The organism is Micromonospora sp. AP08, from assembly GCF_008085935.1.
In the GTDB taxonomy this organism is placed as follows: Bacteria; Actinomycetota; Actinomycetes; order Mycobacteriales; family Micromonosporaceae; genus Micromonospora; species Micromonospora chersina.
Genome location: NZ_VSEZ01000003.1, coordinates 281,773 through 393,029, shown reverse-complemented (window position 1 = coordinate 393,029; position 111,257 = coordinate 281,773). Strand labels below are relative to the sequence as shown.

115 protein-coding genes and 1 tRNA gene (2 of these 116 only partly in view) are annotated in these 111,257 nt (G+C 73.7%); 66 read left to right on the top strand and 50 right to left on the bottom strand.

The window, feature by feature from the left end:
• From FXF50_RS08280 to FXF50_RS08210, 15 genes are all read left to right on the top strand, one after another.
• Positions 1-1,654, top strand: partial view of an AfsR/SARP family transcriptional regulator gene (locus tag FXF50_RS08280; protein WP_148426618.1) — the 3' portion only. It extends 296 nt beyond the left edge of the window; only the last 1,654 of its 1,950 coding nucleotides appear in the window; its start codon lies off the left edge, out of view; it ends in the stop codon at positions 1,652-1,654.
• 155 nt (positions 1,655-1,809) lie between these two features.
• Positions 1,810-2,181 carry a TcmI family type II polyketide cyclase gene (locus FXF50_RS08275; RefSeq protein ID WP_148426617.1) on the top strand — a complete coding sequence of 124 codons (372 nt, stop codon included), beginning with the start codon at positions 1,810-1,812 and terminating at the stop codon, positions 2,179-2,181.
• Positions 2,178-2,606: a cupin domain-containing protein gene (locus tag FXF50_RS08270; RefSeq protein WP_148426616.1), complete on the top strand. Its 429-nt coding sequence runs from the start codon at positions 2,178-2,180 to the stop codon at positions 2,604-2,606. The genes FXF50_RS08275 and FXF50_RS08270 overlap by 4 nt, the downstream gene beginning before the upstream one ends.
• Positions 2,603-3,874 (top strand): beta-ketoacyl synthase, encoded by a 1,272-nt coding sequence (locus FXF50_RS08265; protein WP_148426615.1) that lies wholly within the window; start codon positions 2,603-2,605, stop codon positions 3,872-3,874. The genes FXF50_RS08270 and FXF50_RS08265 overlap by 4 nt, the downstream gene beginning before the upstream one ends.
• A gap of 4 nt (positions 3,875-3,878) precedes the next feature.
• Entirely contained in the window at positions 3,879-5,108 is a 1,230-nt protein-coding gene (locus FXF50_RS08260; protein ID WP_148426614.1) for a ketosynthase chain-length factor, read from the top strand.
• 23 nt (positions 5,109-5,131) lie between these two features.
• Positions 5,132-5,395 carry an acyl carrier protein gene (locus FXF50_RS08255; RefSeq protein ID WP_148426613.1) on the top strand — a complete coding sequence of 88 codons (264 nt, stop codon included), beginning with the start codon at positions 5,132-5,134 and terminating at the stop codon, positions 5,393-5,395.
• Complete coding sequence (locus FXF50_RS08250; RefSeq protein WP_148426612.1) at positions 5,392-5,874, top strand: SRPBCC family protein; 483 nt, start codon at positions 5,392-5,394, stop codon at positions 5,872-5,874. Before FXF50_RS08255 ends, FXF50_RS08250 begins: the two co-directional genes overlap by 4 nt.
• On the top strand, positions 5,871-6,659 hold the full coding sequence (locus FXF50_RS08245) for an SDR family NAD(P)-dependent oxidoreductase (protein WP_148426611.1): 789 nt from the start codon (positions 5,871-5,873) through the stop codon (positions 6,657-6,659). The genes FXF50_RS08250 and FXF50_RS08245 overlap by 4 nt, the downstream gene beginning before the upstream one ends.
• Complete coding sequence (locus tag FXF50_RS08240) at positions 6,656-7,435, top strand: SDR family NAD(P)-dependent oxidoreductase (protein WP_255509940.1); 780 nt, start codon at positions 6,656-6,658, stop codon at positions 7,433-7,435. The genes FXF50_RS08245 and FXF50_RS08240 overlap by 4 nt, the downstream gene beginning before the upstream one ends.
• Before the next feature lie 37 nt (positions 7,436-7,472).
• Positions 7,473-7,772, top strand: coding sequence for an antibiotic biosynthesis monooxygenase (locus FXF50_RS08235; protein ID WP_255509939.1), 300 nt, complete (start codon positions 7,473-7,475; stop codon positions 7,770-7,772).
• Positions 7,769-8,098 (top strand): antibiotic biosynthesis monooxygenase, encoded by a 330-nt coding sequence (locus FXF50_RS08230; RefSeq protein ID WP_148426609.1) that lies wholly within the window; start codon positions 7,769-7,771, stop codon positions 8,096-8,098. Before FXF50_RS08235 ends, FXF50_RS08230 begins: the two co-directional genes overlap by 4 nt.
• 13 nt (positions 8,099-8,111) lie before the next feature.
• Positions 8,112-9,788 carry an acetyl-CoA carboxylase, carboxyltransferase subunit beta gene (gene accD, locus FXF50_RS08225; protein WP_148426663.1) on the top strand — a complete coding sequence of 559 codons (1,677 nt, stop codon included), beginning with the start codon at positions 8,112-8,114 and terminating at the stop codon, positions 9,786-9,788.
• On the top strand, positions 9,785-10,339 hold the full coding sequence (gene accB, locus FXF50_RS08220; protein WP_148426608.1) for an acetyl-CoA carboxylase biotin carboxyl carrier protein: 555 nt from the start codon (positions 9,785-9,787) through the stop codon (positions 10,337-10,339). The genes accD and accB overlap by 4 nt, the downstream gene beginning before the upstream one ends.
• Positions 10,340-10,343: 4 nt before the next feature.
• On the top strand, positions 10,344-11,732 hold the full coding sequence (locus tag FXF50_RS08215) for an acetyl/propionyl/methylcrotonyl-CoA carboxylase subunit alpha (protein ID WP_148426607.1): 1,389 nt from the start codon (positions 10,344-10,346) through the stop codon (positions 11,730-11,732).
• The gene (locus FXF50_RS08210; protein ID WP_148426606.1) at positions 11,729-12,973 is read left to right on the top strand and encodes a cytochrome P450; all 1,245 of its coding nucleotides are present in this window, start codon (positions 11,729-11,731) and stop codon (positions 12,971-12,973) included. The genes FXF50_RS08215 and FXF50_RS08210 overlap by 4 nt, the downstream gene beginning before the upstream one ends.
• Positions 12,974-13,042: 69 nt before the next feature.
• Here the strand turns inward: FXF50_RS08210 and FXF50_RS08205 are convergent, their stop codons facing one another.
• Genes FXF50_RS08205 through FXF50_RS08180 form a run of 6 tightly spaced genes read right to left on the bottom strand, consistent with a single transcriptional unit; the run spans position 13,043 to position 19,419 of the window.
• The gene (locus FXF50_RS08205; protein ID WP_222866026.1) at positions 13,043-13,699 is read right to left on the bottom strand and encodes an SDR family NAD(P)-dependent oxidoreductase; all 657 of its coding nucleotides are present in this window, start codon (positions 13,697-13,699) and stop codon (positions 13,043-13,045) included.
• Positions 13,696-14,454 (bottom strand): 3-oxoacyl-ACP reductase FabG, encoded by a 759-nt coding sequence (gene fabG / locus FXF50_RS08200; RefSeq protein WP_148426604.1) that lies wholly within the window; start codon positions 14,452-14,454, stop codon positions 13,696-13,698. Before fabG ends, FXF50_RS08205 begins: the two co-directional genes overlap by 4 nt.
• Positions 14,455-14,664 (bottom strand): MbtH family protein, encoded by a 210-nt coding sequence (locus FXF50_RS08195; RefSeq protein WP_148426603.1) that lies wholly within the window; start codon positions 14,662-14,664, stop codon positions 14,455-14,457. It abuts the gene before it with no gap.
• 29 nt (positions 14,665-14,693) lie between these two features.
• Positions 14,694-15,974 (bottom strand): cytochrome P450, encoded by a 1,281-nt coding sequence (locus FXF50_RS08190; protein WP_255509938.1) that lies wholly within the window; start codon positions 15,972-15,974, stop codon positions 14,694-14,696.
• 11 nt (positions 15,975-15,985) lie between these two features.
• The gene (locus FXF50_RS08185) at positions 15,986-17,839 is read right to left on the bottom strand and encodes an amino acid adenylation domain-containing protein (RefSeq protein ID WP_148426602.1); all 1,854 of its coding nucleotides are present in this window, start codon (positions 17,837-17,839) and stop codon (positions 15,986-15,988) included.
• Complete coding sequence (locus FXF50_RS08180; protein WP_222866025.1) at positions 17,836-19,419, bottom strand: class I adenylate-forming enzyme family protein; 1,584 nt, start codon at positions 19,417-19,419, stop codon at positions 17,836-17,838. The genes FXF50_RS08185 and FXF50_RS08180 overlap by 4 nt, the downstream gene beginning before the upstream one ends.
• A 227-nt stretch (positions 19,420-19,646) precedes the next feature.
• Here FXF50_RS08180 and FXF50_RS08175 point away from each other — a divergent pair, with 227 nt between their 5' ends.
• Together FXF50_RS08175 and FXF50_RS08170 are read left to right on the top strand one after the other, a co-directional pair.
• Entirely contained in the window at positions 19,647-20,240 is a 594-nt protein-coding gene (locus tag FXF50_RS08175) for a hypothetical protein (protein ID WP_148426601.1), read from the top strand.
• Between the two features lie 92 nt (positions 20,241-20,332).
• Positions 20,333-21,256 (top strand): ester cyclase family protein, encoded by a 924-nt coding sequence (locus FXF50_RS08170; protein WP_148426600.1) that lies wholly within the window; start codon positions 20,333-20,335, stop codon positions 21,254-21,256.
• 65 nt (positions 21,257-21,321) lie between these two features.
• On the opposite strand, the gene FXF50_RS08165 is transcribed toward FXF50_RS08170, so the two are convergent.
• The 4 genes from FXF50_RS08165 to FXF50_RS08150 form a co-directional block, all read right to left on the bottom strand.
• Positions 21,322-23,313, bottom strand: coding sequence for an ABC transporter ATP-binding protein (locus tag FXF50_RS08165; RefSeq protein ID WP_148426599.1), 1,992 nt, complete (start codon positions 23,311-23,313; stop codon positions 21,322-21,324).
• The gene (locus tag FXF50_RS08160; protein ID WP_148426598.1) at positions 23,313-25,046 is read right to left on the bottom strand and encodes an ABC transporter ATP-binding protein; all 1,734 of its coding nucleotides are present in this window, start codon (positions 25,044-25,046) and stop codon (positions 23,313-23,315) included. The genes FXF50_RS08165 and FXF50_RS08160 overlap by 1 nt, the downstream gene beginning before the upstream one ends.
• Positions 25,047-25,066: 20 nt before the next feature.
• Entirely contained in the window at positions 25,067-25,567 is a 501-nt protein-coding gene (locus FXF50_RS08155) for a MarR family winged helix-turn-helix transcriptional regulator (RefSeq protein WP_148426597.1), read from the bottom strand.
• 66 nt (positions 25,568-25,633) lie between these two features.
• Entirely contained in the window at positions 25,634-26,122 is a 489-nt protein-coding gene (locus FXF50_RS08150) for a MarR family winged helix-turn-helix transcriptional regulator (protein ID WP_148426596.1), read from the bottom strand.
• Between the two features lie 173 nt (positions 26,123-26,295).
• Here FXF50_RS08150 and FXF50_RS08145 point away from each other — a divergent pair, with 173 nt between their 5' ends.
• The 11 genes from FXF50_RS08145 to FXF50_RS08100 all read left to right on the top strand — a co-directional run bounded on the left by FXF50_RS08145 (position 26,296) and on the right by FXF50_RS08100 (position 39,088).
• Complete coding sequence (locus FXF50_RS08145; RefSeq protein ID WP_148426595.1) at positions 26,296-27,273, top strand: zinc-binding dehydrogenase; 978 nt, start codon at positions 26,296-26,298, stop codon at positions 27,271-27,273.
• A 164-nt stretch (positions 27,274-27,437) separates the two neighbouring features.
• Positions 27,438-27,854, top strand: a complete 417-nt coding sequence (locus FXF50_RS08140) for a hypothetical protein (protein WP_148426594.1) — start codon at positions 27,438-27,440, stop codon at positions 27,852-27,854.
• A 37-nt stretch (positions 27,855-27,891) separates the two neighbouring features.
• Complete coding sequence (locus FXF50_RS08135; protein ID WP_148426593.1) at positions 27,892-29,352, top strand: FAD-binding oxidoreductase; 1,461 nt, start codon at positions 27,892-27,894, stop codon at positions 29,350-29,352.
• 75 nt (positions 29,353-29,427) lie between these two features.
• Positions 29,428-29,583, top strand: coding sequence for a hypothetical protein (locus FXF50_RS29230; protein WP_187399575.1), 156 nt, complete (start codon positions 29,428-29,430; stop codon positions 29,581-29,583).
• The gene (locus tag FXF50_RS08130; protein ID WP_187399574.1) at positions 29,580-31,052 is read left to right on the top strand and encodes a peptide MFS transporter; all 1,473 of its coding nucleotides are present in this window, start codon (positions 29,580-29,582) and stop codon (positions 31,050-31,052) included. Before FXF50_RS29230 ends, FXF50_RS08130 begins: the two co-directional genes overlap by 4 nt.
• A gap of 89 nt (positions 31,053-31,141) precedes the next feature.
• Complete coding sequence (locus FXF50_RS08125) at positions 31,142-32,104, top strand: GNAT family N-acetyltransferase (RefSeq protein ID WP_187399573.1); 963 nt, start codon at positions 31,142-31,144, stop codon at positions 32,102-32,104.
• A gap of 86 nt (positions 32,105-32,190) precedes the next feature.
• The gene (locus FXF50_RS08120; RefSeq protein WP_148426590.1) at positions 32,191-33,792 is read left to right on the top strand and encodes an FAD-dependent monooxygenase; all 1,602 of its coding nucleotides are present in this window, start codon (positions 32,191-32,193) and stop codon (positions 33,790-33,792) included.
• Positions 33,793-33,840: 48 nt separating this feature from the next.
• On the top strand, positions 33,841-35,343 hold the full coding sequence (locus FXF50_RS08115) for an FAD-dependent monooxygenase (RefSeq protein ID WP_255509937.1): 1,503 nt from the start codon (positions 33,841-33,843) through the stop codon (positions 35,341-35,343).
• 48 nt (positions 35,344-35,391) lie between these two features.
• Positions 35,392-36,165: an SDR family NAD(P)-dependent oxidoreductase gene (locus FXF50_RS08110; RefSeq protein WP_148426588.1), complete on the top strand. Its 774-nt coding sequence runs from the start codon at positions 35,392-35,394 to the stop codon at positions 36,163-36,165.
• 270 nt (positions 36,166-36,435) lie between these two features.
• Positions 36,436-37,464, top strand: a complete 1,029-nt coding sequence (locus FXF50_RS08105; RefSeq protein WP_187399572.1) for a methyltransferase — start codon at positions 36,436-36,438, stop codon at positions 37,462-37,464.
• A 25-nt stretch (positions 37,465-37,489) separates the two neighbouring features.
• Positions 37,490-39,088 carry an FAD-dependent monooxygenase gene (locus tag FXF50_RS08100; RefSeq protein ID WP_187399571.1) on the top strand — a complete coding sequence of 533 codons (1,599 nt, stop codon included), beginning with the start codon at positions 37,490-37,492 and terminating at the stop codon, positions 39,086-39,088.
• A 50-nt stretch (positions 39,089-39,138) separates the two neighbouring features.
• Here FXF50_RS08100 and FXF50_RS08095 read toward each other — a convergent pair whose 3' ends face one another.
• Positions 39,139-40,734 (bottom strand): FAD-dependent monooxygenase, encoded by a 1,596-nt coding sequence (locus FXF50_RS08095; RefSeq protein ID WP_148426585.1) that lies wholly within the window; start codon positions 40,732-40,734, stop codon positions 39,139-39,141.
• A gap of 190 nt (positions 40,735-40,924) precedes the next feature.
• Between FXF50_RS08095 and FXF50_RS08090 the strand changes: the two genes are divergently transcribed.
• The 4 genes from FXF50_RS08090 (at position 40,925) to FXF50_RS08075 (ending at position 44,006) form a co-directional block, all read left to right on the top strand.
• Positions 40,925-41,386 carry a DUF1772 domain-containing protein gene (locus FXF50_RS08090; RefSeq protein ID WP_255509936.1) on the top strand — a complete coding sequence of 154 codons (462 nt, stop codon included), beginning with the start codon at positions 40,925-40,927 and terminating at the stop codon, positions 41,384-41,386.
• The gene (locus FXF50_RS08085) at positions 41,383-41,880 is read left to right on the top strand and encodes a hypothetical protein (RefSeq protein ID WP_148426584.1); all 498 of its coding nucleotides are present in this window, start codon (positions 41,383-41,385) and stop codon (positions 41,878-41,880) included. The genes FXF50_RS08090 and FXF50_RS08085 overlap by 4 nt, the downstream gene beginning before the upstream one ends.
• Positions 41,877-43,733: an asparagine synthase (glutamine-hydrolyzing) gene (gene asnB, locus FXF50_RS08080; protein ID WP_148426583.1), complete on the top strand. Its 1,857-nt coding sequence runs from the start codon at positions 41,877-41,879 to the stop codon at positions 43,731-43,733. The genes FXF50_RS08085 and asnB overlap by 4 nt, the downstream gene beginning before the upstream one ends.
• Before the next feature lie 197 nt (positions 43,734-43,930).
• Positions 43,931-44,006 (top strand) — tRNA-Arg (locus FXF50_RS08075).
• 2 nt (positions 44,007-44,008) lie between these two features.
• On the opposite strand, the gene FXF50_RS08070 is transcribed toward FXF50_RS08075, so the two are convergent.
• The 5 genes from FXF50_RS08070 to FXF50_RS08050 form a co-directional block, all read right to left on the bottom strand.
• On the bottom strand, positions 44,009-44,536 hold the full coding sequence (locus FXF50_RS08070) for an NUDIX domain-containing protein (RefSeq protein WP_148426582.1): 528 nt from the start codon (positions 44,534-44,536) through the stop codon (positions 44,009-44,011).
• Between the two features lie 99 nt (positions 44,537-44,635).
• Positions 44,636-45,043, bottom strand: coding sequence for an arsenate reductase ArsC (locus tag FXF50_RS08065; protein ID WP_148426581.1), 408 nt, complete (start codon positions 45,041-45,043; stop codon positions 44,636-44,638).
• Between the two features lie 14 nt (positions 45,044-45,057).
• A complete protein-coding gene (locus FXF50_RS08060) occupies positions 45,058-45,531 on the bottom strand; it encodes a GNAT family N-acetyltransferase (RefSeq protein WP_187399582.1) in 474 nt (157 codons plus the stop codon).
• A 38-nt stretch (positions 45,532-45,569) separates the two neighbouring features.
• Positions 45,570-46,301: an aquaporin gene (locus tag FXF50_RS08055; protein WP_148426579.1), complete on the bottom strand. Its 732-nt coding sequence runs from the start codon at positions 46,299-46,301 to the stop codon at positions 45,570-45,572.
• Positions 46,298-46,669, bottom strand: coding sequence for a helix-turn-helix transcriptional regulator (locus FXF50_RS08050; protein ID WP_148426578.1), 372 nt, complete (start codon positions 46,667-46,669; stop codon positions 46,298-46,300). Before FXF50_RS08050 ends, FXF50_RS08055 begins: the two co-directional genes overlap by 4 nt.
• Positions 46,670-46,774: 105 nt before the next feature.
• On the opposite strand from FXF50_RS08050, the gene FXF50_RS08045 reads away from it, so the two are divergent.
• Both FXF50_RS08045 and FXF50_RS08040 read left to right on the top strand, forming a co-directional pair.
• A complete protein-coding gene (locus tag FXF50_RS08045) occupies positions 46,775-47,233 on the top strand; it encodes an ArsI/CadI family heavy metal resistance metalloenzyme (protein ID WP_148426577.1) in 459 nt (152 codons plus the stop codon).
• Positions 47,234-47,322: 89 nt separating this feature from the next.
• A complete protein-coding gene (locus FXF50_RS08040) occupies positions 47,323-47,823 on the top strand; it encodes an SRPBCC family protein (RefSeq protein ID WP_148426576.1) in 501 nt (166 codons plus the stop codon).
• Here the strand turns inward: FXF50_RS08040 and FXF50_RS08035 are convergent.
• A complete protein-coding gene (locus tag FXF50_RS08035; protein ID WP_148426575.1) occupies positions 47,774-48,511 on the bottom strand; it encodes a bifunctional 2-polyprenyl-6-hydroxyphenol methylase/3-demethylubiquinol 3-O-methyltransferase UbiG in 738 nt (245 codons plus the stop codon). The two genes, FXF50_RS08040 and FXF50_RS08035, sit on opposite strands and share 50 nt — an antisense overlap.
• A 214-nt stretch (positions 48,512-48,725) precedes the next feature.
• Between FXF50_RS08035 and FXF50_RS08030 the strand changes: the two genes are divergently transcribed.
• Positions 48,726-49,502: an HAD-IIB family hydrolase gene (locus tag FXF50_RS08030; RefSeq protein WP_148426574.1), complete on the top strand. Its 777-nt coding sequence runs from the start codon at positions 48,726-48,728 to the stop codon at positions 49,500-49,502.
• Between the two features lie 43 nt (positions 49,503-49,545).
• Here the strand turns inward: FXF50_RS08030 and FXF50_RS08025 are convergent, their stop codons facing one another.
• Positions 49,546-50,391, bottom strand: coding sequence for an SDR family oxidoreductase (locus FXF50_RS08025; RefSeq protein WP_148426573.1), 846 nt, complete (start codon positions 50,389-50,391; stop codon positions 49,546-49,548).
• A gap of 121 nt (positions 50,392-50,512) precedes the next feature.
• On the opposite strand from FXF50_RS08025, the gene FXF50_RS08020 reads away from it, so the two are divergent.
• Both FXF50_RS08020 and FXF50_RS08015 read left to right on the top strand, forming a co-directional pair.
• Positions 50,513-50,869 carry a helix-turn-helix domain-containing protein gene (locus FXF50_RS08020; protein ID WP_148426572.1) on the top strand — a complete coding sequence of 119 codons (357 nt, stop codon included), beginning with the start codon at positions 50,513-50,515 and terminating at the stop codon, positions 50,867-50,869.
• A gap of 94 nt (positions 50,870-50,963) precedes the next feature.
• Positions 50,964-52,760 (top strand): adenylyl cyclase, encoded by a 1,797-nt coding sequence (locus FXF50_RS08015; protein ID WP_148426571.1) that lies wholly within the window; start codon positions 50,964-50,966, stop codon positions 52,758-52,760.
• 225 nt (positions 52,761-52,985) lie between these two features.
• Here the strand turns inward: FXF50_RS08015 and FXF50_RS08010 are convergent, their stop codons facing one another.
• Together FXF50_RS08010 and FXF50_RS08005 are read right to left on the bottom strand one after the other, a co-directional pair.
• Positions 52,986-53,579 (bottom strand): ClpP family protease, encoded by a 594-nt coding sequence (locus FXF50_RS08010; RefSeq protein ID WP_148426570.1) that lies wholly within the window; start codon positions 53,577-53,579, stop codon positions 52,986-52,988.
• A 126-nt stretch (positions 53,580-53,705) separates the two neighbouring features.
• Positions 53,706-54,278: a helix-turn-helix domain-containing protein gene (locus FXF50_RS08005; protein ID WP_148426569.1), complete on the bottom strand. Its 573-nt coding sequence runs from the start codon at positions 54,276-54,278 to the stop codon at positions 53,706-53,708.
• A 162-nt stretch (positions 54,279-54,440) separates the two neighbouring features.
• Here FXF50_RS08005 and FXF50_RS08000 point away from each other — a divergent pair, with 162 nt between their 5' ends.
• A complete protein-coding gene (locus FXF50_RS08000; protein ID WP_148426568.1) occupies positions 54,441-55,454 on the top strand; it encodes a TrkA family potassium uptake protein in 1,014 nt (337 codons plus the stop codon).
• 30 nt (positions 55,455-55,484) lie between these two features.
• On the opposite strand, the gene FXF50_RS07995 is transcribed toward FXF50_RS08000, so the two are convergent.
• Entirely contained in the window at positions 55,485-55,967 is a 483-nt protein-coding gene (locus tag FXF50_RS07995) for a MarR family winged helix-turn-helix transcriptional regulator (RefSeq protein WP_187399570.1), read from the bottom strand.
• Between the two features lie 85 nt (positions 55,968-56,052).
• On the opposite strand from FXF50_RS07995, the gene FXF50_RS07990 reads away from it, so the two are divergent.
• Positions 56,053-56,700, top strand: coding sequence for an FMN-dependent NADH-azoreductase (locus FXF50_RS07990; protein ID WP_091314612.1), 648 nt, complete (start codon positions 56,053-56,055; stop codon positions 56,698-56,700).
• Positions 56,701-56,770: 70 nt separating this feature from the next.
• Here the strand turns inward: FXF50_RS07990 and FXF50_RS07985 are convergent, their stop codons facing one another.
• The 3 genes from FXF50_RS07985 to FXF50_RS07975 all read right to left on the bottom strand — a co-directional run bounded on the left by FXF50_RS07985 (position 56,771) and on the right by FXF50_RS07975 (position 61,365).
• Positions 56,771-57,805: a 2-oxoacid:ferredoxin oxidoreductase subunit beta gene (locus FXF50_RS07985; RefSeq protein WP_148426567.1), complete on the bottom strand. Its 1,035-nt coding sequence runs from the start codon at positions 57,803-57,805 to the stop codon at positions 56,771-56,773.
• Complete coding sequence (locus FXF50_RS07980; RefSeq protein ID WP_148426566.1) at positions 57,798-59,645, bottom strand: 2-oxoacid:acceptor oxidoreductase subunit alpha; 1,848 nt, start codon at positions 59,643-59,645, stop codon at positions 57,798-57,800. Before FXF50_RS07980 ends, FXF50_RS07985 begins: the two co-directional genes overlap by 8 nt.
• 286 nt (positions 59,646-59,931) lie before the next feature.
• The gene (locus tag FXF50_RS07975) at positions 59,932-61,365 is read right to left on the bottom strand and encodes a hypothetical protein (RefSeq protein WP_148426565.1); all 1,434 of its coding nucleotides are present in this window, start codon (positions 61,363-61,365) and stop codon (positions 59,932-59,934) included.
• 129 nt (positions 61,366-61,494) lie between these two features.
• Between FXF50_RS07975 and ndhC the strand changes: the two genes are divergently transcribed.
• Positions 61,495-61,872 carry an NADH-quinone oxidoreductase subunit A gene (gene ndhC, locus FXF50_RS07970; RefSeq protein ID WP_148426564.1) on the top strand — a complete coding sequence of 126 codons (378 nt, stop codon included), beginning with the start codon at positions 61,495-61,497 and terminating at the stop codon, positions 61,870-61,872.
• Between the two features lie 6 nt (positions 61,873-61,878).
• Here the strand turns inward: ndhC and folP are convergent, their stop codons facing one another.
• A complete protein-coding gene (gene folP / locus FXF50_RS07965; RefSeq protein WP_148426563.1) occupies positions 61,879-62,748 on the bottom strand; it encodes a dihydropteroate synthase in 870 nt (289 codons plus the stop codon).
• Positions 62,749-62,865: 117 nt separating this feature from the next.
• Here folP and FXF50_RS07960 point away from each other — a divergent pair, with 117 nt between their 5' ends.
• Genes FXF50_RS07960 through FXF50_RS07945 form a run of 4 tightly spaced genes read left to right on the top strand, consistent with a single transcriptional unit; the run spans position 62,866 to position 65,388 of the window.
• Positions 62,866-63,591, top strand: coding sequence for a DivIVA domain-containing protein (locus FXF50_RS07960; protein WP_148426562.1), 726 nt, complete (start codon positions 62,866-62,868; stop codon positions 63,589-63,591).
• Positions 63,588-64,085: an SRPBCC family protein gene (locus tag FXF50_RS07955; protein WP_148426561.1), complete on the top strand. Its 498-nt coding sequence runs from the start codon at positions 63,588-63,590 to the stop codon at positions 64,083-64,085. The genes FXF50_RS07960 and FXF50_RS07955 overlap by 4 nt, the downstream gene beginning before the upstream one ends.
• Before the next feature lie 47 nt (positions 64,086-64,132).
• Complete coding sequence (locus FXF50_RS07950; protein WP_148426560.1) at positions 64,133-64,717, top strand: DNA-3-methyladenine glycosylase I; 585 nt, start codon at positions 64,133-64,135, stop codon at positions 64,715-64,717.
• Positions 64,718-64,764: 47 nt separating this feature from the next.
• Entirely contained in the window at positions 64,765-65,388 is a 624-nt protein-coding gene (locus FXF50_RS07945) for a hypothetical protein (RefSeq protein WP_148426559.1), read from the top strand.
• An 11-nt stretch (positions 65,389-65,399) separates the two neighbouring features.
• Here FXF50_RS07945 and FXF50_RS07940 read toward each other — a convergent pair whose 3' ends face one another.
• Both FXF50_RS07940 and FXF50_RS07935 read right to left on the bottom strand, forming a co-directional pair.
• A complete protein-coding gene (locus FXF50_RS07940; RefSeq protein ID WP_091314581.1) occupies positions 65,400-66,191 on the bottom strand; it encodes an enoyl-CoA hydratase/isomerase family protein in 792 nt (263 codons plus the stop codon).
• Positions 66,192-66,194: 3 nt separating this feature from the next.
• Positions 66,195-67,013, bottom strand: coding sequence for a PaaX family transcriptional regulator C-terminal domain-containing protein (locus FXF50_RS07935; protein ID WP_148426558.1), 819 nt, complete (start codon positions 67,011-67,013; stop codon positions 66,195-66,197).
• 190 nt (positions 67,014-67,203) lie between these two features.
• On the opposite strand from FXF50_RS07935, the gene FXF50_RS07930 reads away from it, so the two are divergent.
• On the top strand, positions 67,204-67,371 hold the full coding sequence (locus tag FXF50_RS07930) for a DUF3117 domain-containing protein (protein ID WP_013283866.1): 168 nt from the start codon (positions 67,204-67,206) through the stop codon (positions 67,369-67,371).
• 145 nt (positions 67,372-67,516) lie between these two features.
• Entirely contained in the window at positions 67,517-68,980 is a 1,464-nt protein-coding gene (locus FXF50_RS07925) for a M17 family metallopeptidase (protein ID WP_148426557.1), read from the top strand.
• Between the two features lie 13 nt (positions 68,981-68,993).
• Here the strand turns inward: FXF50_RS07925 and FXF50_RS07920 are convergent, their stop codons facing one another.
• Positions 68,994-69,686: an O-methyltransferase gene (locus tag FXF50_RS07920; protein WP_370464085.1), complete on the bottom strand. Its 693-nt coding sequence runs from the start codon at positions 69,684-69,686 to the stop codon at positions 68,994-68,996.
• Positions 69,687-69,851: 165 nt separating this feature from the next.
• On the opposite strand from FXF50_RS07920, the gene FXF50_RS07915 reads away from it, so the two are divergent.
• Together FXF50_RS07915 and FXF50_RS07910 are read left to right on the top strand one after the other, a co-directional pair.
• Entirely contained in the window at positions 69,852-71,162 is a 1,311-nt protein-coding gene (locus FXF50_RS07915) for a S1C family serine protease (RefSeq protein ID WP_187399581.1), read from the top strand.
• Positions 71,163-71,233: 71 nt separating this feature from the next.
• Positions 71,234-71,656 (top strand): preprotein translocase subunit TatB, encoded by a 423-nt coding sequence (locus tag FXF50_RS07910; RefSeq protein ID WP_107076009.1) that lies wholly within the window; start codon positions 71,234-71,236, stop codon positions 71,654-71,656.
• A 68-nt stretch (positions 71,657-71,724) separates the two neighbouring features.
• Here FXF50_RS07910 and FXF50_RS07905 read toward each other — a convergent pair whose 3' ends face one another.
• From FXF50_RS07905 to FXF50_RS07895, 3 genes are all read right to left on the bottom strand, one after another.
• A complete protein-coding gene (locus FXF50_RS07905; RefSeq protein WP_148426555.1) occupies positions 71,725-72,873 on the bottom strand; it encodes an Mrp/NBP35 family ATP-binding protein in 1,149 nt (382 codons plus the stop codon).
• Positions 72,874-73,047: 174 nt separating this feature from the next.
• Entirely contained in the window at positions 73,048-73,656 is a 609-nt protein-coding gene (locus FXF50_RS07900; protein WP_148426554.1) for a DUF1003 domain-containing protein, read from the bottom strand.
• Positions 73,649-74,938, bottom strand: a complete 1,290-nt coding sequence (locus FXF50_RS07895) for a magnesium transporter MgtE N-terminal domain-containing protein (RefSeq protein ID WP_148426553.1) — start codon at positions 74,936-74,938, stop codon at positions 73,649-73,651. The genes FXF50_RS07900 and FXF50_RS07895 overlap by 8 nt, the downstream gene beginning before the upstream one ends.
• Positions 74,939-74,971: 33 nt before the next feature.
• Here FXF50_RS07895 and FXF50_RS07890 point away from each other — a divergent pair, with 33 nt between their 5' ends.
• Both FXF50_RS07890 and FXF50_RS07885 read left to right on the top strand, forming a co-directional pair.
• Positions 74,972-75,841: a PhzF family phenazine biosynthesis protein gene (locus FXF50_RS07890; protein WP_148426552.1), complete on the top strand. Its 870-nt coding sequence runs from the start codon at positions 74,972-74,974 to the stop codon at positions 75,839-75,841.
• Positions 75,842-75,859: 18 nt separating this feature from the next.
• A complete protein-coding gene (locus FXF50_RS07885; protein WP_148426551.1) occupies positions 75,860-76,393 on the top strand; it encodes a hypothetical protein in 534 nt (177 codons plus the stop codon).
• A 39-nt stretch (positions 76,394-76,432) separates the two neighbouring features.
• Here the strand turns inward: FXF50_RS07885 and FXF50_RS07880 are convergent, their stop codons facing one another.
• The gene (locus FXF50_RS07880; RefSeq protein ID WP_148426550.1) at positions 76,433-77,128 is read right to left on the bottom strand and encodes an HAD family hydrolase; all 696 of its coding nucleotides are present in this window, start codon (positions 77,126-77,128) and stop codon (positions 76,433-76,435) included.
• A 105-nt stretch (positions 77,129-77,233) separates the two neighbouring features.
• Between FXF50_RS07880 and FXF50_RS07875 the strand changes: the two genes are divergently transcribed.
• Together FXF50_RS07875 and FXF50_RS30115 are read left to right on the top strand one after the other, a co-directional pair.
• Positions 77,234-78,190, top strand: coding sequence for a DMT family transporter (locus FXF50_RS07875; protein ID WP_148426549.1), 957 nt, complete (start codon positions 77,234-77,236; stop codon positions 78,188-78,190).
• A gap of 55 nt (positions 78,191-78,245) precedes the next feature.
• Positions 78,246-80,396, top strand: coding sequence for an APC family permease (locus tag FXF50_RS30115; RefSeq protein ID WP_305069331.1), 2,151 nt, complete (start codon positions 78,246-78,248; stop codon positions 80,394-80,396).
• A 3-nt stretch (positions 80,397-80,399) separates the two neighbouring features.
• Here the strand turns inward: FXF50_RS30115 and FXF50_RS29760 are convergent, their stop codons facing one another.
• From FXF50_RS29760 to FXF50_RS07855, 3 genes are all read right to left on the bottom strand, one after another.
• A complete protein-coding gene (locus FXF50_RS29760; protein WP_148426547.1) occupies positions 80,400-81,044 on the bottom strand; it encodes a hypothetical protein in 645 nt (214 codons plus the stop codon).
• Positions 81,045-81,118: 74 nt separating this feature from the next.
• Positions 81,119-81,409, bottom strand: a complete 291-nt coding sequence (locus FXF50_RS07860; protein WP_148426546.1) for a hypothetical protein — start codon at positions 81,407-81,409, stop codon at positions 81,119-81,121.
• Between the two features lie 49 nt (positions 81,410-81,458).
• The gene (locus tag FXF50_RS07855) at positions 81,459-82,283 is read right to left on the bottom strand and encodes an SDR family NAD(P)-dependent oxidoreductase (protein WP_148426545.1); all 825 of its coding nucleotides are present in this window, start codon (positions 82,281-82,283) and stop codon (positions 81,459-81,461) included.
• A 126-nt stretch (positions 82,284-82,409) separates the two neighbouring features.
• On the opposite strand from FXF50_RS07855, the gene FXF50_RS07850 reads away from it, so the two are divergent.
• Positions 82,410-83,366, top strand: a complete 957-nt coding sequence (locus FXF50_RS07850) for a CoA ester lyase (RefSeq protein WP_148426544.1) — start codon at positions 82,410-82,412, stop codon at positions 83,364-83,366.
• A gap of 56 nt (positions 83,367-83,422) precedes the next feature.
• On the opposite strand, the gene FXF50_RS07845 is transcribed toward FXF50_RS07850, so the two are convergent.
• A complete protein-coding gene (locus FXF50_RS07845) occupies positions 83,423-84,019 on the bottom strand; it encodes a DUF4190 domain-containing protein (protein WP_148426543.1) in 597 nt (198 codons plus the stop codon).
• A gap of 114 nt (positions 84,020-84,133) precedes the next feature.
• On the opposite strand from FXF50_RS07845, the gene FXF50_RS07840 reads away from it, so the two are divergent.
• The gene (locus tag FXF50_RS07840; RefSeq protein WP_148426542.1) at positions 84,134-85,024 is read left to right on the top strand and encodes an SDR family NAD(P)-dependent oxidoreductase; all 891 of its coding nucleotides are present in this window, start codon (positions 84,134-84,136) and stop codon (positions 85,022-85,024) included.
• A 3-nt stretch (positions 85,025-85,027) separates the two neighbouring features.
• Here the strand turns inward: FXF50_RS07840 and FXF50_RS07835 are convergent, their stop codons facing one another.
• Positions 85,028-85,486 carry a DUF4190 domain-containing protein gene (locus FXF50_RS07835; RefSeq protein ID WP_148426541.1) on the bottom strand — a complete coding sequence of 153 codons (459 nt, stop codon included), beginning with the start codon at positions 85,484-85,486 and terminating at the stop codon, positions 85,028-85,030.
• 182 nt (positions 85,487-85,668) lie between these two features.
• Here FXF50_RS07835 and FXF50_RS07830 point away from each other — a divergent pair, with 182 nt between their 5' ends.
• Positions 85,669-86,865, top strand: coding sequence for an acyl-CoA dehydrogenase family protein (locus FXF50_RS07830; protein ID WP_148426540.1), 1,197 nt, complete (start codon positions 85,669-85,671; stop codon positions 86,863-86,865).
• Between the two features lie 75 nt (positions 86,866-86,940).
• On the opposite strand, the gene FXF50_RS07825 is transcribed toward FXF50_RS07830, so the two are convergent.
• Complete coding sequence (locus tag FXF50_RS07825) at positions 86,941-87,591, bottom strand: PH domain-containing protein (RefSeq protein ID WP_148426539.1); 651 nt, start codon at positions 87,589-87,591, stop codon at positions 86,941-86,943.
• 92 nt (positions 87,592-87,683) lie between these two features.
• Between FXF50_RS07825 and FXF50_RS07820 the strand changes: the two genes are divergently transcribed.
• Positions 87,684-88,283, top strand: a complete 600-nt coding sequence (locus FXF50_RS07820; RefSeq protein ID WP_148426538.1) for a TetR/AcrR family transcriptional regulator — start codon at positions 87,684-87,686, stop codon at positions 88,281-88,283.
• Between the two features lie 63 nt (positions 88,284-88,346).
• The gene (locus FXF50_RS07815; RefSeq protein ID WP_148426537.1) at positions 88,347-90,266 is read left to right on the top strand and encodes a hypothetical protein; all 1,920 of its coding nucleotides are present in this window, start codon (positions 88,347-88,349) and stop codon (positions 90,264-90,266) included.
• A 7-nt stretch (positions 90,267-90,273) separates the two neighbouring features.
• Here the strand turns inward: FXF50_RS07815 and FXF50_RS07810 are convergent, their stop codons facing one another.
• Together FXF50_RS07810 and FXF50_RS07805 are read right to left on the bottom strand one after the other, a co-directional pair.
• Positions 90,274-90,681, bottom strand: coding sequence for a CoA-binding protein (locus FXF50_RS07810; protein WP_148426536.1), 408 nt, complete (start codon positions 90,679-90,681; stop codon positions 90,274-90,276).
• A 50-nt stretch (positions 90,682-90,731) separates the two neighbouring features.
• A complete protein-coding gene (locus tag FXF50_RS07805; protein ID WP_148426658.1) occupies positions 90,732-92,768 on the bottom strand; it encodes an intein-containing Rv2578c family radical SAM protein in 2,037 nt (678 codons plus the stop codon).
• 92 nt (positions 92,769-92,860) lie between these two features.
• Between FXF50_RS07805 and FXF50_RS07800 the strand changes: the two genes are divergently transcribed.
• Positions 92,861-93,241 carry a thiol-disulfide oxidoreductase DCC family protein gene (locus tag FXF50_RS07800; protein ID WP_148426535.1) on the top strand — a complete coding sequence of 127 codons (381 nt, stop codon included), beginning with the start codon at positions 92,861-92,863 and terminating at the stop codon, positions 93,239-93,241.
• A 16-nt stretch (positions 93,242-93,257) separates the two neighbouring features.
• On the opposite strand, the gene FXF50_RS07795 is transcribed toward FXF50_RS07800, so the two are convergent.
• The 6 genes from FXF50_RS07795 to FXF50_RS07770 form a co-directional block, all read right to left on the bottom strand.
• Entirely contained in the window at positions 93,258-93,959 is a 702-nt protein-coding gene (locus FXF50_RS07795) for a cellulose binding domain-containing protein (protein WP_148426534.1), read from the bottom strand.
• 101 nt (positions 93,960-94,060) lie between these two features.
• On the bottom strand, positions 94,061-94,441 hold the full coding sequence (locus FXF50_RS07790; protein ID WP_148426533.1) for a DUF742 domain-containing protein: 381 nt from the start codon (positions 94,439-94,441) through the stop codon (positions 94,061-94,063).
• Complete coding sequence (locus FXF50_RS07785) at positions 94,419-94,865, bottom strand: roadblock/LC7 domain-containing protein (RefSeq protein ID WP_148426532.1); 447 nt, start codon at positions 94,863-94,865, stop codon at positions 94,419-94,421. The genes FXF50_RS07790 and FXF50_RS07785 overlap by 23 nt, the downstream gene beginning before the upstream one ends.
• A complete protein-coding gene (locus FXF50_RS07780) occupies positions 94,866-96,791 on the bottom strand; it encodes an ATP-binding protein (protein WP_148426531.1) in 1,926 nt (641 codons plus the stop codon).
• On the bottom strand, positions 96,788-99,343 hold the full coding sequence (locus FXF50_RS07775; protein WP_222866023.1) for a LuxR C-terminal-related transcriptional regulator: 2,556 nt from the start codon (positions 99,341-99,343) through the stop codon (positions 96,788-96,790). Before FXF50_RS07775 ends, FXF50_RS07780 begins: the two co-directional genes overlap by 4 nt.
• Before the next feature lie 5 nt (positions 99,344-99,348).
• Positions 99,349-100,608: an Hsp70 family protein gene (locus FXF50_RS07770; RefSeq protein WP_148426530.1), complete on the bottom strand. Its 1,260-nt coding sequence runs from the start codon at positions 100,606-100,608 to the stop codon at positions 99,349-99,351.
• Positions 100,609-100,895: 287 nt separating this feature from the next.
• On the opposite strand from FXF50_RS07770, the gene FXF50_RS07765 reads away from it, so the two are divergent.
• The 3 genes from FXF50_RS07765 (at position 100,896) to FXF50_RS07755 (ending at position 105,233) form a co-directional block, all read left to right on the top strand.
• A complete protein-coding gene (locus FXF50_RS07765) occupies positions 100,896-101,810 on the top strand; it encodes an IniB N-terminal domain-containing protein (RefSeq protein ID WP_148426529.1) in 915 nt (304 codons plus the stop codon).
• Between the two features lie 100 nt (positions 101,811-101,910).
• Positions 101,911-103,770 carry a dynamin family protein gene (locus FXF50_RS07760; RefSeq protein ID WP_255509935.1) on the top strand — a complete coding sequence of 620 codons (1,860 nt, stop codon included), beginning with the start codon at positions 101,911-101,913 and terminating at the stop codon, positions 103,768-103,770.
• Positions 103,767-105,233: a dynamin family protein gene (locus FXF50_RS07755; RefSeq protein WP_222866022.1), complete on the top strand. Its 1,467-nt coding sequence runs from the start codon at positions 103,767-103,769 to the stop codon at positions 105,231-105,233. Before FXF50_RS07760 ends, FXF50_RS07755 begins: the two co-directional genes overlap by 4 nt.
• Here FXF50_RS07755 and FXF50_RS07750 read toward each other — a convergent pair.
• The 3 genes from FXF50_RS07750 to trxA form a co-directional block, all read right to left on the bottom strand.
• Positions 105,147-106,049, bottom strand: coding sequence for an MFS transporter permease (locus FXF50_RS07750; protein ID WP_255509934.1), 903 nt, complete (start codon positions 106,047-106,049; stop codon positions 105,147-105,149). The genes FXF50_RS07755 and FXF50_RS07750 overlap by 87 nt on opposite strands.
• Positions 106,046-106,486: a hypothetical protein gene (locus tag FXF50_RS07745; RefSeq protein WP_148426656.1), complete on the bottom strand. Its 441-nt coding sequence runs from the start codon at positions 106,484-106,486 to the stop codon at positions 106,046-106,048. Before FXF50_RS07745 ends, FXF50_RS07750 begins: the two co-directional genes overlap by 4 nt.
• Before the next feature lie 160 nt (positions 106,487-106,646).
• The gene (gene trxA, locus FXF50_RS07740; RefSeq protein WP_091314483.1) at positions 106,647-107,015 is read right to left on the bottom strand and encodes a thioredoxin; all 369 of its coding nucleotides are present in this window, start codon (positions 107,013-107,015) and stop codon (positions 106,647-106,649) included.
• A gap of 545 nt (positions 107,016-107,560) precedes the next feature.
• Between trxA and FXF50_RS07735 the strand changes: the two genes are divergently transcribed.
• Positions 107,561-108,076 carry a MaoC family dehydratase gene (locus tag FXF50_RS07735; RefSeq protein ID WP_091314480.1) on the top strand — a complete coding sequence of 172 codons (516 nt, stop codon included), beginning with the start codon at positions 107,561-107,563 and terminating at the stop codon, positions 108,074-108,076.
• Positions 108,077-108,251: 175 nt separating this feature from the next.
• Positions 108,252-108,743: a hypothetical protein gene (locus tag FXF50_RS07730; RefSeq protein ID WP_148426528.1), complete on the top strand. Its 492-nt coding sequence runs from the start codon at positions 108,252-108,254 to the stop codon at positions 108,741-108,743.
• Positions 108,744-108,778: 35 nt separating this feature from the next.
• On the opposite strand, the gene FXF50_RS07725 is transcribed toward FXF50_RS07730, so the two are convergent.
• On the bottom strand, positions 108,779-109,402 hold the full coding sequence (locus FXF50_RS07725; protein ID WP_148426527.1) for a hypothetical protein: 624 nt from the start codon (positions 109,400-109,402) through the stop codon (positions 108,779-108,781).
• A 148-nt stretch (positions 109,403-109,550) separates the two neighbouring features.
• Here FXF50_RS07725 and FXF50_RS07720 point away from each other — a divergent pair, with 148 nt between their 5' ends.
• The 3 genes from FXF50_RS07720 to FXF50_RS29225 all read left to right on the top strand — a co-directional run.
• A complete protein-coding gene (locus FXF50_RS07720) occupies positions 109,551-110,174 on the top strand; it encodes an RNA methyltransferase (RefSeq protein WP_148426526.1) in 624 nt (207 codons plus the stop codon).
• Between the two features lie 132 nt (positions 110,175-110,306).
• The gene (locus tag FXF50_RS07715; RefSeq protein WP_357667456.1) at positions 110,307-110,993 is read left to right on the top strand and encodes a TFIIB-type zinc ribbon-containing protein; all 687 of its coding nucleotides are present in this window, start codon (positions 110,307-110,309) and stop codon (positions 110,991-110,993) included.
• 118 nt (positions 110,994-111,111) lie between these two features.
• Positions 111,112-111,257, top strand: partial view of a hypothetical protein gene (locus FXF50_RS29225; RefSeq protein ID WP_167544553.1) — the 5' portion only. It continues 13 nt past the right edge of the window; the window shows 146 of its 159 coding nt (coding positions 1-146); the start codon lies at positions 111,112-111,114; the stop codon falls past the right edge of the window.

The following is a 111,257-nucleotide window of genomic DNA, read 5'->3' as shown; positions in this document are numbered from 1 at the left end:
CCGGCTCGACGACCTGCAGGTGGTCGACGTGCACCGGTTCGATCGCCTGGTCACCCAGGGGCGCGCCGAGATGGACGGTGGTGAGCTGGAGAAGGCCGCGCAGACGCTCGGCGAGGCCCTTGCCACGTGGCGCGGACCCGCGCTCGTCGACGTCACCCTGGGGCGTCGGCTCTCGGTGTGGACCACGCAGCTCGAGGAGCGGCGCAAGGCCGCGCTGGAGCGCCGCTTCAGCGCCCTGCTGCAACTCGGTCACCACCACGGGGTGGTCGACGAGCTCGGCGGCGCCATGCACGACTATCCCACCCACGAAGGGTTCGCCGGTCAGCTCATGCTCGCCCTGCACCGGTGCGGACGGCGGCCGGAGGCTCTCGACGTCTTCCGCAGGATCCGGCGGCAGCTCGTCGACGAACTCGGGTTGGAGCCGTCCGCCGCCGTGCAGCGCCTGCACCAGGCCATCCTCGCCGACGACCCCCAGCTCACCGGTCTACCCCGGCCACGCGTGACCACCTCGGTCAACCGGTCGGTGGTGCCGGCCCAGCTTCCACCGGGCATCCCCGACTTCGTCGGGCGTGACGTGTGCCTGAAACAGGTGGCCGAGTTGCTCGGCGCGGGTTCCCGCACCGGCGCGGCGTTCCCCGTCGTCGAGGTGCACGGGCCGCCGGGCATCGGCAAGAGCACGTTCGCGCTCCAGGCCGCCCACCAGGCCCGGTCCCGGTTTCCGGACGGTCAGTTCTATGTGGACATGTCCGGCTCCGCGTCCGGTGACATACGGCTGGAGGAGGTGCTGACCGCGAGCCTGCGCTCCTGCGGGCTGCCCCGGGACGACCTGCCGACCAGCGTCGACGAGCTCAGCCGGACCTTCCGCACCTGGACCGCGGACCGCCGGGTGCTGATGGTCGTCGACGACGTCGTCGGCGCGGAATGGCTCCGGCCGCTCCTGCCCGGTGGCTCGGGGTGCGCGGTCATCTCCACCAACCGCTACCGGCACGACGGGCTGCCCGGCGCGCACCACATCTCACTGCCCACCATGACCATGGACGAGGCGCTGAGGATGCTGGGCAACATCGCCGGCGAATGGCGGGTCGAGGACGAGGACGAGGCCGTCAAGGCGTTGATCCGCGTGTGCGGCCTGCTGCCGCTGGCCGTGCGGGGAGTGGCGGCGCGGCTCGCGAGCCGTCCCGGCTGGCCGGCCTCGCGCCTGCTGGACCGGGTGTGCCGCGACGAGTCGATGCTCCTCGACCTGACGGCCGGCCCGAGTGACCTGATCGGCACGGTCGACGTGGGATACCGGAGCCTGCCCGAGCCGTACCGGCGGGCGTTGCGGGTCATCGTCACCGAGCACTGGCAGCGGTTCGGGGCGAGGGAGCTGGCGGCGCTGCTCGGTGCCCGCATCCAGGACGCGGAGGTGCTGATCGAGAACCTCGTCGACATGCACCTGCTGGAGGAGGTGCCGTCGCCGCCCCCACTGGGAGGGCCGCCCTCGGCCCGCCGCCCCGCGGAGCCGCGGTACGTGGTCCCCCGCCTGAACGCGCTCGCCCTGCGTTCCATCATCGGTGCCGAGACCGACGAGGACCGGCCGGGCTCCACGCTTCCGCCCTCCGCCGCGTGGCACTTCCGCCGCTCGATCCTGCCGCTGAGCGCGCACTCGGCCTGACCACCCCCTCTCGTGGCCCACCCGCCCGCCCTGGGCAGGTGGGCCACTGTCATGGGTGCCGGCGCCCGGCGTGTCCACCCACCTTCGAGACGGGTTCGAGACCGATTCGAGACCCGGCGACGACGGTGGTCACACCGACGAAGCCGGGAGGAACCGTGCACCAGACGTTGATCGTGGCGAAGATGGATGTCGCCGACGCGGAGGGGGTCGCGAACGTCTTCGCCGAGTCCGACCGCACCGACCTGCCGGCGATGGTGGGTGTGTCGCGGCGGACCCTCTTCGCGTTCCATGACCTCTACTTCCATCTGGTCCAGGCGGACGAGGACATCACCCCGAACCTGTACCGGGCGCGCAGTCACCCGCTCTACCAGGACATCAACACCAAGCTGGGCCGGTTCATCTCGCCGTACGACCCGCAGTGGCGCGAGCCGAGGGACGCGATGGCCGAGGCGTTCTACACGTGGACCCCCGAGACGGGTCCCCGGTTCGCCGCGCCGGCCGCGCCCGCCCGCCGGAACGTCCGATGACGACCGTCACGCGGCTGAAGGTCGCCGCGTCCGCGGTCAGCGCCAACGTCCGGCGCGGCGGCGACATCCGCGTCACGCTCAGCCCTCGCACGGTCGGCTGCACCTCCGGCTTCGGCGGCGTGCTGACCCTGCGCCCCGGTGAGTACGTGACCGAGCACCAGCACCCGTACTCGGAGGAGTTCCTGCACGTCATCGAGGGGGAACTCGAGATCACCCTGGACGACGCACCGGTCGCCCTCGAGCCGGGTGACTCGCTGCTGGTCCCGATCGGTGTGCGGCACCGGCTGCGCAACGTGGGCACGAGCGGGGCACGACTGGTGTTCCACCTGTCGCCCCTGGCGCCCCGCCCGGAGCTGGGCCACATCGACACCGAGGCCCCGCTGGCGTCGGACGCGGCCGACCCGGACGTCGGCGGTGGGCGGTGAACCGGCGCGCCGTGATCACGGGGATCGGTGCCGTCGCCCCCGGCGGCATCGGTCGCGAGGCCCTGTGGGACCTGCTGGCGGCGGGCCGAACCGCCACCCGCACCATCACGCTCTTCGACCCGGCCGGCTTCCGGTCGCGGATCGCGGCGGAATGCGACTTCGACCCGGTGGCCGCCGGGCTGGGCCCGCAGGAGATCCGCCGCATGGACCGCGCCGCCCAGTTCGCGGTGGTGTCGACGCGGGAGGCGGTCGCCGACAGCGGCATCGAGGTCGATCGCCTCGATCCCGCCCGGATCACCGTCAGCATCGGCAGCGCCGTCGGCTGCACGATGGGCCTGGAGGACGAGTACCGGGTCCTGTCCGACGGCGGGCGGCGCTGGCTGGTCGACCACACCTACGGCGTGCCGCACCTGTACGGGTACATGGTCCCCAGCACGCTCGCCACTGAGGTGGCCTGGCAGGTCGGCGCCGAGGGTCCGGTGGCCCTCGTGTCGACCGGGTGCACCTCCGGGCTGGACGCGGTCGGGCACGCCGTCCAGATCATCGAGGAGGGCGCCGCGGACGTGGCGATCACGGGCGCCACCGACGCTCCGCTGTCGCCGATCACCTCCGCCTGCTTCGACGCGATCAGAGCCACCTCGCCCAACAACGACGACCCGGCGCACGCGTCGCGTCCCTTCGACGGGCGCCGGGACGGTTTCGTGCTCGGCGAGGGCGCGGCCGTCCTGGTCGTGGAGGAGGAGACGGCGGCGCGCCGGCGCGGGGCGCGCATCTACGCCGAGGTGGCCGGATTCGCCAACCGCAGCAACGCCCACCACATGACCGGCCTCAAGCCGGACGGCCGGGAGATGGCGGAGGCGATCCGCGTCTCGCTGGATCGGGCGCGGCTGGATCCCGGTGCCGTGGACTACGTCAACGCCCACGGCTCCGGCACGAAGCAGAACGACCGGCACGAGACGGCGGCGTTCAAGCGGACCCTCGGCCACCACGCGTACGAGGTGCCGGTCAGCTCCATCAAGTCGATGGTCGGCCATTCGCTCGGCGCGATCGGCTCGCTGGAGGTGGCGGCGTCGGCGCTGGCGCTGCACCACCAGGTCGTGCCGCCGACCGCGAACCTGGCGGTCGCCGACCCGGAGTGCGACCTCGACTACGTCCCGAACGAGGCCCGTGAGCACCGCATGGACGCCGTGCTGACGGTCGGCAGCGGGTTCGGGGGCTTCCAGAGCGCCATGGTCCTGCGCCGGGCGGACGCCCGCGGAAGGAGGTGACGGCATGACCACAGCCACCGCGGTGGTGACCGGTATCGGTGTCGTCGCGCCGACCGGAATCGGCGCCGAGGAGCACTGGGAGTCGGTGCTCGCCGGCAAGAGCGGGCTCGGCCGGATCACCCGGTTCGACCCGACGGCCTACCCGACGCGGGTCGCCGGGGAGGTGCCGGCGTTCAACGCGCCGGACCGGGTGCCCGGGAGGCTGGTGCCGCAGACCGACCGCTGGACGCAGTTCGGCCTGGCGGCGGCGGAGGCGGCCCTCGCGGACGCCCGGGTCGACCCGGGCGCCCTGCCCGAGTACGAGATGGCCGTGGTGACCGCCAGTTCCTCCGGCGGCACCGAGTTCGGCCAGCACGAGATGGAGCGGCTGTACACCAGGGGGCCGTCCTGGGTGGGCGCGTACCAGTCCATCGCCTGGTTCTACGCGGCCACCACCGGGCAGGTGTCCATCCGGCACGGCATGCGCGGGCCGTGCGGCGTGCTCTGCACCGAGCAGGCCGGCGGCCTGGACGTCCTCGGTCAGGCCCGGCGGTTGCTGGCCACCGGCTCGCGGGTGGTGGTCAGCGGCGGGACCGACGCCTCGCTGTGCCCGTACGGCCTGGTCGCACAGATGGCCAACGGGCAGTTGTCCACCGCCGACGACGCGACCCGGGCGTACCTGCCGTTCGCCGGCGACGCGGCGGGCTACGTGCCCGGCGAGGGCGGCGCGATGCTGGTGGTGGAGAGCGCCGAGAGCGCGCACCGCCGCGGTGTGCGCCCCTACGGCACCATCGCGGGCTACGCGGCTGGCTTCGACCCCCCGCCCGGCTCGTCCCGGCCGCCGGCGCTGGCCCGGACCATCCGGGCCGCCCTCGCCGACGCCGGTGTGACGCCGCCGGACGTGGACGTCGTGTTCGCCGACGCCGTGGCGGTCCCGGACCGGGACGCCGCCGAGGCGGCCGCTCTCGTAGAGGTCTTCGGGCCACGGGGAGTGCCCGTCACCGTCCCGAAGACCCTCACCGGGCGGCTCTACGCCGGCGGCGCGCCGCTGGACGTCGCCACCGCGCTGCTGGCCATGAGGGACGACGTGCTGCCCGCCACCACCGGCGTGAGCCGGCTCGCCCCCGGCATCGACCTCGACCTGGTGACCGAACCGCGGGAGGGCCCGGTCGCCACCGCGCTGGTGGTCGCCCGCGGCCACGGCGGCTTCACCGCCGCGCTCGTGCTGACCGCCGGCGACCGCACCCGCAACTGACCGACACACCGGAAGGGATCTTCGTGAACCACTTCACCGTGCACGACCTCACCCGCATCCTGCGCTCCTGCGGCGACAGCGAGAACATCGACGGTCTCGGGGAGGCGGACCTCGACACGCCGGTCGCGGAACTCGGCTTCGACTCCCTGGCGATGCTCGAGGTGGCCAGCGTCGTGCAGCGCGAGTACGGCGTGCCGATGCCGGACGAGGCGCTGGAGCACATGACCACCGCCCGGTCCACCGTCGCGTACGTCAACGCCCGGCTGACCGAGGCGGGTGTGGCATGACGGCGCGCACCGACAACGCCGTCGTCATCGACGCGCCGCTGGACCTGGTCTGGTCGATGACCAACGACGTGGCGTCCTGGCCCCGGCTGTTCAGCGAGTACGCGTCCGCGGAGATCCTCGAGGAGCGCGGCGACACCGTACGGTTCCGCCTCACCCTGCACCCCGACGAGCAGGGCCGGGTGTGGAGCTGGGTGTCCGAACGCACCACCGACCGCGACGACCTGTCCGTCTCGGCGCACCGGGTCGAGACCGGTGTCTTCGAGTTCATGAACATCCGCTGGACCTACGAGCCGGTCGAGGGCGGCGTCCGGATGCGCTGGCAGCAGGAGTTCCGGATGCGGCCGGACGCCCCGCTGGACGACGCGGCGATGACGGCGCGGCTCAACCGCAACACGGCCGAGCAGCAGCGGCTGATCAAGGAGAGGGTCGAGGCGGCCGCCCGCGCGGCCACCGACGCGCGAGACGTTCCGGTCCGATGACCCGGGCCACGTACGACACCGCGGAGGACCGGCCCGCCGACGCCGTGCTCGACGGCCGGCGGGTCCTGGTCACCGGTGGCACCCGGGGCGTGGGCCGGGCCGTCGTGCTGACGATGGCACGGGCCGGCGCGCACGTCCTCACCTGCTACCGGCAACCCGGCCCCGCCGTCGACAGCCTGCGGGCGGAGCTCGGCGCCACGTCCGGTGACCACCGGCTCGTCCGTGCCGACGTGCGGCACGACGAGGACGTGCGGGACCTGATCGACGAGTGCCGCGCCCGGCTCGGCGGACTCGACGTCGTGGTGAACAACGTGGGCGCGTTCGCCCCGAAGCCGTACCCGGAACTCAGCCGCGCGGAGTGGGACGCCACCGTCGACGGCAATCTCACGTCGGCCCACCTGGTCACGCAGGCGGCGCTGCCGCTGCTGTCCGCCGGCTCGTCGGTGATCAATGTGGGGTCGACGGTGACGTCGATCGGCATGAGCGGAGGCGCCCACTACACGGCGGCCAAGGCGGCGCTGGTGGGGTTCACCCGTTCGCTGGCCCGCGAACTGGGGCCGGCCGGGATCCGGGTCAACGTGATCTCGCCGGGCCGGATCGACACCGAGGCGATGGACGACCTTCCGCCCGAGGTCGCGGCGCGCCAGCGCGCCCTGTTCGCGTCGTTCAGCGCGCTCGGCCGGCTGGGCGGGACCGCGGAGGTCGCCCGGGTGGCGCTGTTCCTCGCGAGCCCGGCCGCCGGCTACGTCACCGGTCAGAACATCCACGTCGATGGCTGCGTGTGACCGGACACAACAAGGAGGAGGAACTCGTGGAGTTCGGGTTGCAAGGCAAGAAGATCCTGGTCACGGGGGGATCCCGGGGAATCGGCCGGGGTATCGTCCTGGCCGCCGCCCGGGCCGGCGCCGACGTCGTCACCTGCTACCGGCAGGAGGGGGCGGCGGTCGACAGCCTCGCCCTGGCGCTCAAGGAGACCGGCGGTGACCACCACGTCGTCCGCGCCGACCTCGGCGTCACGGCGGAGGTGGACCGGCTCGCCGACGAGTGCGCGCAGCGGTTCGGCCACCTCGACGGCGTCATCAACAGCGCCGGAGTGATCAGCCACATCCCCTTCGAGCAACTCGCCGTCGACGAATGGCACCGGGTGCTCGACACCAACCTGACGGCGGTCTACCGGCTCGTGCAGCGCACCCTGCCGCTGCTCGGCGAAGGATCGTCGGTCGTCAACGTCGGGTCGCGGGGGGCGGCCGCCGGCATCCCGCTGCGCGCGCACTACACGGCGACGAAGGCGGCGCTCATCGGCCTGACCCGGTCACTGGCCAAGGAACTCGGCGGCCGGGGGATCCGGGTGAACGTGCTGGCGCCGGGCGTCATCGAGACCGAGGCGATGGACGCGATGCCGCCGGAGCGGGCGCAGGGACTGCGCGACATGTACGCCGGCAAGACCGCGCTGGGCCGCCTCGGCACGGTCGAGGAGGTCGCCGCCGTCGCGCTGTTCCTCGTCAGCGACCTGAGCAGTTACGTCACCGGCGAGACGATCAACGTGGACGGGGGGATCTGAGATGGCGGGCTCCGCGTCGGGGCACACATTCCGCGTCATGCTGCGCATGGAGATCAGGCCGGGGATGGCCGGCGACTTCGAACGGGTGTGGCGTGAGGTCGGCGACTCGGTGACCAGCCACCCCGCCAACCTCGGGCAGTGGCTGTCGCGCGGCGCCGAGGAGGAGGACATCTACTACATCGTCAGCGACTGGGTGGACGAGCGGCAGTTCCGCGAGTTCGAGACGAGCGACCGGCACCTGCGGCACCGGGAGAAGCTGCACCCCTACCGCAGCGGTGGGTCGATGACGACGATGCACGTGGTCGCGCACCTCGACGGCGCCGGGGCGCCCCGGTGATCGGCCAGGTACAGGTCGTCGTCCACCACCTGACCGACGACCCGGCGGCCGTGCGGGCGGCGTACGAGGAGTCGAGCGCCCGCATGGCGGGCACCCCCGGGTTGCTCGGCAACGAGCTGCACCAGGGCATCACCGACCCGCGCAGCTTCGCCGTGGTCAGCCGCTGGGCCGGGTGGCCGGACTTCGCCGCGTGGGAGTCCAGCGCCGGGCACCGGGACCAGACCGCGCCGCTGCGGCCGTTCCGCGACCACACCCGGCAGCGCCCGTTCGAGGTCTTCCGGGTGACCGCGAGGTACGCGGCGCCCGCGCGCACCGAGGCCGGGTGAGGACATGACGACGATGCTGCTGCGGTCGCCGGTGGCGACGGCCCCCTGGGTGCGGTGCGAGCAGTGCCGCGCCCTGACCTACGGCAAACGGTTCACCCGGGAACTGGGCGTGTGCCCCGAGTGCGGCCGGCACAGCCGGCTCACCGCCGCCGAGCGGATCGCCCAACTGCTCGACGAGGACAGCGCGCGGCCGGTGCCGGTGCCGCGGGCGGTGGAGGACCCGCTGCGCTTCGCCGACGACCGGCCGTACCGGGAGCGGCACGCGGAGGCGGTCGCGCGTACCGGGATGGCGTGCGGGGTCGCCGTGGTGCGCGGCCGGATCGAGGGCCACCCGGTCGTGCTGGCGGTGATGGACTTCCGGTTCATGGGCGGCAGTCTCGGCGCCGCCGAGGGGGAGGCCGTGACCACGGCCGCCGAGACGGCGCTCGCCGACCGGGTGCCGCTGGTGGTCGTGACCGCCTCCGGCGGGGCCCGGATGCAGGAGGGCACGCTGTCGCTGATGCAGATGGCGAAGACCAGCAACGCGTACGCGCAGCTGGACCGGGCCGGCCTGCTGACCGTCACAGTGATCACCGATCCGACGTACGGGGGAGTGGCGGCCTCGTTCGCCACGCTCGGCGACGTGGTGCTGGCCGAGCGCGGGGCACGGATGGGGTTCGCCGGCCGGCGGGTCATCGAGCAGACCATCCGGGAGGAGCTGCCGGAGGGCTTCCAGACGGCCGAGCACCTGCTGGCCCGTGGCCTGGTCGACGACGTACGGCCGCGGGTCGAGCTGCGGCCGGCGCTGCGGCGGCTGCTCGCCGCGGCGGGTGGCGTGCCGGCCGGGTGGGGCGAGGACCGGCCCGACCCGGTGGAACGGGACGTGACGCGGCTGGCGGAGCGGGCCGCGTGGGACGTCGTCCAGCTCGCCCGCGACATCAGCCGACCCACCAGCGCCGACCACCTGGGACACCTGCTGGACGGCTTCTGCGAGCTGCGCGGCGACCGCAGCGGCGCGGACTGCCGGGCGGTGGTGGCGGGGATCGGGCTGCTGGACGGGCTTCCGGTGATGGGGATCGGGCACCAGAAGGGGCACACGACCCGAGAGCTCGTCGCGCACCAGTTCGGCATGCCCTCGCCGGCCGGGTTCCGCAAGGCCGCCCGGGCGATGCGACTCGCCGAGAAGCTCGGCATCCCCGTGGTGACGCTGGTGGACACGCCCGGCGCGTACCCCGGCGTCGAGGCCGAGGAGAACGGTCAGGCGGTCGCCATCGCCGAGAACCTCCGGCTCATGGGGGGCCTGCGTACGCCGGTCGTGGCGGTGGTCACCGGCGAGGGAGGCAGCGGGGGAGCGCTCGCGCTGGCGGTGGCCGACGTCGTGCTGATGTCCGCGAACGCGGTGTACTCGGTGATCAGCCCGGAGGGGTGCGCGTCCATCCTGTGGCGGGACGCGGCGGCGGCACCACGGGCGGCCGAGTCTCTCGGCGTCGACGCCCGGTCGTTGCTCGCCCACGGGGTGGTCGACGGCGTGGTGCCGGAACCACCGGGCGGCAGCCAGCAGGATCCCGTCGCTGCCTCGGAGTTGCTGCACGACGCCGTCACCGCGGCCCTCGCCGGCCTGCTGGGCCGGGACACCGACGAGCTGGTGCGCCGCCGGGTGCGCCGGTTCCGCGGGTTCGGCAGCGCCGACCGGGAAGGGGTGGCGGCATGACCACCGACCACTCGCCCGGATCGGTCGCCGCGGTCCCCGGCGACCGGACGGCGGACGACGTCGAGATGCTCCAGGAGGTCAGCCGGACCGTCGCCGGGCTGCTGCGGCAGGCGCACCAGCCGCCGCGGCGGGTGGCCGCGACCGTCGGCACGATCAGCATCGAGATGGAGTGGCCGGCCGTCGCGGCCGGGGCGCTGCCCGCCAACGGGGCGGCACCGCCGGCGCCCGTCGTCAACGGTGTGGCCGCTCCCGCCACGACCCTCAACGGCACCGTGGCCGAGCCACCACCGGTGCACCTCGACGGGGCGGTGCGCTCCCCGCTGGTCGGCACCTTCTACCGGGCGCCGGAGGTGGGCGCCGCGCCGTTCGTCTCGGTCGGTGACGTCGTCGAGCCGGGCCAGCAGGTGGGCATCGTGGAGGCGATGAAGCTGATGAACCCGGTCGAGGTGGACCGCCGCGGCCGGGTGGTGGAGATCCTGGTCGCCGACGCCGAGCCCGTCGAGTACGACCAGCCGCTCATCGTGCTGGGCCCAGTCGACGGGGAGAGGTGACGGCGTGTTCGACACCGTTCTGGTCGCCAACCGCGGCGAGATCGCGCTCCGTGTCGTCCGTACCTGCCGGGAGATGGGCATCCGCACCGTGGTGGTGCACTCGACGGCCGACCGGGACTCTGCCGCCGTCCGGGCCGCCGACGACGCGGTCCAGATCGGGCCGCCGGCGCCGCGGCGCAGCTACCTCTCGGTGCCGGCGGTCGTGGAGGCCGCCCTGGCGAAGGGCGCCGACGCCGTACACCCCGGCTACGGGTTCCTCTCGGAGGACCCGGACTTCGCGGAGGTGTGTGCCGAGAACGGCCTGGTCTTCATCGGGCCTCCGGCGGAGGTGATGGCGCGGGTCGGCGACAAGGCCGCCGCCCGCGCCGAGATGGCCGCCTGTGGACTGCCGATGCTGCCGGGCAGCGCCGGCACGGTCGATTCGATCGCGGACGCCGCCGACCTGGCGGACCGGATCGGCTACCCGTTGATCATCAAGGCCGTCGCCGGGGGCGGTGGTCGCGGCATGACGGTGGTCCGTCAACGCCGGGACCTCATCGGGGCGTACCGCGCCACCCGGTCCACCGCGCAGGCCGTCTTCGGCGACGGGCGGGTCTACCTGGAGCGGTACTGCGACCGGGCCCGGCACGTCGAGGTGCAGATCGTCGCTGATCGCTTCGGCAACGTCCAGCACCTCGGTGAACGGGACTGCTCGGTGCAGCGCCGCCACCAGAAGCTGGTCGAGGAGGCCCCGGCGCCGAACCTCTCCGAGTCGCTGCGCGCCGAGATGGCGGCGGCGGCGGTCGCCGGGGCCCGCGGCGTCGGGTACGTCGGGGCCGGCACGTTCGAGTTCGTGGTCTCCGACGACCGGTTCTACTTCATGGAGATCAACTGCCGGATCCAGGTGGAGCATCCCGTCACCGAGATGGTGACCGGGGTGGACCTCGTCCGGGAACAGATCCGGGTCGCCGCCGGTCTCCCGCTGTCCCAGCGACAGACCGACCTGGCGACCCGCGGCGTCTCCCTCGAGTGCCGGGTCAACGCGGAAGACCCGGAACGCGGGTTCGTGCCGACGGCGGGGCTGCTCGACGAGTTCCTGCCGCCGGCGGGCCCGTTCACCCGGGTCGACACGCACGCCTTCCCAGGCTGGCGGGTGACCTCGGACTACGACAGCCTGCTGGCGAAGGTCGTCGTCTGGGCGCCCGACCGCGAACAGGCGATCGCCCGCATGGACCGGGCGCTGGCCGAGTTCCGGGTCGGCGGTCGCGGCATCCGCACCACCGTGCCGGTCCTGCGCCAGGTGCTCGCCGAACCGCGGTTCGCCGCCGGTGAGCACGACACCGCCCTCATCGCCCACCTCCGCCGACCGTCCGCGGCCGTCTGCGCCGCCCGTCCCGACGAGGAGACGACATGACCGTCCCCACGGCAGCCCGGCCGCTGTTCGACCCGGCCTTCCTCCGCGATCCCTACCCGATCCTGGCCGCGCTGCGACGCGACGCCGCCGCCCACCCGGTGGAGACGCCGAACGGACTCCGAACCTGGCTCGTGGTGCGCTACGACGACGCGCGGACGCTGCTCAACGACCCCCGGCTGAGCAAGGACATGAGCGTCGGCCACCGGCTCATCCCCGGCAACTTCGTCGACGAGGCCAAGCGGGCGGAGTTCCTCCGGGAGTCGGGCACCCGGAAGCAGTTCGCCGTCGAGCTGAGCCGGCACATGCTGGACAGCGACCCGCCGGACCACACGCGCCTCCGCGGGCTGGTGGGCCGGGCGTTCACGGCCCGGCGGGTGGCGGTGCTGCGCCCCCGCGTGGTCGAACTGGTGGACCAGCTGCTCGACGCCGCGGAGCCCGGCCCCGAGGTGGAACTCATGGCGGCGCTGGCCTTCCCGGTGCCGTTCACCGTCATCTGCTGGCTGCTCGGCGTGCCGCCGGCCGACCGGCAGAACTTCCGCACCTGGTCCAACCTGCTGGTGTCCGGGACCGGCGGGGACGACGTCCTCGACGCCAGCCAGGCCATGGTGGACTACCTGCGTCACCTGATCGCCGCGAAGCGTCGTGACCGCGCCGACGACCTGCTGGGCGCGCTGGTCGAGGCCAGCGACGGCGGGGATCGGCTCAGCGAGGACGAGCTGATGGCGATGGCGTTCCTGTTGCTGGTCGCCGGCCACGAGACCACCGTCAACCTGATCGGCAACGGCACCCTCGCCCTGCTGACCCACCCGGAGGAACGCGCCCGCGTCGTCGCGGACCCGTCGCTGTGGCCGGCCGCGATCGAGGAGTTCCTCCGCTTCGACGGCCCGGTCACCAACGCCACCTGGCGCTTCACCACCACGGAGGTGCGGGTCGGGGACGTCACCATCCCGGAGGGCGAGTTCGTCACCATCTGTCTCGGCGCGGCCGGCCGCGATCCGGACCGGTACGACGCGCCCGACGTCCTCGACGTCACCCGGCCCCAGTCGGCGAACCTGGCCTTCGGGCACGGCATCCATCACTGTCTGGGCGCGCCGCTCGCCCGCATGGAGGCGGAGATCGTGCTGAGCCGGCTCTTCAGCCGCTACCCGGATCTCCGGCTGGCCGTACCGGCCGGGGATCTCCGGTGGCGGTTCAGCCTGATGCTGCGCGGCCTGGAGCAGCTTCCCGTGCTGGTGCGCTGAGGGCGGACGAGGGGAGGGGCCACCCGCGGGTGGCCCCTCCCCTCGTGCCCGGTGCCGCCGGCGGGCGGGTCACGACGCCGGGCCGGCTCCCACCTCGATCACCTGACCCGACACGGCGGCGGCCGCCCGGCCGACGAGGAGCGGTATCAGCGCCGCCACCTGCTCCGGGTCGCCCGGGTCGCCGGGCCTCGGCGCGACGAGGTTGGCGGTGACGCCGAACGGCGCCAGTTCCAGCGCCGTCGTCCGGGTGAAGCCGACCAGCCCGGCGCGGACGGCGCCGTCCACGTCGGTGACGGTGACGACCCGGCCCGACCCGACGCGGGTCATCGGATCCAGCACCGCCCTGGTCATCAGGAACAGGCCCCGCAACTGCCGCTCGACCGACGCCTCCCACGCCGCGTCGGACAGCTCGCACAGCGGCCCCGGCGCGGCCGGCCCGACGACGGTGACGAGCACGCCGGGATCACCCAGCGAGGAGGACACCCGCTGGACTGCCGCGGCCACCGCGTCCGGGTCGGTGACGTCCGCGGCGATCGCCAGCGACCGCACCGGCAGGGCGGCGAGTCGGCGCATCGTGTCCGTGCAGGAGGCGGAGGCGGGACAGATGAGCGCGACGTCCGAGCCGGTCTCCGCCAGCCGGACGGCGGCGGCGGCGCCGAGGCCGTCGAGGTGGGCGCCCGTCACGATCGTCGTACCCGGCACGGCCGGTCCCTTCAGCGCGGTCACGGGTGACCGCCGTCGACGTGGATGGTCTGGCCGGTGACGTATGCCGCGTCGGGGCCGGCCAGGAAGGCGACGACGCCGGCGATGTCGTCCGGGGAGCCGACCCGCCGCAGCGGCACCCGCGCCGCCGTGTCGTGGCGGAACTCGTCCGGGTCGCGGCCCATCCGCCGGGCCGTCTCGTCGGTCATGGGGGTGGCGATGAAACCCGGCGCGATGGCGTTGACGGTGATGCCCTGTGGCCCGAGTTCGGCGGCGAAGGTACGGGTCAGTCCCTGCACCGCGGCCTTAGCCGTCGAGTAGTTGGCCTGGCCACGGTTGCCCCGCGCCGCGATGGAGCTCAGGTTGACGATCCGGCCGCCGCCCCGGCGCGCCATGTGCCGCTGCGCCGCGCGGGTGCACAGGAACGTACCGCGCAGGTGCACGCGCAGGACCGTGTCCCAGTCCTGCTCGGTCATCATGAAGAGCAGGTTGTCCCGGATGACCCCGGCGTTGTTCACCAGCACGTCGATCCGGCCGAACACGTCCACCACACGGGCGAACGCCGCCTCCACCTGGTCGGCGGCGGCCACGTCACAGGCGACCCCGATCGCCCGGCCACCCGCCGCCTCGATCAGGCCGACCGTGTCGTGGGTCTCCGGCACGCCGCGGTCGACGACCGCCACCGCGGCACCGTCTGCTGCCAGACGGCGCGCGGTGGCGGCGCCGATGCCTCGTCCCGCGCCGGTGACGACGGCGACGAGGGATTGCTCCCGATCCATCTAGCCGGCCGCCGTGTCGGCCAGGCTCTTCGGGCGCATGTCGATCCAGTGCCGCTCGACGTGGGCGAGGCAGGCGGCCCGGGTCGCCGGGCCTGCCACGATCCGCCAGCCGCCGGGGACCGGGGCGGACCCGGGCCAGAGTGAGTACTGGTGCTCGTCGTTGAGCAGCACCAGGTAGGTGCCGTCCTCGTTCTCGAAGGGGTGGGGCACAGCGATCCTTCCTTGCCGCGGCGGGACCGTCACCCCGGGCGCCGAGTGCCGGCCGAGCCGGCGCCGGCCGTGGCCACGTCCGCGCGATCAGGTTGCAGGGATACCGGCAGCGAGTGCATGCCGTGCAGGATGGTGGAGTAGATCCACTGCTCGGGGCCGGTCTGCGTCATGCCGCCGACCATCCGGCGCAGACCGTCCAGGACCGCCTCGACCTCGATCTTCGCGAGGTGGGCGCCGAGGCAGTAGTGCGAGCCGAAGGCGAAGGTGAGGTGCTTGTTCGGCTTGCGGGACAGGTCGAAGCGGTCCGGGTCGTCGAACACCCGCTCGTCCCGGTTCGCCGAGTAGATCCAGACGCTGACCGGCTCACCGGTCCGGATCAGCTGGCCGTTCACCACGACGTCGCCGGTCGTCATGCGGCCGCCGTGCAGCGACGGCACCGTCCACCGCAGGACCTCGTCGGCGGCGGTGCCGAGGTCGACCTCGCCGCGTTTGAGGGCCTGCCACTGGTCGGGGTGTCGCATGAGGGCCAGCACGCTGCCGGTGATCGCGTGCCGTCCGGTCTCGTCGCCGCCGATCATGAGGCCGTAGCAGTTGGCCATCAGCTCGGCGTCGTCGAGCCGCTCGCCGTCGACCTGGCTGTTGGCCAGCAGGCTGACCACGTCGTTGTGGGCGCTGTCGCGGCGGCTGCGGGCGAGGTCCGAGAAGTACAGCAGGATCTCGTTCTTCGCCGCCCAGCTGTCCGCCGGCGGTGCGTCGGCGTAGTCCGAGCTCCAGGCGTGCGCCGTCAGGCCGAGCAGGTACCTGCGGTCCGAGTGGGGGACCGCGAGCAGGTCGCAGATGGCGCCGAGCGGAATGTTGCCCGCGACGTCGTGGGCGAAGTCGCACTCGTCGCGGCTGAGGGCCTCGGTGAGGAGCTTTTCCACCGTCTGCCGGACGGACGCGCCGATGTCCCGCAGCATGCGCGGCGAGAACGCCTTCATGAGGATGTTGCGGATCTGCGCGTGCCGGACGCCGTCCGTCACCGCGAGCATCGTCCCGGCGGCCGAGTCGCCGTTGGTCAGCAGGCTGCTCAGCGCGTTGCCGTCCTCGGTGGTGAAGTGCTCCTTGTCCTTGTAGACCGCCATCGCGTCCTCGTGGCGGGTGATCACCCAGAAGCCCGGCTGGCTGCCGCGCTCCGACTGCCAGTAGAACGGCCGTTCGGCGCGCAGGTAGCGCCAGACCTCGTCGAGCTCGTACTCGGCGTGCAGCCGCGGGTCGGCGAGGTCGATCTCCTCGAGTTCGTCCGGGGAGATCATGCGTCGTGTGGTCACGTCGTGTCCTCCTACTGGCCGACGGGGCGGGCGACCGCCGCCAGCTTCTCGATGGTCGGGTTCTCGATGAGTTGCCTCGGCGTGATCGCCAGGCCGAACTCGCGAGCCTTCTGGATGACCGGAATGGCGAGCAGGCTGTTGCCGCCCAGCTCGAAGAAGTTGCCCTCGACGGGCACCTGCGCGACCTGCAGGATGTCGGCGAAGATCGTGCGGAACGCCTCCTCGGCCGGCGTCCTGGGCTCGCGTCCCGTCGCCGGGCTTCGATCCGGCGCGGGCAGCGCCCGGCGGTCGAGCTTGCCGCTCGGCGTCACGGGGAACGAGTCGACCACGACGTACGCGGTGGGGACCATGTGCTCGGGGAGGAAGCGGCTCGCGAACTCGCGGAGTTCGGCGGCGGGCGGCGCGGTGCGGTTCACCGTGATCAGGTACGCGACGATCTGCTGGGTTCCCGGCTGGTCCTCGCGCAGCACGGCGACGGCCCGGTCCACCGCCGGATGCCCGGTCAGGACGGCTTCGATCTCGCCGAGTTCGATCCGGAAGCCGCGTACCTTGACCTGGTCGTCGACGCGCCCGTGGAACACGAGGTCGCCGTCCGGCGTCCGGGACACCAGGTCGCCGGTCCGGTACATCCGCGATCCGTCGCCGGCGAACGGGTCCGCCACGAACCGCTCGGCGGTCAGCCCGGGTCGCCGCAGGTATCCGCGGGCCAGCAGGTCGCCGCTGACGTACAGCTCCCCCGGGGTTCCCGGGGCGACCGGACGGAGCGCGTCGTCCAGCACGTGCACGGCGGCGCCGGGGATGGGCCGGCCGATCGACGGGGTCGCCGAGCCGGACAACGGGTCGGTCATCGTGGCGCAGACGGTCGTCTCGGTCGGCCCGTACGCGTTGATCATGCGGCGGCCGGGAGACCACCGGGCCACGAGGTCGCCCGAGCAGGCCTCGCCGGCCACCAGGAGGCTGCGCAGTCCGGGCAGCCCGGCGGCGGACACACTGCCCGCGGCCACCGGTGGGAGGACGGCGTGGGTGACCCGGTGCTCGGTGACGACGGCGGCCAGCGCCTCGCCGGCCAGCGTGCCCGGCGGCGGGATCACCAGCGCGGCACCGGCCGCGAAGGTGGCGAGCAGTTCGAAGACGATCGCGTCGAAGCTGGGCGACGAGAACTGCAGGACCCGGCTCTCCGCACCGACCGCCATCCGTTCGCTGTTCGCCGCCGCGAGGGTGCCCACCCCACCGTGGGTGACCGCCACGCCCTTCGGCGTGCCCGTCGAGCCGGAGGTGTAGATGACGTACGCCAGGCGGGCGGGGGACGGCGGCGGGACGGCGCCGGCGAGGCCGGTGTCGGGCAGGCCGCTCAGCGCGGCCGCGGTGTCGGGACCGTCCAGCAGGACGAGCGGAGGCCCCGCGGGCAGCCGGGTCGCCGCCGCCGCGGTGCTGCACACCAGGGTCGGATCGGCGTCCCGGATCATGAAGGCGATGCGGTCGGCCGGGTAGTCCGGGTCGACCGGGAGGAACGCGGCGCCGGCCTTGGTGACCGCCAGCATCGCGATGATCATGTCGGCGGAGCGGGGGAGGGCGAGCGCGACCACCCGCTCGGGGCCGGCGCCCTGGCCGGCCAGCAGCCGGGCGAGCCGGTTGGCTCGGCGGTCGACCTCGCCGTACGTGAGGATCGTGTCCTGGAGGACGAGCGCGCTACCGCCGGGTCGTCTGCGGGCCTGCCGTTCGAAGAGGGTCGCCAGGGTCTCCGTCGGTGGCGGCGTCCCGTCGTCCCGCCCGGCATGTTCCGGCTCGTCCGGGTGCAGGGCGAGGCGGGACAGGGCGGGCAGGTCGTCCGTGAGACGGCTGCGGGTTCCGGTGTCCGGGGTCATGACGGGTGCTCACTTCCTGATCGAGGGTGAAGGAGGCCGAGCCGCCGCACCTGCCGGCGGTCGACCTTGCCTGAGGCGGCGACGGGCAGCCGGTCGCAGCGCACGAACACCACCGGCGCGTGCTTCGCCGTCATCGCCGCCGCCACGTGTCGGCGGAGGGCGTCGGCGTCGTAGGCGCCGCCGGGGCGCGGCACGACGGCGGCGTGGACCTGCTCGAGACCGTTGTCGTCCCGGTACGCGTAGACGCAGGCGTCCACGACGTCGGGATGGCCGGCGAGGACGTGTTCCACCTCGGCCGGGTAGACCTTGACGTCCCCGGCCTTGATCACGTCGCCGATCCGGCCGGACAGCCGCAGATAGCCCTCGGCGTCCAGCCGTCCCAGGTCGCCGGTGCGCAGCCAGCCGTCCCGTAGGACGCGCGCGGTGAGGTCCGGGTCGTCCAGGTAGCCGGTCATCATGTTGGTCGAGCGCACGCAGACCTCGCCGAGTTCGTCCGGCCCGAGGACCCGGCCGGAGTCCGGGTCGCAGATCCGGACCGCCACGTCGGGACTCGGCCGCCCGACCGTGTCGAGGAGGTCCGGGCGGCGGTGGTCCGCTGGGCTCAGGACGGTGATCCGGCCGGCCTCCGTGGTGCCGTAGTTCTGGGTGAGCGCGTGGCCGAGGAACGGCAGCGCCCGGGCGAGCCGGGCCGGTGACGCGGGACAGCCGACGTACAGCAGTTGCCGCAGGGACGCCAGGTCGGTGTGCGGCAGGTCCGGGTGGTCGAGCAGGGCATAGAGATTCGGTACGCCGATCATGGTGCCGGTCACCCGGTGTCGCGCGATGTCCCGCAGCACGGTGCCGGCGTCGAAGCCGTCGCGGAGCAGCACCGTTCCGCCGGCCGCGATCATGATGTCGACCACCAGGCCGACCGAGTGGCTGAGCGGGCTCACGGCGAGGAACGTGATCGCGGCGCCGGACGGGACCGCGGAGGCGGCCCACAGCACCGTGGCGTTCCACCCCTCGAACGGCATGCACACCCCCTTCGGCCGGCCGGTGCTGCCGCTGGTGTAGGTCACGTTGGCCGTCCGAGGCCGTCGCGGTGCGGCGGCTGCCGCGGGGGAGCCAGCGGCTGGTTCCGAGCCCTCGGGGGCGGTCAGGAGGCGCAGTCCGGGCAGCACGTCACGGAGTCCGGCCGCACGTTCGGCGTGCTCCTCGTCCGTCACCAGCACGGACGCGTTCGCCTCGCGCAGCATCCGGGCCTGCGCGTCCAGGGACAGTCCGGGTCCGCTGGTGCCGGGCGTGACGCCGCTGACGTGGACCACCGACGCGCCGAGGAGGTGGGCGGCGTACCGGGTGGTCAACGTCGCCGGCCGGTTGCCGCCGATGAGGATTCCGACCGTGTCGTCGGGCCGGAGCCCGAGGTCGCGCAGGGCCGCCGCGGTCGCGTGGACGGAGGCCGCGAGCGACGTGCCGGAGACGTCCTGGTCCCGCCAGCGCAGGACGGGGGCGTCGGCGCGTCGGCGGACGACGTCGAGTATCCGGGTGACGTAGTGCTCCGGCGAAGGGGGCAGGTCGAGGTCCGCGTCGGGTTCGGGCACTGTCGCCGGCTCCAATCGGGCTGGTGGCTTCCTGCGGTGCCGCGCCTCGGCGGCTCGCAGCGAGCATGCGGATCCGGCCTCGACGTTCGCTCGATTACCGCTGGCCTCCACCGCGGTGACGGTTTCGAGCCGGGCTCCAGCGGGGTGGGCCACTGTGGAGCACCACGCGGAACGCCGCGCGGATGCCGGCCGGCGCCGGCACCACCGTCTCTGCAGAGGACTTCCACATGCATCGTTTCCGTATCGCCCTCGTCGTCGCCGCCGTCATCGACCTGGCCCTCGCCGGTGCGGTGCCGGCACACGCCGGGCGCCGGACGACCGCAACGCCCACCCCCGCCCCGGTCACGCTCGACGCGGCGCAGATCGAGCTGCAGGCGGGCCGGACAGCGGCGCCCACAGCGACCCGCTGCGCCGACTCGCCGGGCATCATCCAGATCAAGGTCGACCTGGCCGGTCAGGCGGTCAGCGCGGACCCGCGGCTCTCCGGCACGCTCACCATGCAGACGTCCGTGCTCTTCTCGGTGCGCAAGGGCATCGGCCGTTCGACCGGCGACGTGGTCATCAAGGACCCGGCGTCCGGGCGGGTGAAGGTGCGGGCCACCCTCCTCCAGCTCGAGACGGAGGGCGCCGCAAAGTTCGACGGCGTGCTGGTCGGCGTAGTGATCGACCAGGACGACCGGGTGTCGCAGCTGACGGCGCTCTACGCCGGCCGGGTGGACGTGGATCCGGGCACGCTGGTCGGCAACGTGGGCGCGGACACGCCGGTCGCACCGCACGACTCCGGCCTCCTCGTCACCGGAACCTGCCGCCCGGTGAGCTGAGCGGCGCAGGCCCACCCACCGGTGCCCGCCGGCCCGACGGCCGGCGGGCACCGGTTGTTCTTCCGCCCCTCACCCAGGAGGTACGAGGCACCATGACAGCGCAGCCCCATGCCGGACCGGCCCGCCGCGACCCGGCGTCGGTGTCGTCGGAGCAGACAGTTCGCCGGCTCGTCGCAGAGATCCACAACGGTCACCGGTTCGACCGGCTCGACGCCCACTACGACCCGGCTGGCCGGGACCACGACCCGCGGCTGGTGCCGGGGCGCGACGGCCGCCGGACCTTCTGGCGCGACCTCGTCACCGGCTTTCCCGACCTGAGCGTGACGATCGAGACGCTGGTCGCCGACAACGACCGGGTGATGGCCTTCCTGACGTGGCGGGGCCGTCAGCTCGGCGAGTTCGCCGGGCGCCCGGCCGACGGACGCGCGCTCGAGCTGCACACCAGCGAGCTGTTCCGCCTGGGCGCCGACGGTCGTGTCGTGGACCACGCGGCCGTGGTCGACTACTCGATCCTGCGGACGTTCGGCCTGCGGCCGCTGCAGGCACCGGGGCCGGCGGCACCGGAACTGTCCGGGCCGCACACCGCCGTGGAGCGCGCCAACGCCGTACGGATCCTCGCGGCGTACCGGGAGGTGCTCAGCGAGCACCGGCTGGACCGCGCCGACGCCTACTACGAGCGGGACTACCTGCACCACAACGCGCAGGTGCCGGCGGTGCCCAACGGGGTCGAGGCGTTCCGGCTCTACTTCGCCGGCAACTTCGCCGCGTTCCCGGACCTGACCGCGACGGTCGACCACATCCTGGCCTCGGGTGACCGCGTGATGGTGTTCGCGACGTGGCGCGGCCACTTCACCGGCCTGTCCCGGGGCCGCCGCCCGACCGGCAGGCGGCTACTGATGTACACCTCGGACGTGTTCCGCATGGTGTCGGGCCGGGTGGCCGAGCACTGGGAGGTCGTCGACTACTCCGGCCTGGAGAACGTCGGCATGACCGTACGGCCGCCCGCCGGCGGCTGACCACGCCGCCACCCGGGCCCGGGCGCCCCGCGGAGGGGCGCCCGGACGCGTGTGGCGGCGCCGGGTCAGTCGACCGGGGCCGGCGTCTCCACGAACTGGGCGGCGTACAGACGGGAGTACGTCCCACCGGCGTCGATCAGCTCGTCGTGCGTGCCGCGCTCGACGATGCGGCCACCGTCCATCACGAGGATGGTGTCGGCGTCGCGGATCGTCGACAGGCGGTGGGCGATGACGAAACTGGTGCGCCCCTGCCGCAACGAGTGCATAGCCTCCTGGATCAGCACCTCGGTGCGGGTGTCCACCGAGCTGGTCGCCTCGTCGAGGACGAGGATGGCGCGGTCGGCGAGGAACGCCCGGGCGATGGTGATGAGCTGCCGCTCGCCGACGCTGACCGTGCCGTTCTCCTCGTCGAGCACGGTGTCGTACCCCTGCGGCAGCGTCCGGACGAACCGGTCGACGTGGGTCGCCCGGGCCGCCTTGACGATCTGCTCGCGGGACGCCCCCGGAGCGCCGTAGGCGATGTTCTGCGCGATCGTGCCGCCGAACAGGATGGAGTCCTGGAGCACCATGCCGATGTGGGACCGTAGCTCGTCGCGCCGCATCCGGGCGATGTCCACGCCGTCGAGCAGGATCCGCCCCTGGTCCACCTCGTAGAACCGCATCAGCAGGTTGACCAGTGTGGTCTTGCCGGCGCCCGTCGGACCGACGATGGCGATGGACTGCCCGGGCTCGACCGACAGGTTGAGCCGCTCGATCAGCGGGGTGCCGGGCGTGTAGCTGAATGACACGTCCTCGAACTCGACCCGGCCGCGGACGCGGTCCGGGCGGGCCGGCGGGGTCGCGTCGGGCGACTGCTCCGGCTCGTCGAGGAGGGCGAAGACGCGTTCGGCGGAGGCGACCCCCGACTGGATGACGTTCGCCATGCTCGACATCTGGCCGAGCGGCGCGCTGAACTGGCGCGAGTACTGCATGAACGCCTGGACGTCGCCGATGGAGAGCGCCCCGGCGGAGACCCGCAACGCGCCGACGACCGCGACGAGGACGTAGTTGAGGTTGCCGACGAACAGCATCACCGGCTGGATCGCCCCGGACACGAACTGCGCCCGGAAACTGGAGGTGGTCAGCGCCTCGTTGTGCGCCCGGAACGTCGCCGCCGCCTCCCGCTGCCGGCCGAACACGGTGACCAGGGCATGGCCGGTGTACATGTCCTCGATGTGGCCGTTGAGCCGCCCGGTGACCGCCCACTGGCGCCGGAAGTGCGCCTGGGCGCGCCTGCCGACGGCGGCGGCGAGGTAGATCGAGGCCGGTAGGGAGACCAGGGCGATCACGGCGAGCAGCGGCGAGATGACGCACATGACGACGAGGACGGCGATCACCGTGATCACGGAGTTGACGATCTGACTGAGCGTCTGCTGGAGGCTCTGGTTGACGTTGTCGATGTCGTTGGTCACCCGGCTGAGGACCTCGCCGTGCGGGTGCCGGTCGAAGTAGGCGAGCGGCAACCGGGCGAGCTTCGCCTCGGCCCGGTCGCGCAGCCGGTAACCGGCCCGTTGCACCACGACGGCGGTCAGCCGGCCCTGCACGAGGATGAGCAGAGCCGCCACCAGGTAAACGGCGGCCGCCAGGATGAGCACGTTACGGATGCGGGCGAACTCGACGCCCTGGCCCGGCACGGCGTGTGCGGCGGTGATCGCGTCGGCCTGGGCCCGGTGGCCGCGCGCCCGCAGCAGCTCCGCCGCCTCCGCCGTGGTCTGGCCGGCCGGCAGCCGGCCGGCGACGAAGTCGGCGAAGATCAGGTCGGTGGCGCGGCCGAGCACCTTGGGCCCGATGACCGAGAGGGTGACGCTGGCCGCGCAGACGACCAGCGAACCGGCCATCAGCCAGCGTTCGGGCGCGAGCATGCCCAGCAGCCGCCGGGTCGTGCCGGAGAAGTCGCCGGCGGTGGCTCTGCCGCCGCGCTGCCCGCCCGCGCCCTGGGAAGAGCCCCCGGGGGGACGGCCCGGCGGGCGTTGGCCCGGGGGCACCGGGTGCGCGGGTCTGGTGTCCGTGCCGGCCATCAGGCGGCCTCCATTTCGGTCTGCTGGGAGAGGACGATCTCCCGGTACGTGGAGCAGGTCCGCATCAGTTCCCGGTGGCTCCCGGCGCCGACGACGCGGCCGTCGTCGAGCACCACGATCCGGTCGGCGTCGCGGATCGTGCTGATGCGTTGCGCGACGATGACGACCGTCGCGTCGGCGGTCACCTCGGACAGCGCGGCCCGCAACGCCTTGTCGGTGGCGTAGTCGAGAGCGGAGAACGAGTCGTCGAAGAGGTAGATCCGGGGCCGCTGCACCAGGGTGCGGGCGATGGCGAGGCGCTGGCGCTGGCCACCCGAGACGTTGGTGCCGCCCTGGGCGATCTCGGCGTCGAGACCACCGGGCATCCGTGCCACGAAGTCGCGGGCCTGGGCGAGGTCGAGGGCACGCCACAGGTCGTCGTCGGTCGCGTCCGGCCTGCCGTAGCGCAGGTTGGAGGCGACCGTGCCGGAGAAGAGGTACGGCCGCTGCGGCACCAGACCCACCATTGTGGACAGTGCGGCCCGGTCGAGGGTACGGACGTCGTGCCCGCCGATCCGGACGCTGCCCGCGGTGGCGTCGACCAGGCGCGGGACGAGGTTCAGCAGGGTCGTCTTGCCGCTGCCGGTGCTGCCCACGATGGCCGTGGTCCGGCCGGGCCGGGCCTGGAGGTCCACGTCGCTGAGCACCGGCTGCTCGGCGCCGGGGTACCGGAACTCGACCTTCCGCAGCTCGAGGTCGGCGTGGATCGGGGGCGTCGTGACCGGCGCGGCCGGCGGCTCCACGTGGGAGCGGGTGTCGAGCACCTCGAGGATGCGCTCGGCGCACACCTCGGCCCGGGGCACCATCATCAGCATGAACGTCGCGGACATGACGGCCATGAGGATCTGCACGAGGTAGGTGAGGAACGCCGTCAGGGAGCCGACTCCGAGGCTGCCGTCGGCGACCCGGCCGGCGCCCAGCCACAGCACCGCCACGGCCGAGCCGTTCATCACCAGCAGCACGGTCGGGTACATCAGGGCCATCAGCCGGCCGACGCGCAGGGAGACGGTGGAGATGTCGCTGTTGACGGCGGTGTACCGGTCCTGTTCGGCGTCGTCGCGCACGAAGGCCCGGACCACCCGGACGCCGTTGATCTGCTCACGCAGGACCGTCGTGATCCGGTCGGTCAGCTGCTGCAGGAGCCGGAACTGCGGGTTCAGCCGGCTGAGGATCGCCGCGACGGCGGCACCGAGCGTGGGCACGGCGACGAGCAGGATGACCGAGCTGGGCACGTCCTGGCGTGCGGCGAGGACGATGCCGCCAAGGCAGGTGATGGGCGCGACGACGATCAGCGTGAGGGCCATCAGCACGAGCATCTGGACCTGCTGGACGTCGTTCGTGCTGCGGGTGATCAGTGACGGGGCGCCGAACGTGCCCATCTCGCGGGCGGAGAAGGTGAGGACCCGGTCGAAGACGCTCGCCCGGACGTCCCGGCCGACGCGTACGGCGACCCGGGCGCCGAGGTTGACGGCGATGAGCGAACCCACGATCTGCAGGGCCGACACGCCGAGCATGACGCCGCCGGTCCGCATGATGACGCCGGTGTCGCCGGGGACGACTCCCCGGTTGATGATGTCGGCGTAGAGCGTGGGCAGGTAGAGGGTCGCGGCGGTCTGCGCCAGTTGGAGCAGCAGCACGAGCGCGATGGGTGTGCGGTACGCGGGCAGGTGGATGCGAAGCAGCCGCATCAGCATGGTGACTCCAGTCGGAGTGGCTAGTGCACGTCGAGCTGGGTGCCCGGCAGGCCGAGCTCCGCCGAGAAGCGGTCGACGGCGCCCAGCAGGAAGCGACGGATGACCGCCTCGTCCGCGGGCTCGACGTGGTCGAAGAGTTGGTCGAACTCGGCGGAGAGCTTGGTCGCCGAGAGGGAGAGGCGTTGCCGGCCGGCCTCGGTGAGGTGCAGACGGATGACCCTGCGGTCGGTGTCGGAGCGGCGGCGCTCGATGAGGCCGTCACGCTCCAGGGTGTCCACCACGCCGGTCAGGGTGGACGGCGTCACCATCGACGCGTGGGCGATCTCCTTGGCCGTCTGGCCGTCGGCGGCCCCCAGCTGGAGGAGCACGTTGAACGCTGTCCAGCCGATGCCGAGGCGTTCGTTGAGCAGCCGCACCCACATGCTGCCCGACAGCCTGGCGGCGGTGGCGAACAACTGGCCGACCGACTGCTCGTGCAACGGCACGTGGCGGCCGGGCACGGGCAGATCGCGGTTGTTCATAGGCTGATTGTTGGGCCTCGAACTAATTCCGTCAAGTACGTCGCGTGGTGAACCCGCTGCGGCGTGTCAGTTCCCGTCGGTGCGCGCCTGCAGGCGGCCGAGGCTGTCCACGTACTTGATGAGCAGCCGGGCGAACTCGATGCGGTCGTGGTCGGACCAGTCCCGGGTGATGTGCTCGTAGGCCGATCGCTGGTGGCGCCGGAAGCTGGTGAGCATCTCGCGGCCGGCGGGAGTGAGCTGGAGGATGGTGCGCCGCCCGTCGACCTGGGAGGCCGTCCGGAGCAGGTAGCCCTCGCTGATGCAGTCCGAGACCAGTCGGCTGGCCGCGGACGGGTCGATGCCCAGGCGCTCGGCGATCGTGCCGACCGTGGTCTCGTCGCCCTCCCGTGCCGAGACCTCCTCGGTGACACCCAGCACGAGGCTGCGACTGAGGTCCTTGCGGGCGATCGGCTTCTCGGCGTTGAGCGCGGCTCCCCGGCGGAGACGGGAGAAGGCCGGCCCCACCTCGTCGAGCAGGCCGGATGCCCGCGTCTCGTCCTGCGGGCCAGTTGTCATGGGCGAATCCTCGGTGAGCAGCGGAGGAACGGATCGGACATGACCGTACCGCACCGACCGGAGACGTGTGTAAGCTGTCCATCGAATGCATGACGTCATGCATATGTTGGATCTCAGTCCGGGGCTGGCGACGCCGCCCGGGCACGCCTGTCGCCTCCAGTAGGGGAGAAATCATGCGCATCGTCCGCCATCACGAACACGGGGCGCCCTCGGTGCTCCGGATCGAAGAGACGGAGAAGCCCCAGCCCGGTCCCGGCGAGGTGCTGATCCGGGCCGAGGCCATCGGCGTCACGTTCGCGGAGGTCCAGCGCCGGCAGGGCATCCGCATCGGCGGTCACGCCGACCTTCCCGGCAGCCCCGGCGGTGACGTCGCCGGCACCGTCGAGGCGCTCGGCGAGGGGGTCACCGGCGTCGCGGTCGGCGACCGGGTCGTGGTCGACGTCCACCAGGGGGCGTACGCGGACCACGTCGTCGCGCCCGCGTCCTGGCTGATCCGGATCCCGGCGGACCTGGACGCCGCCGAGGCGACCCTGCTGCCCAGTCCGGCGCAGACCGCGTACCACGCGATCAAGGAGTCCGGGCAGCTCAAGCCCGGCGAGACGATCCTTGTCGACGCGGCGTCCGGCGGCGTCGGCCACCTCGCCGTGCAGATCGCCAAGGCCATGGGCGCCGGCAAGGTCATCGCCACCGCCAGCACCCAGGCGAAGCTCGACTTCGTCCGCGGCCTGGGCGCCGACGTCACCATCAACTACACCGACGACGACTGGGACCAGCAGGTCCTCGCGGCCACCGACGGCCGGGGCGCGGACGTCGTCCTGGAGACGGTGGGCGGTGACATCCTGACCAAGAGCGTCCAGCTCACCGCCCAGTTCGGCCGGCTGGTCTTCTACGGTTCGGCGAGCGGCAACGTCCCGCCGATCCACCCGCTGGCGCTGACCCGGATGAAGACGGTCGCCGGGTTCGCGCTGTACGCGATGATCTACAACCGCCCGGAGGCCATCGCCGCGGGCCAGCGGGACCTGCTCGACATGATCACCTCCGGCAGGGTCCGTCCGATCGTGCACTCGCGGCTCCCCCTCGACGAGGTCGTCAAGGCGCACGAACTGATGGAGGCCCGTACGCAGCTCGGCAAGGTCGTGCTCATCCCGTGACCGCCCGGCCGTCACCGGCCGACGGCGCCGGTCGCCGCCCCCCGTCGGGGGCGCGACCGGCGCTTCGCGTTGTCCCGGGACAAAGAGGTCTCCAGGCGGCCTCGAGCCGGTCTTGAGGGTGCACGGCGAGGGTGACGGGAAGGCTTTCCACCGAGGGGACGACCATGACCGAGAACGCACAGCAGACCCTGATCGCGCCGACCGCCGCACGTGGTGTCGCCGACCGGCTGGTGGGGACGTGGACCACGGAACTCGACAACGACGGCACCCCGGTCGTCGGCCTGTCCTCCTTCTCCGCCGACGGCGGGGTCATCCTCACGCAGCTCAACGCGAAGAACATCGGGCTCGGCAACTGGGTCGCCACCGGCCCCGACACCTTCACCTACAACGCGCACATCCTCGCCGCGGACGAGCACGGCGGGTTCAAGGGCACCGCACACATCCGGGTCTCCGGCACGTTCGACTCCGACACGCACTGGACGGGCTCCGGCGGAGCCACGTTCCACGACCCGCAGGGCCGGCCCCTGCGCAGCCACGACGGATCCCGGGTCACGGCCGTCAAGTTCGGTGTCGAGAACTGACCTGCGGGACGCCCCGACCGACCCGTCAGGAGTGGAGATGCCAGAACGAGCACGCGGCGCCGATGTCCTGCCCGCCGTACGGCCGGCCCGGTGGCACCGGCTCGGCGGTCGCCTCGCCGGCGACCTGGTGCTGCCCGCCGATCCGGCGTACGACGCCGCGCGGCGGTTGCAGCAGATGGAGTTCGACCGGATCGCACCCCTGGCGGTCGCGTACTGCGCCTCCACCGAGGACGTGCGCACCTGCGTCGGCTTCGCCCGGGAGCATGGGATCCCGCTGCGGATCCGCAGCGGCGGGCACAGCCACAACGGCTGGTCGACCGGGGAGGCGCTGGTCGTCGACCTCTCCCGGATGAACGCCGTGTCCGTCGGCCGGGACACCGTGGCCCTCGGCCCGGGTACGCAGTCCGTCGACGCGCTCGCCGCGCTGCGGGCGTACGGGCGGCAGATCATCACCGGGACGTTCCCCACCGTGGCGGCCGGCGGCTTCCTCACCGGAGGCGGGCTGGGCTGGCAGACCCGGCGCTTCGGGGTCGGCAGCGACCGCGTGGCCGCGGCCCGGGTGGTGCTCGCCGACGGGCGGGTGGTGCGCTGTTCCGCCGACGAGGAACCCGACCTGTACTGGGCGCTGCGTGGCGGCGGTGGCGGCACCTTCGGGATCGTGGTGGGCTTCGAAGTCCGCCCCGTGGACGCTCCGGTGCTCGTCCGCTACGACACGGTCTGGGACCTGGACCGCGGCGCCGAACTTGTCGCCGCGTGGCAGCAGTGGTGCGTGGAGGGCCCGGACGAGCTGGGATCCTCGCTCGTGGTGCTGCCGTCGTTCCGGCCCGGCGACACGCCGACCATCCGGATCTGGGGAGTCCACCTCGGATCCCGGGGCGACGTCGAGCGCGGGCTCGCGAGCCTGGCCCACCGGGCGGGCACCCGGCCCCGCACGAGCACCGTCGGGGATCCGGAGCCGTACCCCGACGCGATGCACCGCAGCCTGTGCGGGGACGCGACGGTGGCGGAGTGCCACCGGACGGGCACCGGTCCGGAGGCCAAGGGTCACCGCCACCCGATGACCCTGCGGACCTACCGGCTCACCGACCGGGCCATGACCGGTGACGAGGCGGCGGCGGCGGTCGCCGCCTGGGACCCCGGGCTGGACCAGGAGCGGTACCTGTTGTTCATCGCCCTGGGCGGGCAGGCCAACCGGGTGCCCCGGACCGAGACGGCCTACGTGCACCGGAACGCGCGGTTCCTCGCCGGCTACCAGTACGCGATCCGCGCGCCGCAACCCGGGCCCGACCGGATCGCGGAGGCGCGGGCCTGGAACGACCGGGCCGCGGCCGCACTCGCCCCGACGGCCTGCGGCTCGTACGTCAACTTCCCCAGCACCCGGCCGGAGCCGCACTGGCGGACGGCGTTCTTCGGGGAGAACCATCCCCGGCTGCTGGACGTGAAGCGTCGCTACGACCCGGAGAACGTCTTCCGGCACCCCCAGAGTGTGGGGGCCTGAGCCGTGGCGGGTCGTGCGGGTGGGCGGTGGAGTTGGCGTGCCCTCGGCCGGAGGCTGTTCGAAGGGCTGGTGGCGGTGGGCGCGTCCCAACTCGGCGTGCCGGCGCCGGGGATCACCTGGCGGACCTCCGAGGAGGTCGAGCGAGCGCTGTGGGCGCAGCTGCCGGAGGTGCGGCGGCTGTTGCGGTCGTTCGACGCGACCGGTTCCGCCCCCCGGGACGGGCGGTCGTGAGCACGGCGGGTGTGACGGCGCGGCGCGTCCCGGACACCGCCGCGCCCGCTGCCCGTACGGGGCGGCGGGACCGCTCGTTCGCCGCCGTGTTCGCCCTCGACCTGTGGGAACGGTTCAGTTTCTTCGGGCTGGCCACGATCCTCGTGCTGTATCTCGTCGCGCCGGTCGGCGAGGGTGGCGCCGGGCTGCCGGCGGTGGACGCCGCGGCGGTGTTCGGCGCGTACCTGTCGCTGGGCTTCCTGGCCGGCCTCCCCGGCGGGTGGCTGACCGACCGGCTCCTCGGACCCCGGCGGGCCGCGATCGCCGGGGGCGCGCTCGTCGCGGCCGGCCACCTGACGCTGGCGGTCCCCGCCACCGCCGCGACGTACCTGGGGCTGCTCTGCGTGGCCGGTGGCACGGGGCTGGTGAAACCGGCCACGGCCGCGCTCGCCGCGCTGACCCGCCGCGGGCGCGCGAACACGCAGGCGACGTTTTCGCTCTTCTACCTCGCGATCCAGGTGAGCGCCCTGCTCGCGCCCCTGGTGGTCGGCACGGTCGCCGAGCGGGTCGGCTGGCACGCCGGGTTCGCGGTGGCCGGAGCCGGCATGGTCACCGGTCTGGTCTGGTTCGTGGTCGGCACCCGGGGCGGCGGCACGGAACGGACGGCACACCGGATGTCGCCGGCCGTCCGCCGGGGGTGCGTCCGGTGGGCCGTCGTGCTGGTCGTCGTCGTGGTGACGGTGGCGCTGCTCGCCGCGAACCGGCTGGTGACCGCCCAGCAGGTGCTGATCCCGCTGGGGCTGTCCACACTCGCGGCCCCCGCGGCGTTCGTGGCGTACCTGCTGCGGGGGGAACGGATCACCGGACCCGACCGGCGGCGCACGATCGGCCTGGTGATCCTGCTCGCGGCCTCGTCCTGCTTCTGGATGATCTTCGCGCAGGACGCGTCGGTCCTCGGCGTGTTCGCCCGGAACGACGTCGACCGCGAGGTGGGCGGCTGGTTGGTCCCGGCCGCCTGGTTCCAGTCGCTGCACCCGCTGTTCGTCCTGCTGCTGGCGCCCCTGTCGGCCTGGTGGTGGGGGCGGCGGAGCCGGTCGCCCCGGACGCTGGGGTTCGCCGTGGCCCTGGCGCTGGCCGGGGGCAGCTTCGTGCTCGTGGCCGCGGCCGGGCGTGGCCCGGTGTCACCGTGGTGGCTGGTGGGCGCCTACCTGCTTCAGGCCGGTGGGGAGATCGTGGTCGGGCCGGTCGGCCTGGCCCTGGCCGCGCGGCTCGCACCACCCGGCCGCCGGGGACAGTTCCTGGGCCTGTACGGGTTGTTCGCGGCCTTCGGCGTGGTGTCGGGCAACCAGCTGTACCGGCTCACCGGTCTGCTCCCGCTACCGCTCTACTTCCTGCTCTGCGGCCTGGCGGTGGTCGTCGTCGCCGTGCTGCTGGCGGCCGTGTCGCCGCGGGTCGACCGGCTCCTCCGGGCGGGCGGTACGGCGGCGTGACCAGCGTACGCCGGCACCGGTCGGGGCCCGCTCGAGGACCGCTCGACGGCGGGTGCCTTCCGGGCGCCGCCCGTGCCTCAATGGGCGGCATGCAGATCCGCACCCTCGACGGGGACGACCCGGCGACCATCGACCTCCTCCTGCCCGGCTTTCGAGAGACGATGCGGCAGGACCTACCCGACGACCCGCCGGTGTCGGCGGCGCTGCTGGCCCGGCTGCTCCAGCGGCGTCGCGGCGCCGACCGGCTGATCCTCGCCGCCGTCGACCCCGACGGCGTACCGGCCGGGTACGTGAAGCTCGGCCTGGACCTGGGCACCGGCCTCGACCGGGCGCACGGCTCCCTGTGGGTGTTCCCCGCGTACCGTGGCCGGGGCGTCGGCCGCGCGCTGGTGGCGGCGGCCCGGGCGGAGCTGCGCGAGCGGGGCCGCGGCATCCTGCTCGTCGACGCTCCCCACACCCCCGCGGCGGAGGCGTTCGCCGCCGCGGTGGGCGGCCGGCGGGTGACGACGAACCTGCGCAACCGGCTCCACCTGGCCGGGTGGGCCGCGGACCACACCGGCGCTCCCGACCCGGCCGCCCTCGGGGTGCGCCTGGTGCGGTGGACCGACCGGTGCCCCGACGATCTGGTCGAGCAGTACGCCCGGGTCTGGGCGCGGACCGACGCCGCGGTCAACGGCCAGGCCGGCGCGGCCGGGGTCACCGCCGCCGACGTCCGGATCGCCGAGCAGCAGGCCCTTGACAGCGCGCACCACCAGTACGCCGTGGCCGCCGTGGACACCGCCGGCGCCGGTCTCCTGGGCTACAGCACGCTCTTCGTCCGGGACAGCCCGATGGCCGACTCGGGCCAGACGATGGTGCTGCCCGAGCACCGCCGGCGCGGCCTGGGGACCGTGCTCAAGACCTCGCTCATCGACTGGGCCCGGAGCGAGAACCAGCACCTCGCGCTGCTGCAGGCGTGGAACGCGGCGGACAACGAGGCGATCCGCGCGTTGAACCGCCGGCTCGGCTTCCGCGCCGACCAGCAGTGGTCCACCTACCGGGTGGCGACGTAGCGCGACGGCGATCGAGCGGGATTCGACCGCCCGACGACCGCCGCGTCCGAGCATTCCTGTGCCGTACCGAGAAGGGGAGTTGGTCGATGAAGGAGAGCCGGGTGCCGGTGCTGGTGGTCGGCGGGAGCCTGGTGGGCCTGTCCACTGCGGTCTTCCTCGCCCACCACGGGGTGAAGTGCCTGCTGGTCGAGCGCCATCCGGGCACCTCGGTGCACCCCCGGGCGGTGGGCTACTACCCGCGGACCGTGGAGCTGCTGCGCGGCGTCGGCCTGGAGGAGGCGGTGCTCAAGGCGGCGGCGGGCTTCGCCACCCACCGCACCCGTGCGGGCGTGGTGTCGCTGGCCGGCGAGGAGCTGTTCGCCCGCGAGGAGATGGACGGCGAGGACGACCTCGCCGGGGTCACGCCGTGCCGGTTGCTGCTGCTCACGCAGGACCGCCTCGAACCCCTGCTGCGGGCGCGGGCGGAACAGCTCGGCGCGGACCTGCGGTTCGGTACGGAACTGGTGTCGTTCGCCGCCGACGCGGACGGGGTGACGGCCGAGGTGGCGCACGTCGACACCGGAGCGCGGCACCGGGTGCGCGCCGACCACCTGGTGGCGGCCGACGGTCCGCGCAGCGCCGTCCGCGAGGCTCTCGGTGTGCCGCGCACCGGCCGGGGAGTGCTGTCGCGGCACGTGAGCATCGCGTTCACGGCCGACCTGGCGGCGGCGCTGCGCGGCCGGCGGTTCAGCGTCGTGCACGTCCAGAACCCGGAGGTCCGCGGCATCCTGGTGCACGACGACACGCTCCGGATGGGCACGCTGATCGTCGAGTACGACCCGGCGCGGGGGGAGAGCCTCGACGACTTCACCGACCGGCGGTGCACGGATCTGGTCCGGGCGGCCATCGGTGTGCCGGGCCTGCCGGTCGAGATCCGGTCCCGGTTCCCGTGGGACATGGCCCAGCTGACGGCGACCCGGTACGTCGACGGCCGGGTGCTGCTGGCCGGTGACGCGGCGCACGTCATCCCGCCCACCGGCGGGTACGGCGCGAACACCGGCATCGCCGACGCGCACAACCTCGCCTGGAAGCTCGCCGCCGTGCTGTCCGGAACCGCCGGTCCCGGACTGCTGGAGACCTACGACGCCGAACGCCGGCCGGTCGGTGAGCTGGCCGCCGCGCAGGGAGCGTTGCAGCTCGCCGTCCGCTCCCGGACCGCCACGCCGGCCGAGCAGGACGCGGTCCTGGACGCGCAGGCGGTCACCATGGGCTACCGGTACGGCGCCGCGGACGACCTCGTCGCCGATCCCCGCACGCGGCACGCCGAGACCGGCACCCGGGCGCCCCATCTGATGCTGGCCCGCGACGGCGGGAAGACCTCCACCCTGGACCTGTTCGGCGCCGGCTTCGTGCTGCTGGCCGGTTCCGGCGGCGCCGGCTGGTGCACGGCCGCCGTGACCGCCGCCGCCGGGCTCGGCGTCCGGCTGGCCGCGTACCGCGTCGTCCCGGCGCACGCCGCGCCCGGGTCCGACCTCCTGCACGACGCCGAGGGGGCCTTCGGCGACGCGTACGCGCTGGCGGACGACGGTGCCGTCCTGGTGCGTCCGGACGGCTTCGTCGCCTGGCGCTCGGACGAGCCACAGCCGGCACCGGCCCGGACCGAGGCGGAGTCGGTGACGGCGGCCCTGCGCCGGATCCTCGCCCGCTGACGGTCGCCCGCACCCACCCGCATGTCATCGGAGAACGAGAGGCTTGGCGTGACTGAGAACTACGACACCGACGTGGTCGTCGTCGGAGGGGGACCGGTGGGCACCATGCTCGCCGCCGAGCTGCGGCTGGCCGGCGCCGCGGTCATCCTGCTGGAACGGCTGCCCGAGCGGTCGCCCCACTCCAAGGCGTTCGGCCTGCACGCCCGCTCGCTGGAGTCCCTGGACCGCCGCGGTCTGGTCGAGCGGTTCCGCGACGGCGCCCGCACCTGGAACAACGGCCACTTCGCCGGGCTGGACGTGTGGGTGGACTTCAGCCTGCTCGACAGCAGCCACGGCTACGCCCTGCTCAGCGAGCAGGCACGCACCGAGGAGCTGCTCGAGGCGCACGCGGTGGAGGCCGGCGCGGACATCCGGCGCCGGCAGACCGTGACCGGGCTGACCCAGGACGCCGAGGGCGTCACCGTCTCGGTGGCCGGTCCGGACGGTCCGTACCTTCTGCGGGCCCGCTACGCGGTCGGCTGCGACGGCGGCGCCAGCCTCGTGCGCAAGGCCGCCGGGATCGGTTTCCCCGGCACGGGCGGGCGGGTGACCGCGCGGCTCGGCGACGTCCGGCTGGCCGACCGCGACAAGGCCCCGATGGGCATGGAGCGGACCGAGCGCGGGTTGCTGTTCTGCGTTCCCCTCGACGACCGGTACCACCGGGTGGCCACCTTCGACTTCACCCCGCCGGACAAGGCCCCGGACGAGGCGCTGACGCTCGAGGAGCTGACCGCGAGCATGCGGCAGATCTGGGGCACCGACCTCGGCGCCCACGACGCCCGCTGGCTGTCCTGGTTCACCGACTCGGCCCGGCAGGCGGACCGGTACCGCGAGGGCCGCGTCCTGCTCGCCGGCGACGCCGCGCACATCCACTTCCCGGTCGGCGGCCAGGGGCTGAACCTGGGCCTGCAGGACGCCTTCAACCTCGGGTGGAAGCTCGGGGCGGAGATCGCGGGGTGGGCGCCGGCGGGCCTGCTCGACACGTACGACGCCGAGCGCCGCCCGCCCGCCCGCCAGGTGCTGCAGAACACCCGCGGCCAGATCGCCCTGATGAACCCCGATCCGGATGTGACGCCGCTGCGGGAGCTCGTGGAGAACCTGATGCGGATCGACGACGCGAACCGGGTCATCGCCGAGATGCTCTCCGGCGTCGCGGTGCGCTACGAGCCGGGGATCGAGGGCGCCCACCCGCTCGTCGGCGGATTCGGTCGGGACCTGACCCTGCAGACGGGCGACGGCGAGACCCGGGTCGCCGAGCTGCTCCGCGCGGGCACCGGCGTCCTGCTCGACCTCGCCGACAACCCCGGCGTACGCGCGGCCCTGGCCGACTGCCCGGGTGCGGCGGGGCGGGTGCGTCACGTTACGGCGAAGAGCAAGGAGGAGCCGGACCTCGCCGGTCAGCTGATCCGCCCGGACGGCTACACGGCCTGGGCGGCGGACCGGAACACCCACCCGGACCGGGTCCGGACGGAGCTGGGGACGGCACTGCGGTCCTGGTTCGGCGACAACTGACCGTCCGGGCCGGCGGACACCGGCCCACCACGAGAACGGATGCCTGTCATGCGAACCGATCTACGCGACAAGGTGGTGCTCGTGACCGGTGCGAGCTCCGGCATCGGGCGGGCGACCGCACGCGCGTACGCCGAGGAGGGCGCCCGGGTGGCACTGACCTACCACACGAACGCACCGGGGGCGGACGAGACCGCGGCCCAGGTGGCGGCAGCCGGCGGCAAACCGCTGGTGGTCCGGTACGACCTCGCCGACCCGGAGGCCATCCGGGCGGCGGTCGACCGGGTGGTCGCCGAGTGGGGTGGCGTCGACGTGCTCGTCGCCAACGCCGTCTCCTGGGGCGATGCCATTCCGCGGCCGGGCCGCGAGCGCCGGCCGTTCGAGGAGGTCCCGGTCGAGGACTGGCGAGAGGTGCTGCGGACGACGGTCGAGGCGGTTTACCACACCGTCCAGGCGGTGCTGCCGTCGATGCGCGGCCGCCCGTGGGGCCGGATCGTCGCGCTCGGCGCCGGCCTGGCGGATGTCGGCATGGCGGGAGCGGGCGCGTACGGCGCCGGCAAGCTGGGCGTCTACGGTCTGGTCCGCAGTCTCGCCTGGGAGCTGGGACCGGACGGGATCCTGGTGAACATGGTCGTGCCGGGCCAGACGCTGACCGACAACGTGCGCCGGCACATGCCGCCGGCCGCGCTGGAGCAGAAGGCACGCTCCGTGCCGTCCGGCCGGATGTCCACTCCGGAGGACGTCGCCGCCGCAGTGGTGTTCCTCGGCTCCGCCGCGAACGGCAACGTGAACGGGGAGACCCTGCGGGTCACCGGCGGCACCTGAGCGTCGGCCCGCGGGGTCTGCCACCGAAACGCATGTGTGATAACATACAACTAATTCCGTGACCTACCGGAGGTCACCGCCGGCACCTCCCCCCGTGGTGCTCGCGGATGACCGATGCGGCGGCCGGTCGGCCCTCCAGCCGGCCGGCCGCTGTGGCGTCCGCCCCCGGAGCGGTCCCGGCCGCGTCCACCACTCCTCCAGCGGGTCTCCAAGCTCTCACGCGACGCTCGACATCCGGCCGGCGTACGCGGGCCGCTGGGAGGAGATGGCGTGACGACAACGGATTCGGTGGCCCGGACCGACGTGAACCCCGGCCCCCTCATCAAACTGGCGATCGCCGACTGCGCGGCGAAGGTGCTGCACAGCGCGGTACGGCTGGACGTGTTCACGGCGCTGGCGCAGCAGCCCGCCACCGGGCCGGCACTGGCCCGGCGGATCGCCCTGCACCCGCGGTTGGCGGCGGACTTCCTCGACGCGCTCGTCGGCCTCGGCCTGCTCGAGCGGCACGGCGACCACTACCGCAACGCGCCGCTGGCGGACGCGTACCTGGTCCGGGACACGGACGGCTACCTGGGCGGATTCCTCGACCTCACCAACGAGACGCTGTACGGCACGTGGAACCGGCTGACCGAGGCGCTGCGCACCGGCGAGGCCCAGCACCTGGACCCCGACAAGGGCGGCTTCGTGGGGGACAAGCACCGGGATCCCGCGAAGATGAAGCGGTTCCTGTCCGGGCTCGACGCGTTCAGCAACCGGATGGGCGCGGAACTGGCGAACACCGTCGACTGGACGCGATACCGGTCCTTCGTCGACCTGGGCGGCGCCCGCGGCAACCTCGCCGCGGTCCTCGCCACCACCCACCCGCACCTCGACGCGGTCTGCTTCGACCTGCCCCGGACCCGGCCCCTGTTCGACGAGCACGTCGCGCGGCTGGGCCTCGGTGACCACATCCGGTTCGTCGGTGGGGACTTCTTCGCCGATCCCATCCCGCCGGCCGACGTGGTGGTCCTGGGTCACATCCTGCACGGGTTCGACGCGGAGCGGTCCCAGGAGCTGGTGCGCCGCGTCCACCAGGCGGTCCGTCCCGGCGGCGCGGTGCTGGTCTACGACCGCATGATCGACGACGACCGCCGCGATCCCGACCGGCTGCTCGGCAGCCTGCACATGCGCCTGGTCAGCCCCACCGGCGGCGAGTACCGGGTGGCCGACTGCCGGGACTGGCTGCGTGCCGCCGGGTTCACCGACCTCACCGACCAGCCGCTCCTGACCACCCACACCCTTGTCGTCGGCCGCCGCTGAGCCGGGCCGTACCGGAAGGACAGACGTGTACGACGAGAAAGTACCGGTGCTCATCGTCGGCGGCGGACTGGCCGGCCTGTCGGCCGCCGTGTTCCTGGCCTGGCACGGGGTCACGTCGACCCTGGTCGAACGGCACCCCGACACCTCCACCCACCCGAAGGCCCGGGCCATCAACCCCCGCACGATGGAGCTGTACCGTGCCGTCGGCATGGAGGACGCGGTCCGCGCCGGCCGGTCGCCGATCTCCGGCAACACCGACCTGGTGCATGTCGAGACGCTGGCCGGCCGCGAGCGGGTACGGATGCCGAACGCCTCCCCGGCGGCCCTCGACCGGATCAGCCCGACCGGATGGACGCTGATCGACCAGAACCAGCTCGAGCCCATCCTGCGCCGGAGGGCGGCGGAGGTCGGGGCCGACGTCCGGTTCCACACCGAGCTGACCGCCCTCGCCGAGGTGGACGGGGGAGTGCTCGCCACCCTGGTCGACCGGGCCACCGGCAGCGTGCGGCGGGTCCTCGCCGAGTACGTCGTCGCCGCCGACGGGAGCCGCAGCCCGATGCGCGAGCTGCTCGGCGTCGGCCACCACGGCCGGGGCACGATCACCAACCTGGTCAGCTTCTTCTTCCACGCCGACCTCCGGTCCGCGTTGCGCGGCCGCCGGATCATCGCCGCGTACGTCAACAACCCCGAGGTGCGCGGCACCATCATCCCGATCGACAACGAGAAGCGCTGGGTCTTCAACGTCTCGTTCTTCCCCGAGCGGGGTGAGCGGGCCGAGGACTTCGACGAGGAACGGTGCGTCCGGCTGGCCCGGGCGGCCGTCGGCGTCCCGGACCTCGCCGTCGAGATCGAGCACACCGGCATGCCGGCCTGGGACATCTCGGCCAAGGTGGCCGACCGCATGTCGGCCGGCCGGGTGTTCTTCGCCGGCGACGCGGCACACGTGATGCCGCCGACCGGCGCGTTCGGGGCCAGCACGGGCATCCAGGACGCCTACAACCTCGCCTGGAAGCTGGCGTTCGTCCAGCGCGGCTGGGCCGGACCGGGCCTGCTCGACAGCTACGACACCGAGCGCCGGCCGGTCGCCGAGGAGACCGTCCGGCAGGCGATGCTGCGCTTCGCCGTCCGTGAGGGCAAGCAGCTCTCCGACGTCGCGGCGGATCTGGTCAGCGAGGAGACCATGACGTTCGGCTACCGGTACCCGGCGGGCGCGTTCATGCGGGAGGGGGCCGCCGGTGCGCTGCTGGAGGACCCGGACCGGCCCACGGGCCGCCCCGGAGCCCGGGCGCCCCACGTCGTCCTCGACGACGACGGGAGCCCGCTGTCCACGATCGACCTGTTCGGCCGGGGCCTCGTCCTGCTGGCCCGGTCCGGTGGCGGGGACTGGGCGCCGGCCGCCGCGGCGGCCGCGGCCGACCTGGGCGTACCGGTCGAGGTTCGGACGGTCGGGGACCCCGGCCCGCTGCGTGACCCGGGCGCGCAGTTCGACCCTCGCTACGGGACGGGTCCCGGCGGAGCCTCGCTGGTACGCCCGGACGGCTTCGTCGCCTGGCGGACGGTGGCCTTCCCCGCCGACCCGGCCGGCGCGCTCGCCCAGGCGCTGCGGACCGTGCTGGCCGTCTGACCCCGGGGGACCGGCCCCCCTCCCGCGCACGGGGGAGGGGGCCGGTGCCGTCACCGGGCGAGCACCCGGTCGAACACCGCCGTGAGCGTCGCGGCCGGGTCACCGGTCAGCTCCGGCGCCCGCCACGCCACGAAACCGTCGGGCCGGACGAGCACCGCGCCGCGGGCGCCGACCCCGTACCGCTCGGCGAAGGTGCCGCTCGGCTCGATCAGGGTCGCGTCCGGACCAGCTCCGACCACATGCCGGTCGAGGGGCAGCCCGAGCCGCGCGCACACCTCCCCGCCCGCGTCCAGCCAGGCGCGGCCGTCCGGGGTCGTGAGCAGCGCGAAGTCCCGGTTCACCAGCTCCACGACCGTCGTGTCCCGGCCGTCGTGCCGGACGGGCAGGTGGGTCGCCCGCGTGCCGGGCCGGCCCGACGCCTGCCGGGGATCCTCCACGGTCGCCGGGTCGTCGTCCTCCGGCGCCACCGCCCGGGACCGGTACCGGTGACCGAACAGCACGGTCGCCTCCGGCTGGTGCCGGGCTGCGGTCTCCGGGTCCAGACCGCTGCGCTGCAGGTAACGGATGACGCCCTGCTCGGTGGTGAACTCCGCCACCGGCAGCCGTTCCGCCTCGTAGCTGTCCAGCAGACCGGCGCCGGCGGTGCCGCGCAGCACGAGGGCCAGCTTCCAGGCCAGGTTGTGCGCGTCCTGGATCCCCAGGTTGCCGCCGAAGCCACCGGTCGGTGGCAGCACGTGGGCGGCGTCCCCGGCCAGGAACACCCGGCCCGCGGTGAAACGGTCGGCCATCCGGGCGGCGATCTCCCAGCTGGAGGCGTCCTCGATGACGGCGGACAGCGCCGGGTCGCCGACCGCGGCGCGGACCAGGTCCAGGCACCGCTCCGGCGTGTAGTCCGTGTGGGTCTCGTCCGGGCGCAGGCTCGGCGCCAGGCACCAGCGGTCGGTGCCCGACGCTCCGAGCTGGCCCAGGACCCCGTGCACCGCCGGGTTGCTGACGAAGCACAGGAAGAACTTGCGTCCGTCGACGTACCGCTCCAGGTCCGCCCGGAACAGGATGATCATCTGGCGGCCGAAGGTGCCGCGGCCGTGCGTGCCGATGCCCAGCCCGGTGCGGATGGCGCTGCGGTTGCCGTCCGCGGCGATCAGGTACCGCGCCCGCACCGTACGTTCGGCGCCGTCCCCGGTCCGGCGGATCCGCGCCGTGACACCGTCGCCGTCCTGCAGGTAGTCGAGCAACTCGGTGCCGAACCGGATGTCCGCGCCCAGCTCCTCGGCGCGCCGGCGCAGCACCGGTTCGAGCCGGTCCTGCCCGACCAGGGTCCAGCCGGTGCTGCTGACGCCGTGCGTGTCGTGCCGGAACGGTCCGTCGAACCGGTTCAGCTCGGCTCCCGCCAGGCTCTCGGCCTGCAGAACGTCGCCGTACTGGGCGTGAGGGGTCTCCACCGCCCGCACCGCGTCGCCGATGCCCAGCCCGTCCAGCAGCTCCATCGTGCGGGGGCTGGCCGCCTGCGCGCGGGGATGTGCCGAGATCTGCGCGTGCCGCTCCACGAGCAGCGGACGTACGCCGTGGTGGCTGAGGAAGAGCGCCGAGGCGAGGCCCACCATGCTGCCGCCCACGATGAGGACGGGCGTCTCGTCGTCGATCAAGGGGTGCTCCTTCGTGTCGCGTACCGGTAGGGCGAGCTGAGCCAAGCGCGACGGACTCGAACCCCGGTCGATTCCGGCGGGGAGGTCCAGTCGTCCTCGAGCGACGCCCGAGCCGCGCCCGAGCCCCGCCTGAGACGTTCGGGTCGTCGCCGGTCTCCGACCCGGCGAGGCCCGCCGAAGAGGAGGACGGATGGAGTTGCTGACAGGTCTGCTGCGCGTCGTCGTGCTGGTGGGCACGGGCCTCGTCGCCGGCGTGCTGTTCGCGGTGGCGCTGAGCGTGGTGCCGGCCCTGCTCGCGATGCCGGCCGACCGGTACGTGTGGGCGCACACGCTGCTCGGCCGCCGGTACGACCGCGTGATGCCGTTCGTCACCGCGGCGGCGGTGCTGGCCGCCGTCGTGCTGGCCGTCCGCGCCGACGACGCGCGGCACACGGCCCTCTACGTGGCCGCGGCGGTCTGCATGGTGGGCGTCGCCGCCGTCTCCCAGGGCGGCAACGTGCCCATCAACCGGCGGGTCAAACAGACCCGGCCCGAGGACGTGGGCCCCGAGTGGGACGATCCCCGCCGGCGGTGGCGGGGCTGGCACCTGCTGCGTACCGGACTGGCCCTGACCGCGTGCCTGCTGGCGGCCGTCGCGGCGGTGGTGCCGTGACCGCCCGCCCGCCGGCCGTGGAGCGGGCCGCGCCCGACCCCGCCGGCCAGCCCGGCACCGATGACCGGATGCGCGCCCTGCTGTCCCGGCCGGACCCCGGGCCGGTCGCGGAACGGCTGGTGCTGCTGCACTTCCAGGGCCGCCGCACCGGCCGCCGGTTCGACGTGCCCGTCGGCCTGCACCGGCTCGGCGAGGACCTCGTCGTCGCCACCGGGAGCCCCTGGCGGCACAACTTCGTCGGCGGCGCGCCCGCCGAGGTCACGTGGCGCGGTCGCCGCCGGCCGGCCCGGCTGCGCCTGGTCACGTCGGCGGAGCGGACCGCTCACGGGTACTGGCGGCTCCTGCACCGGTACGGCCTGACGGACGGGCCCCGGCGGCTGGGGGTCGTCGTCAACGTCGACCGGGCGCCGACCCTCGACGAGGTACGCCACGCCGTGGACCACTCCGGCCTGTCCCTGGTCGAGGTGGAGCTGGAGGAGGAAGGAACGGAATGAGCGGGATCGCGGGTTGGGTGACATTCGATCGTGAGCTGCTCGGCGAACTGCCGACGGTGCGCGCCATGGCCGACTCGGTGCGGCACCGGGGCCCCGACGGCGCCGGCGAGTGGGAGTCGCGGCACGCGGTGCTGGCGCACCGGCGCCTCGCCGCCGTGGACCGGGCCGGTGGGCGGCAACCGGTAATCGCCGAGGGCGAGGCGGTGCTGCTGCTCGACGGCATGGTCTACAACCACCGGGAACTGCGCCGGGAGCTGCGTGGCCGGGGGCACGAGTTCCGGACCGGCGGCGACGCCGAGGTGGCGTTGCGCGCCTACCTGGAGTGGGGTGAGGACTTCGCGACCCGGCTGGAGGGCATGTTCGCCGTCGCCCTCTGGGACGTCCGCCGGGAACGGCTGCTGCTCGTCCGGGACCGCCTCGGCGTCAAGCCGCTGTGCTATGCCCGCACCGGCGCGGGGATGCTGTTCGGCTCCGAGCCCAAGGCCCTGCTCGCCCACCCGTCGGTGGAGGCGGTCGTGGACAGCGACGGGCTGCGTGAGCTGTTCGCGCACGGCCGGAAGCCCGGGACCGCGGTGTTCCGGGGACTCCACGAGGTGCGCCCCGGTCACCTGATGCTGGTCGACCGGTCGGGCACCACGCAGCGCCGCTACTGGGCGCTGACCGCCCAGCCGCACGAGGACGACCTGGCGACCACGGTGGCACGGGTGCGGTGGCTGCTCACCGAGGCGGTCGACTCCCACCTCGCCGGCGACGTGCCGGTCGACGCCATGCTCTCCGGCGGCATCGACTCCAGCGCGCTGACGGCGCTGGCCGCCCGCTCACCGCGCCGCGGCGGCGCCGAGCCGTTGCGGACGTACTCCGTGAACTTCGTCGGCTACACCAGCAGCTTCGAGCCTCACCCGAGCATGCGGGCCACCCCCGACGCCCCGTACGCCCAGCTGGTCGCTGACCACGTCGGGACCCGGCACACCGAGGTGCTGCTGGACACGCCGGCGCTGGCCGACCCCGCCCTGCACCGGGCCGCCATGCGCAGCCAGGACGTACCCTCGCCGCTGGGTGACATGGACGTCTCGCTGCTGTCGTTCTTCCGGTCGCTGCGGGAGCGGGGCAGGACGGCGGTGCTGTCCGGTGAGACCGCCGACGAGGTCTTCAACGGGTATTTCTGGGCGTACGACCCGAGCCACAGCAACTCGACCACGTTCCCGTGGGTGTCGTTCGAACGCGGCCACGACGCCGCTGCCGGCGGACTGGGCTGCTCGTTCATCGACCGCACCCTCCGCAAGGAGCTGGACTTCCTGGGGTACGCCGACGAGCACTACCGGGAGGCGCTCAGGGAGGTGCCGCACGTCGACGGTGAGAGCGCCGACCAGCGCCGGGCGCGCGAGGTGACATACCTGGCGCTGACCCGCTGGGCGCCGACGCACCTCGACCGGGCGGACCGGATGAGCATGGCGAGCGCGGTGCAGCTGCGCGCGCCGTTCTGCGACCACCGGCTCGTGGAGTACGTCTACAACGTGCCGGCGGCGATGAAGCGGGTCGACGGACAGGAGAAGTCCCTGCTCCGTTCCGCCGTGGCGGACCTGCTGCCCGAGGCGGTGCTCAACCGGCGCAAGAGCGCGTACCCGACGACACAGGACGCTGCGTACGGGGAGCGGGTCCGGGCCCGTTTCCTGGAACTGGTCGCCGACGATTCGGCGCCCGTGGCGCCGCTGCTGGACACCGAGGCGGCGGCGGTGTCCGCCGAAGGGAGAGCGCCGTCGGGGGCCTTCGCCTGGGTGGAACGCGCGAGCATGGAGATGGTGCTCCAGCTCAACACCTGGCTCGAGGAGTACGGGGTGACGATGCGCCTGTAGCGGCGGTGCCCGCGGGCCGCGGCCGCCCCGACCCGTGCCTGCGGGTCGGGGCGGTATCCCCGGTCAGGACGCGTGCGAGCTCCGTGTGGTCGACGTGTGGTCATCGCCCCGCTCCCACGGGTCGGTCAACCCAGGTCAACGCGGGCCACTCCCTGGCATCCCGGGTCAACGCGCCGGTCGCTAGACTGAGCGCTCGCGCCCTCGTAGCTCAGGGGATAGAGCATCGGTTTCCTAAACCGTGTGTCGCAGGTTCGAATCCTGCCGGGGGCACCAGATCACACCCTTGGTGTCTGGTCCCACCACCTGCGTGACGAATCCGTCCCAGCACACGCACGACAGTCGGCGTTGGGTCCACGGTCGTCCTGGTTACCGTCGGTGACATCTGGGTGCCCGCGGGTCCACTCAAACTCAGGCAGGGAACGAACCATTGCCGCCAGGACGCCGTGCACGAGGGGAAGGCCGCCCAGCTCGCTGATCCCGACCCATGCGATGTCGTCATGCTCGTCGGGTGCTCGGTTGGTCGGAGAGCCAACCCAGTCTCCGATCTGCCAGACGCCCACGTGAAGGGCGTCGTCACCACTGCCGGCATGCAGGACGCCCAGCCGTGAAGCGGACTCCGTCACGATGTGAACACCGAGCTCCTCGTGCATCTCACGCGCGAGGGCCTGTAGTTCCGACTCACCCGCTTCGACCTGCCCCCCGGGCAGATCCCAGACATCGGGGTACGCCCGTTTGGTCGGCCTGCGGTGTACCAGCAGGACCGCGTCGTTTTCAACGAGTGCGCCTGTGACGACGACATGCATGACAGGATTCGAGCACAGGGATGGGACAAGCTCGGCTGGGGCGCCTCGGAGAGATCAGCGAAACCTCCGAGCCGGCGATACGCAGACCGGCCCACGACGTCACCGCTCGCCGTGCAGATCGGCGACGAGAGCGTCGACCCGGGCCCTGATGTCGTCGCGGACCTGCCGGACGACCTCGATGGGTTGCCCGGCCGGGTCGGTGAGCTTCCAGTCCTCGTAGCGTTTGCCGGGGAAGACGGGGCAGGCGTCGCCGCAGCCCATGGTGACGATGACGTCGCTGGCCTCGGCCGCGTCCCAGGTGAGGCGGGCCGGGGTCTGGCCGGTGATGTCGATGCCGACTTCGCGCATGGCCTCGACGGCGACGGGGTTGATCTGGTCGGCGGGTTCGGAGCCGGCGGAGCGGACCTCGACGGTGTCGCCGGCGAGGTGGCGCAACCAGCCGGCGGCCATCTGGGAGCGCCCGGCGTTGTGGACGCAGACGAACAGGACGGTGGGCTTGTCGCTCATCGCGGATCTTCCTGTCAGGTGATCGTGGGGCTGCGGCGTTCGATGAGGGTCACGTCGCGCCAGGTGCCGTGGTGGCGGCCGACGCGCTCCCGGGTGCCGACGGTGCGGAAGCCGCAGGCGGTGTGCAGGGCCAGGCTCGCCGTGTTCTCGGGGAACACGCCCGACTGAATTGTCCAGATGCCGGCTCGCTCAGTCGAGTCGATCAGGGCGTCGAGCAGGAGTCGGCCGACGCCCCGGCCGCGGGCGTCGGGGTGGACGTAGACGGAGTGCTCCACCACCCCGGCGTAGACGCACCGGTCGGAGACGGCGGAGCAGGCGACCCAGCCGAGGACGCGGCCGGTGGCGTCGACGGCGACCCAGCGGTGGTCAGGCAGCCGGGTCGAGACGAACCTCTCCCACGTCGGCGGTTCGGTTTCGAAGGTGGCGTGGCCGGTGGCGATGCCGAGCCGGTAGATGTCGAGGACGGCGTCGGCGTGCTGGTCCCCCATCGCCGTGACGGTGATGCCGCTGCTGCGGGCGGGAGGGGTCATCGGTTCTCCTCGGCGAGGTGCGGCACGACGACGGCGTCCGCCGATTCGGCGGCGCGGGGGTACCAGGCGGCGAGGGCGGCGACGGCGGCCAGGCCGCCGACGACCTGGGCGGCGACGAAGCCGGGCACCGACGCCGGGGCGATGCCGGCGAAGGTGTCCGTGAAGGCGCGGCCGATGGTGACGGCGGGGTTCGCGAACGAGGTCGACGAGGTGAACCAGTACGCCGCGCCGATGTAGGCGCCCACCGCGGCCGGGGCGGCGGCGGTGCGACCGGAGCGGGCGAGCGCGAAGACCAGGACGACCAGGCCGGCGGTGGCGACCACCTCGGCCAGCCACAGGTGCCCCCCGGTCCGGTCGGTGCGGGACCAGGCGACAGCCGGAAGGTCGAACATCAGGTCGGCCAGCACCGCGCCCACGATGGCGCCGCCGGTCTGGGCGGTGGCGTAGGCGACCAGCTCCCGGGCGGTCAGGCCGGTGCCCGCGCGGCGGCCGAGCCACCAGTCGACCGTCGAGACGACCGGGTTGAAGTGCGCGCCGGACACCGGGCCGAACATGAGGATCAGCGCCCCCAGGGCGAGGGCGGTGGCGATCGCGTTCTCCAGCAGCTGGAGGCCCACGTCGGTGGGGGAGAGTCGGGAGGCGGCGATCCCGGAGCCGACGACGGCGGCGACCAGGAGGGCGGTGCCGGCGAACTCCGCGGAGGCCCGCCGGGGCAGGGTGAGGCTCACGCGGCGCTGCCGGCGGCCGGGGGGGCCACGTCGAGCAGCGCGCAGAGCTGGCGGAACGCCTCCGGCTTCACCCGGTACCAGACCCAGGTGCCGCGCCGCTCGGAGTCGACCAGGCCGGCCTCGCGCAGCACCTTGAGGTGGTGGGAGATGGTCGGCCCGGACAGGTCGAACGCCGGCGTCAGGTCGCAGACGCACATCTCGGGCACCGAAGCGATCATCGACATCAGCCGCAGCCGGACCGGATCACCCAGGGCCTTGAACATCGGCGCCACCACCGCCGCCTGATCGGCGTCCATCGGGCGGACGGCGATGGGGGAGCAGCAGGCGACCGCGTTGAGGTCCACCACCGGCAGCTCTTGTTTCGACATGCCTCTAGGTTGACAGATTTCAAAACAGGGTGCAACGTGGGTCTTGCTTCGAAAGACATCTAGACAAGGTGCGAAGCGATGACGAATCCGTCAGGAGGAACGATCATGTCCCGTGTCCAGCTCGCCCTGCGCGTGTCCGACCTCGAAGGCTCCGTGGCCTTCTACTCGAAGCTGTTCGGCGTCGAGCCGGCCAAGCGCCGTCCCGGCTACGCCAACTTCGCCGTCGAGAACCCGCCGCTGAAGCTCGTCCTGCTCGAAGGTGAGGCCGACCAGCCCACGGTCATGGACCACCTCGGCGTCGAGGTGTTCAGCACCGACGAGGTCACCGCCGCGACCAGGCGCCTCACCGACTCCGGCCTGATCACGCTGGAGGAGAACGACACCGAGTGCTGTTACGCCCTCCAGGACAAGGTCTGGGTGCGCGGCCCGGGCAACGAGCCGTGGGAGGTCTACACCGTCAAGGCCGACTCCGGGCAGCGCGAGAAGGCGACCGGGAGTGCCTGCTGCACCCCGGCTGCCGACAAGGAGCCCGCCACGGCCGGAGCCGCCGCCAGCTGCTGCTGACCGGTGCCGCCCACGCGCCCGTCCTCCACCACGCGCCCGTCCTCCACCAGGGGGCGGGCGCGCGGCGCGTGGGCGCCTAGGGTGGCCGCGTGCCGCATATCGACCTGACCACGAGGGTCCGTGCCACCCCGGAGTCCGTCTTCGACACCTGCCTGGACGTCGACCTGCACACCGCGTCGATGGGCGCCAGCGGCGAGCGCGCGACCGGCGGCGTCACGACCGGCCACCTCTCGGCCGGCGACGTCGTCACCTGGCAGGCGCGGCACTTCGGACTGCCGTGGCGCATGACCGTGCGGATCACCGACCACCAGCGGCCGCACCGGTTCGTGGACGAGCAGACGAGCGGCCCGTTCGCCCGCTGGCGCCACGAGCACCTCTTCGCGCCCGACCCGGCCGACCCGTCGGTCACGATCATGCGCGACCGCATCGAGTTCGGCGCCCCGATGGGACCGGTCGGCGCCCTGGTCGCCCGAATCGTCCTGCGGCCGTACCTGCGCCGGCTGATCAGCCGGCGGAACGACTTCCTGGCCGGGGCGCTGGTCAGCCGGGCAGGCGGTAGACGGAGACGTGGGAACGGGACTCGGCCGTGAACTCCGCCCCGGACCAGTCCGCGTGCCTCGCCTCCAGCTCGAATCCGGCGAGCTGGCCCATCAGGTCCAGCTCCGCGGGCCAGATGTAGCGGTGCGGGCTGCGGCCCAGCCGCGCCTCGCGGCCCTCGCCGAACCGGAAGTGGTGGGACACGACCTGCTGGCGCAGCACGTCGTAGGTGTCCAGGCCGATGTAGGCGGGCTCGGCGCACCACACCATGGCCTGCTGTCCCGGGGGCAGTTTGCGCAGCTCGGGCACCCACAGCTCGATCACGAACCGCCCGCCCGGCCGCAGGTGGCGGGCCGCGTTCCGGAAGCAGGCGACCTGTTCCGCCTGGTCGAGCAGGTTGGAGATGGTGTTGTAGACCAGGTAGACGAGGGTGTATTCGCCGGGCGCCGTGGCGGTGGCCATGTCGCCGACGACCACGGGGATCGTCGCCTCGTCGGCCTTCGTCCGGAGCCGCTCGACCATCGGTACGGACAGCTCGATTCCGGTCACCGGCACGCCGCGTTCCGCGAGCGGCACGGCCACCCGGCCGGTGCCGACGGCGAACTCCAGCGCGCGGCCGTCGCCGGCGAGGGCGGCGAGGCGGTCCACGGTGGGCCCGAGGACCTCCGGCGCGAACATTCCGGTGCCCGGTGTGTCGTAGCGCTGGGCCGTCTCGGCGTCCCAGATCTCCTCCTGGCGCATGGCGCCCACGATCGTCGTCGATCCGGGCGCTGTCCAACGGGTTTCCGCCGGCCGGCGGCTCGTCGACGGCCGTTCCGGAAGGCCGGCGGAGAAGAAGGCGATAGCCTGCGATCGGGGTGCCGCGTGGCGTGACGATCGGGGCTCGCGGGTGCCGGATGGTCTTCGTCGGTACCCTGCTAGTCCTGGCCTGCCCGCGACGACATGGTGGTACTTCGTGAACGATCTTCGAGTGGTGGCGTTCGACCTGGACGACACCCTGGCGGTTTCCAAGTCCCAGATCGATGGTCGGATGGCGGAACTCCTCGGCCACCTGCTCACCGAGGTGGACGTGCTGATCATCTCCGGTGGCCGGTTCGAGCAGTTCGAGGCGCAGGTGCTGGCCCACCTCGACCTGACCGAGGAGCAGCGCGGCCGCCTGCACCTGATGCCGACCTGCGGCACCCGCTACTACCGCTGGTCCGACGGCGACTGGCAGCAGGTCTACGCCGAGGACCTGAGCGAGGCCGACAAGGCCCGGGTCGTCGCGGCGCTCACCGAGTCGGCGCAGGCGCTCGACCTGTGGGAGCCGAAGACCTGGGGCGACATCATCGAGGACCGGGGCAGCCAGATCACCTTCTCGGCGCTGGGCCAGTCCGCCCCGCCGGCCGAGAAGTACGGCTGGGACCCGGACGGCAGCAAGAAGAAGCGGCTCCGCGAGGCGGTCGCCGCGAAGCTGCCCGACCTGGAGGTCCGCGGCGGCGGCTCGACCTCGATCGACGTCACCCGCAAGGGCGTGGACAAGGCGTACGGCATGCGGAAGCTGCTGGAGTGCCTGGACCTGAAGATCGACAACGTGCTCTTCGTCGGTGACCGGCTCGACGTGGGCGGCAACGACTACCCGGTCAAGGCCATGGGCATCCGCTGCGTCGCCGTGACCCGCTGGGAGGAGACGGCCGACTACGTGGAGGCCCTCGTCGACGACCTGGTGAAGCTGCGGGCCGAGCCGGCCTGACCGCCGACCCGGAGCGCGGGGCGGCGGCCAGGGCCGGGCGTCGTCAGAGGGCGGCGCGGATCGCCTCGGCGAGCGTGGTCGGGGTGCGGCCGAGCAGTCTGGCCAGGTCGTCGCCGACCTCCAGCTCGCCCTGGGCGAGGCCCCGGTCTCCGTCGGCGAGCACGGCCGCGTACCCCTCGGGCAGGCCGGCCGCGACCAGCAGTTCGGTGTACTTGTCCACGGGCAGGTCGAGGTAGCTGACCGTGCCGCCGGTCTGCCGGGAGATCTCGGCGGCCAGTTCGGTCAGGGTGAAGGGCGCACCGCCCAGCTCGTACACCTTTCCGGCCTGGCTCTCGGCGGTGAGCACCTCGGCGGCGGCCGCGGCGTAGTCCGCGCGGGTGGCGGCGCTGACCCGCCCGTCACCCGCCGCGCCCGCCACCCCGTGCTGGAGGTACGTGGGGAGCTGGCCGGTGTAGTTCTCCAGGTACCAGCTGTTGCGCAGGAAGACGTACGGCAGGCCGGAGTCGCGGATGAGCTGCTCGGTCGCCCGGTGCTCGGCGGCGAGCGCGAGGCTGGAGGTGTCGGCGTGCGCGATGCTGGTGTAGACGACCAGGCCGACACCGGCCTCCTTGGCGGCGGTGATCACGTTGCCGTGCTGCACCAGCCGCTTGCCGACCTCGCTGCCGGAGACGAACATCAGCTTCTCGGCGCCCGCGAAGGCCGCCTGGAGCGACCCGGGGTCGTCGTAGTCGGCCCGCTGGGTGACCACACCCCGCTCGGCGAGGCCGGCGAGCCGGTCGACGTCCCGGCCGAGCGCCACGATCTGGTCGGCGGGTACGCCCCGGTCGAGCAGCGCTTCGACGATCAGGCGACCGAGGTGGCCGGTGGCGCCGGTGACGACGATGGACATGAGCACTCCCTGGTGGTTGCGACAACAACTTCTTCTCACGCCAACGGGAACACCGTCGCCATACTTCCCGTTGGAGAGTAGGCACCTTCAAGTTCGGTACGCACTGAAAGAGAGTGGCGACATGCAGGCCGACCCGTTCAACCGGAACTGCGGCAGCCGGAAGGTTCTCGACCGGATCGGCGACCGCTGGAGCGTGCTGGTCGTGCTCACCCTCGCCGACGGCGACAAGCGCTACGGCGAACTGGCCGAGCGGATCGACGGGATCAGCCAGAAGATGCTCACGCAGACCCTGCGCGGCCTGGAGCGCGACGGCATCCTCACCCGCACCGTGCACGCCAGCGTGCCGCCCCGGGTGGACTACGCGCTCACCGATCTCGGCCGCAGCCTGCTGGACCTGGTCGCCGGCCTGGAGGCGTGGGCCACCACCCACCTCGTCGAGGTCGAGGCCGCGCGGGCCCGGTACGACGCCCGGCGCTAGTTCCGGAACCGGCCGAGTCTGGCGGGATCGGCGTCGATGCGGTAGGAACGCCCAGAGAGCGCTCTCCGCACCCCATCACCGAACAGGCAGGCAGATGAGACAACTCGACCCCTCCCGCCGCCGCTTCCTCGCCCTCACCGCCGCCTCGGCGGCGTCGGTCACCGCCCTCGGGCTCCCGGCCACGTCCGCCGCCGCGTCCCCGGCCGGCGACGACACCACCGCCGAGCCCGACTTCGGCCCCAACGTCTTCGTGTACGACCCGGCCACCCCCGTCGAGGAGATCCAGTCCAACCTGGACCGGATCTTCGCCGCCCAGGAGCACAACGAGATGGGCTTCGACCGGTACGCCGTGCTGTTCAAGCCCGGCCGGTACGAGGTGAACGCCCGGCTCGGCTACTACACGACCGTGGCCGGCCTCGGCGCGCACCCCGACGACGTGGAGATCCACGGCGCGGTGCGGGTGATCGGCCAGCCCGACCCGAACTCCCAGGCCGGCATCTCCGCGCTGACGAACTTCTGGCGCTCGGCGGAGAACCTCGCCGTCAGCCCGACCGACTGGTCGAACCAGTGGGCGGTCTCCCAGGCGTCCCCGATGCGCCGGGTGCACATCAAGGGCATCCTCTGGCTGGAGCCCGGCAACGGCGGCTACTCCAGCGGCGGCTACATCGCCGACTCCAAGGTGGACGGCATCACCATCAACGGCTCCCAGCAGCAGTGGCTGACCCGGGACAGCGAACTCGGCGGCGACTGGACCAACGGAGTCTGGAACCAGGTCTTCTCCGGCGTCGTCGGCGCGCCCGCGCAGGGCTTCCCGAACCCGCCGTACACCACCCTCGCGACCAGCCCGGTGACGCGGGAGAAGCCGTACCTCTTCGTGGACGGCGAGGGCTGCTGGCGGGTGGCCGTGCCCCGGCTGCGCCGCGACACCGCCGGCACCACCTGGGGCGTCGGCGCCCCGCCGGTGCCCTCGCTGCCGCTGGCCGACTTCTTCATCGCCAAGCCCACCGACTCGGCCAAGCGGATCAACCAGGAGCTCTCCCGGCCGGGCCGGCACCTGCTGCTCACCCCGGGCGTCTACCACCTGGACCGGGCGCTGCGGGTCAAGCACCCGGACACCGTCGTGCTCGGCCTGGGCATGCCCAGCCTCGTGCCGACCACCGGCGACGCCGCCCTGCGGATCGAGGACGTGGACGGCGTCCGGATCGCCGGTGTGCTGGTCGACGCCGGGCCGGTCGAGTCGGAGGTGCTCGTCGAGGTCGGCAAGCGGCACAGCCACCGGTCGCACGCCAGCGACCCGATCTCGCTCCAGGACGTCTTCTTCCGCATCGGTGGCCCGTACGCGGGCCGGGCGGTGACCAGCCTGGTGGTGAACAGCCGGCACACCCTCATCGACAACATCTGGGCGTGGCGCGGCGACCACGGCAAGCCCGGCACGATCGGGTGGACGGTCAACACGGCCGACACCGGAGTGGTGGTCAACGGGGACGACGTCACCGCGTACGGGCTGTTCGTCGAGCACTACCAGCGCTGGCAGACCATCTGGAACGGCGAGCGCGGGCGGACCGTCTTCTACCAGAGCGAGCTGCCCTACGACCCGCCGAGCCAGGCGGCCTGGCGCAGCCCGACCGGCAACGGCTGGGCCTCGTACAAGGTCGCCGACCACGTGCGCGAGCACGAGGCGTGGGGGCTGGGCGTCTACTCGTACTTCAACCAGAAGGTGGACATCCGCTGCGACCGGGCCATCGAGGCGCCGCGCCGGGCCGGCGTGCGGTTCCACGACGCCGTCACCGTCTTCCTGGACGGCAGCGGCGGCATCGAGCGCACCGTCAACGAGGCCGGCACCCCGGTCGTCGGTTCGTACGGCACCAGCCCGGTGGTCAGCTACCCCTGATCCGCGGGTGAGGACGCCGGCCGGCCGCCCCGCGGCCGGCCGGCGCGGTGCCGCGGGCGACGTAACAAAAAATGGCCGGAACACGCTGCACCCGCCGTCCCGTGCGGGCTGGGAATCCCTTCCATAGGCTCGATCTCGGCGGCACCGCGGCCACCCGCGAGGGGGCGACGGACGCGATCGAGGGGGCGCGTCCGGCGCCGGCCGGCCGCGTTGTCGGCCGCCGGTTCAAGCAGGCAGTTGCTCGGCCCGGGTGATCACCTGGTCGATCAGGCCGTAGTCGCGGGCCTGCTCGGCGGTGAACCACCGGTCCCGGTCCCAGTCGCGCTGGATCTCGTCCAGCGTGTGCCCGCTGTGCCGGGCGATCAGCTCCTGCATGGTCCGCTTCACGTGCAGCATGTTCTCCGCCTGGATCGTGATGTCGGCGGCGGTGCCGCCCATCCCGCCGGACGGCTGGTGCATCATGACCCGCGAGTGCGGCAGCGCGAACCGCTTCCCCGCCGCGCCGGCGCAGAGCAGGAACTGCCCCATCGAGCCGGCCATCCCGAGGGCCAGCGTCGCCACGTCGTTCTTGACGTACCGCATGGTGTCGTAGACGGCCATCCCGGCGCTGACCGAGCCGCCGGGCGAGTTGATGTAGAGGAAGATGTCCCGCTCCGGGTCCTCGGCGGCCAGCAGCAGGATCTGCGCGCAGATCTGGTTGGCCGAGGCGTCGGTGACCTCGGTGCCGAGGAAGATGATCCGCTCCTTGAGCAGCCGCTCGAAGACCCGGTCGCCGAGGGTCGGCTGCCCCTCGTCCAGCATCCAGATGCCGTATCCCATGATCTGACCACCCTCCGTGCCGCCGGTGGGCGAGGGACCGCCCGGCAACCGGCGGTCTCCAGCCTCCGGCGGGCGGTGCCCCGCGGCCCAGCGTTTCTGCCCGGGGCAGATCCGCCGTGGGCAGAACTAGGCGGCGGCCAGCCTCCGCCGGCCGGCCCGGGCCTGCCGCCGGGCCAGCGTGACGGAGGTACGCGGACGGTGGCGGGCGGCCGGCGCGGAGGGGATCAGCCAGATCCGGGTGCCGGTGCCGAACGCGGTCGGGGAGGCGTACCCGAGGTCCGGGCCGACCGGCGCGGGCCCGGCGCCCGGCAGCCGCAGCGACCCGCCGAGCAGCGGGGTCGGTGCGACCGGCCGCCGGGTGGCGTGCAGCCGCGGCCCGCCGACCCGGAGCTGCGGCCCGGTCCGGGTGGCCGGCACCCGGTCGAGCCGGGCCAGCGTCACCCCGGAGGCCACCGGCGCCCGCCGCTCGACCCGGCGCAGCTCGTCGCGGGCCTCTTCGAGAAGGTCGGACAGGTGGATCCCGAGGGCGCGGCAGATCGCCGCCAGCACCTCGGAGGAGGCTTCCTTGCGGCCGCGTTCCACCTCGGAGAGGTAGGGCAGGGAGACGCCGGCGGCCAGCGCCACCTCGCGCAGGGTGCGGCCCTGGCGCAGGCGTACGCGGCGGAGCACCCCGCCGATCACCCGTCGCAGCAACGACATGCGGGCCTCCTCGCGGTCGTCGTCCCCCGGACGTCCCCATCATGCCCCGTCCCGGCGACGGAGACCGGCCCGGACCGGCCGTACCTCGCCCCGGCAGGCCGGATCCCGGCGTACCCGCTATGTTGTGGGCGTGCAGGCGACGGTGGCGGAGCAGGGCCGACGGTGATCCATTTTCCCGCGCAACGGCGGGGGCCGCTGAGCGCGCTGAGTCTGCGCCTGCTCGCCGCCCTGGGTCTGGTCCTCGCCGTGGTGGCGGCGGTCTGGATCGACCGCGACGGCTACCGCGACGTGAACGAGGACGGCCTCACCCTCCTCGACTGCTTCTACTACGCGGTGGTCTCGCTCTCCACCACGGGCTACGGCGACATCACCCCGGCCACCTCCTCGGCGCGCCTGGTGAACGTCCTGTTCGTCACCCCCGCCCGGGTGCTCTTCCTGATCATCCTGGTCGGCACCACCCTGGAAGTCCTGACCGAGCAGTACCGGACCGGCCGTCGCCTGTCGCGGTGGAGGAGAATCGTGAAGGACCACGTCATCATCTGCGGCTACGGCACCAAGGGCCGCAGCGCCGTCTCCGCGCTGCTGGAGAACGGTCTCGACAAGTCCAAGATCGTGGTGGTCGAGCGGAACGGCGCCGCGCTGCGGCAGGCCACCTCGGCCGGGCTGGTCGCCATCGAGGGCTCCGCGACCCGCTCCTCCGTGCTGGAGGAGGCGCACGTCCGCACCGCCAAGGCGGTCATCATCGCGACGGACAGCGACGACGCCTCGGTGCTGGTGGCGCTGACCGTCCGGCAGCTCACCGCCGGCCAGGTACGGATCATCGCGGCGGTCCGGGAGGCGGAGAACGCGCCGCTGCTCAAGCAGAGCGGGGCGCACCACGTGATCGTCTCCTCGGCGACGGCCGGCCGGCTGCTCGGCCTCTCCACCTCCGCCCCGCCGCTGATCGACGTGGTGGAGGACCTGCTCACCCCCGGCCAGGGCATGGCGCTGGCCATGCGCTCCGCCGAGCGCAGCGAGGTGGGCCGGTCCCCCCGGGAGTTGGAGTCCCTGGTCATCGCCCTGGTCCGCCGGGGCAAGGTGGTCACGCTGAACGACAAGGCCGGCGCGGTGATCGAGACCGGCGACATGCTGGTCCACGTCCGTGACGACCGGCCGCAGTCCGCGGCGACGGTCTGACCTTCCCCGCTCCGGCTGGCCGCCCGGCGGTCAGCAGGCGGTGGCCGGCTCGTCCCCGGCGGCCTCGGCGCAGTTGATCTGGCGGCCGCTGGTCGCCCGGCGGAGCAGTTCGTAGAGCGTGTCCCGCTCGGCCGGCTCCAGCGCGCCGAGCACCTCTTCCTCGGCGGCCGCGAGGGCGCACTCGGCCTCGCGGAGCCGCTTGGCGCCCGCCCCGGTGAGGCTCACCACGTGCCGGCGACGGTCCTCGGGTGACCGGCGCCGCTCGACCAGCCCTTCCGCCTCCAGGTCGTTGAGCAGCCCGACCACGTTCGTGCCGTCGATCTGGAGCGTGCCGGCCAGCCCCTGCTGGCTGATGCCGTCCGAGTCGCGCAGCACGGTGAGCGCGACGAGATGCCGGGGGCGCAGCCCGAGGGGCGCCAGCACCGACTCCGACCGGAGCCGCATCCGCCGGGCCAGATGGTCGAGCAGCGGCCCGGAGCGGTGCTCCGACTCCTCGACCGGTACGGCTGCCATGTGACCCAGTTTACGCACGGCGTGCAACATCGGCATGCTATAAATGGTTGGCGCGACACAAACGATCCGTGGAGGGTTAACCAAAATGGCACACCTGTTGTACATCGACTCCAGCATCCGGGGCGAGCACTCGGTCAGCCGGCGGCTCACCGCCCGCGCCGCCGCCGCGTGGCGCGCCGCCCACCCCGGCGGCACGGTCACGTACCGGGACCTCGGCCGGGAGCCGCTGCCGCACCTGGACGAGGCCGGTGGCCTGGCCCGGATGGTGCCGGCGGAGCAGCACACGCCGGCGCAGCGCGAGTCCTGGCAGCTGAGCGAGCGGCTGGTGGACGAGGTGCGGCGCGCCGACACGATCCTGCTCGGCCTCCCGCTCTACAACTACGGCGCGCCGAGCAGCGTGAAGACCTGGGTCGACCACCTCATCGCGCCCGGCATCGCGTACGACCCGGCCACCGGGGCCGGCCTGCTCGGCGGTCGCGAGTTCATCGTCCTGGGCAGCCGGGGCGGCGGCTACGGCCCGGGCACCCCGCGCGAGGGCTGGGACCACGCCGAGCCCTGGCTCCCGCACGGCCTGTCCATGACCGGCCTGGAGCCGCGCTTCATCTCGGCCGAGCTGACCCTGGCCCCGGTCAACCCGGCCATGACCGAGCTCATCCCGCTGCACGAGCAGAGCCTCGCCGCCGCCGAGCGGGCCATCGACGAGCTGTGGGTGCCGGCCTCGGCCGCGGCCTGAACGCACGAGAAAAGGGCGGGCCGTCCCCCTGGGGGAACGGCCCGCCCTTTCGGCTGTCGTCGGGGACGGGTCAGAGGATCGTCCAGGTGTCGCCGGCCGAGAGCAGGCCGGCGAGCTGCTGCTCGGGGCTCTGGTCGACACCCGCCTTCGCCTCGGCGACCTGCTCCTGCACCACCCGGTCGTAGGACGAGCGGGTCACCGAGCGGAACACGCCGATCGGGGTGTTCCGGAGATCCAGCCCGGGCAGCCGGGAGAGCGCGAAGGCGTACGCCGGGTCGGCCACCGTGGCGTCGTGCACCACGATCTCCTCCGCCGGGGTCGCCGCCGTCTCCCGGACCTCCAGCCCGAAACCCCCTGGCGGGTGGACGACGCAGAACTGGCCGTCCTTGCCGAAGGTGATCGGCTGCCCGTGCTCCAGCCGGACCAGGAAGTCGTCCCGGGTGGCCGGCTCCTTGAGCGTGTCGAACGCGCCGTCGTTGAAGATGTTGCAGTTCTGGTAGATCTCCACGAACGCCGAGCCCTGGTGCTCGGCGGCGGCCCGCAGCACCGACTGGAGGTGCTTGCGGTCCGAGTCGATGGTCCGGGCCACGAAGGTGGCCTCCGCGCCGAGCGCCAGCGACAGCGGGTTGAACGGGGCGTCCGCCGAGCCGACCGGCGTCGACTTGGTGACCTTGCCGATCTCGGAGGTCGGCGAGTACTGCCCCTTGGTCAGCCCGTAGATCCGGTTGTTGAACAGCAGGATCTTGAGGTTGACGTTGCGGCGCAGCGCGTGGATCAGGTGGTTGCCGCCGATGGAGAGGGCGTCGCCGTCACCGGTGACCACCCAGACCGACAGGTCCGGCCGGGTCACCGACAGGCCGGTGGCGATCGCCGGGGCGCGGCCGTGGATCGAGTGCATCCCGTAGGTGTTCATGTAGTACGGGAAGCGGGACGAGCAGCCGATGCCCGAGACGAAGACGACGTTCTCCCGGGGGATGTTCAGCTCCGGCATGAAGCCCTGGACGGCCGCCAGGATGGCGTAGTCGCCGCAGCCGGGGCACCAGCGCACCTCCTGGTCGGACTTGAAGTCCTTGGCGGTGAGCTTGAGGGCGACGGGCTCAGACATTCTTCAGGACCTCTTCCAGCATCGTCTCCAGCTCGGCGGCGGTGAACGGCAGGCCGCGGACCTGGTTGTAGCCGATCGCGTCGACCAGGTACTTCGCCCGGATCACGTGGGCGAGCTGGCCGAGGTTCATCTCGGGGATGACCACCCGGTCGTAGGAGCGCAGCACCTCGCCGAGGTTGGCCGGCATCGGGGCCAGGTGGCGCAGGTGCGCCTGGGCGATGGACAGCCCGCGCTGCCGCAGGCCCCGGCAGGCGGCGCCGATCGGGCCGTACGTCGAGCCCCAGCCGAGCACCAGCACCCGGGCGTCGCCGTCCGGGTCCTCCACCTCGACGTCCGGCACCGGGATGGTCTCGATCCGGGCCGCCCGCGTGCGCACCATGAAGTCGTGGTTCGCCGGGTCGTACGAGATGTCGCCGGTCTTGTCGGCCTTCTCCAGGCCGCCGATCCGGTGCTCCAGCCCCGGGGTGCCGGGGATGGCCCACGGCCGGGCCAGGGTCTCCGGGTCCCGCAGGTACGGCAGGAAAGTCGTGCCGTCCTCGCCGTTGGGCCGGGTGGCGAACTCGACCCGCAGGTCGGGCAGGCTCTCCACGTCCGGCAGCAGCCACGGCTCGGAGCCGTTGGCCACGTAGTTGTCCGACAGCAGCAGCACCGGGGTGCGGTAGGTCAGCGCGATCCGGGCGGCCTCCAGGGCCGCGTGGAAGCAGTCCGCCGGCGACTTCGGCGCGATCACCGCGACCGGGGCCTCGCCGTGCCGGCCGTACAGGGCCATGTTGAGGTCGGCCTGCTCGGTCTTGGTGGGCATGCCGGTGGACGGCCCGGCCCGCTGCACGTCGACGATGACCAGCGGCAGCTCCAGCGCCACGGCCAGGGAGATGGTCTCGCTCTTGAGCGCCACGCCCGGGCCGCTGGTGGTGGTGATGCCGAGCGAGCCGCCGTACGAGGCGCCCAGCGCCGCGCCGACCGCGGCGATCTCGTCCTCGGCCTGCATGGTGACCACGCCGAACTTCTTGTGCTTGCTCAGCTCGTGCAGGATGTCCGAGGCCGGGGTGATCGGGTACGCGCCGAGGAATACCGGCAGCCCGGAGCGGACCCCGGCGGCCACCAGGCCCAGCGACAGCGCCGCGTTGCCGGTGATGTTCCGGTAGGTGCCCGGCAGCATCTTCGCCGGCTTGACCTCGTAGCGGACGGAGAAGTCCTCGGTGGTCTCGCCGAAGTTCCAGCCCGCCCGGAAGGCCGCCACGTTCGCCGCGACCAGCTCGGGGCGGGCGGCGAACTTGCGCTCCAGGAAGCGCAGCGTCGACTCGTACGGGCGCGAGTACATCCAGCTCAGCAGGCCGAGCGCGAACATGTTCTTGGCCCGCTCGGCGTCCTTCTTGGACACCTCGTGCTCGGCCAGCGCGCCGATCGTCATCGAGGTCAGCGCGACCGGGTGCACCACGTAGCCGGCGAGCGAGTCGTCCTCGAGCGGGCTCGTCGCGTAGCCCACCTTGGCCAGGTTGCGCCGGGTGAACTCGTCGGTGTTGACGATGATGTCCGCCCCGCGCGGCAGGTCGGTCAGGTTGGCCTTGAGCGCGGCCGGGTTCATCGCCACGAGCACGTTCGGCGCGTCGCCGGGGGTCAGGATGTCGTAGTCGGCGAAGTGCACCTGGAAGCTCGACACGCCCGGCAGGGTGCCTGCGGGGGCGCGGATCTCGGCGGGGAAGTTGGGCAACGTGGAGATGTCGTTGCCCAGCTGCGCCGTCTCCGAGGTGAACCGGTCGCCGGTGAGCTGCATGCCGTCGCCGGAGTCGCCGGCGAACCGGATGACCACCCGGTCCAGTTGACGGATCTGCTTGGTCACGCCCGCACCTCGCTTCGCTGAGCGCCGTCGCACGGGCGGCTGAACGTGATGGTGACCCCGCCTTGCCCGGCCACGTGCCCTCCTAGACGCGCTGCTGCCGCAGGTCGCCGTCGCTGGCTCGACCCGCTCCATTTCTCACGTCAGAGCCTACGTCGGTCCGTTAGGGCAACCTTGGTGGAGGTCCGACGTATGGGACCTGATCGGGCCGGTGTATGCCCGGCTTTGCGGCGTTTAGTACCGCGGCCCGTAATTCAGATCACCGCAACCGGCCCGACTCCTCCGCGACTCATTCCCCGGCGGGGCGGACGACCGCGTCGGTCGCCGCGGCGCCCATGCGGCGACGCAGCGACGTGGTGGCCAGGGCCAGCGCCAGCACCACCAGCAGCCCGGAGACCCCGATCAGGGTGATCGCCGTCCGGTGCGCCGAGCCGGCGCCGTCGTCGCTGGTCTCACCGGCGGCGGCCACCACGCCCTGCGAGCCGGTCGGGGCGGGGGCGCCGACCGCCGGAGTGGCCAGCGCGGCCGCGGCGGTGATCCGGAAACTCATCTGCACCTGCCGGTCCCGGCCGCTGCGCGGGTCGAGCCGCGCGATCACGGCGCCCGCCAGCGGCGCGCGGCGCTGGGCCTCAGCCGAGGCGGCCACCGGCAGGCTCAGGGTGACGGTCCGGCCGGCCGGGAGGGTGCCCAGCACGCACCGGGTCCGGTCCGGGGCCGCCACCGTGCAGCCGGCCGGCCGCTCGGTCACCGTGACCCCCTCGGGAAGGACCACGTCGACCCGGCCCGCGGCGTCGACCCTGCCGGTGTTGGCAAGGCGGACGGCCAGGGTGCTCGGCGCGCCGCTGATGTCGAAGAGCACCTCGTCGGCGCGGAGCGAGATGCCGGGCACCGGCGGCCCGGGCGGGAAGAGAACCGCGAAGCCCTCGTCGTCGCCGGCCGCGCCGGCCACACCCGGGGCGGTGGCGGTGACCTGGACCGACCCGCTCAGCGGCATGGACCGCCAGGCGTCGCCGTCGACCCGGACCCGGATCGAGGCACGGAACCGGGCGCCCGGGTCGGCGGTCCACTCACCGCAGAGGTGGCTGCCCCCGCCGGCGGACGCGCAGCCGGGCGTGCCGGCGTCGGTCAGGCCGGCCGGCAGGGTGTAGCCGAGGCGGATCCGCTCCGTCCGGCCGCCGGTGTTGGCCACCGTCACCCGCAGCGTCGTCACCGTGCTGTCCGCGTTCCAGTAGGCGGGGGTCAGCACGACGTCCTCGGTGGTGACCCGCACCCCGAGCGGGCTGCCGGCCGGCTGGCCCGGCGGCGGCACGGCGGGCGGCGGACCGACCGGCGGGGGAGCGGGCGCCGTGGTGGTCGGCGACGTGGTGGTGGGCGCCGGCTCGCCGGGCGCCGTGGTCGTCGGCACCGGCGCCGGCGCGGTGGTGGTCGGGGCCGGCGGCGTGGTCGGCGGCGCCTCCTCGGTGGGCGGCGGAGTGGTCGGCACCGGCTCCGTCGTCGTGGCGTCCACGGTCGGCGTCGGCTCGGTCGGGTCGGTGCCGGGCTCGCCGCCCGGGTCGCCCGGCTCGGCCGCCCGGACCACCCCGGTCACGGTCGACGAGGCCGCCGCCCACGTCGGCGCCACCGCGACCGCCGCCGTGATGCCGGCGACCAGTGCGGGTACGAGCAGCGCGGGGGTGCCTCGGAGCGCGGCGCGCCGAGCAGGCCGTACGCGGGGGCGGGCCATCTGTCCTCCGTGACGCTCAGTGAGGTCTCATTATTTGACAACAGTTGCCTTCGAGCACTAGTCCCGCGAGGAAACAAATACGTAACGTGTTCGCGGTGTCGTGACGACCGGCCCGGTAGGCTCCCGACCGTGACCGGTTACCTCGGGTCGTACGCCACGCTCGGTCTGCTGCTGCTCGCCGCCGTGCTCTTCTTCGTTACGGCGTTCTCAGCCAATCGGGTGTTACGTCCCAGCCGTCCGGCCGATCCCTGGGGCAAGCGGGCCACGTACGAGTGCGGTCTCGACCCGGTCGGCGGCGACTGGGCGCAGATGCAGATCCGCTACTACGTCTACGCGTACCTCTACGTGCTCTTCGCGGTGGAGGCGGTCTTCCTCTTCCCCTGGGCGCTGATCTTCGACCGGCCCGGGTTCGGCGTGACCACGGTGGTGGAGATGGGCGTCTTCGTGGCCGTGGTGGCGCTCGGCATCCTCTACGCCTGGCGCCGGAACATCCTCCGCTGGGCCTGACCCGGCTCAGGCCAGCCCGCGCCGGGTGAGGGCCGGCGGCCGGTCCCCCCGGATCGTGGCCACCATGTCGAGCACCCGGCGGGTCTCGCGGACCTGGTGGGCGCGGAACACCCGCGCTCCCAGCCAGGCCGAGACGGCGGTGGCGGCCAGGGTGCCCTCCAACCGGTCCGGCACCGGCAGGTCCAGGGTCTCGCCGATGAAGTCCTTGTTCGACAGGGCGACCAGCAGCGGCCAGCCGGTGTCGGTCAGCTCGCCCAGCCGCCGGGTGATCTCCAACGAGTGCCGGGTGTTCTTGCCGAAGTCGTGCGCCGGGTCGATCAGGATGCCGTCCCGCCGTACGCCGAGGCCGACCGCCCGCTCGGCGAGGCCGGTGACCGTCGCGACCACGTCGGCCACCACGTCGTCGAACGCGGCCCGGTGCGGCCGGGTCCGCGGGGTGAGCCCACCCGCGTGCGAGCAGACCAGCCCGGCGCCGGTCGCCGCGGCGACCCGGGCCAGCGCGGGGTCCGCCCCCGACCAGGTGTCGTTGAGCAGGTCGGCGCCGGCCGCCACGGCCTCCACCGCCACCTCGGCGCGCCAGGTGTCGATCGAGATGACCACGTCCGGGAAGGCGGCCCGGACCGCCGCGATGGTGTCGACGGTGCGGCGGATCTCCTCGGTCACGTCGACCTCGTCGCCCGGCCCGGCCTTCACCCCGCCGATGTCGATGATCTCGGCGCCCTCGGTCACCGCGCGCTCGACCGCGCGCAGCGCGCTGTCCTGGGCGAACGTGGCGCCCCGGTCGAAGAACGAGTCCGGCGTGCGGTTGACGATCGCCATCACCACCAGCTCGGCGGGGGAGAAGGTCCGCCCGCCGAGCCGCAACGCCCCGGTCATGCCCGCCTCCGCATCGCCGATCCGCCCCGGTCGCCCCCGACGCTATCCCGCCGGGCGATTCCGGTCGGAGGCGGCGGAGGGCTCGCCCGATCCCGCCCCGCATGCCACGATCTCCCCATGGGTGAGGTTCTGCTCCTCTTGGTCGTCGCGCTGGTCGTCGCGGCGGTGGTGTTCGGCGTGACGGTGCTGGTCTCCGGGCGGGATCCGGGCCTGACACCGGCCGAGCCGGACGGGCGGGCCGTGCCCCTGCCGGGCAGCCGCCCGCTCGACGAGTCGGACGTCGCCGAGGTGCGCTTCGACACCGCGCTGCGCGGCTACCGGATGGCCCAGGTCGACGCGGCGCTGCGCCGGGCCGCGTACGACATCGGCTACAAGTCCGAGCTGATCGGCGTGCTGGAGGCCGAGAACGCCGCGCTCCGCGAGGGCCGGGTCGAGGAGGCCGACGCCCTGCGCCGGGCCCGTGCGGAGGCCGCGGCGACCGGTTCGGAGGCCGACGCGCCCACCGACCCGCCGGCGGCCGTCGAGCCGTCGGCCGCCGGGTCGCTCACCGCCGAGCCCGGCGTGGCGGAGGCCCCGGCCGCCGCCGCCGTCGAGGACGTGGCCACGCTGCCGTCCACCCCCGCGCCGACGGCGGCCACCGGTGGGCCGGCCCCGATCGCCCCCGTGGCGGCCCCGGTCGACCAGACCCCGCCCGAGGTCGGCCTCCGGCCCCCCGCCGACCACGACGCGACCGTCGAGGCCGCAGGCGACACCGACCCGACCGCCGGCAGCTCCCGCGACGCCGGCAGCGACGACGACGCCGAACGGGACCGCGGGCCGGTGGTCCGCTCGGAGTCCGCGTGATCGGCGCGGACGGCGGCGCCGGCTTCGCCGAGGCGGCGCAGCCCGGGGCCGCCGAGGTCACCGCGACGGTGATCGTCAAAGCGCCGGCCGAGCGGGTGTTCGCCGCGCTGACCGCCTGGGAGCGGCAGTCCGACTGGATCCCGCTCACCACCGTTCGGGTGGTCGAGGGGGACGGCGGCGAGGGGAGCCTGGTCGAGGCGGTCACCGCGCTCGGCCCCGCCGCGCTCCGCGACGAGATGCGGGTGGTCCGGGTGGACGCGCCGTACGAGGTCGGGGTGGTGCACTGCGGCCGGCTGCTGCGCGGCCCCGGCGTGCTGCGCTGCACCCCGCTGGGGCGGGACCGGACCCAGGTGGTCTGGCACGAGTGGTTCCACCTGCCCGGCGGGGCGGCCGGCCGGGTGGCCTGGCCGGTGCTCTGGCCCGGCTCGAAGTTCAGCCTGACCCAGGCGCTGAAGAAGTTCGCCCGGCTGGTGGAGCAGGGCCGGCTGCCCTGACCGCCGGCCGCCGCCCGCTGTCGGTGGGCTGGCCTACCGTGTACGGCGTGACTGACCTGGTGACCGGTGCCGACGGCCTGCCCCGCTGCGCCTGGGGGGCGAGCACCCCGGACTACGCCGTCTACCACGACGAGGAGTGGGGCCGGCCGCTGCGCGGCGACGACGCGCTCTACGAGCGGCTGACCCTGGAGGCGTTCCAGTCCGGTCTGTCCTGGCTGACCATCCTGCGCAAGCGGCCCGCGTTCCGGCTCGCCTTCGACGAGTTCCGGATCGAGAAGGTCGCCGGCTACGGCGAGGCCGACGTGGCCCGGCTGCTGGCCGACGCCGGGATCGTCCGCAACCGGGCCAAGGTCGAGGCGGCCATCGCCAACGCCCGGGCCGCCCTGGCGCTGCCCGAGGGCCTCTCCGCGCTGCTCTGGTCCTACGCGCCGCCGCCCCGGGCGGCCCGGCCGCGGTCGTTCGGCGAGGTGCCGGCGCTCACCCCGGAGTCCACGGCGATGGCCAAGGCGCTCAAGAAGAGCGGCTTCCGTTTCGTCGGCCCCACCACGGCCTACGCGCTCATGCAGGCCACCGGCATGGTCGACGACCACCTCGCCGGCTGCCACGTGGTCCGCGACCGTCCCGGGGCGTGACCGGACGCGGCGGGACCGGCCCCGGTCCGGCGTGATGGGATTGGGACATGACCGACACCGAGCCGCGGACGAGCGGGACGATCGAGGGCGGCACCGCGCTGGGAGCGTGGGCGGTGCTGCTGCCCGCCGAGCGCTACGAGGCCGAGCGGCTGGTGCACCACGACACGCTGGAGCTCACCGGGCTGGACACGGACGTCCGGCCCCGCCCCGGTGACCCGGTCGCGGTGCTGGTCGACGAGCCGCTGCGGCTGGTGGGGCTCGGCCGGGTCGCGTCGGCCGCCGGCGAGGTCCGGGAGGACCCGGACGACCCGCAGTCCGAGGCCGGTCCGGGGGTGCTCGTGGTGACGTACACCCGGCGGGTGCTCGACGAGCCGGTGCCGGTGCCCGGCCTGGCCCTCGACGGGCCGGTGACCGGGCTCGACCCGGCCCGCTTCCGGGAGCTGGCCGACCGGATCGGCCCGCCGCCGGCCCGCCGTTCCTGGCTGGTCAGCCTCGACCTGCCGATCGAGGCGGCCTCACCCGCCGAGGCGGTCCGGCTCTTCTGGTCCTACGTGCAGGAGCTGGGCCCGCGCGAGCTGCCCGCCTTCGTCTCGCCGTCCGGCGACGAGCTGGCCATGCAGGCGTTCGTGCTGGGCGCCGAGGCGAACCAGGATCCCGAAGAGGACGACTGACCCGAGGCGGGTCAGCGGCCCTCGAAGACCGGCTTCTGCTTGTTCACGAAGGCCATGGTGGCGGCCCGGTGATCGGCGGTGGCGCCGCAGATCGCCTGGGCCTGGGCCTCGGCGGCCAGCGCGTCGGCCAGGGTGCCGGCGTCGGCGATGGAGAGCTGCCGCTTGATCGCCCCGTACGCGACGGTCGGGCCGGCGGCGAGCCGGGCGGCCAGCTCCTGCGCGGCCGGGAGCACCTTCTCGTCGTCGTCCACCAGCCGGGTGAGCAGGCCCAGCCGGCACGCGTCCTCGGCGCCCACCGGCTCGGCGAGCATCAGCAGCTCGACGGCCTTGGCGTGGCCGACCAGCCGGGGCAGCGTCCAGGAGGCGCCCGTGTCGGCGGCGAGCCCGACCCCGGCGAAGGCCATCAGGAACCGGGTCTTCGGGCCGCCGATCCGGAAGTCGGCGAGGAACGCCAGCGAGGCGCCGGCCCCGGCGGCCATGCCGCGGACCGCGGCCACGACCGGCTTGGGCAGGTTGGCCAGCCGGGCGGCGATCGGGTTGTAGTGGGCCCGCACGGTCCCCAGGGGGTCGGCGTCGGCGGACTCCAGGGTCTGCACGTGCTCCCGCAGGTCCTGCCCGGCGCTGAACGAGCCGCCGGCGCCGGCCAGCACGACCGCCCGGCAGGACCGGTCGGCCTCCAGCTCGGCGAGGGTGTCCCGGAGCGCCTCCTTGAGCGCCACGTCGAGCGAGTTCATCGCCGTCGGGCGGTTCAGCGTCACGGTGACGACGGCGTCGGTGCGGTCGACGAGCAGCGGCTCGGTCACGTTCTAACGACCCTTCTGTCGGGCTAGGCGGTTGCCGGCGTCGAGGCAGTGCTCCACGTACCGGTCGGCGGCGGGCCGGAGCCGGGCGGCGTGCCGGTCGAAGAAACTGGCGGCGCTGCTGCCCGGCCAGCGCTCGGGGAGCAGCGCCGGTGGCAGCTGCGGGTCCCGGAACAGGAAGGTACGCCACGCGTGCACGAGACGGAACCGGGCCGCGTACGCCTCCTCGTCGCTGCTGCGCACGGTGACCCCGGTGAGCAACGGCTTCTGCTCGGCGACGAACCGTTCGTAGGCGCGGCCGATCTCGGCCAGGTCCCAGGCGCGGCGGACCACCCCCATGGCGCCGGGGGTGCCGGCGGCGTGCGCCGCGGTGAACCGCTCGTAGCGCACCCCGGCCTCGGCGAGCAGCACGTCGACCTCCTCGCCCGGCCGGGTCGCGACCCAGGTGCAGTCGTCCAGCGTGCCGTAGCCGAGGTAGGTCAGGTTGGCGGCGAGCCGCTGCCGCTCCCGCCGGGACGCGGGCGCCTCCAGCACGAGCAGGTCGAAGCGGCCGTCCCAGGCGTGCCGGCCGGTGCGGTAGATCCGGGCACCCGCCTCGTCGAGCCTCCGGGCCGCCTTTTGTGTGATCGAATATCCGGGTCCGGAGGCGAGCCGCAGCGGTTCGAGCCAGCCCTGGCGGACCATGCGGGAGACCGCGGTGCGGACCGCCGGTGGCGCGATCCCGAGCGGCGCCAGCAGCTTGACCAGGGCGGCGACCGGTGCGCGGCCACCCCTCGCCCGGAGGTGGTCGCCGTACAGGTCGAAGAGTGCCGACCGTGCCTGCATGACCGCACATTGTGACAGGCCTATCCGAGATAAGCTAGATGCTGTTACATCAATGCTGCTTCGGTTTGGGTCCGGCGGTGTTCATCAGGGAAAATCGTTGGTCGACGCCCCCGCGACGGTTGCGGGTGGTCATGACGAAGTGGCTGTGGGGCAACCCACCGACCCTGGTGTAGGTCTGAGGGGAGACAACATGGCGGCGATGAAGCCGCGGACGGGCGACGGTCCGCTGGAGGTCACCAAGGAGGGCCGGGGCATCGTCATGCGGGTCCCGCTGGAGGGTGGTGGCCGGCTCGTCGTCGAGATGACTCCCGACGAGGCCACCGCGCTGGGTGACGCGCTGAAGGCGGCCGCCGGCTGATTCGAGGAGCGGTTCGCACGGCGTCCGCCGTGCGAACGGTTCGTCCTACCCTGAGCCACCGGCTGAGCCGGTGGCTCAGGGCCTTCATCGGCCGGTGAGCGGCAAAGTGTCCCGATTCGAGCAATCTTCGGAGGTACGGTCCAGCGTGCTGGCCATTCGTCTGGTGAGCGGGCCCGCGCGGCCCGACACCCTCGTCCTGCCCATTCGTCCCGAAGGGCCGGACGGCCCGGCCGCGCTGGTCCCCACCGCCGCCCCACCCGGCGACGACGTCCGGACCGAGGCGGTGGCGCTGCTGCCGGCCGCCCGGCTCACCGGCGCCGCCGGCGAGGTGCGGGAGCACCTGCGCCCCGGCGGCACCCCGGCGAGGCTCTGGCTGCTCGGCGTCGGCGCCGGCGACGAGCACGACTGGCGGGTCGCCGGCGCGGCGCTGGCGCGGGCCGCCAAGGATGAGACACATATCACGATCGCGCTGCCCGGCGAGGCTGCCGCGGAGGCGCTGCGCGGCCTGGCCGAGGGGCTGCTGCTCGGCTCCTACCGCTACCGGCTGACCGAGGCCGGCGGCACGCCCGCCCTGGCCGAGGTGGACGTCGTGGTGGGGGACCCGGAGGCGCTCGCGCCGACCCTGGACACGGCCCGGACCACCGCCGAGATGACCCGGCTGGCCCGGGACCTGACCAACACCCCCTCGTCCACGAAGAACCCGGAGTGGTTCGCCGCCCAGGTGGCCTCTGCCGCGTCCGGCCGTGCCGACCTGCACCTGCGGGTGCGCGGGCCGGAGGAACTGGCCGCCGAGGGCTTCGGCGGCATCCTGGCCGTCGGCGGCGGCTCGGCGAGCGGCCCCCGCCTGGTCGAGCTGGACTGGCGGCCGGCCGGGGCGCGTACGCACGTGGTGCTGGTCGGCAAGGGCATCACCTTCGACACCGGCGGCATCTCGATCAAGCCGGTGCCGGCCATGAAGCTGATGCGCAAGGACATGGCCGGCGCCGCCGCGGTGGTCACCGCCACCCTGGGCGCCGCCGCGCTGGGGCTGCCGGTGCGGGTCACCACGCTGGCCCCGCTCGCCGAGAACATGGTCAGCGGCTCGGCGTTCCGCCCCGGCGACATCGTCCGCCACTACGGCGGCCTGACCAGCGAGAGCACCAACTCCGACGCGGAGGGCCGGCTGGTGCTCGCCGACGCCATGGCGTACGCCGTCCGGGAGCTGAAGCCCGACCTGCTGGTCGACCTGGCGACCCTGACCGGTGCGAACGCCGTGGCGCTGGGCAAGCGGCACGCCGCCCTCTACAGCGAGAACGACGACCTCGCCGCCGACCTGCTGGCCGCGATCACGGCGGCCGGCGAGCGGGCCTGGCGGATGCCGCTGGCCGACGACTACGTCGAGTACCTGGGCAGCGAGATCGCCGACCTGCACAGCTCTCCGGCCCTGGGCGCCGGCTCGGTGGTGGCCGCGCTCTTCCTCCGCGAGTTCACGGGTGACCTGCGCGACCGCTGGGTGCACGTGGACATGTCCGCCCCCTCCTGGTCGGACGACGTGCACGGCGAGCTGGTCAAGGGCGCCACCGGCTGGGGCGTCCGCGGGCTGCTGCGCTGGCTGGCCACGCTCGGCTGACCGGGCGGGGCGGTCAGCCCTTCACGGCGGCGAGCAGGCCGTGCCCGACGGGCAGCAGCGCCGGCACCCAGTGCTCCGACTCGCGGATCGCCTTGATGGTCTCCCGCACGGTCACCGTCTCCACGTCGCGGGCGGCCGGATCGCCGATCCGGCCGCCGGCCAGGGCGCCGTTGAGCGCGAGCACCCCGCCGGGGCGCAGCAGCCGCAGCGCGGCGTCCACGCAGGCGGCGAAGCCGGTCGCCTCGGCGTCGACGAAGACCAGGTCGTAGGCGCCGTCCGCGAGCCGCGGCAGCACGTCGAGGGCCCGGCCGGTGATGATCCGGGTACGCCCCGACGCGAAACCCGCCTCCTGGAACAGCCGCCGGGCGATGCGCTGGTGCTCGACCTCCACATCGATGGTGGTGAGCACCCCGTCGGGGCGCATGCCGCGGAGCAGCCAGACCCCGCTCACCCCGGTGCCGGTGCCGATCTCCACCACGGCCCGGGCGTTCCCGGCGGCGGCGAGCAGGCGCAGCGCGGCCCCGGCGCCCGGCGTCACCGCGTCCACGCCCACCTCGTGGGCGAGGGCGCGGGCCGTCCGCAGCACGAGGTCCTCGGTGACGTACGACTCGGCGAACTGGAGCGCCTGGGCGGTCGAGTTGCCGGAGCCGGCGACCGTGGCGATGGGACACCTCCGGGCGGACTGGTGCGAGGGGTCGGTTGGCACTGAGAGCCTAGAGGCGTGCCCCGGCGGGCGCAGCCGCGAGTCCGCACTCAGACGATCACGCGCGGCAACCCCTGACTCCACGCGGGGCATCCGTGCAATCCTGGACGGAGTCCCGTGCGGCACGGTCGGCTCCGCCGGCCCTCCGGCACGGGCGTGGGGGACGGACTGGGAGGCACCGACGTGACCGACGGCTGGGACTGGCGCCAGCCCGGCGGGAGCCCGCCACCGGCGGGTGGGCCGGCGCCCGCGCAGCCCCCGCAGGGCGCCGGGGGCGACACGACCTCGCCCTGGTGGTCCGACGCGCTCGCCGACCCGTGGCGCGACCCGTACGCGCCCGCGGCCGTCGTGGTCCCGGCCGGCCCGGTCACCGGGAGCGGCGAGCCGGAACCGGTGACCGACCCGGATGCGCCGACCCGGCCGGGGCTGCGCCAGGTGGTGCTGGTCTCGCTGATCACCGCCCTGCTCGCCGGCTCGCTCGGCAGCGCCCTGACCTACGCCTTCCTGCGCGGTGGCGGGGCCGTGCCGACGCTCGGGGCGCAGTCCGGTCAGGCTCCGGCGCTCGCCCAGCGCAAGCCCGAGTCGCTGGCCGGGGTCGCCGAGAAGGTGCTGCCCAGCGTGGTGACCGTCCGCGTGGCCAGCCTCGGCGGCACCAGCGAGGGCTCCGGCTTCGTGGTGAGCGCCGACGGGCACATCGTCACCAACGACCACGTGGTCGCGGGCGGGCCCGGCAAGGCCACGGTGGTCTTCAACGACGGCAGCACCGCACCGGGCACCGTCGTCGGGCAGGACCCGGAGTCGGACATCGCGGTGATCAAGGTGAACCGGAGCGGGCTGAAGCCGGTGGAGTTCGGCGACTCCGACGCGCTCGCCGTCGGGGACCCGGTGCTCGCCGTCGGCTCGCCGCTCTCCCTGGCCAACACGGTCACCGCCGGCATCGTCAGCGCTCTCGACCGCACCATGATGGCCGGCGAGCCGGGCGGGCCGACCCGCTACTACGCGGCGATCCAGACCGACGCGGCCGTCAACCACGGCAACTCGGGCGGTCCGCTGGTCGACGGGGCCGGCCGGGTGGTCGGGGTGAACTCGACGATCAAGTCGCTGGTCGCGGACGGGCAGGAGGCCGGCAACATCGGGCTCGCCTTCGCCATCCCGATCAACCAGGCGAAGCGCGTCACCGAGGACATCATCGGCACCGGCAAGGCCCGGCGTACGGTGATCGGCGCCCAGGTGGGCGGCACCGGCGTGAGCGGCGGCGGCGTACGCCTCAACGGCGTCGAGCCGGCCGGGCCGGCCGCGGCCGCCGGGCTGCGCACCGGGGACGTGGTGCTCCGGCTGGACGGGCACCCCATGAACGATCCGACCGATCTGGTGGCGCTGGTCCGCAAGTACGCCCCGGGTTCGGTGGTGACGGTGGAGTACCGGCGCGGGTCGAATCGGCAGAACGCCTCGGTGACGCTCGCCGCAGACGCCAAGTAGGGCCCGCACCCCCTCCCGGCCGGCCACCTGACGTGCGTAGTCTTGCCCTGACACGCCCTGAGGAGGCCGGAGTGTTCGAGAACCTGAACTGGTGGGAGATCGGCGCGCTGCTGCTCCTGGCACTGTTGATCTTCGGTGACCGGCTGCCCACGGTGATCAACGACGGCCTCCGGATGGTCCGCAACCTGCGCAACATGGCGCGGAACGCCACCGGCGACCTGAGCCGCGAGCTGGGCACGGACATCCAGCTGGAGGACCTGCACCCCAAGGCGTTCATCCGGAAGCACCTGCTCAGCGAGGAGGACGAGCAGGCCCTCCGGAAGCCGCTGCAGAGCATGTACGACAACCTGCGCTCGGACGTCACCGGCGTGCACGAGGAGCTGAAGGACGTGGCGAAGGCGGCCGATCTGCGGACCAACGGCACCCGCCCGGCCACCGCCACCGGCGGCGCCCCGGCGCCGGCCCCCCGCCCCTCCTACGACGACGCCACCTGACCCCGTAACGCGACCGACCCCCCTCGGCCGTGGGCCGAAGAGGGTCGGTCGGAAGGCTGTGCGGACGGTCAGCGACCGGCGGGCTTGAGACCCAGGGGCTTGCCGAGCAGGGACTCGCGGCGCACCGCGAGCCGGTCGGCGACCTGGACCAGCGCCCGGGCGGCCGGGGCGTCCGGCTGGGCCAGCACGATCGGGGTGCCGGCGTCGCCGCCCTCGCGGACCCGGGTGTCCATGGGGATCTGCCCGAGCACGGGCACCTGCGCGCCGATGGTCCGGGTCAGCGACTCGGCGACGGCCTCGCCGCCGCCGGCCCCGAAGACCTCCATCCGGGAGCCGTCCGGCAGCTCCAGCCAGGACATGTTCTCGATCACGCCGACCACCCGCTGGTGGGTCTGGAGCGCGATGGCGCCGGCCCGCTCGGCCACCTCGGCGGCGGCCGCCTGCGGGGTGGTGACGACCAGGATCTCCGCGTTCGGCAGCAGCTGCGCCACCGAGATCGCGATGTCGCCGGTGCCCGGGGGCAGGTCGAGCAGGAGGACGTCCAGGTCGCCCCAGTAGACGTCGGCGAGGAACTGCTGCAGCGCCCGGTGCAGCATCGGACCGCGCCACACGACGGCCGCGTTGCCCGGGGTGAACATGCCGATCGAGATCACTTTCACGCCGTGCGACTGCGGCGGCATGATCATGTCCTCGACCCGGGTGGGCGCGCCGTCGGCGCCGAGCATCCGGGGCACCGAGTGGCCGTAGATGTCGGCGTCCACGACGCCGACCGAGAGGCCGCGGGCGGCCAGCGCGGCGGCCAGGTTGACCGTGACGCTGGACTTGCCGACGCCGCCCTTGCCGCTGGCGACCGCGTAGACGCGGGTGCGGGAGCCGGGCTGGGCGAACGGGATGACCGGCTCGGCGGTGGCCCCGCCGCCGCGCAGCTTCGACTGGAGTTCCTGGCGCTGCTCCGGGCTCATCACGCCGAACTCGATCTCGACGCGGGTCACGCCGGGCACCGCCGCGACGGCGGCGGTGATGTCGGTGCGCAGCTTGTCCTTCAGCGGGCAGCCGGCCACGGTGAGCAGCAGCTCCACCCGGACCACGCCGTCGTCGCCGATCAGGGCGGAACGGACCATGCCGAGCTCGGTGATCGGCCGACGGATCTCCGGGTCGTTGACGGTGGCCAGGGCGGCCTGGATCGCGTCGGAGACGGTGCTGACGGGTGCTGACATGCCCGCAATGCTACGTCGGTGGTCATCGGCGTCCGCCGCTGGCGGGGGCCGGTGTGAGCGAATCGATGGCCGCGCGAGGGGTGGACGGGGCGTGCCGCGAGGTGGGACGATCGGGCCGAACGCCGCTCGCCTGGCCCCTTGAGGCGCGCGGCGTTCAATAGGTTCCGGGCCGGGTCAGCTCTCGAAGCGGCCGTCGTGCGCGAGGTCGCCGTCGAGGTCGTCGCGGGGCTCGTCCAGCGGCTCCGCGCCGGCCTGCCGCCGCACCTCGCGCTCCTGCTGCCGGCGCTCCAGCTTCCGCCGCCGCTCGGCCGCCTCGTCCAGCTCCTCGGCCAGCCGGGCCAGCTCGGAGCGGAGGAAGTCCCGGGTCGCCACCTCACCCATGGCGATGCGCAGGGCGGCGATCTCCCGGGCCAGATACTCCGTGTCGGCCTTCTGCATGGTGGCCCGCCGCCGGTCCTCCTCCAGCGCGATCCGGTCCCGGTCGGCCTGCCGGTTCTGCGCGAGCAGGATCAGCGGGGCCGCGTACGAGGCCTGGAGGGACAGCACCAGGGTCAGGAAGGTGAACGTGTACGGGTCGAAGCGCAGGTCGGCCGGGGCCAGGGTGTTCCAGGCGAACCAGGCGGCGATCACCAGCGTCATGTAGACGATGAAGTTCGCGGTGCCCATGCCCCGGGCGATCCCCTCCGACCAGCGGCCGAAGGTCTCCGCGTCGATCCGGGGCAGCCGGAGTCCGCGGGGCGCCCGGGGCTGGTCCAGCCGCTCGGTCCGTCGCTGGTCAGCCATTGCCGCCGCCGTCCAGGGTGCCCTCGTCGGTGGCGGGCGGGGTCGGCACGGCGTCCCGGTCCCGCCAGTCCCGCGGCAGCGAGTGGTCCAGCACGTCGTCCACGGTCACCGCGCCGACCAGCCGCATGCTCCGGTCCACCACGGGCATGGCGACCAGGTCGTACGTGGCCATCCGGCGGGTTATCTCGGGCAGCGGGGTGGTCGGCCGGAGCGGGTCTATGTCGTTGACGACCACACCGCCGAGCAGGTCGGCCGGGGGCTCGCGGAGCAGCGCCTGGAAGTGGACCATGCCGAGGTAGCGCCCGGTGGGCGTGGTGAGCGGGGCGCGGGTCACGAAGACCTGCGCGGCCACGGCGGGGGAGAGCTGCGGCTCGCGGATCCGGGCCAGTGCCTCGGCCACCGTGGCGTCCGGCGGCAGGATCACCGGCTCGGAGGTCATGACGCTGCCGGCGGTGCCGGAGGCGTAGCGCAGCAGCTGGCGGACGGGCGTGGCCTCGTCCGGCTCCATGAGGTCGAGCAGCACGTCCTGCTCCGGCGGGGGCAGCTCGTTGAGCAGGTCCGCGGCGTCGTCCGGGTCCATCTCCTCCAGCACGTCCGCGGCGCGTTCCCGGTCCAGCGCGGCCAGGATCTCCACCTGGTCGTGCTCGGGCAGCTCACCGAGCACGTCGGCGAGGCGCTCGTCGTCCAGCGCGGCGGCGACCTCGTTGCGCCGGGCGTCGGGCAGGTCCTGGAGGGCGTTGGCCAGGTCGGCCGGGCGCATGTCCTCCAGCACGGCGAGGAGGTTGGCCGTGCCCCGGTTCTCGCCGAGGGTGCCGAGGCCGCGAACCCGGTCCCACTCCACCTGGTGCAGGTGACCGCGGCGGGCGAGCCGGCTGGTCTGCTCGCGGACGGCGACCCGGGTGAGCGCCCACTCGCCGCCGCGGCTGCACTCCATGGCCACGTCGACCACCGAGCCGGCCTGCCCGGTGTCCAGCTGGACCCGCCGGTCCAGCAGCTCCTGGAGCACCAGCAGCTCGTTCGGCCGCTTCTCGAACCGGCGCAGGTTGAGGGTGCCGCTGCCGAGCACCACGGCGTCCGCGTCGATGGAGGTGATCCGGTTGATGGACAGGAAGATGCGCCGCCGCATCGGCATCTCGGCGACCAGCCCCACCACCTCGGGCGGGCGCTGGGTCGGCCGCATCCGGGCCACGGCGTCGCGGACCCGGCCCACCTGGTCGCCGTTCGGGTCGAAGACGGCGACTCCGGCGAGTCGAGCGATGTAGACCCGGTTCGGCGTGCTCACGGGCACCAGCCTAAGGGCCTAGTGTTTATCAACATGTCGACCTTGGCGTACGAGATCGTGGACGTCTTCACCGACCGCCCGTTCGCCGGCAACCCGCTGGCCGTGGTGTTCGGCGCGGAAGGGCTCGCCACCGAGCAGATGCAGGCGCTCGCGGTGGAGTTCAACCTGTCGGAAACGGTGTTCGTGCTGCCGCCCACGCAGGTCGGGGCGACGTACCGGGCGCGGATCTTCACCCCGGCCGAGGAACTGCCGTTCGCCGGGCACCCCAGCGTGGGCGCCGCGGTGACCGCGAGCCGGCGCGGCCTGTTCGATGTGGGCAGGGTCACCCAGGAGTGCGGCGCCGGGGTGCTGCCCCTCGAGGTCACCCCCATCGGCGCGACGCTCACCGGGGGCACCCCGACCCTCGGGCCCGAACTCGACCCGGAGCCGCTGCTGGAGATGGCCGGCCTCACCGCCGCCGACCACGCCGGCCCGGCGCCCCGGGTCGCCGGCTGCGGCCTGGAGTTCCCCTACCTTCCGGTACGCCCGGACGCGGTGGCCCGCGCCAAGGTGAACACGGCGGCGGCGGAACGGTACGGCGTGGAGCACGTCAGCGTCTTCTCCTGGGACGCCGACTCGCAAACCGCGCACGCCCGCGTGTTCGTGCCGGGCCTCGGCGTGCCGGAGGACCCGGCGACCGGCTCGGCCGCCCTGGGCCTGGGCGTCTGGCTGGTGGCCAGCGGGCTGCTTCCCGGCGAGGGCCGGTCCGAGTACGCGGTCCGCCAGGGCATCGAGATCAACCGGCCGTCCGCGCTGGCCTGCACGGTGACCGCGGCCGGCGGCGTGGCGGTGGGCGCGACGGTCGCCGGCCACGTGATGCCGGTGGCCCGGGGCGAGATCGCGGTCCCGCCCTTCGTGGGCTGAGCACCCTGTCGGGCCAGGATGCGGGAGGATGCCGGAGTGAGCGACGAGGTGGACGAGCGGGTGACCCCGCCCCTGGTGGACGAGGCCGTGAAGAAGGCCGCGGTCGCCTGGGTGTCGGTGGCCGGCGGGCCGGCGTACGCGTTGTGGTGCCTGCCGCTCGACGGCGCGCTGCTGGTGGTGACCGGCCCGGGCGAGCAGTCCGCCCCCGGGCTGGCCGACGCGGCCGAGGCCGACGTGACCCTGCGCGGCGACCACGGCGGCCGGATCGTCACCTGGCCGGCCCGGGTCACCCGGCTGCGGCCGGGCACCGAGGAGTGGGAGACCGCCGCGCCGCTGGTCGCCGCGAAGCGACTGAACGCCTCCGGTCCCTCCGCCGACCTGGTGGCCCGCTGGGCGTCCGAGGGGTGTGCCCTGAACCGGCTGAGTCCGGCGGGCACCGCGCTGACCGGCGCCGACCTGCCAGCCGGGTCGCTGGCCGAGCAGCCCCGGGAGGCCCCGGTGGTCCGAGCCACCCGCAAGCCGTTCCGGCTGCACAAGGTCCGCCGCCGCTGAGCCGCGTCAGCACCCGCCGCCCCCGGCACCGCCGGCCGGTCAGCCGACGCCGACCGGGTCGAGCAGGTCGAGCACCTGGGTGAGCGAGGTGAGCGCCGGGCCCTCCCAGCCGTGGTCGGCGTTGAAGACCATGTGGCCGGTCAGGTCCGGGGCGGCCAGCCGCACCGCCGTCATGCCGGCCCGCTCGGCGCCGGTGAGTTCCTGGCTGCCGCCGTCGCCCACGTAGAGGCAGTCGGCCGGCGCGAGGTCGAGCCGGTGGCAGGCGGCCAGGTAGAGCGCCGAATCGGGCTTGCACCGCCCGACCTGCACGGAGAAGACCCGCACGTCGAGCAGCGGCGCGACCGCCAGCTGGGGCAGGAACGCCGGCAGCTCGTGCGTGCAGTCGCTGATCAGGCCGGTGCGGACGCCCTGCCCGCGCAGCGCGGCCAGCACCGGCACCGCCTCGGCGCGCAGCCGGGTGTCGGCGCGTACCGCCCGGTGGCGGGAGGCGACGGCGGCGCGTACCGCCTCGTCGGACGGATGCACGCCGGCCTGGCCGCAGACCCAGCGCAGGGTCGCCTCGGCGTTGCCGAACCGCCCGCTGGCGCGCTGGTAGTAGCTGCGGTCGAGCACGTCGATCAGGGTCTCGGTGGAGCAGCCGAGCAGCTCGGCGATGGTCCGGTGGGCGGACCCGCGCTGGACGCAGCGGGTCAGCGTGCCGAAGAAGTCGAACAGCACCGCCTGGTACCTGGGCATGGGGGAACTGCCTCCGGACGTCGAGGGGGGATCGCCGGGACGCGCATGATCGTAACGGAGTGCTGACGGTCCGTGGTGTCGGAGGGCGTGTGAGTATTGCTCTCCGTGCCCCACCCTCCGCACCGCCCGCCGCTCGACGCGCTGACCGTCGGCGCGCTCGCGCTGGCCGTCACCGCCGTCTCGTCCTCGGCGCCGCTGGTCGCGTTCGCCGCCGCGCCGGCCCTGGCCATCGCCTTCTGGCGCAACGTCCTCTCGCTTGCCGTGCTCGGGCCGGTCTCGCTGACCCGGCGGCGGGCCGAGTTCCGGGCGCTGACCGTCGGCGCGGGCCGGCGGGAGGGGCTGTACTGCGTACTCTCCGGGGTGGCGCTGGCCGCCCACTTCGCCACCTGGATGCCGAGCGCGCAGCTCACCTCGGTGGCCGCGGCGACCGCGCTGGGCGCCACCCAGCCGGTCTGGCAGGGGCTCATCGCCCGCTGGCAGGGGCGGCGGCTGCCCGCGGCCGTGTGGGCCGGCATCGCGGTCGCGGTGCTCGGTGCGGCGCTGGCCACCGGCGCCGACTTCAGCGTCTCCGGCCGGGCCTTCACGGGCGATCTGCTGGCGGTCGCCGGTGGCATGTTCGCGGCGGTCTACACCGCCTTCGGCGAGCGCGCCCGGGCCAGCATCAGCACCACCACCTACACCACCATCTGCTACGGGGTCTGTGCCGCGATCCTGCTGGTGGTCTGCCTGGCGGGCGGGGTACGCCTGCACGGCTACGACGGCGCCACCTGGCTGGCGATCCTCGGCCTGGTGGCCGGCGCCCAACTGCTCGGCCACTCGATGTTCAACTACGCCCTGCACCGGGTCTCGGCCACCACGGTCAGCGTGCTGATCCTGCTGGAGGCGCCGGGCGCGGCGCTGATCGGCTGGGTCTGGCTGGGCCAGCTGCCCCGCACGCTGGCCCTGCCCGGGCTGGGTCTGCTGCTGGCCGGCGTCGCCGTCGTCATCCTCGGCGGGGCCCGGGCCGGCCGCCGCACCGCGCCGGTCGCGGTGCCCGCCGACCCCGCTCCGCTGACTGACTGACCCGCTTTTGCGGAAAGTGCCCCCCGCGCGACCCGATTCCGTGAAAGTGCGGAGGGTGGGGGCGGCAGGGGAACACGACGACGCGGCCGAGCGGGGGACGGTCGTCACCCCGTCGGCCGAGTTGCCGCCGCTCGGCGCCGAGGAGCGGGCGGCCCTGAGCCGGATCGGCGAGCGCTGGCGGGAGCCGCGCGACCCGGACGAGCTGCCCGTCGACCCGACGCTCGGCCGGAGCGGGCGGCCGCCGCGACCGACCCGGTTCGGCCGGCTCGTGCCCATCGAGATGTTCACCGTCGAGGAGCCGGGCGAGCTGGTCGCCACCGAGCCGGCCCACCTGCCCGGCTCGCGGGCCGGGCGGCTGCTCACCCGGGCCCGCCGGGCGCTGTTCGGCCCGCCGCTCTCCAGCGCCTCGGTGCTCTACGAGCGGATGCGCAAGCTGGTCGCCCTGCCCGTGCTCTCCTCCGACCTGCTCAGCTCGGTGGCGTACGGGCCGGAGGCGATGCTGGGCGTCCTGGTGCTGGCCGGCAGCGCCGCGCTCGGGCTGTCCCTGCCGCTGGCCGCCCTGCTGGTGGTGCTGATGATCGCGGTCGGGCTGTCCTACCGGCAGACGATCCCGGCGTACCCGCACGGCGCCGGTTCGTACATCGTGGCCGGCGACAACCTGGGCCGTACCCCGGGGCTGGCGGCGGCGGCCGGGCTGATGCTCGACTACGTGCTGACCGTGTCGGTGTCGGTGGCGGCCGGCGTGCACGCGGTCACCTCGGCGCTGCCCGGGCTCACCCCGTTCACCGTGCCGCTCGGTGTGCTGGTGATCGCCGTGCTGCTCGCCGGCAACCTGCGCGGCGTGCGCACCGCCGGAAACCTGTTCGTGCTCCCCACGTACGCCTTCGTGGTCGTGCTCCTCGCGTTGCTGGTGGTCGGCTACGCGCGGGCGGCGGGCCGGGGCTTCGCGCCCGTGCCGCCGCCGCCCGTGCCGGCCGTCGAAGGGCTGGGCCTGCTGCTGGTGCTGCGCGCGTTCTCCTCCGGCGCGGTGTCGATGACGGGCATCGAGGCGGTGTCGAACGCCGTCCCCGCCTTCCGGCCCACCGAGTGGCGCAACGCCCGTACCACGCTGGGCTGGATGGTCGCCATGCTGGTCGCGCTCTTCGCCGGCCTGGTCGGGCTGATCCACCTGGACGGCCTGGTCCCCCGGCCGGGCGAGACGCTGCTCTCCCAGCTCGGCCGGGTGACCTTCCCGACCGGCCCCTGGTACGCGCTCCTCCAGGCGACCACCGCGCTCATCCTGCTGCTGGCGGCGAACACCGCGTTCAACGACTTCCCCCGGCTGCTCTTCTTCATGGCCCGCGACGGCCACACCCCCCGCCGGTTCCTGCACATGGGCGACCGGCTCGCGTTCAGCAACGGCCTGATCGCTCTCTCGGTCACCGCCGCGATCGTGTACGTCGCGTTCGGCGGGCACACCGAACGCCTGATCCCGCTCTACGCCGTCGGCGTCTTCCTCGCCTTCACCCTGTCCCAGGCCGGCATGGTGGTGCACTGGCGCCGCCACCGCGGGCCGGGCTGGCACCGGCGGCTGGCGCTCAACGCCGTCGGCGCGACGCTCTCCGCGCTGGTGCTGCTCACCGCCGCCGTGGCGAAGTTCGGCGAGGGCGCCTGGGTGGTGGTGGTCGCGGTGCCGCTGCTGGTGCTGCTGTTCCGGCGGATCCACCGGCACTACGCCACGCTGCACCGCGCCCTGGCGCTGCACCCGCCCGCGCCGTCCGGGCCCGCCGGGTCCGCCGAGCGCGAGGAGCTGCCCCAGGAGGTACGCCACCTCGTCGTCGTGCCGGTGGCCCGGCTGAACCGGGCCTCGCTGCGGGCCCTGGCGTACGCGGCGTCGCTGGGCCAGCCCACGCTGGCCGTGCACATCGCCCCGGAGGAGGTCGAGGCGGACCGGTTCCGCGAGCAGTGGCAGGCCTGGGGCGACCACCTGCGGCTGGAGACGATCGTGTCGCCGTACCGGGCGGTGATCGGGCCGCTGGCGCACTACCTGGAGGCGCTGCACACCACCCGGCCGGAGCTGACCCTGACCGTGATCGTGCCGGAGGTGGTGCTCCGCCGCCGCTGGCACGGCCCGCTGCACAGCCGCGTCGAGCAGCGGCTCCGCGCCGCCCTGCGGGCGCTGCCCGGCGTGGTGGTCACCACCGTCCCGGTCCACCTCGCCGAGTGACGCTCACAGGTACGCCGCGAAGTGGTCGGCCACCAGCGCGGCGATCGCCTCGGCGTCCCGGCTCCCGTCCACCTCGACCACCCGGATCCCGAGGTTCCGCGCCCGGGCCACGGCGTCGGCCGCGACCAGTTCGTCGCGGGCGATCCGGTTGCGCCAGGCCCGTTCCGGGTCGCGCACCCCGGGGTGGCGGGCGGTCGCCCGGGGCAGCCGCGTCATCTGGTACGCGCGGAACTCCGGTGTCGGCACCAGCACGACCATCTGCCCGGTCGACTCGACGACCGGGGCGACCAGCTCCGGCCGCAGTCCCCAGCCCTCGGCGATGACCCGGCGACCGCTGACCAGCGCGCTGAGGTCGTCCAGCACCCAGGCGAACCGGCGCGGAAACGCGGCCAGTGTCTCGGCCGCCATCCGCTCCGGGCCGGGGTCCACCCAGACCGCGTCCGGCTCGGGCCCGGCGGGCGGACCGCCCCGGCGGACCCGGAAGGCCACCCGCCGGTCCTCGTGCCCGCGGGCGTCGTGCCGGTCGTAGAGGTACGCGGTCAGGCCGTGGCGCAGCGCCAGGGTGACGGCGATGGTCGTCTTGCCGGCCCACTGGGCGCCGCCGATCCAGAGGGCCTGCCGCGCGGTGGCGAGCGGATCGAAGTCCATGCCTCGACCCTGCGCGCGGTCGGGGCCAAGATCAAGTCTTGTTCTCGGTCGGCCGCCGTGATGAAGTGAGAAGGTCAGACGTCGTGGACGTCGAGGACCCGGGTGGTGGGGGCGGCGTCGCCCAGCGCGGCCCGCAGCGCCAGCCGCTCCGGGTCCACCATGAAGGCTTCGTAGCCGGCCCGTGCGGCGAACCGGATCAGGTGCACCTCGGACCGCCCGTCCCCGGTACGCAGCCGCCGCTCCAGCCGCCCGCCGTGGCGCCCGAGCAGGGCCAGCACGTTGTCCTCGTACCGCCGGCCGGCCTCCGGGTCGGCGCTCAGGTCGACCAGGGCGACCAACAGGGGCGCTTCCGTCGGTTCGGTCATGCGGCGGAGTATCGCAGCGACCGGCCCGGCGGGCGGACCCGGCGACGGTTCAGGCGTCGATCCCGACGGCCTTGGCGCTGGCGGTCCAGAGCCGGGCGGCGAGGGCCGGGTCGGCCGCCTTGGGCAGCGGCCGGCGGAGCCGCCGGTCGGCGTAGTAGCCGCCGTCGACGAGCCGGGCCGGGTCCTGGTTGGCCAGCCAGACCAGGGTCTCCGCGCCCCGCTCCGGGCTGCGGAACGGCAGCAGCCGCATGCCGAGGGCGACCAGCCGGCTCTCGTTGCCGAACCGGGTCCGCACCACGCCCGGGTGGAACGAGTGGGCCTTCAGCTCCGGCCAGCGCCGGGCCGCCTCGGCGGTGAACAGGATGTTCGCCTGCTTGCTGGTGCCGTAGGCGCGCATCGGCCGGTAGCGGCGCAGCGCGGCGTTGAGGTCGTCCGGGTCGAGCGCCCCGCTGCGGTGCGCGCCCGACGCGGTCACCACCATCCGGCCGATCCGGTCCCGCAGCAGGTTGCTGAGCAGGAACGGCGCGAGGTGGTTGGCCTGCATGCTCAGCTCGAAGCCGTCGACCGTGGTGATCGGCTGGAGCACGATCGCCCCGGCGTTGTTGGCCAGCACGTCGATCCGGTCGTACGCGGCGCGCAGCCGCTCGGCGAGCCCGCGCACGTCGTCCAGCACGGCGAAGTCCGCGCGGAACAGCTCGGGTTGCTCGCCGCAGCACTCGCGCACCCGTTCCCCGGCGGCGCGCAGCCGGGCCGGATCCCGGCCGACAAGTACCACGCGGTCGCCGCGTCGCGCCAGCTCGACCGCGGCGGCGAGGCCGATGCCCGAGCTGGCGCCGGTCACCACCACGGTCCGCCGCTCAGTGAGATCTTCCACAGGTCCATTCACCCCGGTCACGGCACGAGGTTACCGTGGCGTCACAACGCCCTTTGGGATCGTTAAGTTCTCGTCTTTCACCTGGTGGCGTCGGCGTGCCCGCCGGACGCTGGAAGGAGCGCATCCATGGCCGCAGTCGGTCGCCCCCGCCGGTCCTGCCTCGCGGTACCCGGCTCCAGCGTCAAGATGCTCGGCAAGGCCCAGGGCCTCCCCGCCGACCAGGTCTTCCTCGACCTGGAGGACGCGGTCGCGCCGCTGGCCAAGCCGGACGCCCGCAAGAACATCGTCGCCGCCCTCAACGAGGGCGACTGGGCCGGCAAGACCCGGGTGGTCCGGGTGAACGACCTGACCACGCCGTGGACCTACCGGGACGTCATCGAGGTGGTCGAGGGCGCCGGGGCCAACCTGGACTGCATCATGCTGCCGAAGGTGCAGAACGCTGAGCAGGTGCACTGGCTGGACCTGCTGCTCACCCAGATCGAGAAGACCCTCGGCCTGGAGGTCGGCCGGATCGGCATCGAGGCGCAGATCGAGAACGCGGCCGGCCTGGTCAACGTCGACGCCATCGCGGCCGCCTCGCCCCGGGTCGAGACGATCATCTTCGGCCCGGCCGACTTCATGGCCTCGATCAACATGAAGTCGCTGGTGGTCGGCGCGCTGATCCCGGACTACCCGGGCGACCCGTACCACTACATCCTCATGCGGATCCTGATGGCCGCCCGGATGCACGACAAGCAGGCCATCGACGGCCCGTTCCTGCAGATCCGGGACGTGGACGCGTTCCGCGAGGTGGCCAAGCGCTCCGCGGCGCTCGGCTTCGACGGCAAGTGGGTGCTGCACCCGGGCCAGATCGACGCGGCCAACGAGGTCTACTCCCCGGCCCAGGACGACTACGACCACGCCGAGTTGATCCTCGACGCGTACGACTTCTACACCTCGGAGGCGGGCGGGAAGCTCGGCGCCGTGATGCTCGGCGACGAGATGATCGACGAGGCGTCCCGCAAGATGGCGCTCGTGATCGCGGCCAAGGGCCGGGCCGCCGGGATGAGCCGTACCTCGTCGTTCACCCCGCCCTCGGAGTGACCGCGAGCCGCTGACCGCGACGGGCCGCCCCGGCCGACCGGGGCGGCCCGTCCGCGTCAGTAGCCGCTGGAGCTGTCCGAGTTGACAGCGATCACGATCATCACGACGTAGAAGATGATCAGCAGCACCAGCAGGGCGGTGAGGATCCAGCCCACGATGATGGCCGCCTTCGCCATGCCCTCGCCCTGCTCGCCGGTCTCCCGGATCTGCTTGCGGGCGACGTGGCCCATGATCGCGCCGATCGGGGCGGTGATGCAGGAGGTGAAGCCGACCAGCGAGAGCACCAGCGCCACGATGGCGAGGGTGTTCGTCTTGCTGGACGGGGGTGCGTAGCCGGGGTACGCCGGCGCCGGGTAGCCGCCCGCCGCGTACGGGTCGCCGGGCGCCGGGTAGCCGGGCGCGGCGTACGGGTCGCCGGGCGCCGGGTAGCCGGGCGCGGCGTACGGGGCCGGCGGGTAGCCGGGAGCGGCGTACGGGTCACCGGACTTCATGCCGGCGTACGGGTCCGCGGGCGCGTACGGGTCCGCGGAGGTCGGCTGGGTCGGGATGGGGTTGCCGGCCATCGGCAGCGTCGGGTCGGCCGGCGGGCTCGACTGCGGTCCGGCCGCCGCCGACGGGTCGTGCCAACCACCGGACGGTGGGGGATAGGTCATCAGATCATCTCCATGGACGTGGTGCGGTCAGGGTAGCCATCGGCGCGCAAGTCGCAGGACCCCCTTTCCGGGTGCCGCGTTGCCCGGGACGTCCACAACGGGCAGGATCGCGGCATGGCACTTGACGCGCGCGGCGGTCGGTCGCGACGGGACGTCAGCCGGCCGGGCCTGGTGCGCCGGCCGCGCGCCGGCGGCCCGGCCGGCTCCGCCGACCAGGACCAGCCGGCACCGCTCGAAGAGCCGGCCACCATGCGCCTGGACGGCCGGGTCGCGCTGGTCACCGGCGCGGGCAGTCCGGACGGCATCGGGTACGCGACCGCGCGCCGCCTGGCCGACCTGGGCGCCCGGGTGGCGATCGTCTCCACCACGCGGCGGATCCACGACCGGGCCGGCGAGCTGGGGGTCACCGGCTTCGTCGCCGACCTGACCGACGAGTCCGAGGTGGGCGCGCTCGCCGACGCGGTGGCCGAGCAGCTCGGCGACGTCGAGGTGCTGGTCAACAACGCCGGCCTGGCCAGCCGGGCGAGCCCGGAGGTGCTCCGGCCGGTGGCCCAGCTGACCTACGACGAGTGGCGCGGCGAGATCGACCGGAACCTGACCACCGCGTTCCTGTGCAGCCGCGCGTTCATCGGCGGGATGGCCGAGCGGGGCTGGGGGCGCATCGTCAACCTGGCGGCCACCGCCGGGCCGGTCAACGCGCTGCCCACCGAGGCCGCGTACGCCGCCGCGAAGGCCGGCGTGGTCGGGCTGACCCGGGCCCTGGCCATGGAGATGATCGCCGACGGGGTGACCGTCAACGCGGTGGCGCCGGGCATCATCCACACCGCGGCGTCCACGATGGTCGAGATCAAGCAGGGTCTCGGCACCCCGGTCGGCCGCCCCGGCACGCCGGACGAGGTGGCCGCGGCCATCGCCTTCCTCTGCTCGCCGGCCGCCTCCTACATCACCGGGCAGATGCTGGTGGTCGACGGCGGCAACAGCGTCCGCGAGGCCGAGTTCCGCTGACCGTCAGTAGCCGCGGCCGTTGTCCGAGTTGGCCCAGAAGGCCAGGCCGATCCAGCCGCAGCAGACCAGCAGGCCGATCCCGGTGAAGACGTAGCTGAGGATCAGCCCCCACGTGGCGAGCTGGTCGCCCTCCTCGCCGGTCTGCCGGATCTGCCGCTTGGCCAGGTGGCCGCAGACGATGCCGGCCGGGGCGAACACGAAGGCGAGGACCAGCGACAGGATGGCGAGCACGTTCGGCCCGCCGCCGCGCGGCGGCTGCGGTCCGGGCCCGGGCGGCCCGTACTGGCCGTACGGGGGCTGCGGGGCGTAGGGCGGCTGGGCGCCGCCGGGTGGCTGGTGCCCCCAGTGCGGCTGCTGCTGCGGCTGTCCGTACGGCTGCTGCGGCTCCCCGTACGGCTGGCCGTAGGCGGGCGGCTCGTACGGCGACGGTGGCTGGTCCGGCTCACCGGGTGGTTGGCTCACGCCCTCCTCACCCCCTCGCCTCGCAGGTCGACGGCCCTCTCTCTTGCGGACGCTACCCGCAGCGGTGAACCTTTTCACAGCGGTTGTATGGACTGGTCACCTTGGCTCCGCCGGTCCCGGGGCCGATACTGACCCAGCGTTCAGTTACCCACGAGTAGTGCGCCGATCCCCCGGAGGCTGAGATGGCCCGACTCGCCCAGACGCCCGGCCTGACCGATGTGCAGCGGTCGATCCTGGAAACCGTTCGGGAGTTCGCCGACAAGGAGATCATCCCGCACGCGCAGCGGCTGGAGCACGCCGACGAGTACCCCACCGACATCCTCGACGGGATGCGCGAGATGGGGCTGTTCGGCCTCACGATCGACGAGGAGTACGGGGGTCTCGGCGAGTCCCTGCTGACCTACGCCCTCGTGGTGGAGGAGCTGTCCCGGGGCTGGATGTCGATCTCCGGCATCGTCAACACCCACTTCATCGTGGCGTACCTGATCTCCCAGCACGGCTCGGCCGACCAGAAGGCCCGGCTGCTGCCCCGGATGGCCACCGGCGAGGTGCGCGGCGCCTTCTCGATGTCGGAGCCCGAGTGCGGCTCGGACGTCTCGGCGATCAAGTCCAAGGCGGTCCGCGACGGCGACAACTACGTGCTCAACGGCCAGAAGATGTGGCTGACCAACGGCGCGTACTCCTCCGTGGTCGCCACCCTGGTCAAGACCGACACCGGGGCCGACTCGGTCTACGGCAACATGAGCACCTTCCTGCTGGAGAAGGAGCCCGGCTTCGGCGAGACCGCCCCCGGCCTGACCATCCCCGGCAAGATCGACAAGATGGGCTACAAGGGCGTCGAGACCACCGAGATGGTGCTCGACGGCGTCACCGTCCCCGCCTCCGCCGTGCTCGGCGGCGAGGACAAGGTCGGCCGGGGCTTCTACCAGATGATGGACGGCATCGAGGTCGGCCGCGTCAACGTGGCCGCCCGCGCCTGCGGCATCTCGATCCGCGCCTTCGAACTGGCCGTCGCGTACGCCCAGCAGCGCCGCACCTTCGGCCAGCCGCTCGCCAAGCACCAGGCCGTCGCGTTCAAGCTCGCCGAGATGGGCACGAAGATCGAGGCCGCGCACGCCCTCATGGTCAACGCGGCCCGCCTCAAGGACGCCGGCCAGCGCAACGACGTCGAGGCCGGGATGGCCAAGCTGCTGGCCTCCGAGTACTGCGCCGAGGTCGTCCAGGAGGCGTTCCGCATCCACGGCGGCTACGGCTACTCCAAGGAGTACGAGATCGAGCGGCTGATGCGCGAGGCGCCGTTCCTGCTCATCGGCGAGGGCACCTCGGAGATCCAGAAGACCATCATCAGCCGCGGCCTGCTGAAGGAGTACAAGCTCTGACGGCTGCTCGCCCGACAACCGTCGATCAAGAAGTTCGCGTCGGATCCGGCCGTGCCACCGACGCAAACTTCTTGGTCAACGGGGCTGGGTGGGGTCCGGGGCCGGGAGGTGCCTGCGGGCGCGGGTCACCAGTGCCTTCGGGTTGTCGGCGTAGAGCCGGATTTCTCGTACCGGTGCGCTGGGTCCCTTTGGCAGGCGTACTGACAGGGGCTCTCGCAGCGCCACGTCCACTGCGGTCTGGCTGCCCACGCCGAGGTTCAGCACCGCGGGGTCGTCCGGGTCGTACTGGACGGCTCGGCTGGACGGCAGTGACCGGTAGCGCGCCTCGACCCGGGCTATCGCGCTCCACGGGATCATGACGTCCAGCGAGACGCCGTTGCGGATCCGCAGGCCGGTGTCGTCGGCGACGTGCGGGTGGATCCGCAGGCTGGCGAGCAGCCCGACCATCCACAGCACGCCCCAGACGCCGAGGCCGATGGCGGCATGCCGGACCGTGGGCCAGCCGACGGTGTGCCGGAGGATCAGGTCGAGGACCGGGATCTCGATGGTCGACAGCGCGATGAACACACCGAGGATCGGCTGCACCACGCCGACGTAGGCGAACGTCTCCGCGCCGGGCGCCACCGGGTAGGGCCGTCGCAGGACCCATCGGGCCAGGCTTCGCCACATGCCCCACTCGTACGCGACCGCGCGGCGAGCCAGCCTGACCACGTCGACGCCTGCCATCCCCCGCCCACCCTTCCTTTTGCATTGCAGTTGCAACGTAAACGCTGGCTGGGTGACGTGTCAATGCAGTCGCATTGTGACAGCATGGGTGGATGCCGAAGCGGGTCGACCACGGAGAGCGCCGCGCGCTCATCGCGGACGCGCTCATGCGGGTCGCGGCCGAGCAGGGACTGGAGGCGGTCAGCCTCCGGCACGTGGCCGCCGCGGCCGGCGTCAGCTCCGGGATGGTGCAGCACTACTTCCGCACCCGCGACGAGATGATGACCTTCGCGCTCGCCGTGGTCCGCGACCGCAACGAGGCCCGGGTGACCCGGGCGATCGCGGCGCTCGGGGAGACACCGGCACCGCGCGAGCTGCTGCGGACCATGCTGGCCGAGCTGCTGCCGCTGGACGAGGAGCGCCGCGCCGACGGCCGGGTGGCGCTGGCGTTCCTGGCCTACACCGCCGTACGCCCGGCCGTCGCCGCCGCGCTGCACGACGAGACGGCCGCCCTGCTCGACTTCATCGCCGGCCTCCTCCGCTCCGGAGCCGGCACGACGGTGGACCCGGAACGGGCCGCGGTCGGGCTGCTGGCGGCGATGGAAGGGCTGGGCATCTACCTGCTCGGCGGGCACTACCCGCCGGAGACCGCCCTGGCCGCCCTCGACACCCAACTCGACCTGCTCTTCGGATCGGAAAACAACACGAGCTGACCAGGTCCCGACCCGCCAGGCAGGGGGACAGCGGCGGTGGCGGCCGGGCCGTACCGTACGCCCGTGCCGATTCCCCGCCGACGCGCCGCGCTCACGACGCTCGTGCTGGTGCTCGCACCGTGGTCGCTGTTCCGGGTGCTCGGCGGGCTGATCCCGCTGCCCGGCGTCGACCCGGCCCGGGTGGTCAACGGGATGTTCGTCCCGCCCGCCGGCGTCGTCGGCGCCCTCGTGGAGCCCGTCGTGTGGGCCTGGGCGGTGACGGCCGCGATCGCCGCCACAGCCCCCGTCGACCGTCCACTGCGCCGCGCGTTCCGAGCCCTCCCCACGGTCGGCGCCGCCCTGCTCGCCGGGGCGGGGACGCTGCTCGTCGCGTTACTCCTGCTGGGGACGGTGCTGCCCGCCGGCGGGGGGCTCGTCTGGGTGGTCGCGGCGCTGGTCGCCCTGCCGGTCGCCGCGTTGCTGGTCCGCTTCGCGCTCGTGCTGCCGATCGCGGTCCTGGACGGCTTGCGCGGCAGGGCGGCGTTCCGGGCTTCCTTCGTGGGCATACGCGGCAACGCGCTGGGCCTCGGCGTCGCGCTCCTGTTCGGTGTCGCGGCACCGGCACTGCTGTACGGCTGGGCCTTCGCCCGGCCCGAGGAGAAGGTGACCGACCCTCTCCTGGGTGTCCTGGCCTGGTTGCTGCGGGACGCGACCCTCATCGCCGTCGTTGCTCTCCAGGCGCAGATCCTTCTCGTGGCCCACCGCAACCTGCCCGGACGTTCGTTGCTGCCGGCGCTCGATCTTGACCAGGCGCCGCCGGCGGTCGACCGGCTCACCCGGCGGCTCGGCCGACTCACCGTGCCGCTGGGGCTGGCCGCGGTCCTGCTGCCCGCCGGGCTGGTCGGTGGCGTCGTCGCCGCGGAACGGCTGCCCGAGGTCACCGTGAACACGGCCGACCTGCCGCACAAGATGATCGCGGTGGCCTGGCCGGTGGGGCGCGGTCCGATCCTCGTCGGGCAGAGGTGGTTCGAAGACTGCCTCGACGAAACATGCCGGACCCGCCACCGCACCAAGCTGTCCGTGACGATGTACGAGCCGTACGGGGGAGCGGCCTTCGGAGCGGACGGCTCCGTCTACGCGCTCGGCCAGTACGCGCTGGAACAGTGCGACGCCCAGCGGATCTGCCGGGGAGGCAAGGACGGGCTGGCGGTGTTGCGCGAAAGCCAGGCAGCGGCGATAACGATCTCCCCGACCGGCGAGATCCTGCTCGCCAGCGCCACGGAGGTCCGGCCCGCCGACCCGGCCCCCGACGAGGTCCGGCCCGCCGCCCCGGCCCCCGACGACGCCCGCCCCGTCGTCGAGCTGAAGCTCATCCGCTGCCCGGACGTTTTCTGCGCCACCCCCCGGGTCACCAGCCTCGGCCGGGTGAACGGTTCGCTACGCGATCGGGGCGGCTCCCAGCCCACCAGGCTGGTGGTACGTGTCGACGCGAGCGGCCGGCCGGTTGTCGCCCTCCGCTCCCCGTCGGCCGGTGGGGTCTCCGTGGGCTGGTGCGCCACCCTCGACTGTGCCCGGCCCGAGGTCGCGCCGATCGAGGGCCCGCGACGCCCCGGCATGCCGACGCCCGAGGAAGTCGCCCTGCTGGACGTCGGCGACGTCCTCGACTGCCGGCTCGGCCACGGGTGCGACGGCAGCGAGCCCTTGGCCACCGTTCACCGGCCCCGGGGCGGCGTCTGGGACGTGGTTGCCGAGCCGGCTCACCCGGACGGCCTCTACCTCCGGCTGGGTTCCGGGCCCTGGCCCGACCGCGCCGTGCTGCGGGTCTGCACCGACCGGGCCTGCCGGGAGGCCAGAGAGGTTCCGCTCGTGGAGATACCACCGGTCCAGACCTGGTGGAGCGACCGGCCCGCACGGGAGCGCTGGCTGATGGCGGTCGACGCCGACGGCCGGGTGGTGGCGACCGACCCTTACGGCCTGCACGTCGTGGTGGTCACCCGGCCGTGAGCCGAGCTCAGCCCCGGCGGGTCAGGCCCCCGGCGGCGCGTTCGATGATGAGGCAGCGGTCCTCCACGTAGTCGATGCCCGCCTCCTCGGCGATCCGCCGCGCCTCGGCCGAGAAGATCCCGAGCTGCAACCAGACCGCCGGCGCGCCGATCGCCACCGCCTGCCGGACCACCTCGACGGCGTCCGCGGCCGGGCGGAACACGTCGACCAGATCGACGGGGTGCGGGATGTCGGCCAGCGTCGGGTACGCCTTCTCGCCGAACAGCTCGTCTACGGTCGGGTTCACCGGGATGATCCGCCAGCCGTGCCGCTGCATCTCCAGCGGTACGCGGTGCGCGGCCTTGCCCGGGTCGCGGGACGCGCCCACGACGGCGATCACGGCGGAGTCGGCGAGAATCTGCTGGGCGGAACGCATTCCCCGAGCCTAGCCCTCGTCGGCGCCCCGCAGCCCGGCCCGGCTCGTCCTCACAGCAGGGAGAGCTGCTCGGCCGCCGGGGCGGGCGCCTCGGGCAGCTGACGGTTGTCGCCGACCTCGCTCCGGTGCAGCCCGTGCCGGCGGGCCGCCATCCGCACCCGCGCGGTCACCTCCCGCTGGTACGCCTGCGGCGCGTAGGCCCCGGCCTGGTAGAGCTGCCGGTAGCGGGGGACCAGGTGCGGGAACTCCCGGGCCAGCCAGCGCGCGTACCACTCGCGGGCGCCGGGGCGCAGGTGCAGCGGCAGTGGGGTGACGCCGGTGGCCCCGGAGGCGGCGATCGCGGCCACCGTGGCGTCGATCGACTCGTCGTCGTCGCTGAGCCCCGGGAGGATCGGCGCCATGAGCACCCCGACGGAGAAGCCCGCGTCGGTGAGCTGGCGTACGGCGTCGAGCCGGCGGCGCGGGCTCGGGGTGCCCGGCTCGACGGCCCGCCAGAGCGCCTCGTCCACGAAACCCACCGAGTAGGACAGCCCGACCCGGGTCACCTCGGCGGCCTGGCGCAGCAGTGGCAGGTCGCGCAGCAGGAGCGTGCCCTTGGTGAGGATCGAGAACGGGTTGGCGAAGTCGCGCAGCGCCTCGATGATCTGGGGCATGAGCCGGTAGCGCCCCTCGGCCCGCTGGTAGCAGTCCACGTTGGTGCCCATGGCGATGTGCGCGCCGCGCCACTTCGGGGCGGCCAGCTCCCGGCATACCAGCTCACCGGCGTTGACCTTGACGATCACCTTCCGGTCGAAGTCCGCGCCGGCGTCGAGGTCGAGGTAGGTGTGCGTGTTGCGGGCGAAGCAGTTGTGGCTGACCACCCCGTTGGCGATGAAGTCGCCGGTGCCGGTGGTGATGTCCCACAGCGGCAGCTCCAACCCGAGATCCTCGATGCCGGCCACCCGCAGCCGGGCCCGGCACTTGAGCGCCATGCCCTCGATCGAGCGCCTGCTGGTGACGGCCGGGTCGGTGAGGTGGAAGAAGCGCAGCCGCTCCGGCAGCCCGCCGGTCAGCCGGAGCTGGCGGACCCGGTTGAGGTTGCCCGGGTCGTCGAGCGCCCACCGGAAGCCGAACCGGTCCAGCGCGGCGCCCGCGCGGTCGCGGCTCTCGTCGTCGCCGACGCTGATCCGGAAGACGCCCCGCCGGCAACTGCCGGCGGCGTCGAAGGTGCCGGCGAGGAGGCCCAGCCACCAGTCGTCCGTCGGCTCGTCCGCCGGGCGGATCAGCTCGGCGACCGCCTCGGCGTCACCGGGTCGGTTGGTGCGGATGGCGGTCGTCGACCGCCGGCCCGCGCGGACCGGCGGGCCGGGCATCCGCTCGGTGCCGATCCCGACGTCGGCGAGGAACCGCTCGGCGCGCGCCAGCGCCTCCTCCTCGGCGGTGGCCAGGCGGAAGCGGCTGCCCGGGTGGTCGGCGTCGCGGACCAGGGCGCAGAGGTAGCCCCGCCGGTAGTCGGCGGAGCGCTTCGGTGGGGACGCGAACCGGCCGGTGCCGAGCAGGCGGTTGCGGGTGGTCAGGTAGGGCCGCCGGTCGCCACCCCGCATGCTGCCGGTCACGTGCTTCCAGCCGCGTTCGGTGAGGAACCGGTGGTCGCCGCTGGCCACCAGGGTGGTGCCGTCCTCCAGCGTGACCCGGTGGGCCCGCTTCACCGTCGACCACTTGGCGAGCACCGTTGTCACGACGTAGTGCCGGTAGGCCCCGCGCCGCTCCGTGCCGTAGATGCGGTCGCCGACCTCCAACTCGCTGATCGGTCTGGTGCGGCCGTCGGCCATGAGGATCGGTGTGTCGCCCGCCAAGCAGTAAACGCAGGCATGGGAACAGCCCCGGTAGGGGTTGATCGTCCACTCGAACGGGACGCGGGACTGGCCCGGGACCCGGTTGATGATCGACTTGGCCCGCACCTCGTAGAAGGTCATGCCGGCGAAGCCGGGGGTGTCGAACGTGCGGGCGATCGCGCCGGGGAGCGCCAGCGGCAGGGGTGGAGTCGCTGGCGCTGCCCCGTCGGGAGTCCCCTCGTCCGGGGGAGCGGAGAGGTTGTCCCAGCGCATGTGCTTCATTCGAACATGCGTACGAACGAAGCGCAAGTGACCCGCCGGACACCGGCCACCGGAACGGGGTGGGCGGGGTGCAGGATGGGGACATGGAGACGTCGACCTTCGTCTACGACGGCGACTGCGCGTTCTGCACGAAGTGCGCGCGGATCATCGAGCGCTGGATCCCGACCGGGGCCCGGGTGCTGCCCTGGCAGTTCGCCGACCTCGACGCGCTGGGCCTGACCGAGGCCGAGTGCGAGGAAGCGGTGCAGTGGGTCGGCGCGGACGGCGTACGCGCCGCGGGCCCGGACGCCATCGCCCGGCTGCTCGGCGACAGCAACCCGCTCTGGCGTGCCGCCGGGGCCGGGCTCCGGTTCGCTCCGGTACGCGCCGCGGCCTGGCCGGCGTACCGGTGGGTGGCCCGCAACCGTCACCGCCTGCCCGGCGGCACCGCGGCCTGCGCGGTGCCGTCCGCCGGGCGGAACTGAGACCCCGACCCGCCCGTCAGCCGGGCAGGCCCGTGCAGGCGGCCCCGTCGATGGTGCACGCCGTGGGCGTGGCGCTGATCGCCGCGCCGTTGACCCGGAACGTGATGCGGACCGTGCCGTGGCCCGGCACCCGGCCGGTGTCCCCCTCCGGCACGAACGTCCAGGTCGCGCCGTCCTGGCTGGCCCGGGCGCCGGTGACCGAGGTGACCCGGAGCGACTCGCGGGGCAGCACGACGACCAGGGTCCAGGCCGGCGCGGGTGCCGTACCCGGGTTGTCGATCGTCACCGCGGCGCCGTAGCTGAGCAGGGCGTTGTCCTCGACAGCGAAGGTGGCGCCCAGCGGGACGGGCCGGGGTGGCGCCGGGGTGGTCGCCGGCGGCGCCCCGGTCGAGGGCAGCGTGGCCGGCGCAACGGGGGCCTCGGGCGCGGCCGTGCGGAGAGGCGGTGTGGACATCCGCGGGATGGCGTCGCTCGGCTCGGCTCGCCCGTCCGGCGTCCCGGTCGTCACCGGATCGGTCGCCGGCACGCTGCCGGCCGGCCCGACGGCCACCGGGGTCAGCCGCTCCGGCGTGCGCAGCACCGTGACGATCGAGTACGCGGTCGCGAGCAGCACCCCCAGCGAGGCGGCGATGGCCACGTACGCGAGCCGTGAGCCGTCACGCCGGCCGACGACGGCGCGACGCACGGCCCCGACCGCGGCGACGAGCCCGTCCAACACGATGATCGGCAGGGTCCGCCGTGGCGGGGACGGTGGTGCCGGCACTGGGCCCTTTCCCCCTTCAGGTCGTCCATCGGGCCGGAGGCCGCGGTCTCCGCCCGTCACAGCGTGCGGAGGCCGTCGAGCAGCGCCTCGAGCAGTTCCCTGGACGGCGCTCCGGACAGTGACGGTGGCTCGTGCGTCTCGATCAGCCCCGCCTCCAGCAGATCGCCGAGCAGTACCCGGACGGTACCCAACGGCAGCTCCAGTTCGGCAGCGACCTCCGCCACCGACAGTGGACGGTGGCACCGCTCGATTATGCGCGCCTGTTCGGGAAACAGCTGTGCGGCGGCGGGGGCCGCCCGGCGGGACACCACGAGGGAGATCAGGTCGAGCTGACCGTGGTCGGACGTGAGACGGCCGCGGGTCACCGTGTACGGCCGGGCCACCGGCCCGGCGTCCTCGTCGTACCACGCCTCGTCATGGTCTCCAGTGGTGCGCACCGCTGATCCCGCCTGTCACCGTCCGGGCCGGTTCGAGGTAGACGGGCAGGGCCCGCTCGGCCTGCGCCGCGAACAGCGCCACCTCGTACGCCATGTCGCCGACGTCGGCGTCGCCGCCCATCCGGACGGTGAGGATCGCTCCGCCCCGGGTGGTGGCCACGAACACGAACGAGCGCGCCATCTGCACGACGACCTGCCGCAGCCCGCCGGCGAGGCACACCCGCCCGGCGGCCTGCCCCAGCGCGTAGAGCCCGCTGACCAGGCTGGAGACCTGCTCCGCGACCTGGTCCCCGACGTGCCGGGACCGGCCGAGCAGCAGCCCGTCGGGGGAGAGGACCACGGCGACCTCGGCTCCCGGGACCCGGTCGACCAGGCCGTCCAGGGCCTCGGTCAGGCTGTCGGTGGCGACCGCTGAATGCGTCATCTAGGTCCTCTCCCGCTGTTGCGGAGCGTTGTTTGGAGGGGTGTCGGGGTCGGTGGGTGCGGGCGGGACCGCCCCGGACCGGCGGATCCGCGTGGGCAGCGCGCCGCTTTGGCCCGTCGCCGCCGACGGGTGCGGGGCGTGGGCCGGCGCCGGCACGGCCGCACGCCCGTCGGCCACCGGGCCGCCGGGGGACGCGATCGGGGTTACCAGACCGGGTGGCAGCAGTACGACGGCGGCGGTTCCGCCGCGCGGGCCGGGGCGCAGCGACACCCGGGCGCCGCACCGGGCGGCGAGCAGAGCCGTGACGTGCAGCCCGGCGCGGCCGGCGGGCGGGCCGTCGGGGGCCGGCCGGTCCAGGAGTTGGTTCGCCTCGGCCAGCGCGGCGGCGTCCAGGCCGGGCCCGTCGTCGAGGATCACCACGGCGCAGCCCTGCGGCCCCGGCTCACCGGCGACGCGGACCGTGGTGTGCTCCGGTGAGCAGGCCAACCCGTTCTCGATCAGCTCGGCCAGCAGGTGGACCACGTCGGTGACGCCGGAACCGGCGATCGTCCACGGCCAGTGCGGCGCGACGAGGACCCGGTGGTAGTCGGGCACCTCGGCGACCGCCCCGCGGACCACGTCGAGCAGTGGCACCGGCCGCCGCCAGCGGCGGGCCGGCGTCGCACCGGCGAGGATCACCAGCTTCTCCACGTTGCGCCGGATCCGGGTGGCGAGGTGGTCGAGCCGGAACAGGTCGGCCGTCTCCTCCGCGGTGCGCTCCCGCCGCTCCATGGCGCCCAGCAGGTCGAGCTGCTCGCGCAGGAGGGCCTGGTTGCGCCGGGTGAGCCGCAGGAACAGCTCGCCGGTGGCGGCCACCGCGGGCGGAGGGCCGGCGTCGCCCGCGGAGCCCGCACGGGGAAGGCTCTCCGGGCGGTCCGGCCCGGCGGCCCGGCCGACCGTGCGGGACGCGCCGACCAGCACGACGAGCACCGCGACGAGTCCGAGTCCCACCACGAGGCCGGTCCGGGTGACCACCAGCGCGGCGCCCGGCGCGGCCCGTTCGACGCTGCCGCGGGCCGTGGTGCTCACGAGGTCCCGCAGCCCGCTCAGGGCCGGGTCGACGGCCTGCCGCCAGCCCTGCGTGCTGGTGCCGGCCGTGCCGCCGGCGCCCGGGGTCCGGAGCAGCCGGTCCTCCAGCCGTAGCAGGCCGGCGAACCGGGGGCCCTCCACCAGCCGCCGGTGCGCGTCCCGTCCGTCGGCCGGCAGCGCGGCGGCGGCCGTCGTCCGGGCGTACCGCGCGACGGTCACCAGCTCGGCCAGGCGGCGCCGGTCGTCGTCGCCGATCCCCCCGCCGGCCAGAGCGGCGGTCAGCAGGGTGTCCTCGCGGGCGAGCAGCTCGCGGGCCCGCGCCAGCGCGACGACCGACCGGGTCTCGGCGGCCAGCTCGTCCTCCCGCCCACCCCACTCCGGGCCGTACACGGCGAAGGCGGCGTCGACCAGCCGGTCGTACGCGGCGACCGCGCTCGGCCGGTCGAGCCGCCCGCCGTCCACCTCGGACCGGAGGATGGCCAGCCCGGTCAACTGCCGCACCAGCTCGTCGGCCCGGTCCCGCACGGCGCCCGCCGTGAGCAGGCGCGCGTCGTGGCCCCGCGTGAACGCGCGCACCGGGGCGACGGCTGCGTCCGTCCGGTCCCGCGCCTCGGCCAGCGCGGCCCGCGTCCGACCGGCACCGGCGATCGTCTCGGCGGTCAGCCGGCGTTCGAGCTGGAGGTCGAGGATCAGCAGGTCGGTGGGTTGGCCGAGGGTGTCCGCCAGGGCCCGGACCCGCATGAGGTCGGCGGCGTCCCGGCCGGTCAGCGCGGCCGCGTACGCCCAGAGGGTCAGCAGAACGGCGGCCAGCGCGGCAAGCCTGAGCCGCGAGCCGGGGTGACCGGCCGGCCGGCTCACCGCGGACCCCGTTCCGGCCACGGCTGCCGGCCGGCGACGCCCGACCGGTCCGCCACGACGGTGCGCAGCAGGGCCAGCAGCTCCGCCCGGTTGGCGCAGTCCAGCCGGGACCGCATGCGCGCCACGTGGTGCTCCACCGTCTTGGCGGAGATGAAGAGCCGGTCCCCGATCTCCCGGTAGGTGAGGCCGGCCAGCACCAGCTCGGCGACCTCGTGCTCCCGGTCGCTGAGCCGGTACCGGGTGGGGCCGGCGTCGGCCACCGGCGCCCCGCCGTCACCCGCGCCGTCGGTGCGGGCCGGCGGGCGGGCCTGGAGCACCCGGGCGCACTCCAGCAGGGTGGTCATGGCACGCCGGTCCGAGGTGCGGATCGCGGCCTGCCCGGCCAGGCGGGCGGCGTCCCAGCACAGCCCGGCGTCGTGCAGCCCGCGGGCGGCGGCCTCCACCCGGACCGGGTCCACGACGCCGCGCAGCACCTCGACCCAGACCGCGGCGGCCTCGGCGGCCACCGTGGCGTATCGGCTGTGGTCGGCGGCGGCGAGCAGGGCGGCGACGTGCGCGTCGGCGACCGCCGGCTCCTCGGTGAGGATGGCGGCGTGCAGCGCGGTCCAGTGCAGGGGCGCGCTCCACAGCGCCGGGTCGCCGAGCCGGTCCAGCAGCAGCCAGGCCTCGCGCAGGTAGGGCTTCAGCCGGGCCAGGTCGCCCAGCCGGGCGCCGGCGACCGCCAGCTCGCCCAGCGGCAGCAGGGTGAACAGGTCCACCGGGTGCCGGACCGCGGCCTCCAGCGCCGGGCCCCAACCGCCCTGGAGCCCCGCGACGTCGCTGTTGCGCCGGGCGATGCCGAGCCGGAGCGCGGTGGCCAGCAGCAGGTCGCGCGACTCCAGCGGCCGGTCGCCGACGGTCACCGCGGCGAGGCGGTCGGCCGCGGCGGCCGTCTGGCCGCGGACCATCAGGATCCACGCCTGGAGCAACCGGTGCCGGCGAGCCATCAGCGGGCCCCCGATGCCGGTCGTCACGGCCCGGTCCAGCACGCCCTCGGCGATGTCCAGCTCGGCACAGTGGATGGCGGTCAACGCGGCGAGCGCGGCCGGGCTGTCCGGCAGGAGCACCCGCCGCCCGTCCGGCTCCAGCAGCGCGGTCGCCTGCACCAGCCGGGACAGGGCGCTGGTCGGCGGGCCGGCAATGCTCTCGCGTACCCCCTCGGCCATCAGCCGCGCGGCGCTGGCGTGCAGGGTCGGCGGCCCGCCGCCCGGATCGTCGGGCACGTCGACGCCCGCGACCGGTCGGCCGAGGGCGAGCGCGCCGACCGTGGCGAACGCCGCGGACGGGGCGAGGCCGGACCACCGGTACAGCTCGACGCTGCGCTCCACCTGCCCCCGGTGCGCCAACGCCGTCGCGGCGACCGTGGCCGCCTCGGCCCGCACGGCCGGCGGGGCCGTCCCGAGCAGCCGGTTGGCCAGCCGCAGCGCGGCCTCCAGGTCGCCGGCGAGGGCTGCGGCGACGGCCTGGCGGCCGCCGGCCGGCAGCCCTCCGGCGGCGGCCGCGGCGAACAGTTCGGCGGAGAGCGCCGGCTCACCGCCCAGCGCCTCCTCGGCCGCCGCCTCCAGCGCCGCGGCCGGGCAGTCGTCGAGGGCGCCGGCCGCGCGCAGCGACCGGACCAGCGGGAGCACCGCCGCACCACGACCGAGCTGCACCTCGGTGAGGCGGCGCCAGATCGCGGTGCGTTCGGTGGCCGGGCTCAGCGCGACGACCGCCCGCCGCACGATCGGCGCGAGCCGGCCGTCCGCGCCGAGCAGGCCCGCCGCCCGGGTGTACGCCACCAGCTCGTCCACCGAGGCCGGTTCCCGGCCGAGCAGCGGGCCGAGCAGGTCCACCGGCAACGGGACGCCAGCGGCGACGGCCAGCAGCAGCCGCCGGACGTCCTGCGGCAGCTCCTCCAGGTCCGTCCCGAACGCGAGGATGGCCGCCCGCGGCGGCTCGGTCGGCGGGCCGGGCGGGCTCTCCGCCCCGCGCATCCCACGGGCCAGGCGCTCGACGTCCCGCGGGACCCCGCCGGTCTGCGCGTGCACGAACGCGGCCAGCTCGCCTCCCCGGCCGGGGTCGGGCACGCCGGCGAGGTATTCGCGGGTCTGCTCGACGGTGAACGGGTCGAGCACGACCTGCTGCCCGTCCCGCCTCAGCGCCTCGGCGAGCCCGGCCAGCGCCGCCGGCCGGGGCCACGGGCGGTAACCGACCAGCAGCCGGTGCCGGCCGCCGACCACCAGCCGGCGCAGCGTCTCGAGCCGCGCGTCGTCGAGCAGGTGCGCGTCGTCGACGAGCAGCACGGCTTCGGGGTCGGCCGGGTGGTCCGGGCTCGGGGCGCCTTCCCGCACCGTGGCACCCGCCTCCCGGTGGGCCCGCGCCAGCTCCCGCAGCAGTGCGGTCTTTCCGTGGCCGCCGGGACCCGTCACGCCGACGGCGAGGGGGCGCCCGGGATCCGCCCCGACCGCTCCGAGCAGCGCGGCCGGCCCGGTGCCCAGCACGAGCCGGGCGTCGGTGACGGTACTCATGATCATGTCGGTCATCCTTCGCGGTCCCGGCCGCGCCCGCGGGCCAGCGCCAGGCGGGACGCCTTCGGCAGGTTCAGCGGGCTGATCCGGACCGGGGGGCGGGCCGGTGGCTCGCCGTGACGGGGGTGATCGGGTTCGGCGTCCCGCCATGTCGGAACGGCCGGCGCGGCGTCACCCACCGGTGCGGTGGCGGGGACCGGCGCGGGGCGGCGCGGGCGCGGTGACACCACCTGGCAGGCGGCCAGCGCCGCCCCGGTGGCGGCGGTCAGCTGGGGGTCCGGCTCCACCTCGACGGGGACGGGAAGCGCGGCGGTGAGCAGCTCGGTGACCAGCGGGATCCGGGCCGAGCCGCCGGCCAGGAGGACGCCGTCGAGCTGCGCCGGCGTCAGGCCGGCGGAGTGCACGGTCTGCACCAGCAGGTCGACGGTGGCGCGCACCGCGGGCCGGATCATGTCCTCGAACCGGGCCCGGGTGACCGGCACCCGGACGGGGCCGCCCGGCAGGGTGAGCATGACGTCGGCCTCCGTGGCGATGGTCAGCTCCCGCTTGACGCGGTTGCACTCCGCCAGCAGCCCGTACCGGGCCGGCTGGGCCCCCGCGCCGGTGAACTCCCGGCCGAGCGTGGCGCGCACGTGCTCGGCGAGTGCCTCGTCGAAGTCGGTGCCGCCGAGCGTCTCCAGGCCCTGCGGCAGGCCGAACGTCTCGTATCTGCCCCGCGCGTTGCGGCGGACCAGCGCCGCCTCGAACGTGGTGCCGCCCAGGGCGTAGACCGCGGCCGTGGTGCCCGGGAAGCCCCGCGCCGCGTGGCTCTCGGCCACCGTGACCGTGCGCGGGAGCAGCGTGACGTTCCGCAGGTCGAGGGTCCACAGTGCGCGGTGCAGCAGGTCGCGCCGGTGCGGGCCCCACCCGGCGGGATGGCTCAGCACGACGGCCTCGGCGAACTCGCCCTCGTAGGCGGAGACGCGGTGCGCCACCCACGCCGCCAGCTCGGCGACCAACGTCTCCGGCGGGCACGGCTCACCACCGAGCAGGAGGGGCACGTCGTCACCGACCCGGCTGACGAAATCGCGGGTGGTGCCGCTGCGGTCGTCGGTCGCCGGCTCGCCCACCCGGAGAGAGCCGTCGGGCGCCAGGTGCAGCACCGACGGTACGACGGCCGACCGGCCAACCAGCGTGACGACCTCGGGACGGGCCCAGGACTCGCCCCGCCGCCTCGCGACGGTGGCGGCCGTGCCGGTGTTCCCGATGTCCAACCCCAGGACGTACGGCATTCGTTCTTCCTCCACCGCGAGTGGCCTGGGGACGGTGTCGGCACCGTGGCGACCCACCCCCGGCGAACCCCGTGGGCTCCTACGTTCGTACCAGAGATCGCGTCCGACCCGGTACCCTAACTCCGCCCGGCCCGGCTCCCCCTGTCCCCCTAACGCGCGAGGGGGCGGGGACCCTAATCGGCGGGGGTGGGTTGCGGGTCGCGCCCCGATGACCACCGGCGGCCCCCGGCCCTAGCGTCACTGTCGCGGCACGACGGTGCTGACGCTACGTTCGAGGAGAAGCCCCCATGGATTCGCACCAGACCCTGCACGACTTCGTGCTCAACCTGCTCACCGACCCCGACGCGCGGTCGGCATTCGACCTCGACCCGGAGGGCGCGCTGCAGGCGGCGGGGCTCACCGACGTCACCGCCGCCGACGTGCAGGACGTCGTCCCGCTGGTGGTCGACTACGCCCCCGGCGCGGCGGGGCTCGCCCCGGTGGCCCCGGTGGTCGGGCAGCTCGGGCTCGACCCGCTCACGAGCGACGTCACCGACGTGGTCGGCCAGGTCCAGGCGGTGCCGCACCAGATTGGCGTGAGCAGCTCCCACAGCGGCGTGGACGTGTCGGCGGGCGCGCTGGGCGCCATCGCGGTCGACCCGGCCGGCCTGTACGCCGGCGCGGCCCTGGTCCCGGGCATCGGCCTGGGCGTCGGGCCGGGCGGGCTCGGCACCGACCTGACCGCGGTGCACGACGTGGCGGACACCCTCGACTCGGACGTGGTGGGCACGGTGGACACCGCCGTCGACCCGGTCGTCGGGGACGTCGCCGGGACGGTCGGCGACCCGCTCGGCACCGTGGGCGGCACCGACCTGCTGCACGACGGTGCCGTGCTCGGCGGCGACCTGGGCGTCCTCTCCGGCACGCAGGCCCAGGTCCACGGCGTCGTTGGTTCGCTCGGCGTCGACCAGACCCTCGGCGGGCTCGGCCTGGGCGACGGCACCGGCGTGGTCCCGCCGGTGCACGTGCCGGCCACCGTGGACGGTGTGACGCACCAGGTGGACAGCACGCTCTCCGGTGTGACCGGCACGGTCAGCGGCGTGACGGGCACCGTCGGCGGCCTCACCGACGGGATCACCGGCGACGCCGGGGCGCACGGCGCGGGGATCCAGGCCGACGCGCACGCCTCGTCCGACGGCGGCCTGCTGGGTGGGCTGCTCTGACGGAGGGCTCAGGCAGGAGCGGGAGGCACGATCCGGCCTCCCGCTCCTTCTCCGTTCACCACCCTCTTGATAATTGAGCCGAAATCCGCACACTTGGTGCGTGATCGCGGGGATCTGGCTGGATGTGCTCGACGAGATCGCCCGTACGTGCGCCGCACACGGGCGAGGCGACCTGCTCCAGACGGTGCGGCAGAAGCGGGTGCAACTGCTGGACCCCCGGCTGCGCGTGCTGGTCATCGGCGAGTCGCAGCAGGGCAAGAGTCAGCTCATCAACGCCATCGTCAACGCGCCGGCCTGCCCGGTCGGTGACGGCCGCACCACCGTGCTGCCGACCGTGGTGCAGCACGCGGAGGCGCCGTCGGCCGCCGTGGTCCAGGCGCCACCCCCCACTCCGGGCCGGCCCGCCGGCGCGGTGCTCCCGGTGACCGGCGAGCGGACGCCAGTGCCGCTGGACCAGGTCGCCGCCGGGGTGGCCGGCACGTTCGGCCGCCGGCCGGGCGGCGGCCCCGCGTACGTCGAGATCGGACTGCCGCGAGCGCTGCTCGGCTCCGGGCTCGTGCTGGTGGACACCCCGGGCGCGGAGGAGGCGGCCGCACTGGGCGCCGCCGGGCCGACCGCCGCGCCGGCGTGGGCGGACACGGTGCTGCTGGTCTCCGACTCCACTCGGGAACTCTCGGCCGGCGAGCTGACCATGCTGCTGCACGTCGCGCGGTCGCACCCGAACGTCGTGCTGGTGCAGACCAAGACGGACCTCGTGCCGGACTGGCGCGCGGTCGCCGAGCGCAACCGGCAGCACCTCGCCGAGGCCGGCGTGCCGGCGCCGGTCATCCCGGTCTCGGCGGCCCTGCGGCTGCGCGCGGCCGCGGGCGACGACCGGGAACTGAACGCCGAGTCCGGCTTCCCCGTGCTGATCGGCCGGTTGCAGCGGGACCTCGCCGGCAAGTCCGACCGCCTGGCCCGGGCCGCGGTCGGCGTGATCGCCCGGACGGTGGTGGAACAGCTGGCCGCGCCGCTGCGCGCCGAGCTGGAGAGCCAGGAGGTCGAGGAGCAGTCCGGTCCCATCTCCCGGCTGCACGCGGCGCAGCGCGAGGTCGACGAGCTGCGTCGCTGCTCCACGAGGTGGCAGAACACGCTCGCCGACGAGATGGCCGACCTGCTCGCCGACATCGAGTACGACCTGCGCGACCGGACCCGGCAGATCCTGCGCGAGGTCGACGACGCGTTCGACAGCGCCGACCCGCTGGTCAGCTGGGACACGTTCCAGGAATGGCTGGAGCGCAGCCTGACCGAGGCGGCGGAGGCCAACCACGAGTGGCTGGTCCGCCGCTGCGACTGGGCCGCGCGGCGGGTGGCCGACAACTTCGCCCGGTACGGCGGCGACGTGCTGCCGCCCTGGTCGATGACGACGCCCCCGGACCTCGGCGACGGCCTGCCCGAGCTGGAACGGCCCACGGTCGACCGGTTCACGACCAGCCAGAAGCTGATCAGCGGCATGCGGGGCTCGTACGGCGGCCTGCTGATGGCGGGCCTCGCGACGACGCTGGCCGGCATGCCCATGATCAACCCGCTGTCGGTCGGTGTCGGCGCGCTGTTCGGCGGCAAGAGCATCCGCGACGAGAGCAAGCAACTGCTCCGCCGCCGCCAGGCGGTGGTCAAGACGGCGATCCAGCGGCACGTCGACGACTTCTTCGTCCGGGTCACCAAGGACCGCCGGGACGCCGTCCGGCAGGTGCAGCGGATGCTGCGGGACCACTTCACGGGGCTGACCGAGGAACTCCAGGAGGCGATCATCCGGTCGTTCCGCAGCGCGAAGCAGGCCGCCGACACCGACGCGGCCGTCCGCGACCAGCGGCAGCGGGAGATCCGGCTGAAGATGACCCGGCTGGCGGGGCTCTTCGAGCAGGCCCAGCAGCTGATCGGCGCCCGACCCGCCCCGGCGCCGCTGGAGCCCCGGCCATGACGGTCGGGCTGCGGCTGGACGAGGCGGTCTGGGGCCTGCTGCATCAGGCGCTCCAGCACTACCGGGACAACCCCCGGGCGACGGACCACCTGCGGCACCAGCTCGCCCGGCTGGAGCAGCCGCTGCGGATCGCGATCGCCGGCCCGTGGCGGTCCGGCAAGTCGACCCTGCTGAACGCCATCATGGGCGAGGAGGTCGCGCCGGTCGACGGGGTGGACGGCAGCACCGTCTTCACCTGGTACGAGGACGGGCCGCAGCCGAGCGCGACCGCGTACGCGAACGGCCAGCCGCCGCAGGAGCTGGCGATCGTCAAGTCCGCGACCGGGATGCGGGTGGACCTCGTGGGTTGGCGGGCGGGCGAGCTGCGCGACATCGTGGTGCAGTGGCCCACCCGGACGCTGCGCCAGGTGACCCTCATCGACACCCCGGCCACCGGCTGCGACGAGCAGGGCCGGGCGCCGGTGATGGAGCGGGTGCTGCGGGACGCGGACGCGGTGTTGTACCTGACCCGCGACGGCCGCGACAGCGACCTGCGGGTGCTGGAGACCAGCCGGGAGAGCGCGGTCGGGCAGGCCGCCGCCGTACACGTGATCATGGTGCTGTCGCGGGTGGACGAGACCGGCGGCGGCCGGATCGACGGCCTGCTCACGGCCCGCCAACTCGCCCGGCGCCAGCACCGGGATCCCCGGGTGAACGAGCTCAGCGTGCACGTCGTCCCGTGCAGTGGCCTGCTCGGCCTGGCCGGCCGGATCCTCAGCGAGTCGGACTACGCCGTGCTCGCCGCGCTGGCCCGAGTGCCCCGGCCGGAGCTGGAGACGCACCTGCTCTCGGCCGACCGGTTCCTCCGCGGCGACCTGCCCGTCCGGCTCGACACCGGCGTACGCGCCGGTCTGCTGGACCGGCTCGGGCTCTTCGGGATCCGGCTGGCGACCACGCTGATCCGCACCGGCTGCGACAGCCGGGCGAAGCTCTCCGCCGAGCTGATCCGGCGCAGCGGCCTGACCGAGCTGCGCGAGTCGCTGGCCCGGCTCCTGGTCGACCGGCGGGACACGCTCAAGGCGCGCTCGGCCCTGGCGGCCGTCGAGGCGCTGCTGCGGGCCGAGCCCGGCCGGGGGACGGAGGACCTGCTGGGCCGGGTCGAGCAGATCCTCGTCGGCGCGCACGAGTTCCGCGAGCTGCGCCTGCTCGCCGCGCTGCGGACCACGCGGCTGGGCTTCGACGGCGAGCTGGCGGCCGAGGCCGCGCGGCTGGTCGGCGGTGACGGGGTCGGCCTGGCGGCCCGGCTCGGCGTCGAGCACGACGCGACGGTGCACCGGCTCTGGGACGCCGCCTCTGAGGCGCAGTGGCGGTGGCGCAACCGCGCGGAGGACCCGCTGCTACGCCTGGCCCAGCGGCGCGGCGCCCAGGTCGTCGTCCGCAGTTGTGAGGGGATGCTCGCCGAGCTGGCCGAGGGGGGCCGGTGACCGGCGCCGGCGGAGCCAGGCGATCGGGCGGACCTTCTCCAGGGGCAGGAAGCTGGTCATCGCCACGAGGTGCGGGGCGAACGAGATGGTGATCGTCGCGATGGTCGCCAGGTGGAACGAGTAGAAGAAGCCGACCGTGGCCAGCCGCCACCGCTCCGGCAGCAGGAACACGAGCGGGCTGAGCAGCTCGAAGGCCAGGATGCCGAACTGGGCGACGATCAGCAGGTGCGGCACCTGGGCGATCACGTCGGCCAGGTCCGTGCCCCGCCGGATGATCGCCCGGGCCAGGACGGAGCCGGTGGCCCAGTCCAGGCCGCCGAAGCGGAACTTCGCCCAGGCGGCCAGGAAGTAGGTGCAGATCACCGCGATCTGGGTGACCCGCAGCGCCCAGCCGCCCGCCTCGGTGCGGGTCGGGTCACCGTGTCGGGCCCGCCCGGCGGTCGGCAGCACGGCCAGCGCGACGAGCAGCCCGACCCGGTCGTGGTCGACCTTGCCGTAGCTCATCGCGACGATCATCCACTCGAAGTAGAGGGCGAAGACCGTCCAGCCGAGCAGCCGGGGCGCCCGGCCGGTGGCGGCGAGCAGCGAGACCGCCAGCAGCACCCAGAAGATCACGCCGACCAGGGCCGACGTGGGCGTGGGCAGCGGGAGCAGCCGGCCGATCAGCAGCGGCTGGTAGAGGTCGCCGGGCACGTCGACCCGGGTGCGGACCCAGGGGGTGAAGACCACCAGGTCGGCGGCGACGAAGAGGTAGACCAGGGTGCGGAAGGCAGCCACCCGGCCGCGCGGGACCGCCTCGGTCAGCCAGCCGGTCACGGGGCGGTCTTCCAGCGTACGGCGGTGCGATCGGTCCAGCGGCCGGTCGGGCGGCCGCCCTGGATGTCGTACCAGCGGACCACGATGCGGACCTCGACCAGGTCGGGGGCGGCAGGGTGACGCTCGGCGTACGCCTCGGCGACCCGGCGCAGCAGGCTCGGGTCCGCGGCGTACCGGTCCTGCTGGCCCTCGATCTCGGCGCGGCGGATGCCGGTGGCGTCCTGGCCGAGCGGCACCACCGCCCCGGTCCGGTCGACGCCCTCGACCCGGGTGTCGGGGGCGGGCGCGTCCGGCGGGTCGGAGGTGGAGTACATCCGGAACGGCCCGAACGGGAAGTCGTCGTCGGTGCCGCGCACGGTGCCGAGCAGGAGCAGCGCCAGCCCGAGCAGCGTTGCGCCCACTCGGACGGCACGCCCGCGGGTGGTCAAGGTCTCCATCGGCTCGTGACGATACGGGAGAAACATGTGCGGACGGCGTCGGTCCGTCGTCCATTCCTCGCTGCCCGTGTCGCTCTTTCCGGGCGTTCCGGGCAGGGCGAAACGACACCGGCCGGGCCCCCGCGGTGGGGACCCGGCCGGTGTGTCGGAGCCGGTCGGCTCAGTGCTTGTGGCCGTGCTCGGCCAGCTTCTTGCGGACGTCGTCCATGTCGAGTTGCTGGACCTGCTCGATCAGGTTCTCCAGCGCCGACTCCGGCAGGGCGCCCGGCTGGGCGTAGACGATCACGCCGTCGCGGATCGCCATCACCGTCGGAATCGAGCTGATGTTGAACTTGGCACCCAGCTCCTGCTGCGCCTCGGTGTCGACCTTGCCGAACACGATGTCCGGGTGCTTGTCGGACGAGCGCTCGTAGACGGGGGCGAAGCGCTTGCACGGGCCGCACCAGTCCGCCCAGAAGTCGAGCAGGACGATGCCGTCGCGTTCGGTCACCTCGTCGAAGTTGGCCGTGGTCAGCTCAACCGTTGCCATTGCACTCTCCGATCAGCGCGGATTGCCTACGTCCCGTGGAACCAGGGTGGATGCCTCCGCATTCCCGTGACGTGCGCGACGAAACGCTGCGCAGCATGTCGGTGACGCTGCGAAGCATCGAACGAAGTCTGTTTCCCCGGCCGTGCGGAACGCAAGTGCACGACGCATTTGCGTGACGGGACGTGATGGGAGCGCTTCCAAAGAGATCACTCCGCGTACGGGCTACGAATCGGTAACTTGACGCTTGACAAGCGGCGATCCTGCCACCGGAGATCGCTTGTGGAGTGAGCTTCCGTCACTATGAGTAGTGTTACGAAAAGATAAATGTGACGTCCGTCTCTGTCGATACAGTACCGGCGTACGGCAGAATCTCTCCCATCAGAGCGTGGGCGGCGGGTGCCGGGGAGGGCCCCGCCGCTCATTGCGTCTCCACCCGGGTCGGTCCGGGTGTGACTTTTCCGCACCGGCAACGCCCCGCCCACCGCCTTAACAAGCGGTAAGGCATGCTGTGCCGAACTCCATCGCCGCCCGTCGAAGGGACAAGGATGCAGTTCGGCCGCTACTACGAGGAGTTCGAGGTCGGCGCGGTCTACCGGCACTGGCCCGGCAAGACGGTCACCGAGTACGACGACCACCTCTTCTGCCTGCTCACCATGAACCACCACCCGCTGCACATGGACGCCCACTACGCCGAGTCGGCGAGCCAGTTCAAGCGCAACGTGGTGGTCGGCAACTACATCTACTCGCTGCTGCTCGGCATGTCGGTGCCGGACGTCAGCGGCAAGGCGATCGCCAACCTGGAGATCGAGTCGCTGCGGCACGTCGCCCCGACCTTCCACGGCGACACCATCTACGGCGAGACCACGGTGCTGGACAAGCGGGAGTCCTCCTCGAAACCGGACCGCGGCGTGGTCGCGGTGGAGACCCGGGGCTACAACCAGGACGGCACGCTCGTCTGCGTGTTCCGCCGCAAGGTCATGGTCCCCAAGAAGGAGTACGCGGCGGCCGCGCTGCCCGAGGGCGTCGACCCCGAGCGGCCCAGCTTCCCCGAGCCGCGCTGACCTTTCGCGTACGCCCGGAAGGGCCTCTTTTCCGTTCCGCGGGGAAGGGGCCCTTTTCCCGTTCCGGGGCATATGCTGACGCCGGAGGTCCCGCGATGAGCGAGCGCAGCGAGCGAATCATCCGGCTCAGCGCGTCGATGGCTCATGGCGCCGCGGAGCGGAGTGGAGCGGCGGGATGAGCCACTCCGTCGCCGGAGAGCCGCCCTCTGCCGGGCGCCGTGCCGCACCGCTGACCACCGCCGTCTACTCCGCGGCGGAGTGGGACCTGTTGACCGACCTGCCGGGCCGGGTCCTCGTCGCCGCCGCCTCACCCGGTCCGGGCCGCCCGCCGCGCGGCGTCGCCGCCGGGCTCGCCGGGCTGGACGCGGTGGCGGCCGGCCGGGCCTTCGACAGCGATCTGATCCGGGCCGTGGTCGCCGCGATCTACGCCCGCCACGACGGCGCCGCCGAGCGGGACGAGCGCCTCACCGACCTCGTCGACCTGCTGGCCGCCGCCCGGGCCACGGTACGGGTGCTCCGGCGGCGCGCCGACCCCGCCGACTCGGCGGCGTACCGGCAGTGGGTGGAATCGGTGGCGGCGCGGGTGTGCCGGGCCGGCGGTACCGCGCCGAGCCCCGCCGACCGGCGCTTCCTCGACCGGCTCGCCGGGGCCCTGGACCTTCGCTGACCGGTGCCGCCACGCGCCAGGCGCCGGCCGGGCGGTCAGCCGCCCTTCGGCTCGAACCGTGGCTCGGCCAGCGTCAGCCGGGCGATCACCTGTCCCGCCACGTCGTAGAGCGTGCAGACGGCGCGCTGGTCGGTGGGCAGCTCGGCGGTCAGTGGCCGGCCCGGGCGGGCGGCCCAGAACAGCGTCGAGGGGTCGTCCCCGCCCCACGGCGCCACCGCGAGGGTGGTGGTCGGGTAGCCCGGCTGGGCGATGGTCGCCCGGCTCACCCGCGTCGAGGCGAAGCCGTACGTGATCAGCCGGCCTTCCGCATCGGGTCGTTCGCGTACCTCGAAGAAGGGCAGGGCGCGATCGTCGCCGAGCGCCGAGCGGAAGTTCTCGTCCTCAGGGAGTTCGTGGTAGCGGCCGGTGCGGGTGTCGAACCAGGCGGTGTCGACGATGTGGTCGCGGGACGGGCTCAGCAGCAGTTCGTCGTCGCCGATTCGCATGCCGGTGCGCAGCACCCGGTCCAGGGGCGACGCGCTGGCGTTGGGCCACGGTCCCGGGCTCGGCCCGGCGGCGGTGCTCCCGCCCTGGGCGGCGACCGTGGTCGCTCCATCCCCCGGCTCGGCGGTCGACGCGCAGCCCGTCGCCACCAGGCTCGCCAGCAGGGTCGCCGTCACCTTCCACCGACACCACGTCCGCACGGTGCACCCCCGTTTCCGAGTGGAGCGTAGGTGGCCCGGGCCGGATCGGCTGTCCCGTGCGCTGCCGCGCACCCGACACCCGGTCCCGCAGGTGCGACACTTCGGGCCGTACCCTCTTCAGACCGTGACCGACGACCAGCTCGACGTGGGTGTGGGGCCCTGGCCCGGCGACCCGCCGGACGACCCGCGCTACGACCCGGAGCTGCTCGCCCAGGGCGACCGGCGCAACGTGGTGGACCGCTACCGCTACTGGCGGCACGAGGCCGTGGTGGCCGACCTGGACCGGCGCCGGCACGACTTCCACGTGGCCGTAGAGAACTGGCAGCACGACTTCAACATCGGCACGGTGGTGCGCAACGCCAACGCCTTCCTCGCCGCCGAGGTGCACATCGTGGGGCGGCGGCGGTGGAACCGGCGGGGCGCCATGGTGACCGACCGCTACCAGCACGTCCGGCACCACCCGACGATCGAGGAGTTCGTGGCCTGGGCGGCCGGGGAGCGGCTGCCGGTGGTCGGCATCGACAACCTGCCCGGCTCCAAGCCGCTGGAGTCGAGCACCCTGCCGCGGCGCTGCGTGCTGCTCTTCGGCCAGGAAGGGCCGGGGCTCTCCGACGTCGCGCGGGCGGCCTGCGACCAGCTCTTCTCGATCGCCCAGTACGGCTCCACCCGCTCGATCAACGCGGGCGTGGCCAGCGGGATCGCCATGCACGCCTGGATCCGGGAATACGCCGGAGCGCCGCCGGACTGAGCGCCCCGACCTCGCCGTTTCGCGGGAATTCCCATGTCGGTTCCGCCGGCGGACGGAAATCCCGCGGTCCGTCCGCCCGCTCGGCTTGACGCCCCGCCGGTCCCGGGTGACGGTGAAGAGGTGAGTGTCGCGGTGAGTTGTCCGAGGTGCGCGGGCCCGGTCCGGGAGCCGGACCTGATGCACGGCGAGTACCGGTGCCTGCGCTGCGGTCCGGTGCCGCCCCTGCACGTGCCGGAGCACATCGGCGCCGAGATCATGGCGAGCGTGGTGGAGCGGGTGGCCGCCGACGCCGATCCGGCCGGGCAGCCGGGGGTGCCGCTCTGGTGCCCGTGGCCGCTGCCCACCGGCTGGACGCTGACCGGTGTGGCGTGGGTGGGGGACGACCGGTCCGGGGTGCGCGCCACCGCGGTGGCCTGCGCCGGTCCGGCCCCGCTCGACGGTGGACCGGCCGACCTGCTCTTCGTCGCCGAGGAGCCGGGTGTCGGGCTCGGCTCCCGCCTCGCCGGCCTCCCCGGTCCCGATCCGGGGCCCGAGGTGGCGGAGGCGCTCTCCGATCCCGGCCCTGGTCATCCCGAGCGGGTGCCGCACGCCAAGATCCGGGTGGGCGGCCATCCCACTCCACTGTGGCTTGTGAATTCGCCGACGGATCGAAGCGCGTACGCCGGCGAGGCTCGGGGAATGTGGCTCCATGCGATAGCCTGGCCGGCGAGTGCGGGTCACCTCCTCGCGGAAGAAGTCGTGCTGCACGACCTCACCGAGTGGACACCGCCCGAACTCGTGTACGGCGCACCATCTCCGTACCTGCACGGGCGGGCCTGACCGGCCGGCACGGGCAAGTCGGGGAACAGACGCAGATATTCACTCTACGACATCATGCTGATACTCTGGGTGCCGCTGCGGTAAACGGACCCGGCTCCGCGCGAGAGGATGGCCCGCTATGGTCAAGAAGGTCCTCACCTGGGCCGGCCTCGCATTCTTGATCTTCTTCATCGCCTACCGGCCGAACTCCGCCGCCGACGTGTTCAAGTCTCTCGGTGGCGGCATCATGGACATCGCGCAGGGCTTCGGCGACTTCTTCACCAA

Excerpts from the sequence above, each read along its gene's own strand:
- FXF50_RS08270 (WP_148426616.1), top strand. The coding sequence starts at position 2,178 with ATGACGACCGTCACGCGGCTGAAGGTCGCCGCGTCCGCGGTCAGCGCC.
- FXF50_RS08260 (WP_148426614.1), top strand. The coding sequence starts at position 3,879 with ATGACCACAGCCACCGCGGTGGTGACCGGTATCGGTGTCGTCGCGCCG.
- FXF50_RS08250 (WP_148426612.1), top strand. The coding sequence starts at position 5,392 with ATGACGGCGCGCACCGACAACGCCGTCGTCATCGACGCGCCGCTGGAC.
- FXF50_RS08245 (WP_148426611.1), top strand. The coding sequence starts at position 5,871 with ATGACCCGGGCCACGTACGACACCGCGGAGGACCGGCCCGCCGACGCC.
- FXF50_RS08235 (WP_255509939.1), top strand. The coding sequence starts at position 7,473 with ATGCTGCGCATGGAGATCAGGCCGGGGATGGCCGGCGACTTCGAACGG.
- accD (WP_148426663.1), top strand. The coding sequence starts at position 8,112 with ATGCTGCTGCGGTCGCCGGTGGCGACGGCCCCCTGGGTGCGGTGCGAG.
- accB (WP_148426608.1), top strand. The coding sequence starts at position 9,785 with ATGACCACCGACCACTCGCCCGGATCGGTCGCCGCGGTCCCCGGCGAC.
- FXF50_RS08210 (WP_148426606.1), top strand. The coding sequence starts at position 11,729 with ATGACCGTCCCCACGGCAGCCCGGCCGCTGTTCGACCCGGCCTTCCTC.
- fabG (WP_148426604.1), bottom strand. The coding sequence starts at position 14,454 with ATGGATCGGGAGCAATCCCTCGTCGCCGTCGTCACCGGCGCGGGACGA.
- FXF50_RS08185 (WP_148426602.1), bottom strand. The coding sequence starts at position 17,839 with ATGACCCCGGACACCGGAACCCGCAGCCGTCTCACGGACGACCTGCCC.
- FXF50_RS08175 (WP_148426601.1), top strand. The coding sequence starts at position 19,647 with ATGCATCGTTTCCGTATCGCCCTCGTCGTCGCCGCCGTCATCGACCTG.
- FXF50_RS08170 (WP_148426600.1), top strand. The coding sequence starts at position 20,333 with ATGACAGCGCAGCCCCATGCCGGACCGGCCCGCCGCGACCCGGCGTCG.
- FXF50_RS08165 (WP_148426599.1), bottom strand. The coding sequence starts at position 23,313 with ATGGCCGGCACGGACACCAGACCCGCGCACCCGGTGCCCCCGGGCCAA.
- FXF50_RS08160 (WP_148426598.1), bottom strand. The coding sequence starts at position 25,046 with ATGCTGATGCGGCTGCTTCGCATCCACCTGCCCGCGTACCGCACACCC.
- FXF50_RS08155 (WP_148426597.1), bottom strand. The coding sequence starts at position 25,567 with ATGAACAACCGCGATCTGCCCGTGCCCGGCCGCCACGTGCCGTTGCAC.
- FXF50_RS08150 (WP_148426596.1), bottom strand. The coding sequence starts at position 26,122 with ATGACAACTGGCCCGCAGGACGAGACGCGGGCATCCGGCCTGCTCGAC.
- FXF50_RS08145 (WP_148426595.1), top strand. The coding sequence starts at position 26,296 with ATGCGCATCGTCCGCCATCACGAACACGGGGCGCCCTCGGTGCTCCGG.
- FXF50_RS08140 (WP_148426594.1), top strand. The coding sequence starts at position 27,438 with ATGACCGAGAACGCACAGCAGACCCTGATCGCGCCGACCGCCGCACGT.
- FXF50_RS08135 (WP_148426593.1), top strand. The coding sequence starts at position 27,892 with ATGCCAGAACGAGCACGCGGCGCCGATGTCCTGCCCGCCGTACGGCCG.
- FXF50_RS08125 (WP_187399573.1), top strand. The coding sequence starts at position 31,142 with ATGCAGATCCGCACCCTCGACGGGGACGACCCGGCGACCATCGACCTC.
- FXF50_RS08120 (WP_148426590.1), top strand. The coding sequence starts at position 32,191 with ATGAAGGAGAGCCGGGTGCCGGTGCTGGTGGTCGGCGGGAGCCTGGTG.
- FXF50_RS08110 (WP_148426588.1), top strand. The coding sequence starts at position 35,392 with ATGCGAACCGATCTACGCGACAAGGTGGTGCTCGTGACCGGTGCGAGC.
- FXF50_RS08090 (WP_255509936.1), top strand. The coding sequence starts at position 40,925 with ATGGAGTTGCTGACAGGTCTGCTGCGCGTCGTCGTGCTGGTGGGCACG.
- asnB (WP_148426583.1), top strand. The coding sequence starts at position 41,877 with ATGAGCGGGATCGCGGGTTGGGTGACATTCGATCGTGAGCTGCTCGGC.
- FXF50_RS08070 (WP_148426582.1), bottom strand. The coding sequence starts at position 44,536 with ATGCATGTCGTCGTCACAGGCGCACTCGTTGAAAACGACGCGGTCCTG.
- FXF50_RS08065 (WP_148426581.1), bottom strand. The coding sequence starts at position 45,043 with ATGAGCGACAAGCCCACCGTCCTGTTCGTCTGCGTCCACAACGCCGGG.
- FXF50_RS08060 (WP_187399582.1), bottom strand. The coding sequence starts at position 45,531 with ATGGGGGACCAGCACGCCGACGCCGTCCTCGACATCTACCGGCTCGGC.
- FXF50_RS08050 (WP_148426578.1), bottom strand. The coding sequence starts at position 46,669 with ATGTCGAAACAAGAGCTGCCGGTGGTGGACCTCAACGCGGTCGCCTGC.
- FXF50_RS08045 (WP_148426577.1), top strand. The coding sequence starts at position 46,775 with ATGTCCCGTGTCCAGCTCGCCCTGCGCGTGTCCGACCTCGAAGGCTCC.
- FXF50_RS08035 (WP_148426575.1), bottom strand. The coding sequence starts at position 48,511 with ATGCGCCAGGAGGAGATCTGGGACGCCGAGACGGCCCAGCGCTACGAC.
- FXF50_RS08025 (WP_148426573.1), bottom strand. The coding sequence starts at position 50,391 with ATGTCCATCGTCGTCACCGGCGCCACCGGCCACCTCGGTCGCCTGATC.
- FXF50_RS08020 (WP_148426572.1), top strand. The coding sequence starts at position 50,513 with ATGCAGGCCGACCCGTTCAACCGGAACTGCGGCAGCCGGAAGGTTCTC.
- FXF50_RS08015 (WP_148426571.1), top strand. The coding sequence starts at position 50,964 with ATGAGACAACTCGACCCCTCCCGCCGCCGCTTCCTCGCCCTCACCGCC.
- FXF50_RS08010 (WP_148426570.1), bottom strand. The coding sequence starts at position 53,579 with ATGGGATACGGCATCTGGATGCTGGACGAGGGGCAGCCGACCCTCGGC.
- FXF50_RS08005 (WP_148426569.1), bottom strand. The coding sequence starts at position 54,278 with ATGTCGTTGCTGCGACGGGTGATCGGCGGGGTGCTCCGCCGCGTACGC.
- FXF50_RS07995 (WP_187399570.1), bottom strand. The coding sequence starts at position 55,967 with ATGGCAGCCGTACCGGTCGAGGAGTCGGAGCACCGCTCCGGGCCGCTG.
- FXF50_RS07990 (WP_091314612.1), top strand. The coding sequence starts at position 56,053 with ATGGCACACCTGTTGTACATCGACTCCAGCATCCGGGGCGAGCACTCG.
- FXF50_RS07985 (WP_148426567.1), bottom strand. The coding sequence starts at position 57,805 with ATGTCTGAGCCCGTCGCCCTCAAGCTCACCGCCAAGGACTTCAAGTCC.
- FXF50_RS07975 (WP_148426565.1), bottom strand. The coding sequence starts at position 61,365 with ATGGCCCGCCCCCGCGTACGGCCTGCTCGGCGCGCCGCGCTCCGAGGC.
- folP (WP_148426563.1), bottom strand. The coding sequence starts at position 62,748 with ATGACCGGGGCGTTGCGGCTCGGCGGGCGGACCTTCTCCCCCGCCGAG.
- FXF50_RS07960 (WP_148426562.1), top strand. The coding sequence starts at position 62,866 with ATGGGTGAGGTTCTGCTCCTCTTGGTCGTCGCGCTGGTCGTCGCGGCG.
- FXF50_RS07945 (WP_148426559.1), top strand. The coding sequence starts at position 64,765 with ATGACCGACACCGAGCCGCGGACGAGCGGGACGATCGAGGGCGGCACC.
- FXF50_RS07935 (WP_148426558.1), bottom strand. The coding sequence starts at position 67,013 with ATGCAGGCACGGTCGGCACTCTTCGACCTGTACGGCGACCACCTCCGG.
- FXF50_RS07930 (WP_013283866.1), top strand. The coding sequence starts at position 67,204 with ATGGCGGCGATGAAGCCGCGGACGGGCGACGGTCCGCTGGAGGTCACC.
- FXF50_RS07905 (WP_148426555.1), bottom strand. The coding sequence starts at position 72,873 with ATGTCAGCACCCGTCAGCACCGTCTCCGACGCGATCCAGGCCGCCCTG.
- FXF50_RS07900 (WP_148426554.1), bottom strand. The coding sequence starts at position 73,656 with ATGGCTGACCAGCGACGGACCGAGCGGCTGGACCAGCCCCGGGCGCCC.
- FXF50_RS07890 (WP_148426552.1), top strand. The coding sequence starts at position 74,972 with ATGTCGACCTTGGCGTACGAGATCGTGGACGTCTTCACCGACCGCCCG.
- FXF50_RS07885 (WP_148426551.1), top strand. The coding sequence starts at position 75,860 with ATGCGGGAGGATGCCGGAGTGAGCGACGAGGTGGACGAGCGGGTGACC.
- FXF50_RS07880 (WP_148426550.1), bottom strand. The coding sequence starts at position 77,128 with ATGCCCAGGTACCAGGCGGTGCTGTTCGACTTCTTCGGCACGCTGACC.
- FXF50_RS29760 (WP_148426547.1), bottom strand. The coding sequence starts at position 81,044 with ATGGACTTCGATCCGCTCGCCACCGCGCGGCAGGCCCTCTGGATCGGC.
- FXF50_RS07860 (WP_148426546.1), bottom strand. The coding sequence starts at position 81,409 with ATGACCGAACCGACGGAAGCGCCCCTGTTGGTCGCCCTGGTCGACCTG.
- FXF50_RS07850 (WP_148426544.1), top strand. The coding sequence starts at position 82,410 with ATGGCCGCAGTCGGTCGCCCCCGCCGGTCCTGCCTCGCGGTACCCGGC.
- FXF50_RS07845 (WP_148426543.1), bottom strand. The coding sequence starts at position 84,019 with ATGACCTATCCCCCACCGTCCGGTGGTTGGCACGACCCGTCGGCGGCG.
- FXF50_RS07840 (WP_148426542.1), top strand. The coding sequence starts at position 84,134 with ATGGCACTTGACGCGCGCGGCGGTCGGTCGCGACGGGACGTCAGCCGG.
- FXF50_RS07830 (WP_148426540.1), top strand. The coding sequence starts at position 85,669 with ATGGCCCGACTCGCCCAGACGCCCGGCCTGACCGATGTGCAGCGGTCG.
- FXF50_RS07825 (WP_148426539.1), bottom strand. The coding sequence starts at position 87,591 with ATGGCAGGCGTCGACGTGGTCAGGCTGGCTCGCCGCGCGGTCGCGTAC.
- FXF50_RS07820 (WP_148426538.1), top strand. The coding sequence starts at position 87,684 with ATGCCGAAGCGGGTCGACCACGGAGAGCGCCGCGCGCTCATCGCGGAC.
- FXF50_RS07810 (WP_148426536.1), bottom strand. The coding sequence starts at position 90,681 with ATGCGTTCCGCCCAGCAGATTCTCGCCGACTCCGCCGTGATCGCCGTC.
- FXF50_RS07805 (WP_148426658.1), bottom strand. The coding sequence starts at position 92,768 with ATGCGCTGGGACAACCTCTCCGCTCCCCCGGACGAGGGGACTCCCGAC.
- FXF50_RS07800 (WP_148426535.1), top strand. The coding sequence starts at position 92,861 with ATGGAGACGTCGACCTTCGTCTACGACGGCGACTGCGCGTTCTGCACG.
- FXF50_RS07785 (WP_148426532.1), bottom strand. The coding sequence starts at position 94,865 with ATGACGCATTCAGCGGTCGCCACCGACAGCCTGACCGAGGCCCTGGAC.
- FXF50_RS07775 (WP_222866023.1), bottom strand. The coding sequence starts at position 99,343 with ATGATCATGAGTACCGTCACCGACGCCCGGCTCGTGCTGGGCACCGGG.
- FXF50_RS07770 (WP_148426530.1), bottom strand. The coding sequence starts at position 100,608 with ATGCCGTACGTCCTGGGGTTGGACATCGGGAACACCGGCACGGCCGCC.
- FXF50_RS07765 (WP_148426529.1), top strand. The coding sequence starts at position 100,896 with ATGGATTCGCACCAGACCCTGCACGACTTCGTGCTCAACCTGCTCACC.
- FXF50_RS07755 (WP_222866022.1), top strand. The coding sequence starts at position 103,767 with ATGACGGTCGGGCTGCGGCTGGACGAGGCGGTCTGGGGCCTGCTGCAT.
- FXF50_RS07745 (WP_148426656.1), bottom strand. The coding sequence starts at position 106,486 with ATGGAGACCTTGACCACCCGCGGGCGTGCCGTCCGAGTGGGCGCAACG.
- trxA (WP_091314483.1), bottom strand. The coding sequence starts at position 107,015 with ATGGCAACGGTTGAGCTGACCACGGCCAACTTCGACGAGGTGACCGAA.
- FXF50_RS07735 (WP_091314480.1), top strand. The coding sequence starts at position 107,561 with ATGCAGTTCGGCCGCTACTACGAGGAGTTCGAGGTCGGCGCGGTCTAC.
- FXF50_RS07730 (WP_148426528.1), top strand. The coding sequence starts at position 108,252 with ATGAGCCACTCCGTCGCCGGAGAGCCGCCCTCTGCCGGGCGCCGTGCC.